Source organism: Pannonibacter phragmitetus (genome assembly GCF_050510895.1).
Taxonomy (GTDB): Bacteria; Pseudomonadota; Alphaproteobacteria; order Rhizobiales; family Stappiaceae; genus Pannonibacter; species Pannonibacter phragmitetus_B.
Genome location: NZ_JBNINT010000002.1, coordinates 1 through 114,437, shown reverse-complemented (window position 1 = coordinate 114,437; position 114,437 = coordinate 1). Strand labels below are relative to the sequence as shown.

Annotated in this window: 96 protein-coding genes and 15 pseudogenes; 56 read left to right on the top strand and 55 right to left on the bottom strand. The window is 64.2% G+C overall.

Going from position 1 to position 114,437, the window contains the following annotated elements:
* Positions 1-32: 32 nt before the first annotated feature.
* The 8 genes and pseudogenes from paaA (at position 33) to ACQB61_RS21800 (ending at position 6,945) form a co-directional block, all read left to right on the top strand.
* On the top strand, positions 33-1,031 hold the full coding sequence (gene paaA, locus ACQB61_RS21835) for a 1,2-phenylacetyl-CoA epoxidase subunit PaaA (protein ID WP_430514534.1): 999 nt from the start codon (positions 33-35) through the stop codon (positions 1,029-1,031).
* A gap of 85 nt (positions 1,032-1,116) precedes the next feature.
* Positions 1,117-1,401: a 1,2-phenylacetyl-CoA epoxidase subunit PaaB gene (paaB, locus tag ACQB61_RS21830; RefSeq protein WP_430514533.1), complete on the top strand. Its 285-nt coding sequence runs from the start codon at positions 1,117-1,119 to the stop codon at positions 1,399-1,401.
* The gene (gene paaC, locus ACQB61_RS21825) at positions 1,401-2,168 is read left to right on the top strand and encodes a 1,2-phenylacetyl-CoA epoxidase subunit PaaC (protein WP_430514532.1); all 768 of its coding nucleotides are present in this window, start codon (positions 1,401-1,403) and stop codon (positions 2,166-2,168) included. Before paaB ends, paaC begins: the two co-directional genes overlap by 1 nt.
* Positions 2,169-2,173: 5 nt before the next feature.
* Positions 2,174-2,721, top strand: a pseudogene (gene paaD, locus ACQB61_RS21820) (1,2-phenylacetyl-CoA epoxidase subunit PaaD).
* Positions 2,722-2,732: 11 nt separating this feature from the next.
* A complete protein-coding gene (paaE, locus tag ACQB61_RS21815; RefSeq protein WP_430514531.1) occupies positions 2,733-3,809 on the top strand; it encodes a 1,2-phenylacetyl-CoA epoxidase subunit PaaE in 1,077 nt (358 codons plus the stop codon).
* An 88-nt stretch (positions 3,810-3,897) separates the two neighbouring features.
* On the top strand, positions 3,898-5,973 hold the full coding sequence (gene paaZ, locus ACQB61_RS21810; protein WP_430514530.1) for a phenylacetic acid degradation bifunctional protein PaaZ: 2,076 nt from the start codon (positions 3,898-3,900) through the stop codon (positions 5,971-5,973).
* 386 nt (positions 5,974-6,359) lie between these two features.
* Entirely contained in the window at positions 6,360-6,650 is a 291-nt protein-coding gene (locus tag ACQB61_RS21805) for a type II toxin-antitoxin system ParD family antitoxin (RefSeq protein WP_430514529.1), read from the top strand.
* Positions 6,631-6,945 (top strand): type II toxin-antitoxin system RelE/ParE family toxin, encoded by a 315-nt coding sequence (locus ACQB61_RS21800; RefSeq protein WP_430514528.1) that lies wholly within the window; start codon positions 6,631-6,633, stop codon positions 6,943-6,945. The genes ACQB61_RS21805 and ACQB61_RS21800 overlap by 20 nt, the downstream gene beginning before the upstream one ends.
* A 115-nt stretch (positions 6,946-7,060) precedes the next feature.
* Here the strand turns inward: ACQB61_RS21800 and ACQB61_RS21795 are convergent, their stop codons facing one another.
* Positions 7,061-8,266 (bottom strand): methionine gamma-lyase, encoded by a 1,206-nt coding sequence (locus tag ACQB61_RS21795; RefSeq protein ID WP_430514527.1) that lies wholly within the window; start codon positions 8,264-8,266, stop codon positions 7,061-7,063.
* A gap of 130 nt (positions 8,267-8,396) precedes the next feature.
* Here ACQB61_RS21795 and ACQB61_RS21790 point away from each other — a divergent pair, with 130 nt between their 5' ends.
* Positions 8,397-8,855, top strand: a complete 459-nt coding sequence (locus ACQB61_RS21790; protein WP_430514526.1) for an Lrp/AsnC family transcriptional regulator — start codon at positions 8,397-8,399, stop codon at positions 8,853-8,855.
* 52 nt (positions 8,856-8,907) lie between these two features.
* On the opposite strand, the gene ACQB61_RS21785 is transcribed toward ACQB61_RS21790, so the two are convergent.
* The 4 genes and pseudogenes from ACQB61_RS21785 to paaG all read right to left on the bottom strand — a co-directional run bounded on the left by ACQB61_RS21785 (position 8,908) and on the right by paaG (position 12,440).
* Positions 8,908-9,507 carry a TetR/AcrR family transcriptional regulator gene (locus ACQB61_RS21785; RefSeq protein ID WP_430514525.1) on the bottom strand — a complete coding sequence of 200 codons (600 nt, stop codon included), beginning with the start codon at positions 9,505-9,507 and terminating at the stop codon, positions 8,908-8,910.
* 137 nt (positions 9,508-9,644) lie between these two features.
* A pseudogene (paaK, locus tag ACQB61_RS21780) lies at positions 9,645-10,953 on the bottom strand (phenylacetate--CoA ligase PaaK).
* Positions 10,954-11,166: 213 nt separating this feature from the next.
* Positions 11,167-11,613, bottom strand: a complete 447-nt coding sequence (gene paaI / locus ACQB61_RS21775; protein ID WP_430514524.1) for a hydroxyphenylacetyl-CoA thioesterase PaaI — start codon at positions 11,611-11,613, stop codon at positions 11,167-11,169.
* Positions 11,610-12,440: a 2-(1,2-epoxy-1,2-dihydrophenyl)acetyl-CoA isomerase PaaG gene (paaG, locus tag ACQB61_RS21770; RefSeq protein ID WP_430514523.1), complete on the bottom strand. Its 831-nt coding sequence runs from the start codon at positions 12,438-12,440 to the stop codon at positions 11,610-11,612. The genes paaI and paaG overlap by 4 nt, the downstream gene beginning before the upstream one ends.
* 280 nt (positions 12,441-12,720) lie before the next feature.
* Between paaG and ACQB61_RS21765 the strand changes: the two genes are divergently transcribed.
* From ACQB61_RS21765 to ACQB61_RS21745, 5 genes and pseudogenes are all read left to right on the top strand, one after another.
* Positions 12,721-13,878 carry an ABC transporter substrate-binding protein gene (locus ACQB61_RS21765; protein ID WP_430514522.1) on the top strand — a complete coding sequence of 386 codons (1,158 nt, stop codon included), beginning with the start codon at positions 12,721-12,723 and terminating at the stop codon, positions 13,876-13,878.
* Positions 13,879-14,196: 318 nt separating this feature from the next.
* Positions 14,197-15,068: pseudogene (locus tag ACQB61_RS21760) on the top strand (branched-chain amino acid ABC transporter permease).
* 3 nt (positions 15,069-15,071) lie between these two features.
* The gene (locus ACQB61_RS21755) at positions 15,072-16,028 is read left to right on the top strand and encodes a branched-chain amino acid ABC transporter permease (RefSeq protein ID WP_430514521.1); all 957 of its coding nucleotides are present in this window, start codon (positions 15,072-15,074) and stop codon (positions 16,026-16,028) included.
* Positions 16,025-16,794, top strand: a pseudogene (locus ACQB61_RS21750) (ABC transporter ATP-binding protein). Before ACQB61_RS21755 ends, ACQB61_RS21750 begins: the two are co-directional and overlap by 4 nt.
* A pseudogene (locus tag ACQB61_RS21745) lies at positions 16,781-17,481 on the top strand (ABC transporter ATP-binding protein). The pseudogenes ACQB61_RS21750 and ACQB61_RS21745 overlap by 14 nt, the downstream one beginning before the upstream one ends.
* Positions 17,482-17,716: 235 nt before the next feature.
* On the opposite strand, the gene ACQB61_RS21740 reads toward ACQB61_RS21745, so the two are convergent.
* The 3 genes and pseudogenes from ACQB61_RS21740 to ACQB61_RS21730 form a co-directional block, all read right to left on the bottom strand.
* Positions 17,717-18,631, bottom strand: coding sequence for a sensor histidine kinase (locus tag ACQB61_RS21740; protein WP_430514625.1), 915 nt, complete (start codon positions 18,629-18,631; stop codon positions 17,717-17,719).
* Between the two features lie 30 nt (positions 18,632-18,661).
* A pseudogene (locus ACQB61_RS21735) lies at positions 18,662-19,080 on the bottom strand (sensor histidine kinase N-terminal domain-containing protein); the annotation flags it as partial.
* Positions 19,077-19,748, bottom strand: a complete 672-nt coding sequence (locus tag ACQB61_RS21730; protein ID WP_430514520.1) for a response regulator — start codon at positions 19,746-19,748, stop codon at positions 19,077-19,079. The gene ACQB61_RS21730 and the pseudogene ACQB61_RS21735, both read right to left, overlap by 4 nt.
* Positions 19,749-20,233: 485 nt before the next feature.
* On the opposite strand from ACQB61_RS21730, the pseudogene ACQB61_RS21725 reads away from it, so the two are divergent.
* Both ACQB61_RS21725 and ACQB61_RS21720 read left to right on the top strand, forming a co-directional pair.
* Positions 20,234-21,884: pseudogene (locus ACQB61_RS21725) on the top strand (tripartite tricarboxylate transporter permease).
* Positions 21,812-22,165, top strand: a complete 354-nt coding sequence (locus ACQB61_RS21720) for a hypothetical protein (protein ID WP_430513487.1) — start codon at positions 21,812-21,814, stop codon at positions 22,163-22,165. The pseudogene ACQB61_RS21725 and the gene ACQB61_RS21720 overlap by 73 nt, the downstream one beginning before the upstream one ends.
* A 49-nt stretch (positions 22,166-22,214) precedes the next feature.
* On the opposite strand, the gene ACQB61_RS21715 is transcribed toward ACQB61_RS21720, so the two are convergent.
* Positions 22,215-22,412, bottom strand: a complete 198-nt coding sequence (locus ACQB61_RS21715) for a hypothetical protein (RefSeq protein ID WP_430514519.1) — start codon at positions 22,410-22,412, stop codon at positions 22,215-22,217.
* A 298-nt stretch (positions 22,413-22,710) separates the two neighbouring features.
* On the opposite strand from ACQB61_RS21715, the gene ACQB61_RS21710 reads away from it, so the two are divergent.
* Both ACQB61_RS21710 and ACQB61_RS21705 read left to right on the top strand, forming a co-directional pair.
* Complete coding sequence (locus ACQB61_RS21710; protein ID WP_430514518.1) at positions 22,711-23,688, top strand: helix-turn-helix domain-containing protein; 978 nt, start codon at positions 22,711-22,713, stop codon at positions 23,686-23,688.
* 112 nt (positions 23,689-23,800) lie between these two features.
* The gene (locus tag ACQB61_RS21705; RefSeq protein WP_430514517.1) at positions 23,801-24,721 is read left to right on the top strand and encodes a SphA family protein; all 921 of its coding nucleotides are present in this window, start codon (positions 23,801-23,803) and stop codon (positions 24,719-24,721) included.
* A gap of 108 nt (positions 24,722-24,829) precedes the next feature.
* On the opposite strand, the gene ACQB61_RS21700 is transcribed toward ACQB61_RS21705, so the two are convergent.
* The 4 genes and pseudogenes from ACQB61_RS21700 to ACQB61_RS21685 all read right to left on the bottom strand — a co-directional run bounded on the left by ACQB61_RS21700 (position 24,830) and on the right by ACQB61_RS21685 (position 30,027).
* The gene (locus ACQB61_RS21700; RefSeq protein WP_430514516.1) at positions 24,830-25,975 is read right to left on the bottom strand and encodes an FAD-dependent monooxygenase; all 1,146 of its coding nucleotides are present in this window, start codon (positions 25,973-25,975) and stop codon (positions 24,830-24,832) included.
* 154 nt (positions 25,976-26,129) lie between these two features.
* Positions 26,130-28,184: a c-type cytochrome gene (locus ACQB61_RS21695; RefSeq protein WP_430514515.1), complete on the bottom strand. Its 2,055-nt coding sequence runs from the start codon at positions 28,182-28,184 to the stop codon at positions 26,130-26,132.
* Positions 28,185-28,318: 134 nt separating this feature from the next.
* A pseudogene (locus ACQB61_RS21690) lies at positions 28,319-29,545 on the bottom strand (molybdopterin cofactor-binding domain-containing protein); the annotation flags it as partial.
* Positions 29,542-30,027 carry a (2Fe-2S)-binding protein gene (locus ACQB61_RS21685; protein ID WP_430514514.1) on the bottom strand — a complete coding sequence of 162 codons (486 nt, stop codon included), beginning with the start codon at positions 30,025-30,027 and terminating at the stop codon, positions 29,542-29,544. The pseudogene ACQB61_RS21690 and the gene ACQB61_RS21685, both read right to left, overlap by 4 nt.
* A 253-nt stretch (positions 30,028-30,280) precedes the next feature.
* Between ACQB61_RS21685 and ACQB61_RS21680 the strand changes: the two genes are divergently transcribed.
* From ACQB61_RS21680 to repB, 12 genes are all read left to right on the top strand, one after another.
* A complete protein-coding gene (locus ACQB61_RS21680) occupies positions 30,281-30,715 on the top strand; it encodes a MarR family winged helix-turn-helix transcriptional regulator (RefSeq protein ID WP_430514513.1) in 435 nt (144 codons plus the stop codon).
* A gap of 88 nt (positions 30,716-30,803) precedes the next feature.
* Positions 30,804-31,571 (top strand): TetR/AcrR family transcriptional regulator, encoded by a 768-nt coding sequence (locus ACQB61_RS21675; RefSeq protein ID WP_430514512.1) that lies wholly within the window; start codon positions 30,804-30,806, stop codon positions 31,569-31,571.
* A 379-nt stretch (positions 31,572-31,950) separates the two neighbouring features.
* Positions 31,951-32,652 (top strand): maleate cis-trans isomerase family protein, encoded by a 702-nt coding sequence (locus ACQB61_RS21670; protein WP_430514624.1) that lies wholly within the window; start codon positions 31,951-31,953, stop codon positions 32,650-32,652.
* Positions 32,653-32,663: 11 nt separating this feature from the next.
* Positions 32,664-33,446 (top strand): alpha/beta fold hydrolase, encoded by a 783-nt coding sequence (locus ACQB61_RS21665; protein WP_430514511.1) that lies wholly within the window; start codon positions 32,664-32,666, stop codon positions 33,444-33,446.
* A gap of 101 nt (positions 33,447-33,547) precedes the next feature.
* A complete protein-coding gene (locus ACQB61_RS21660; RefSeq protein WP_430514510.1) occupies positions 33,548-34,579 on the top strand; it encodes a leucyl aminopeptidase in 1,032 nt (343 codons plus the stop codon).
* Between the two features lie 226 nt (positions 34,580-34,805).
* Positions 34,806-35,444 (top strand): isochorismatase family protein, encoded by a 639-nt coding sequence (locus tag ACQB61_RS21655; protein WP_430514509.1) that lies wholly within the window; start codon positions 34,806-34,808, stop codon positions 35,442-35,444.
* A gap of 125 nt (positions 35,445-35,569) precedes the next feature.
* A complete protein-coding gene (locus ACQB61_RS21650; RefSeq protein ID WP_430514508.1) occupies positions 35,570-35,752 on the top strand; it encodes a hypothetical protein in 183 nt (60 codons plus the stop codon).
* Positions 35,749-37,245, top strand: coding sequence for a sodium:solute symporter family protein (locus tag ACQB61_RS21645; RefSeq protein ID WP_430514507.1), 1,497 nt, complete (start codon positions 35,749-35,751; stop codon positions 37,243-37,245). Before ACQB61_RS21650 ends, ACQB61_RS21645 begins: the two co-directional genes overlap by 4 nt.
* A 231-nt stretch (positions 37,246-37,476) precedes the next feature.
* Positions 37,477-37,791 (top strand): hypothetical protein, encoded by a 315-nt coding sequence (locus ACQB61_RS21640; RefSeq protein WP_430514506.1) that lies wholly within the window; start codon positions 37,477-37,479, stop codon positions 37,789-37,791.
* Positions 37,792-37,980: 189 nt separating this feature from the next.
* Positions 37,981-39,240 (top strand): plasmid partitioning protein RepA, encoded by a 1,260-nt coding sequence (gene repA, locus ACQB61_RS21635; protein WP_430514505.1) that lies wholly within the window; start codon positions 37,981-37,983, stop codon positions 39,238-39,240.
* A 154-nt stretch (positions 39,241-39,394) separates the two neighbouring features.
* The gene (locus tag ACQB61_RS21630) at positions 39,395-39,547 is read left to right on the top strand and encodes a hypothetical protein (RefSeq protein ID WP_430514504.1); all 153 of its coding nucleotides are present in this window, start codon (positions 39,395-39,397) and stop codon (positions 39,545-39,547) included.
* Positions 39,535-40,299: a plasmid partitioning protein RepB gene (gene repB / locus ACQB61_RS21625; RefSeq protein ID WP_430514623.1), complete on the top strand. Its 765-nt coding sequence runs from the start codon at positions 39,535-39,537 to the stop codon at positions 40,297-40,299. Before ACQB61_RS21630 ends, repB begins: the two co-directional genes overlap by 13 nt.
* Before the next feature lie 62 nt (positions 40,300-40,361).
* Here repB and ACQB61_RS21620 read toward each other — a convergent pair whose 3' ends face one another.
* On the bottom strand, positions 40,362-40,619 hold the full coding sequence (locus ACQB61_RS21620) for a hypothetical protein (protein ID WP_430514503.1): 258 nt from the start codon (positions 40,617-40,619) through the stop codon (positions 40,362-40,364).
* Between ACQB61_RS21620 and repC the strand changes: the two genes are divergently transcribed.
* The 3 genes from repC to ACQB61_RS21605 all read left to right on the top strand — a co-directional run bounded on the left by repC (position 40,618) and on the right by ACQB61_RS21605 (position 42,555).
* Positions 40,618-41,907 carry a plasmid replication protein RepC gene (repC, locus tag ACQB61_RS21615; RefSeq protein WP_430514502.1) on the top strand — a complete coding sequence of 430 codons (1,290 nt, stop codon included), beginning with the start codon at positions 40,618-40,620 and terminating at the stop codon, positions 41,905-41,907. The two genes, ACQB61_RS21620 and repC, sit on opposite strands and share 2 nt — an antisense overlap.
* Positions 41,908-41,998: 91 nt before the next feature.
* Complete coding sequence (locus ACQB61_RS21610; RefSeq protein WP_050475473.1) at positions 41,999-42,253, top strand: CopG family ribbon-helix-helix protein; 255 nt, start codon at positions 41,999-42,001, stop codon at positions 42,251-42,253.
* Positions 42,250-42,555: a type II toxin-antitoxin system RelE/ParE family toxin gene (locus ACQB61_RS21605; RefSeq protein WP_430514501.1), complete on the top strand. Its 306-nt coding sequence runs from the start codon at positions 42,250-42,252 to the stop codon at positions 42,553-42,555. The genes ACQB61_RS21610 and ACQB61_RS21605 overlap by 4 nt, the downstream gene beginning before the upstream one ends.
* A gap of 82 nt (positions 42,556-42,637) precedes the next feature.
* Here ACQB61_RS21605 and ACQB61_RS21600 read toward each other — a convergent pair whose 3' ends face one another.
* The 4 genes from ACQB61_RS21600 to ACQB61_RS21585 form a co-directional block, all read right to left on the bottom strand.
* Entirely contained in the window at positions 42,638-44,878 is a 2,241-nt protein-coding gene (locus ACQB61_RS21600; RefSeq protein WP_430514500.1) for a FepA family TonB-dependent siderophore receptor, read from the bottom strand.
* Between the two features lie 230 nt (positions 44,879-45,108).
* On the bottom strand, positions 45,109-46,299 hold the full coding sequence (fdhA, locus tag ACQB61_RS21595) for a formaldehyde dehydrogenase, glutathione-independent (RefSeq protein WP_430514499.1): 1,191 nt from the start codon (positions 46,297-46,299) through the stop codon (positions 45,109-45,111).
* Between the two features lie 266 nt (positions 46,300-46,565).
* A complete protein-coding gene (locus ACQB61_RS21590) occupies positions 46,566-46,727 on the bottom strand; it encodes a WYL domain-containing protein (protein WP_430514622.1) in 162 nt (53 codons plus the stop codon).
* Complete coding sequence (locus ACQB61_RS21585) at positions 46,724-47,242, bottom strand: helix-turn-helix transcriptional regulator (RefSeq protein ID WP_430514498.1); 519 nt, start codon at positions 47,240-47,242, stop codon at positions 46,724-46,726. The genes ACQB61_RS21590 and ACQB61_RS21585 overlap by 4 nt, the downstream gene beginning before the upstream one ends.
* A gap of 94 nt (positions 47,243-47,336) precedes the next feature.
* Between ACQB61_RS21585 and ACQB61_RS21580 the strand changes: the two genes are divergently transcribed.
* Positions 47,337-47,933, top strand: coding sequence for a hypothetical protein (locus tag ACQB61_RS21580; protein ID WP_430514497.1), 597 nt, complete (start codon positions 47,337-47,339; stop codon positions 47,931-47,933).
* Positions 47,934-48,029: 96 nt separating this feature from the next.
* On the opposite strand, the gene ACQB61_RS21575 is transcribed toward ACQB61_RS21580, so the two are convergent.
* The 8 genes from ACQB61_RS21575 to ACQB61_RS21540 all read right to left on the bottom strand — a co-directional run bounded on the left by ACQB61_RS21575 (position 48,030) and on the right by ACQB61_RS21540 (position 54,678).
* Positions 48,030-48,887: a hypothetical protein gene (locus ACQB61_RS21575; protein WP_430514496.1), complete on the bottom strand. Its 858-nt coding sequence runs from the start codon at positions 48,885-48,887 to the stop codon at positions 48,030-48,032.
* A 222-nt stretch (positions 48,888-49,109) separates the two neighbouring features.
* Positions 49,110-49,277, bottom strand: a complete 168-nt coding sequence (locus ACQB61_RS21570; RefSeq protein ID WP_430514621.1) for a DUF4260 family protein — start codon at positions 49,275-49,277, stop codon at positions 49,110-49,112.
* Positions 49,270-49,698: a VOC family protein gene (locus ACQB61_RS21565; RefSeq protein ID WP_430514495.1), complete on the bottom strand. Its 429-nt coding sequence runs from the start codon at positions 49,696-49,698 to the stop codon at positions 49,270-49,272. The genes ACQB61_RS21570 and ACQB61_RS21565 overlap by 8 nt, the downstream gene beginning before the upstream one ends.
* Before the next feature lie 59 nt (positions 49,699-49,757).
* On the bottom strand, positions 49,758-50,012 hold the full coding sequence (locus ACQB61_RS21560; protein WP_430514494.1) for a hypothetical protein: 255 nt from the start codon (positions 50,010-50,012) through the stop codon (positions 49,758-49,760).
* 147 nt (positions 50,013-50,159) lie between these two features.
* Positions 50,160-52,352, bottom strand: coding sequence for a methyl-accepting chemotaxis protein (locus ACQB61_RS21555; protein WP_430514493.1), 2,193 nt, complete (start codon positions 52,350-52,352; stop codon positions 50,160-50,162).
* A gap of 410 nt (positions 52,353-52,762) precedes the next feature.
* The gene (locus tag ACQB61_RS21550; protein ID WP_430514492.1) at positions 52,763-53,026 is read right to left on the bottom strand and encodes a DUF2218 domain-containing protein; all 264 of its coding nucleotides are present in this window, start codon (positions 53,024-53,026) and stop codon (positions 52,763-52,765) included.
* Between the two features lie 132 nt (positions 53,027-53,158).
* On the bottom strand, positions 53,159-54,283 hold the full coding sequence (locus ACQB61_RS21545; RefSeq protein WP_430514491.1) for a glycosyl transferase family protein: 1,125 nt from the start codon (positions 54,281-54,283) through the stop codon (positions 53,159-53,161).
* Positions 54,280-54,678 carry a helix-turn-helix domain-containing protein gene (locus tag ACQB61_RS21540; protein WP_430514490.1) on the bottom strand — a complete coding sequence of 133 codons (399 nt, stop codon included), beginning with the start codon at positions 54,676-54,678 and terminating at the stop codon, positions 54,280-54,282. The genes ACQB61_RS21545 and ACQB61_RS21540 overlap by 4 nt, the downstream gene beginning before the upstream one ends.
* 227 nt (positions 54,679-54,905) lie before the next feature.
* Here ACQB61_RS21540 and ACQB61_RS21535 point away from each other — a divergent pair, with 227 nt between their 5' ends.
* The 4 genes from ACQB61_RS21535 (at position 54,906) to ACQB61_RS21520 (ending at position 58,598) form a co-directional block, all read left to right on the top strand.
* On the top strand, positions 54,906-55,826 hold the full coding sequence (locus tag ACQB61_RS21535; protein ID WP_430514620.1) for a siderophore ABC transporter substrate-binding protein: 921 nt from the start codon (positions 54,906-54,908) through the stop codon (positions 55,824-55,826).
* A gap of 78 nt (positions 55,827-55,904) precedes the next feature.
* Positions 55,905-56,867, top strand: a complete 963-nt coding sequence (locus ACQB61_RS21530) for an ABC transporter permease (protein ID WP_430514489.1) — start codon at positions 55,905-55,907, stop codon at positions 56,865-56,867.
* Positions 56,857-57,843, top strand: coding sequence for an iron chelate uptake ABC transporter family permease subunit (locus ACQB61_RS21525; RefSeq protein ID WP_430514488.1), 987 nt, complete (start codon positions 56,857-56,859; stop codon positions 57,841-57,843). Before ACQB61_RS21530 ends, ACQB61_RS21525 begins: the two co-directional genes overlap by 11 nt.
* Positions 57,840-58,598: an ABC transporter ATP-binding protein gene (locus ACQB61_RS21520; RefSeq protein ID WP_430514487.1), complete on the top strand. Its 759-nt coding sequence runs from the start codon at positions 57,840-57,842 to the stop codon at positions 58,596-58,598. The genes ACQB61_RS21525 and ACQB61_RS21520 overlap by 4 nt, the downstream gene beginning before the upstream one ends.
* Positions 58,599-58,606: 8 nt before the next feature.
* Here the strand turns inward: ACQB61_RS21520 and ACQB61_RS21515 are convergent, their stop codons facing one another.
* The 5 genes from ACQB61_RS21515 to ACQB61_RS21495 all read right to left on the bottom strand — a co-directional run bounded on the left by ACQB61_RS21515 (position 58,607) and on the right by ACQB61_RS21495 (position 64,838).
* Entirely contained in the window at positions 58,607-59,902 is a 1,296-nt protein-coding gene (locus ACQB61_RS21515; protein ID WP_430514619.1) for a YDG domain-containing protein, read from the bottom strand.
* A 74-nt stretch (positions 59,903-59,976) separates the two neighbouring features.
* Positions 59,977-61,122: a YDG domain-containing protein gene (locus tag ACQB61_RS21510; RefSeq protein ID WP_430514486.1), complete on the bottom strand. Its 1,146-nt coding sequence runs from the start codon at positions 61,120-61,122 to the stop codon at positions 59,977-59,979.
* The gene (locus tag ACQB61_RS21505; RefSeq protein ID WP_430514618.1) at positions 61,011-62,813 is read right to left on the bottom strand and encodes a filamentous hemagglutinin N-terminal domain-containing protein; all 1,803 of its coding nucleotides are present in this window, start codon (positions 62,811-62,813) and stop codon (positions 61,011-61,013) included. The genes ACQB61_RS21510 and ACQB61_RS21505 overlap by 112 nt, the downstream gene beginning before the upstream one ends.
* Positions 62,814-63,048: 235 nt before the next feature.
* A complete protein-coding gene (locus tag ACQB61_RS21500) occupies positions 63,049-63,942 on the bottom strand; it encodes a ShlB/FhaC/HecB family hemolysin secretion/activation protein (RefSeq protein ID WP_430514485.1) in 894 nt (297 codons plus the stop codon).
* Positions 63,900-64,838, bottom strand: a complete 939-nt coding sequence (locus ACQB61_RS21495) for a POTRA domain-containing protein (protein WP_430514484.1) — start codon at positions 64,836-64,838, stop codon at positions 63,900-63,902. Before ACQB61_RS21495 ends, ACQB61_RS21500 begins: the two co-directional genes overlap by 43 nt.
* 331 nt (positions 64,839-65,169) lie before the next feature.
* On the opposite strand from ACQB61_RS21495, the gene ACQB61_RS21490 reads away from it, so the two are divergent.
* Together ACQB61_RS21490 and chrA are read left to right on the top strand one after the other, a co-directional pair.
* Positions 65,170-65,547 (top strand): nuclear transport factor 2 family protein, encoded by a 378-nt coding sequence (locus ACQB61_RS21490; protein WP_430514483.1) that lies wholly within the window; start codon positions 65,170-65,172, stop codon positions 65,545-65,547.
* Positions 65,548-65,729: 182 nt separating this feature from the next.
* Positions 65,730-66,891, top strand: a pseudogene (chrA, locus tag ACQB61_RS21485) (chromate efflux transporter).
* Between the two features lie 13 nt (positions 66,892-66,904).
* Here the strand turns inward: chrA and ACQB61_RS21480 are convergent.
* Complete coding sequence (locus ACQB61_RS21480) at positions 66,905-67,432, bottom strand: hypothetical protein (RefSeq protein WP_430514482.1); 528 nt, start codon at positions 67,430-67,432, stop codon at positions 66,905-66,907.
* A complete protein-coding gene (locus ACQB61_RS21475; RefSeq protein WP_430514481.1) occupies positions 67,432-68,331 on the bottom strand; it encodes an SLC13 family permease in 900 nt (299 codons plus the stop codon). The genes ACQB61_RS21480 and ACQB61_RS21475 overlap by 1 nt, the downstream gene beginning before the upstream one ends.
* Before the next feature lie 71 nt (positions 68,332-68,402).
* On the opposite strand from ACQB61_RS21475, the gene ACQB61_RS21470 reads away from it, so the two are divergent.
* Positions 68,403-69,248, top strand: a complete 846-nt coding sequence (locus tag ACQB61_RS21470) for an AraC family transcriptional regulator (RefSeq protein ID WP_430514480.1) — start codon at positions 68,403-68,405, stop codon at positions 69,246-69,248.
* A 66-nt stretch (positions 69,249-69,314) separates the two neighbouring features.
* Here ACQB61_RS21470 and ACQB61_RS21465 read toward each other — a convergent pair whose 3' ends face one another.
* The 6 genes and pseudogenes from ACQB61_RS21465 to ACQB61_RS21440 all read right to left on the bottom strand — a co-directional run bounded on the left by ACQB61_RS21465 (position 69,315) and on the right by ACQB61_RS21440 (position 74,013).
* Positions 69,315-70,178: a tannase/feruloyl esterase family alpha/beta hydrolase gene (locus tag ACQB61_RS21465; protein ID WP_430514617.1), complete on the bottom strand. Its 864-nt coding sequence runs from the start codon at positions 70,176-70,178 to the stop codon at positions 69,315-69,317.
* A gap of 35 nt (positions 70,179-70,213) precedes the next feature.
* Positions 70,214-70,636, bottom strand: coding sequence for a tannase/feruloyl esterase family alpha/beta hydrolase (locus ACQB61_RS21460; RefSeq protein WP_430514479.1), 423 nt, complete (start codon positions 70,634-70,636; stop codon positions 70,214-70,216).
* 100 nt (positions 70,637-70,736) lie between these two features.
* A pseudogene (locus ACQB61_RS21455) lies at positions 70,737-70,781 on the bottom strand (hypothetical protein); the annotation flags it as partial.
* 694 nt (positions 70,782-71,475) lie between these two features.
* Complete coding sequence (locus tag ACQB61_RS21450) at positions 71,476-72,210, bottom strand: metallophosphoesterase family protein (protein ID WP_430514478.1); 735 nt, start codon at positions 72,208-72,210, stop codon at positions 71,476-71,478.
* 42 nt (positions 72,211-72,252) lie between these two features.
* Positions 72,253-72,618, bottom strand: coding sequence for a nucleotidyltransferase domain-containing protein (locus tag ACQB61_RS21445; protein ID WP_430514477.1), 366 nt, complete (start codon positions 72,616-72,618; stop codon positions 72,253-72,255).
* Between the two features lie 561 nt (positions 72,619-73,179).
* A complete protein-coding gene (locus ACQB61_RS21440; protein ID WP_430514476.1) occupies positions 73,180-74,013 on the bottom strand; it encodes an ATP-binding cassette domain-containing protein in 834 nt (277 codons plus the stop codon).
* 373 nt (positions 74,014-74,386) lie between these two features.
* Between ACQB61_RS21440 and ACQB61_RS21435 the strand changes: the two genes are divergently transcribed.
* The gene (locus tag ACQB61_RS21435; protein ID WP_430514475.1) at positions 74,387-76,111 is read left to right on the top strand and encodes an ABC transporter ATP-binding protein; all 1,725 of its coding nucleotides are present in this window, start codon (positions 74,387-74,389) and stop codon (positions 76,109-76,111) included.
* Between the two features lie 134 nt (positions 76,112-76,245).
* Here ACQB61_RS21435 and ACQB61_RS21430 read toward each other — a convergent pair whose 3' ends face one another.
* Both ACQB61_RS21430 and ACQB61_RS21425 read right to left on the bottom strand, forming a co-directional pair.
* Positions 76,246-77,784 (bottom strand): multicopper oxidase family protein, encoded by a 1,539-nt coding sequence (locus ACQB61_RS21430; protein ID WP_430514474.1) that lies wholly within the window; start codon positions 77,782-77,784, stop codon positions 76,246-76,248.
* Between the two features lie 73 nt (positions 77,785-77,857).
* Entirely contained in the window at positions 77,858-78,289 is a 432-nt protein-coding gene (locus ACQB61_RS21425) for a hypothetical protein (protein ID WP_430514473.1), read from the bottom strand.
* Between the two features lie 169 nt (positions 78,290-78,458).
* On the opposite strand from ACQB61_RS21425, the gene ACQB61_RS21420 reads away from it, so the two are divergent.
* From ACQB61_RS21420 to ACQB61_RS21410, 3 genes are all read left to right on the top strand, one after another.
* Positions 78,459-79,028, top strand: a complete 570-nt coding sequence (locus ACQB61_RS21420; protein WP_430514472.1) for a cytochrome b — start codon at positions 78,459-78,461, stop codon at positions 79,026-79,028.
* A 539-nt stretch (positions 79,029-79,567) separates the two neighbouring features.
* On the top strand, positions 79,568-83,590 hold the full coding sequence (locus tag ACQB61_RS21415) for an autotransporter-associated beta strand repeat-containing protein (protein WP_430514471.1): 4,023 nt from the start codon (positions 79,568-79,570) through the stop codon (positions 83,588-83,590).
* Entirely contained in the window at positions 83,529-84,473 is a 945-nt protein-coding gene (locus ACQB61_RS21410) for an autotransporter outer membrane beta-barrel domain-containing protein (RefSeq protein WP_430514616.1), read from the top strand. The genes ACQB61_RS21415 and ACQB61_RS21410 overlap by 62 nt, the downstream gene beginning before the upstream one ends.
* An 83-nt stretch (positions 84,474-84,556) precedes the next feature.
* On the opposite strand, the gene ACQB61_RS21405 is transcribed toward ACQB61_RS21410, so the two are convergent.
* Positions 84,557-84,751 (bottom strand): GyrI-like domain-containing protein, encoded by a 195-nt coding sequence (locus ACQB61_RS21405; RefSeq protein WP_430514470.1) that lies wholly within the window; start codon positions 84,749-84,751, stop codon positions 84,557-84,559.
* Between the two features lie 816 nt (positions 84,752-85,567).
* Between ACQB61_RS21405 and ACQB61_RS21400 the strand changes: the two genes are divergently transcribed.
* From ACQB61_RS21400 to ACQB61_RS21360, 9 genes and pseudogenes are all read left to right on the top strand, one after another.
* The gene (locus ACQB61_RS21400) at positions 85,568-86,533 is read left to right on the top strand and encodes a hypothetical protein (protein ID WP_430514469.1); all 966 of its coding nucleotides are present in this window, start codon (positions 85,568-85,570) and stop codon (positions 86,531-86,533) included.
* Positions 86,509-87,819 (top strand): autotransporter-associated beta strand repeat-containing protein, encoded by a 1,311-nt coding sequence (locus ACQB61_RS21395; RefSeq protein WP_430514468.1) that lies wholly within the window; start codon positions 86,509-86,511, stop codon positions 87,817-87,819. Before ACQB61_RS21400 ends, ACQB61_RS21395 begins: the two co-directional genes overlap by 25 nt.
* Positions 87,813-91,649 (top strand): autotransporter outer membrane beta-barrel domain-containing protein, encoded by a 3,837-nt coding sequence (locus tag ACQB61_RS21390; protein ID WP_430514467.1) that lies wholly within the window; start codon positions 87,813-87,815, stop codon positions 91,647-91,649. The genes ACQB61_RS21395 and ACQB61_RS21390 overlap by 7 nt, the downstream gene beginning before the upstream one ends.
* Before the next feature lie 404 nt (positions 91,650-92,053).
* Positions 92,054-94,939: pseudogene (locus ACQB61_RS21385) on the top strand (autotransporter outer membrane beta-barrel domain-containing protein); the annotation flags it as partial.
* A gap of 38 nt (positions 94,940-94,977) precedes the next feature.
* Complete coding sequence (locus tag ACQB61_RS21380) at positions 94,978-95,391, top strand: autotransporter outer membrane beta-barrel domain-containing protein (RefSeq protein ID WP_430514466.1); 414 nt, start codon at positions 94,978-94,980, stop codon at positions 95,389-95,391.
* A gap of 258 nt (positions 95,392-95,649) precedes the next feature.
* Complete coding sequence (locus tag ACQB61_RS21375) at positions 95,650-97,968, top strand: TonB-dependent hemoglobin/transferrin/lactoferrin family receptor (RefSeq protein WP_430514465.1); 2,319 nt, start codon at positions 95,650-95,652, stop codon at positions 97,966-97,968.
* A gap of 4 nt (positions 97,969-97,972) precedes the next feature.
* Positions 97,973-99,721, top strand: coding sequence for an ABC transporter ATP-binding protein/permease (locus tag ACQB61_RS21370; RefSeq protein WP_430514464.1), 1,749 nt, complete (start codon positions 97,973-97,975; stop codon positions 99,719-99,721).
* On the top strand, positions 99,718-100,413 hold the full coding sequence (locus ACQB61_RS21365) for a hypothetical protein (protein ID WP_430514463.1): 696 nt from the start codon (positions 99,718-99,720) through the stop codon (positions 100,411-100,413). Before ACQB61_RS21370 ends, ACQB61_RS21365 begins: the two co-directional genes overlap by 4 nt.
* Positions 100,410-101,258 carry a ChaN family lipoprotein gene (locus ACQB61_RS21360; RefSeq protein ID WP_430514462.1) on the top strand — a complete coding sequence of 283 codons (849 nt, stop codon included), beginning with the start codon at positions 100,410-100,412 and terminating at the stop codon, positions 101,256-101,258. The genes ACQB61_RS21365 and ACQB61_RS21360 overlap by 4 nt, the downstream gene beginning before the upstream one ends.
* A 4-nt stretch (positions 101,259-101,262) precedes the next feature.
* On the opposite strand, the gene ACQB61_RS21355 is transcribed toward ACQB61_RS21360, so the two are convergent.
* From ACQB61_RS21355 to ACQB61_RS21335, 5 genes are all read right to left on the bottom strand, one after another.
* Positions 101,263-101,529, bottom strand: a complete 267-nt coding sequence (locus ACQB61_RS21355; protein ID WP_430514461.1) for a cytochrome C oxidase subunit IV family protein — start codon at positions 101,527-101,529, stop codon at positions 101,263-101,265.
* Between the two features lie 4 nt (positions 101,530-101,533).
* Positions 101,534-102,109, bottom strand: a complete 576-nt coding sequence (locus tag ACQB61_RS21350) for a cytochrome c oxidase subunit 3 (protein ID WP_430514460.1) — start codon at positions 102,107-102,109, stop codon at positions 101,534-101,536.
* Between the two features lie 480 nt (positions 102,110-102,589).
* Positions 102,590-103,804, bottom strand: coding sequence for a cytochrome c oxidase accessory protein CcoG (gene ccoG, locus ACQB61_RS21345; protein WP_430514459.1), 1,215 nt, complete (start codon positions 103,802-103,804; stop codon positions 102,590-102,592).
* 145 nt (positions 103,805-103,949) lie between these two features.
* A complete protein-coding gene (locus tag ACQB61_RS21340) occupies positions 103,950-104,198 on the bottom strand; it encodes a DUF2249 domain-containing protein (protein ID WP_430514458.1) in 249 nt (82 codons plus the stop codon).
* Positions 104,199-104,309: 111 nt separating this feature from the next.
* Complete coding sequence (locus ACQB61_RS21335) at positions 104,310-105,008, bottom strand: helix-turn-helix domain-containing protein (protein ID WP_430514457.1); 699 nt, start codon at positions 105,006-105,008, stop codon at positions 104,310-104,312.
* Between the two features lie 222 nt (positions 105,009-105,230).
* Between ACQB61_RS21335 and ACQB61_RS21330 the strand changes: the two genes are divergently transcribed.
* Together ACQB61_RS21330 and ACQB61_RS21325 are read left to right on the top strand one after the other, a co-directional pair.
* Positions 105,231-105,584 carry an NnrS family protein gene (locus tag ACQB61_RS21330; RefSeq protein WP_430514456.1) on the top strand — a complete coding sequence of 118 codons (354 nt, stop codon included), beginning with the start codon at positions 105,231-105,233 and terminating at the stop codon, positions 105,582-105,584.
* A pseudogene (locus tag ACQB61_RS21325) lies at positions 105,481-106,470 on the top strand (NnrS family protein); the annotation flags it as partial. The gene ACQB61_RS21330 and the pseudogene ACQB61_RS21325, both read left to right, overlap by 104 nt.
* 28 nt (positions 106,471-106,498) lie before the next feature.
* Here the strand turns inward: ACQB61_RS21325 and ACQB61_RS21320 are convergent.
* The 8 genes and pseudogenes from ACQB61_RS21320 to ACQB61_RS21285 all read right to left on the bottom strand — a co-directional run.
* Complete coding sequence (locus tag ACQB61_RS21320) at positions 106,499-107,443, bottom strand: FAD:protein FMN transferase (protein WP_430514455.1); 945 nt, start codon at positions 107,441-107,443, stop codon at positions 106,499-106,501.
* A gap of 13 nt (positions 107,444-107,456) precedes the next feature.
* On the bottom strand, positions 107,457-108,053 hold the full coding sequence (locus tag ACQB61_RS21315) for a nitrous oxide reductase accessory protein NosL (protein WP_430514454.1): 597 nt from the start codon (positions 108,051-108,053) through the stop codon (positions 107,457-107,459).
* Positions 108,050-108,871: an ABC transporter permease gene (locus ACQB61_RS21310; RefSeq protein ID WP_430514453.1), complete on the bottom strand. Its 822-nt coding sequence runs from the start codon at positions 108,869-108,871 to the stop codon at positions 108,050-108,052. The genes ACQB61_RS21315 and ACQB61_RS21310 overlap by 4 nt, the downstream gene beginning before the upstream one ends.
* Before the next feature lie 88 nt (positions 108,872-108,959).
* Positions 108,960-109,789 (bottom strand): annotated as a pseudogene (locus ACQB61_RS21305) (ABC transporter ATP-binding protein).
* Entirely contained in the window at positions 109,758-111,101 is a 1,344-nt protein-coding gene (locus ACQB61_RS21300) for a nitrous oxide reductase family maturation protein NosD (protein WP_430514452.1), read from the bottom strand. The pseudogene ACQB61_RS21305 and the gene ACQB61_RS21300 overlap by 32 nt, the downstream one beginning before the upstream one ends.
* Before the next feature lies 1 nt (position 111,102).
* Entirely contained in the window at positions 111,103-113,055 is a 1,953-nt protein-coding gene (gene nosZ / locus ACQB61_RS21295) for a TAT-dependent nitrous-oxide reductase (RefSeq protein WP_430514615.1), read from the bottom strand.
* A gap of 336 nt (positions 113,056-113,391) precedes the next feature.
* Positions 113,392-113,733, bottom strand: a pseudogene (locus ACQB61_RS21290) (4Fe-4S binding protein); the annotation flags it as partial.
* Positions 113,646-114,437, bottom strand: a pseudogene (locus ACQB61_RS21285) (regulatory protein NosR); the annotation flags it as partial. The pseudogenes ACQB61_RS21290 and ACQB61_RS21285, both read right to left, overlap by 88 nt.

Below are 114,437 nucleotides of genomic sequence, written 5' to 3'. Positions count from 1 at the left end.
TCAGGGCGGTTGGCGAGGGAGGAGGCCGGATCATGTATGCCCAGCTTGTGACATCCGAAGGCGGCAAGGCCCGTGAGGCCATGACACCGGAAGAGGCAGCCTTTCAGGACCGCATCGACCGGGGCGAGAAGATCGAGCCCAAGGAGTGGATGCCGGAGGGCTACCGCAAGACGCTGATCCGCCAGATCGGCCAGCACGCGCACAGCGAGATCGTCGGACAGCTTCCCGAAGGCAACTGGATCACCCGCGCACCGACGCTGGAGCGCAAGCAGATCCTCTTGGCCAAGGTGCAGGACGAGGCGGGCCACGGGCTCTATCTCTATTCCGCTGCCGAGACGCTGGGTGTCTCCCGCGATGAACTCATCGACCTGCTGCATGCGGGCAAGATGAAGTATTCCTCCATCTTCAACTATCCGACGCTGACCTGGGCCGACATGGGCGCTGTCGGCTGGCTGGTGGACGGGGCGGCGATCATGAATCAGGTGCCGCTGCAGCGCACCAGCTATGGCCCCTATTCCCGCGCCATGATCCGCATCTGCAAGGAAGAGAGCTTCCACCAGCGGCAGGGCTACGACATCATGATGAAGATGGCGAAGGGCACGCCGGAGCAGAAGGCGATGGCGCAGGATGCGCTGAACCGCTTCTGGTTCCCCTCGCTGATGATGTTCGGCCCCTCGGACAAGGACTCGGTGCATTCCGCCCAGTCCATGGCCTGGAAGATCAAGATGAACACCAACGACGAACTGCGCCAGAAGTTCGTCGATCAGACCGTGCCGCAGGCCGAATATCTCGGCCTCACCGTTCCCGATCCCGAGCTGAAGTGGAACCAGGAAAAGGGCGGCTACGATTTCAGCGAGCCGGACTGGAGCGAGTTCTTCGCCGTTATTTCCGGCAATGGCCCCTGCAATGAGGAGCGCCTCGGCGCCCGCGTCAAGGCCTGGGAAGATGGCGCCTGGGTGCGCGAGGGGCTGATGGCCCATGCCGCCAAGCAGGACGCGCGCCGTGCGGCGGCGCGGGTTGCCGCCGAATAGACCGAGGCCGGTGCGGCGCCTGAGTCTTTCAGGCGCCCGGCAAAAAACAGTCTGATTTCAACGTGTTTGCGGGAGGACGCGGAACATGCCCAGCGAATGGCCCCTTTGGGAAATCTTCATCCGTGGCCAGCATGGCCTCAATCACCGCCATGTGGGCAGCCTGCATGCGCCGGACGCGGACATGGCCATCCGCCATGCGCGCGATGTCTATACGCGCCGCAATGAGGGCGTCTCCATCTGGGTGGTGAAGTCGGAAAACATCACCGCCTCCGTGCCTTCGGAGAAGGGGCCGCTGTTCGAGCCGTCCAACAGCAAGGTCTACCGCCACCCGAGCTTCTACGACATTCCCGAAGAAGTGGGGCACATGTGATGGCCAGCGCGACACATCAGGCGGCGCTGTTCGAGTGGCTGCTGCGCATGGGCGACAACGCGCTGATCCTCGGGCACCGGGTGTCCGAATGGTGCGGCCACGGCCCGGCGCTGGAAGAGGATATCGCGCTTGCCAATCAGGCGCTGGATCTCATCGGCCAATGCCAGCTGTGGTTGGGGCTGGCCGGCGAGGTGGAGGGCAAGGGCCGCAACGCCGATGCGCTCGCCTATCTGCGCGATGCCGGTGCCTTCCGCAATCTGCTGCTGGTGGAGCGCCCGAACGGCGACTTCGGCCACACAGTGATGCGCCAGTTCCTGTTCGATGCCTTCCATGTGGAGCTGCTGGATGCGCTGAAGGCCTCCAGTGAACCGCGTGTGGCGGAGATTGCCGCGAAAGCGGCCAAGGAAGCGGCCTATCACCTCGACCGGTCCGCCGCGCTGGTGATCGCCCTTGGCGATGGCACGGAGGAAAGCCACGCCCGCATGGCCAAGGCGCTGAAGGCGCTGTGGGCCTATACCGGCGAGATGTTCATGGATGACGAAACGGATGCAGCGCTGGCCGCTTCCGGCACTGTGCCGCTGCCCTCCAGCCTGAAGGCGGGCTGGGATGAAACGGTGGGCGCGGTGCTGGCAGAAGCCGGGCTTGCCCATCCGGGCGAGGCCTGGCAGCACAAGGGCGGCAAGCGCGGCACCCATACGGAGCATCTGGGCTATATCCTGGCCGAAATGCAGTTCCTGCAGCGCGCCTATCCCGGCGCAACGTGGTGAGTGCCATGGCCAGCGCGCGTCATCCTGATGTGGCGGAAGTCTGGTCCTGGCTCGCCGAAGTGCCGGACCCGGAAATTCCGGTGATCAGCCTCACCGATCTCGGCATCATCCGGGATGTGGCCTGGCAGGATGAAACGCTGGTGGTGACGGTGACGCCCACCTATTCCGGCTGCCCGGCAACCAGCATCATCAACCTCGACATCGAGGCGGCGCTGCGGGCAAAGGGCATCACCGATCTGCGGCTGGAACGGCGCCTGTCGCCGCCCTGGACCACGGACTGGCTGACGCCGGAGGGGCGCGAAAAGCTGCGCCAGTATGGCATCGCCCCGCCCATCGACGGCACGGCGCCCGATGGCCGTGTTGCCGGGCAGATCGCAGGCCGGGTTCAGGGCCGCGTGGCGCGGCTCGTCTCCGGCAGCAACCTTGCGATCACCTGTCCGCGCTGCGGCTCGGCAGCCACGCAGAAGGTCAGCCAGTTCGGCTCGACCCCTGCAAGGCCAGCTACCGCTGCACGGACTGTCTTGAACCCTTCGACTATTTCAAGTGCATCTGAGGACGCAAGCCATGGCCCGTTTTCATCCGCTGACCGTCACCGGTGTGCGCCGCGAAACCCGCGATGCGGTGGTTGTCACCCTTGCCCCGCGCGAGGAGGACCTTCCGCTTTTCGGCTTCACGCAAGGCCAGTATCTGACCTTCCGCCGCGAGTTTGACGGCGAGGAGCTGCGCCGCAGCTATTCCATCTGCGCAGGCCTTGATGAGGGCGTGCTGAAGGTGGGCATCAAGCGGGTGGATGGCGGTGCCTTTTCCACCTGGGCCAATGAGGCGCTGCACCCCGGCGACGTGCTGGAAGCCATGCCGCCCATGGGCCGCTTCTTCACGCCGCTCGATCCGGAGGCGGGCCGCCAGTATCTCGGCTTTGCCGGGGGCTCTGGCATCACGCCGGTGCTGTCGATCATCAAGACGGTGCTGGCCCGCGAGCCGCGCTCGAAGTTCACCCTCGTCTATGCCAACCGGCAGATCAGCTCCATCATGTTCCGCGAGGAGCTGGAGGACCTGAAGAACCTTTATCTCGGGCGCTTCTCCGTCATCCATGTGCTGGAGCAGGAGGGGCAGGAGATCGACCTCTTCACCGGGCGCATCGACGCGGAAAAGATGAAGGCGCTCTTCACCCACTGGATCGACGCCAGCGCCGTGGACACGGCCTTCATCTGCGGGCCGGAGCCGATGATGCTGACCATCGCCGCCAGCCTGCGCAAGCATGGGCTGGATGACAGCCAGATCCGCTTCGAGCTGTTCGCCTCCGGCCAGCCAGGCCGGGCGAAGGCGCCCGCCGTCTCCCGCAATGCCGTTGCGCCGGGCACGGGCACGCAGGCCTCTGTCACGCTCGACGGCCTGACCCGCAGCTTCGAGATGGGCCGCGATGGTGAGACCATTCTGGAGGCCGCGCTCGCTGCCAGCCTCGACGCGCCTTACTCCTGCCGGGCGGGTGTCTGCTCCACCTGCCGCTGCAAGGTGCTGGAAGGCGAGGTGGAAATGGCCGTCAACCACGCGCTGGAAGATTACGAAGTGCGCGCCGGTTACGCGCTCTCCTGCCAGGCCCGCCCGCTGACGGACAAGGTGGTGGTGACCTACGACGAATGAGGCCCCTCAAGGCCTGAGGCGCCTGCATCCCGGAGCCTTGGAGTAACCCGCCTCTGGCGGGCAGGATCATTGAAAGAAGGAAATGCCCATGACTGCCGCCCCGCGCCGTCTTGAAAGCCATGTTTGCGGACGCTGGATTGCCGGAACCGGCGAGGGCCAGCTTCTGCGCGATGCGGCCACCGGAGCGCCGGTGGCTGAGGTGGATGCCACCGGCCTCGACTTTGCCGCCGCGCTCGACTACGGGCGGCGGACCGGCGGGGCGAAGCTGCGCGCCATGTCCTTCCATGACCGGGCGGCGATGCTGAAGGCGCTTGGCCTCCATCTGATGGAGCTGAAGGAAGCGCTCTACGCCGAGAGCCTGCACACGGGCGCGACCCGCGCCGATGGCTGGATCGACATCGAGGGCGGCATCGGCACCATGCTGACCTTTGCCTCCAAGGGCCGGCGCGAGCTGCCCAACACCCGCGTGCTGACCGATGGCGATGTGGAGCCCCTGTCCCGCGACAACAGCTTCAGCGCCCAGCATATTCTCACGCCGCTGCGCGGTGTCGCCGTCCACATCAACGCCTTCAACTTCCCCGTCTGGGGCATGCTGGAAAAGATCGCGCCCACCCTGCTGGCGGGCGTGCCCTGCATCGTCAAGCCCGCGAGCCAGACCGCCTATCTGACCGAACTGTGCGTGCGCCAGATCATCGCCTCGGACATTCTGCCGGAAGGCGCGCTGCAGCTGATCTGCGGCAGCGTCGGCGATCTTCTCGACCATGTGACCGGGCAGGACGCGGTGACCTTCACCGGCTCCGCCTGGACGGGCCGCAAGCTCAAGGCGCATCCGGCCGTTGTGGCCAATGCGGTGCGCTTCACCATGGAGGCCGACAGCCTCAACGCGGCGATCCTCGGCCCTGACGCTGCGCCGGGCACGCCGGAATTCGACCTCTTCGTCAAGGAAGTGACCCGGGAGATGACCGCCAAGGCCGGGCAGAAATGCACCGCCATCCGCCGCGTCATGGCCCCGCGTGCCCATGTGGAGCCGCTGATTGATGCCCTGCGCGATCGCCTTGCGAAAACGCTGCCGGGCCTGCCGGGCGAGGAGGCAACGCGCATGGGCGCGCTGGCCAGCCTTGACCAGCGGCAGGAAGTGCGCGAGCGCATCACCGAACTTCAGGCCGACGCGGAAATCGTTGCGGGCAATCCGGATGACGTGCGCCTTGCCTCGGGCGATGCGGAGGCGGGCGCCTTCCTCAACCCGGTGCTGATGTATTGCGCGAAGCCCTTTGAGGCCGGCGCCGTGCATGATGTGGAGGCCTTCGGCCCGGTATCCACCGTCATGCCCTATGATGATCTGGAAGAAGCCGTCGAGCTGGCCCAGATGGGCAAGGGCTCGCTGGTGTCCTCGGTGTTCACCGATGATCCGCATGTGGCCGAGGAGATGGTGCTGGGCCTCGCGCCCTTCCATGGCCGCGTGCTGATCGGTAACCGCGCTTCCGCCAGGTCCTCCACCGGCCATGGCTCGCCGCTGGCGCCGCTGGTGCATGGCGGGCCGGGCCGGGCAGGGGGCGGCGAGGAAATGGGCGGCATGCGCGGCGTGAAGCATTATATGCAGCGCACCGCCGTGCAAGGCGCGCCCCGGCTGCTCTCCGCCGTCACGGGCCGCTGGATCGAGGGCGCAGAGGCAGAGCAGGGCGTCCATCCCTTCCGCAAGTCCCTCGCAGAGCTTGCCATCGGCGACCAGATCGTCACCGCCGCCCGTGAGGTAACGCAGGAAGACGTGGAGCATTTCGCCCATTTCACCGGCGACACCTTCTACGCCCACATGGACAGCGAAGCGGCCAAAGCCAATCCGTTCTTTGACGACCGGGTGGCCCACGGCTACCTCATCGCCTCCTTCGCCGCCGGGCTGTTCGTCGATCCGGCACCGGGCCCGGTGCTGGCCAATTACGGCGTCGACAACCTGCGCTTCCTGACGCCGGTCTATTTCGGCGACACGCTGCAAGTCCGGCTGACCTGCAAGGAGATCAACCCCCGCGCCAACGCCGAACACGGCGAAGTGCGCTGGGACTGCCAGGTCACCAACCAGTCGGGAGAAGTGGTGGCGCAATATGACGTGCTCACCATGGTCGCCAAGACATGGCCCCCGGTGGCGGAAGCCGCAGCGGCTGCGGAGTAGGGGACGGGGCGAGGGTGCGCTCAGCCCCGCATCAGGCACTGAGTCACCCCGGCCAAGCGCTGCGCGAGCCGGGGCCCACTCGTTCGCAGAGAGATGCCGGACACAACCGCAGATGACACGAATTGTGTCTCATGTGCCTTCAGTAACTTTTTCACCGCTCTGCAAGTGAGTGGCCCCCGGGTCTGCGCTTCGCTCCGCCCGGGGAACGGCGGAGAGGACTGCGCGCCCCTAACAGGCCCGGGCACAGTGTGGGATTTGGGGCCGGGGCGGCGCGGAGAGGGTGTGAGGCTTTGCAGCGTCACCGAGGCAAACTCAGAACAAAAAGGAACTTTCTTGTCGCCTGGTGGGATATTATGCTACTTTTTCCGAAGGCAAGGAGATCCGCCATGCAGAATGCCGAGAAGATCAGCGTGACAATGACGCCCGAGATGATGCAGGTCATCCGTGCCAGTGTCGCTTCAGGCGAATATGCGTCGACGAGTGAGGCGCTTCGGGATGCAGTGCGTATCTGGCAGCGCGAACGGCAGGAGCATGCCGAACGCATGGCCGCCATCCGCCAGCGGGTGAAGGCCTCTGCCGATGATCCCCGGCCCTCCGTCAGCGCGGATGAAGTCATGACGCGCCTCGAAGCTCTTCACGCGGAAACGGTGAAAGGGCATGGCGGTGAAAGCCGTTGAGGTCACCTTCCGGGAAGCCGCCATCACCGATATTCAGGATGTTTACCGCTGGATTTATGAGGTCAGCCTTGACCCTGAGACAGCGCAGCGTTTTACCTCCTGGCTGGTGCAGGCCTGTCTGCGCATAGGCGAGGTTCCGTCCGGTGGACGGCCTAGAGATGATCTGTTGCCGGGACTGCGCACAGTTCCGTTCGAGAAGCGGGCGGTCATCGCATATGTGATCAAGGACGGCACGGTAGAGATCACCAATGTCTTTTATGGTGGCCGTGACTACGAGAGCTTGCTGAAGGAGTAAGGCGCCAGAGCACATTTGCTCAGGCCTCATTCAGCTCCATGGCCCGGCGCGCGCGCGAGGACCGGGCAGGCTGCAGGCGGCAGCTTTTCACTGCCGCCGTATCGCCCCGGCGGGATCAGGCTGCCGCTGCTCCGGCCTGGTTCAGCGAGCTGTCCAGATCGCCAATGATGTCGGCGGTCTCTTCAAGGCCCACGGACAGGCGGATCAGACCTTCGGAGATGCCATGCGCGGCACGCTCTTCCGGCGTGTAGGTGGAATGGGTCATCGAGGCCGGGTGCTGGATCAGGCTCTCGCAGTCGCCGAGTGATACGGCACGCCGGATCATCATCAGGCGGTTCATCAGCGTGGCCCCGGCTTCGTAGCCGCCCTTCAGCTCAAAGGCGATCATGCCGCCGAAGCCCGGCATCTGGCGGCGGGCGAGATCATGCTGGGCGAAGCTTTCGAGGCCCGGATAATACACCTTGGCCACTGCGGGATGCGCCTCAAGGAACCGTGCCACCTCCATTGCAGAGGCGCAGTGGCGCTCCATGCGCAGCTTCAGCGTCTTCAGGCCCCTGAGCACCAGATGGGCATTGAACGGCGCCATCACGGCCCCTGTCATGTCCTTCATTCCGACCAGACGGACCTGCTGGATGTCCGCGCCCGGACCCACCGCAATGCCGCCGACAAGATCGCCATGGCCGCCCATGTACTTGGTTGCCGAATGCACAACGATGTCGGCTCCCAGCTCGACCGGGCGGGTCAGGACCGGGGTCGCATAGGTGTTGTCGACCACGGTGCGCGCACCGGCCTTGCGGGCAATGGCGGAGATGGCGGCAATATCGACCAGCCGCATGTTCGGGTTTGCTGGCGTCTCGAAATAGACGATTTTCGTCTTGCTGCTGATCGCCGCTTCCAGATCGGCCGGGGCCGTCAGGTCGACATGGGTGATCGTAATGCCGAAGCGGGCGAGGCCGTGGCGCAGGAAGGCGAAGGTGCAGCCGTAGAGCGTCTTGTCGGTGATGACCTCATCCCCCGGCTGGAGGAAGGTCCACAGCACCGAGGTGATCGCACCCATGCCCGAGGCCAGTGCGAGTCCGGCCTCCGCTCCTTCGAGCACGGCGCAGCGCCGCTCCAGCAGATCCAGCGTCGGGTTGGAAATGCGCGAGTAGAAATAGCCACCCTCACGGCCGGCAAAGATCGCCGCGCCCTGTTCGGCGCTGTCAAAGGCGAAGGTGGAGGTGAGGTGCATCGGCGGCGTCAGGGCGCCTTCGTTGTCCATCGGGTCATAGCCGTGATGGATGGCGCGCGTTGCAAAGCCGGCGTTGGACTTCAGGGTCATGGGCTGCTCCTCCAGATCAGATCGTGCAAGGAGAATACTGCTGACAGGCTGGCAGGTGCTTTCAAGATATGCCACATTATGGGTATGATTTAGCAGATATTGCCAAGACAAGCCGGAGTAGCGACCGTTGATGCCACGCCTGGACCCCAAGGACCGCCAGATCATCCGCGCCTTGCAGGAGGATGGCCGCCTGACCAATCAGGAGCTCGCTGGGAAGGTGAACCTGTCGCCGTCGCCCTGCCTGCGCCGGGTACGGCTTCTGGAAGAGCGCGGGATCATCACGGGCTATGCGGCCAAGGTCGATCCGGCTGCCTGCGGACTGGAGATCACGGCATTCATCCGCATTTCCCTGCAGCGGCACGAAGGGGCGAATGTCTCGGACTTCGAGGCGCGCGTCCGCCGCATCCCGGAAATCCTTGCCTGCTATCTGATGACCGGTGAGGCCGACTATTTGCTGCGCGTTGTCGTCGCCGACCTGAAGGCCTATGAGGCCTTCGTCCGCGATCAGCTGCACCACATTCCCGGCATCGCGTCCATCAACACGAGCCTTGTCTATGGCGTGGTCAAGGAAACCAGCGTGTTTCCGTGACAAGGATCCATCGTTTTTGCGTGAGAATTTCGGACGGCTCCAGGCTTCATTCTCACCTGACCGCCTTGATCCCCTCCAGGATCAGCGTCGTGGCGACGCCGGCGTAGTCTTCGCGGCTGATGCGGCCGCCGTCGCGGAACCACATGTAGACCCAGTTCATCATGCCGAAGAGCGACATGGTGACGGGCATCAGCAGCGGGCGCTCGCGGCTGTTGAGGTCCGGGTTGATCAGCTCCAGCACGGTGGAGAAGCGCCGCACGATGCCACGCTCCAGCGCGGTGATGCCGGCTTTCTGCTCGTCCGAGAGGGCGGAGGTGGCGTTGAGCTGAACCTTGTGCTGGTTGTCCGCGCCCCGGTAATTCTCCAGAACTGCGCCGACCAGCCGCCGCAGCCTGTCGCCCGGCGGCAGGGACGGGTCGTCTGCGGCCTCGATGGCCTCATCCAGCGCTTCAAGATGTGTGACGATGATGGCGTAGATCAGCGCGTCCTTGCTCGGATAATAATGATAGAGCAAGGCCTTGGACACCTGCGCAACGCTGGCGATCTGGGACATGGAGGCTTTTTCCATGCCCTGCTCGGCGAAGACCTGCGCTGCCTTGTCCAGAATGCTGCGCTGCTTCTCTTCAAAGTCTGCTGCCCGCGTGCGAGCCATCTTGCTGTTCCTGTTCATGACAAACGGGCGGATTGCGCGTTGTTTAGCCGATCCGCCCCCGGTTGTCAGGGGTTCGCCCCATGGGCCGTGATGCCGCAGGGGCTTGATGTTGTGCCGCTCATGCGCCGCACGGGCTTTTATTCCTTCGGCCTGTTGTCCACCACCCGCTTGGCCTTGCCTTCCGAGCGGGCGACGCCGCCGGGGGCGTGATGTTGATCCGGGTCGAGACGCCGACCACGGCCTTGATGTGATGTGAAAGCTCCCCGGCGGAGGACTTGCGGGCATCATCGCCTGCCATCTCCCCGTGCATTCCACATGCACGGTCATGGTGTCCATGCGCCCGTCGCGGCTCAGTTCGATCTGGAAATGCGGGGCAAGGCCCTTGCACTTGAGGATCTGCTCCTCGATCTGCGTCGGGAACACGTTGACGCCGCGCAGGATGATCATGTCGTCGCTGCGGCCTGTGATCTTCTCGATGCGCCGCATGGAACGGGCGGTGCCGGGCAGAAGCCGCGTCAGGTCGCGGGTGCGGTAGCGCACCATCGGCAGGCCTTCCTTGGTGAGGGTGGTGAACACCAGCTCGCCCATCTCGCCATCGGGGAGCACCTCGCCCGTCACCGGATCGATGATTTCCGGGTAGAAATGGTCTTCCCACACATGCAGGCCGTCCTTGGTCTCCACGCATTCCTGCGCCACGCCCGGTCCCATGATTTCCGACAGGCCGTAAATATCAACCGCGTGCATGTCGAAGGCTTCTTCGATTTCGCGGCGCATGGCGTTGGTCCAGGGCTCGGCGCCGAAGATGCCCGTCTTCAGCGAGGACTGGCGCGGATCGAGCCCCTGACGGCGGAACTCATCAAGGATTGCCAGCATGTAGGACGGGGTGACCATGATGATGTCCGGCTGGAAATCGCTGATCAGCGTCACCTGCCGCTCGGTCTGGCCGCCGGAAATCGGCACCACGGTGCAGCCCAGCCGCTCCGCGCCGAAGTGGGCGCCAAGGCCGCCGGTGAACAGGCCATAGCCATAGGCATTGTGCAGCATGTCGCCCGGCCGCCCGCCGGCGGCACGGATGGAGCGGGCCACCAGATTGGCCCAGACGTCAATGTCATTGGCGGTGTAGCCGACAACCGTGGGCTTGCCCGTGGTGCCGGAAGAGCCATGGACCCGCGTCAGCTTGTTGCGCGGCACGGCGAACATGCCGAAGGGATAGGTGTCGCGCAGGTCCTGCTTGGTGGTAAAGGGGAAGCGGGCAATGTCCTTCAGGCTCTTCAGCTCTTCCGGGTGCACGTCATGCTCGATGAAGCGCTTGCGGTAGAAGGGCGAATTCTCATAGGCGTGCTTCAGCGACCGCTTCATGCGGTGAAACTGCAGCGCCTCGATCTCGTCACGGGACGCGGTCTCGATCGGGTCGAGCGACTTGCGGTCCGGCGTCAGGTCTTCCATGGTCTCCTCCCCAGGATATCCAGTCGGGTATTCGGCTTTTGCGCCTTGGCGCGTGTGATTTACCGTCAGTTTTGGCCCTTGAGGGCGGGGCATCTCCTCTTGCCGCAGCTCCTCCCAACAAATCTTCCGTCCTTCAGCGCGTCTCTGGCTCCGCGCCCCCACCCCTTACCCCTCCCCACGAGGGGAGGGGGCTGAGAGGCAGTGCCGTGAGTCTCACCCCTCGGGAATATGCGTGCCCTTGATGGTGCGGCAGTGGCCGCGGAATTCGGCGAGGTGCTGGCCGTCCTGATTGGTGATGCGCACGTCATAGATGCCTGAGCGGCCCTGCCGTGACACTTCCACGGCCTGCGCCGTCAGCCGGTCGCCGATGCGGCCGGGCATCAGGTAGGTGATGGAACAGTGCTGCGCGACAGCGTGCTGGTTGCGGCTGTTGCAGGCGAAGGCAAAGGCGCTGTCGGCCAGCGTGAACAGATAGCCGCCGTGGCAGGTGCCGTGCCCGTTGGACATGGCAGCGGTGATAGTCATGCTGATCGTCGCGGTACCGGGGCCAACCTCTTCAAGGCGCATGCCAAGCTCTTGCGTGGCAGTGTCACCCTCCCAGAGGGAGCGGGCGGAGGCTTCGGCGATCTCCTGCGGCGTCATGGCGCTGAGCGGTTTCATTGGCCCTTGAACTCCGGCTTGCGCTTTTCAAGAAAGGCGGTGACGCCTTCGGCATAGTCGGCGCTGCGCCCGGCCTGACGCTGCAAATTGCGCTCCATGTCGAGCTGTTCGTCCAGCGTGTTGGTGGCGGCGGCCTGAATGAGCCGCTTGGTCAGGCCCAGACCCAGCGTCGGACCGGCGGCGAGCGAGGCGGCAAGGGCTTCCGCTTCGCCCATCAGCGCGTCATCCTCCACGGCCTTCCAGATCAGGCCCCAGCTGGCGGCGGTTTCTGCGGGCAGGGGCTCGGCGGTCAGCGCCAAAGCCTTGGCGCGGGGCTCGCCCAGAATGCGGGCAAGGCTCCAGCTGCCACCGGCATCCGGGATGAGACCGATCTTGGCGAAGGCCTGAATGAAACGGGCGGATTTTGCCGCCAGAACGATGTCGCAGGCCAGCGCGATATTGGCGCCAGCCCCTGCGGCCACGCCGTTGACGGCGCAGACAATGGGCTTTTCAAGGCTGCGGATCAGGCGGAGCGTGGGGTTGTAGAAGGTCTCCAGCGTGTGGCCGAGGTCCGGCGCCGGGCCACCCTTGCGCGGGTCGCGGTCGCCCAGATCCTGCCCGGCGCAAAAGCCGCGTCCTGAACCCGTCAGCAGCACGGCACGCACGGCCGCATCCTCATGGGCGCGGTTCAGGCCAGCACGCAGGGCAAGGTGCATCTCTTCGTTGAACGAATTGAGCTTTTCCGGCCGGTTCAGCGTCAGGCGCAGCACACCGTTGTCCAGTGCCACCAGCACGGTGGTGCTCTCGGTCCCGGTTTCGGGCCCAGTTTTCGTCCCAGTTTCGGGCATGGTCTTGTCTCCTCCCGTCCGGGCCATGGGACCGGACATAAAAGCTCTTGCATAAACCGACCGGCCGGTCAATGATAATCCTTGCCGGTCAGGGATGGGCCGGCGGGAGGACTTCGCAAGGACCTGAATGCCGATTGCTCGCCGGGCACTGCCCGCAAGCAGGGCTGACATGTGTCCTTGCCGTTATACCCCCGTTCCAGCTGGCCAGAGGAGTGGCCAAACGGACGGGCCGCATCCCGTTGAGAGAGAAATACCGGTCCGGTTTCCGTGGGAGGAGAGCATGAAGACCTATCTGACGACAACTGCGCTGGCAGTGGTGGCTGGCCTTGGCCTTGCCACCAGCCTTGTCACTGGCGCGCTTGCCGAAATCCGCATTGGCGCATCCATTTCCGCAACCGGCCCGGCGGCCTTCCTGGGTGACCCGGAAGCCAAGACGCTGGAAATGCTGGTTGAGGAAATCAACGCCAAGGGCGGCGTCAACGGCGAGAAGATCACCCTCATTTCCTATGATGACGGCGGCGACCCCAACAAGGCCCGCACCTTCGCCACCCGCCTTGTGGAGGATGACGAGGTGGTGGCCATCATCGGCGGCACCACCACCGGCACCACCATGTCGATTCTCTCGGTGGCGGAAGATGCGGAAGTGCCGTTCATCTCGCTGGCCGGTGCCATCGACATCATCAGCCCGGTGAAGCCGCACACCTTCAAGACCCCGCACACCGACCGCATGGCCTGCCAGAAGATCTTCGAGGACATGAAGAAGCGCGGCCTGACGAAGATCGGCATGATTTCCGGCACGGACGGCTTCGGCGCCTCCATGCAGGCGCAGTGCAAGTCGGTGGCCGGTGACTATGGCATCGAGATCCTGGCCGACGAGACCTATGATCCCAAGGACGCCGACATGACGGCGCAGCTGACCAAGATCAAGGGCACGGACGGCGTGCAGGCAGTGCTGAACCCCGGCTTCGGCCAGGGGCCGTCCATCGTGACGCGCAACTACAAGCAGCTTGCCGTCGGCCTGCCGTTCTACCAGTCTCATGGTGTCGCTTCCGATGGCTTCATCAAGCTGGCGGGTGAGGATGCGGCTGAAGGCGTGCGCCTGCCGGGCACGGCGCTGCTGGTGGCGGACCTGCTGAAGGATGGCGATCCGCAGAAGCCTGCGGTTGATGCCTACAAGGCTGCATTTGAAGCGCGCACCGGCACGCCGGTCAGCACCTTCGGCGGCTATGCCAATGATGCCTTCCTCATCCTTGTGGATTCGCTGAAGCGGGCTGGCTCTGCCGAGCCGGGCGCAATCCGCGATGCCATCGAGGCAACCTCAGGCCTTGCTGGCACCACGGGCATCTACACCATGTCTCCCGAAGACCACCTCGGCCTCGACCTCTCCGCCTTCCGTATGCTGGAAATCAAGGGCGGCAAGTGGACGGTCATCGAATGAGGTGACGAAGGGGCAGTCCCGGGCTTTTGGTCCGGGGCTCCTCTTAGGGCAGTGTCTCTTCCGGACTTCCAGACAGGCACCAGTTCCTCTCCCCCTTGAGGGGGAGATGCCCCCGTCAGGGGGCAGAGGGGGTAACTGACTGTCCGCTTGTGGGAGACGCTCTGCCGTGCTGAGGCGCTGATACCCCCTCTGTCAGCTTGCGCTGACATCTCCCCCTCAAGGGGGAGAGGGGGCTGCGGCGAGAGGAAAATGCCTTCGTTCTCCTCGCGTCTGCTGCACCTGCTGCAATGACCACTGCATATCCAGCCGGAGACTGACATGCCGGAACTGCTGCAATTTCTTTTTCAGGGGTGACGGTCGGGGCGGTGTATGCGCTTGCGGCGCTTGGCTTCACCATCATCTACAATGCGTCGGATGTGGTGAACTTTGCGCAGGGCGAGTTCGTGATGCTGGGCGGGATGATCACCGTCTTTGCCCATCTTGCCGGCGCCCCGCTGCCGCTGGCGGCGCTGCTGGCCATTGTCATCACCGCGTGCCTTGGCGTTGCCATGAACAAGCTGGCGATCGAGCCCGCACGCGGCGCGCCCGTGGTGTCGCTGGTCATCATCACCATCGGGGCGTCGATTTTCATCCGGGGCGCGGCGCAGCTGATTTTCGGCAAGCAGATCCACAGTTTCCCGGCCTTTTCCGGCGATGAGCCGTTCCACATCGGCGGGGCAACCATCCTGCCGCAGAGCCTCTGGGTGATTGGCGGGGCGGTGGCCGTGTTTATTGGCCTGTGGCTGTTCTTCACCCGCACCCTGCTGGGCCGGGCGGTGCTGGCCACCTCCAACAATCCGCTGGCGGCGCAACTGGTGGGCATCAACACCGGTTTCGTGATGACGCTGTCCTTCGCCCTGTCGGCGGGCATCGGTGCGCTGGCAGGCGTCCTGGTCACGCCGATCACGCTCACCTCCTATGACGTGGGTCTCGGCCTTGCGCTGAAGGGTTTTGCAGCGGCGATGCTGGGCGGCATGGGCAATCCGAAAGGCGCGCTGGTGGGCGGGCTGACGCTGGGCCTGCTGGAGGCGCTGACGGCGGGCTACATCTCCTCGCAATACAAGGATGCCGCCGCCTTCCTCGTCATTCTCGCGGTTCTCTTCTTCCTGCCGCAGGGCCTGTTTGGCCGCAAGGCCACGGAGCGGGTGTAAGCGATGCGACTGTCTTCCAAAGCAACGGCACTTCTCGTTCTGGCGCTGCTGGTGGCGCTGGCGCCGCTCCTGTTCCCCTCCGGCTTCTATTACCGGGTGGGCGCGCTCATCTTCGTCAACGGCCTTGCCGTGACGGGCATCGTCATCCTGACCGGCTGGGCCGGGCAGGTCAGCCTCGGCCATGCGGGCTTTGCCGGCATTGGCGGCTATGCCTGCGCGCTGGCGCCCGTTCATCTTGGTCTGCCGCCGGTGTTGGCGGTGGTGCTCGGCGCTGTGGTGTCGGGGCTGCTGGCCTATCTGGCCGGCCGGCCGGTGCTGCGGCTCAAGGGTTATTACCTTGCCATCGCAACGCTCGGCATGGGCATCCTGATCTCCATGGTGCTGAACAACGAGCGGGCGCTGACACGCGGGCCGGATGGCATCGATGTGCCGGAATTCGGCCTGCGCGGCGTGCTGAAAGGCATCGGGCTTAACCTGTCGAACGGCGAGTTCTGGTATTTCTTCTGCGGGTTCTGCCTCATCATCGGGGCGTGGCTGGCGCTCAATCTCTACAACAGCCCCACGGGCCGGGCGCTGCGGGCGCTGCATGGCTCGGAAGTGGCGGCCGGAACGGTAGGCGTCGATGTGGCGGCGGCCAAGCTGCAGGCCTTCGTCATTTCCGCCGTCTATGCCTCCGTCTCCGGTTCGCTGCTGGCCCTGCAGAACAAGTTCATCACGCCGGATGTGGCGGGCTTCATGCACTCGGTGGAGATGGTGACCATGGCCGTGCTGGGCGGTGTTGGCTCGGTGATGGGCGGCATCTTCGGCGCGGCGGTGCTGACCTTGCTGCCGCAGGTGCTGACCGTCTTTGCCGAATATGAGCAGCTGGTTCTGGGGCTGGTGATGATCCTGGTGATGATCTTCCTGCGGCAGGGGGTGATACCGTCCATTCTGCGCAAGATCAGGGGAGGCGAGGGATGAGCCTTTTGTCCATCGAGGGCCTTGGCATCAGCTTCGGCGGGCTGAAGGCGGTGCATGATGTGTCGTTTGCGCTGGAACCCGGAGAGATCGTCTCCGTCATCGGGCCGAACGGGGCGGGTAAGACGACGCTGTTCAACATGATCTCCGGCATCTATGAGCCGGGTGCGGGCAAGGTGAAGCTGAACGGGGAGGATGTGACCGGCATGCCGCCGCATCTTCTGGCCCGGCGCGGCATGTCGCGCACCTTCCAGAATCTGCAGATTTTCCAGCAGATGAGTGTGCTGGAAAATGTCACCGCCGGGTTTCACCTGAAGGAACGCGGCTCCGTGCTGGCTGATCTTCTGGCCCTTCCCGCTTCCCGCCGCCGCAGCAAGGCGGCAGAGGAGGGGCGCGGGCGCTGCTGAAACGGGCCGGGCTGGAGCGGGCGGCAGAGCGCGAGGCGGCCAGCCTCTCCTATGGCTCGCTGAAGCGGCTGGAAATCGCCCGCGCTCTGGCGCTGTCCCCGAAAGTGCTGCTGCTGGACGAACCGGCGGCAGGCTGCAATGCGGTGGAGACGGAAGAGATCGACCATCTGATCGCCGAAATCGCCGCCGCAGGCACGGCCATCCTGCTGGTGGAGCATGACATGAAGATGGTCATGCGCATCTCGAACCATATCGTTGTGCTGGACCATGGCGAGAAGATCGCCGAAGGGGACCCGGCCAGCATCAGCCGCAACCCGGCTGTCATTGCCGCCTATCTGGGAGCTGATCATGCTGCTGGTTGAGGGCCTGCGTGCCCGCTATGGCCGGATCGAGGTGCTGCATGGCCTCGACCTTTCCGTCAATTCGGGCGAAACCGTTGCCGTGATCGGCGCCAATGGGGCGGGCAAGACGACGCTGCTGCGCTGCCTGTCCGGCGTGCATCCCCTTGCTGCGGGCTCCATCACCTTCCGGGGCGAGACGCTGACAAAGGTGCCCTCGCACCGGCGTCTGGCGCGGGGGCTCGCCCAGTCGCCGGAGGGGCGGCAGATCTTCACCAACCTGACGGTGGAGGAGAACCTCAGGCTCGGGGCCTATCTCTTCGATGATGACCGGGTGGCAAAGGACATGGACGATGCCTTCCAGATGTTCCCGGTGCTGCGCGAAAAGCGCAATCTGGCGGCGGGCGGCCTTTCGGGCGGGCAGCAGCAGATGCTGGCCATGGCCCGGGCGCTGATGGGCCGGCCCTCATGCCTCTTGCTGGACGAGCCGTCGATGGGGCTGGCGCCGATCATCGTTGCCCAGATCTTCGACGTGGTGAAAAGCCTCAAGGCGCTGGATGTGACCGTGCTTCTGGTGGAGCAGAACGCCTTCGGCGCCCTGAAAATCGCCGACCGGGGATATGTGATGGAAACTGGCCGCATCACCATGGAAGGCCCCGCCCAAGACCTCATCGCCGACCCCGCATCCGCGAGGCCTATCTGGGGATTTGAGGGGGCAGTGTTTCTGCCGGACTTCCAGTCAGGCTCCAACTTCTCTCCCCTCAAGGGGGAGAGGGGCGCTGCGGCCAGTGGAGGAGAATACACTGCTGCGGTAAAAGAAGGGGCTGTCAGAGCTGGCTCAGAATCCTGCGGCAGCGCTTGCCAATCTTCCCGTTCGGGATGAAAGTTGGTTCTCCGGCGGCAGGCTTCCCGTCGGTAAGTTTTCCGGCGGCCCGGCTTTCCGGCCTCAGCCCTTGATCTCCACCTCGAACAGCGCACCGCGTTCGGACGGCAGGCAGCGGGCGTGGCCGCCATGGGCGGCTGCGATGTCCGCGACGATGGCAAGGCCCAGTCCGCAGCCACTGTCTATGTCGAGGCCGAGCCGGAAGAAGCGGTCGAATATCCGCTCGCGCAGGTCTTCCGGCACGCCCGGCCCATCGTCCTGCACGCAAAGACGCACGGTCTCAGGCAGGAAGACCAGCGTCACCGTCAGTTCGCCGCCAGGTTTCAAGGCGTATCGGACGGCGTTGTCGAGCAGGTTGGCCAGCATTTCCTCAACCATCACCGGATCGCAGGTAACGGGCCTCGCCTTGCCTTCCATGGCGAAGCCGACCGCAACATCGCGGCGCATCTGGATCTCGGCAAAGGCACGGACACGTTCGGAAACGAGGGTGGCCAGGTCCGCCTCCGTGAACAGCGAGCGCAGGCTGCGTCCGCGCACCCGCTCCATCGACAAGAGCTGGTTGGTCAGCCGGCCGGTGGCCCTTGCCGAAACGGCGATGGCGCTCACCCGCCTGCGCAAGGTTTCCTCATCCGGCGCAGACAGGGCGGCCTCCGCCTGGCTGACAATGGAGGCAATGGGATTGCGCACCTGATGGGCAGCGTCGGAGATGAAAGCGGCGCGGATCTCGAAGGCCTTGGCCAGCCGTGAGAAGAGAGAGTTCGTCGTCTCCACCAGAGGCCGCAGTTCCTTCGGCACCCAGCGCCGGATGGGGCGCAGATCATCAGGTGTGCGCAAGCTGATGGCATTGCGCAGGTCCAGCAGCGGCTTGAGACCCAGCTGGATGCCGAACCACAGGATCAGCGCGGCAGACAGGATGATCGAGCCCAGAAGCAGCAGGGACTCCGCCACAAGCTCCTGGCTCAGCGCGCTGCGCTGCATTGTGGTCTGCCACACTTCAACGGTGACCCAGCCATTAAAGCGGGGATGGGCGATGAACTCCCGCAGAATGACCGCACGGACCTCACTCCCGAGATAAATGCTGTCGAAGAAACTGGGCTCGCCGTTCTGAAGGCTGATCCCCTCAGGAATCCGGGGGAGTGGGAATAGCCTGTCACGAAACTGCCGCCCGGTCCGGTGATGCGGTAGTAGACCGGATCACCCAGTGCGGTGGTCAGTTCTTCGAGGAGCGGCTCGGTCAGCATGTCACCCTCGGAGATGATCACATCCCGCGAGATCGTCAGGGCGACGGCCAGCAGCGTCTTGTCATAAAGCTGACGCGACAGTTTCTGTGCGGCTTGATACCGGGCATAGGCGCCAATGGCGGCAATGATGACCAGCGGCACGATCAACAGCAGGAACAGCCGCGCACGCAGCGAGAGCCGGTTCATGCGGGGTCCGTATCCAGCATGTAGCCAAGGCCGCGCGCGGTCCGGATCTGGACGCCGCTGCCCTCCAGCTTGCGGCGCAGGCGGGAAATCAGCAGTTCGACAGCATTGGCCTCGACTTCCGCCCCGGTGCCATAAAGTGATGCCGTGATATGCTCCTTGGCCAGAAGCCGTCCCCTCTGGTCCAGCAGAAGCTCGAAGAGGGTCAGCTCGCGTCGGGGCAGGTCCAGCCTCTCGCCATCCCGGTAGACCGTCCGCTGCTGGCGGTCATAGGTCAGGCTGCCGGCCGTTTCGATCTGGGGCGCAACCTGCGGGCGGCGGCGGGAAAGGGCCCGGAGCCTGGCGAAAAGCTCTGCCATTTCGAAGGGCTTGACCAGATAGTCATCGGCCCCTGCATCCAGTCCGGTTACCCGGTCAGACGTCTTGCCCATGGCCGTGAGCATCAGCACGGGGGTTGCATCGCCACGCTGGCGCAGGCGGCGGGTCAACTCGATGCCCGTCAATCCCGGCAGGTTGACGTCAATGATGATGACATCACAGGTCTCAGTCCTGAGGAATTCTTCCGCGGCCAGTCCATCGTCGAGATGGTCGACTGCATGCCCCTGATCCTTCAGCGCATTCTCGATGCCCTGTGCCAGGCTCATGTTATCTTCGACGAGGATTATTCGCACCTTCGTGCCTTCTGTTGACGGACAGGTTATGGACAGCAAACTTTCGTAATGTGCGATCAAGCAGACTTGACGAGGAGAAATCAAGTCCGCTCCCACCAGAAGATAAGAATTGGCTGCATCCTGATGCTGTTCAGGGGCTGGGGAGGACATATCAATTGACTTTTTCGCATTGACGCGCCAGGGCGCGAAGGATCCGGCCGCAGCGCTGTTTACAGCGGGACTGCAGAGTCCGGCGGCAAGTGATCTGGCTCCAGGCGCTGATGCGGCGCAGGCTCTCAAGGAAAAACTCCACTAGAGCCGGGTCCTGCCTTTCCTGTCTGTCCGGTGCGGCGATGCGTGGTGTCACGCTTTGCCATGCGCCTTCCAAATCTCATCAAACATCTTGAGAACCTGCGGATCGCCGCAGTGTTCACGGAGTTCTGACCGTGATTGACACGTTACTGTCTGCGCTTGGCGCGCTTTTGTCTTTCCAGCACCTGTTCTACATGCTGATCGGAGTTTCTGTCGGGCTTCTGATTGGTGTCATTCCAGGCCTTGGCGGGATCGCCGGGCTCTCGCTTCTGATGCCGTTTCTGTATGGGATGAACGAGATCAGCGCGCTTGCGATGCTGATCGGGCTTGTGGCCGTGATCCCGACCTCGGACACGTTCTCCTCGGTGCTGATGGGCATTCCCGGCTCCTCCGCCAGCCAGGCAACCGTGCTGGACGGCTTTCCGCTGGCCCGGCAGGGTCAGGCGGCGCGGGCGCTGTCTGCCGCCTTCATCTCGTCCATGGCGGGGGGATCTTCGGCGCGGTCGTCCTGACCGGCTTTGTCGTCATCGCCCGGCCCTTGATCCTGTCCTTTGGCTCGGCGGAGCTGTTCATGCTGGCGCTGTTCGGCCTGTCCATGGTGGCGGTGCTGGCGGGGCGGAGCCTGGCCAAGGGCTTGCAGCCTGCTGCATCGGCCTGATCATCGGCTCCATCGGCGGGGCGCCAGCCACCGGCGAGTTCCGCATGATCTTCGGCTTCGACTATCTGTATGACGGCATTCCGCTGGTCATCATCGGCCTTGGCTTCTTCGCCATTCCCGAGATCGCCGATCTCCTGCGCAAGAATTCCGCCATCGCCTCGGGCAATGCCCTTGGCACGGGCTGGTTCCAGGGCATCCGCGACTGGTGGTCGAACCTCTGGCTCTCCATGCGCTGCGCAGGCCTTGGCTGCATCATCGGCGCCATTCCGGGTCTTGGCGGCTCGGTCGTTGACTGGATCGCCTATGGCCATGCGGTCCAGACCGTGAAGAAGGACCCGCAGTTCGGCAAGGGCGACATCCGCGGCGTCGTCGCCCCGGAAAGCGCCAACAACGCCATGCAGGGCGGCGCCCTGCTGCCCACCATGCTGTTCGGCATCCCCGGCTCCGGCGCCATGGCCGTCTTCCTCGGCGGCATGGTCCTGCTCGGCATCCAGCCCGGCCCCTCCATGGTGGGCGCGGACCTCAACATCACCTATTCGGTGATCTGGTCGCTGGCGCTCGCCAATGTCATGGGCGCGGGCATCTGTCTGGCCCTTGCCATTCCGATCTCGCGGCTGACCCAGATCCCGTTCCAGCGCCTTGCGCCCTTCATGATCGTGCTGATCTGCTTTGCCGCCTTCCAGGCCACCCGCTCGCTCGCCGATCTTGTGGCGCTGCTGTGCCTGGGCGTCCTCGGCGTGCTGATGAAGCGCTTCGGCTGGCCGCGCCCGGCGCTGCTGATCGGCTATGTGCTGGCTCCCCAGGCCGAGACCTATCTCTATCAGGCGCTGCAGTTCAACGGCTGGGACTTTGTCTTCCGCCCCGGCGTCATCGTCATCGCCCTGATGACCCTCGCCTCCATCTGGTTCGGCCTGCGCAACCGCATCGACGAGCACGGCCATGTGGTGCCCAACCAGGACGATGCGCCCGACGTGCCGACCCTGCGCGCGCATCTGCCCCAGATCACCTTCGCCGTGGCCATGGCAGGGCTCTTGCTGGTCGCCCTCAACGATGCGCTCAGGCATGACTTCCTCGGCCAGGTCTTCCCCTGTCCGTCTCCCTCGTCGGACTGGTCATGCTGGCCATCCTCATCCCGCAGCTGGTGCGGGGCAAGGCCGGGCATCATTCGCATTTCGATGCGGAACTGACCGGAGACCACGTCGGCCAGCCGGGGATCGGCAACCTGTGGGGCGGCCTTGCCTGGATCGCGGGCCTCGTCGGCCTCACCGCCCTCATCGGCTTCTATGCCGCCATGCTGTTGTTCTTCCCCTTCTTCCTCCTCGTCAGAGCAAGGGCCGGAGTGCTCGTAACCCTGCTCATGACCGCAGGAGCCGCAGGCGTCATCCTCACCCTCGCGTGGGCCCTGTCCCTCAACTTCCCCTCTGGAATGCTGCAGGACGCAATGGACCTGCCGTGGCCATTCCGATAAGCAAAACCTGACCCGCCCAAAAAACAGGCGGGTCAGCCAGTCAAAGGCTTCAGGAGATCAAGATGGCGCGCTCGCGCCCCGTCTTCGGCCGGTCCTCAAGGGCGCCCTCCTGAAGCCAGCAGCTGTCCAGCCAGGCATAGCCGATGATCAATTCCGGCAGCAGCGGACCTGCAGCAAAAAAATCAGCCACAGAACCTTGCGTCTTGCGCGGCGCGTTTGCCAGAAGCCTCTCCCGCGAAGACGGCATGCGGTTCTGCGTCCGAAGTCGTGTGCAAACGAACAAGTACCTTCTGATGACTTTGTTTTCATCAAGCGCGCTCTAGTACAAACGATTTAAAAAGCCGGACTCGTCAAAGGTTTCAAGCGATACCCTTCCGGCATATTGCAAAACCCGCAGGATGAGATAATGCATAAACGGATCTTGTTGCCGGAATGATTTGGTTTGTCTTGTTGTGGTGAGTAAAGCCGGAGGGAGACGGCGCACCAGAACAACCAAACGGAGAGTGACCGGATTCATCTGCGAGTATCAGCTTGGAGGGGGCTGCATGCTGCTGGAACGATCTGCCACGCCACAGGTGCGTCCGCCTGCCGTTCTGACGGCAGATGATCCGCTTCAGTTCGCGCAGCTCACGCCGGAGTGGCCGGCGGAATATGTCCAGCTCTCGCCTGGGCGGCTGTCTGCCTCGTTGCAGCTCTTGAACCTCAACCATGTCCAGCTTCTGCGCGAGACCGTGGACAAGTCGCTTCTGAAGCGGGGGCTGGCCTCCTGCCGTTCACCGCTGATCTTCGCCTTTCCGCTGGCCGCCGAAGGCATCGCCAAGGCGGGCGGGCGCGACATCCCGGCCATGGCCGGACTGCTGGCGGACGGGAGCGATCATCCGGATGTCGTGACCTCGGGCTCCATGGACCTTGCCTGCCTTGCCTTTGACGAGGAGTGGTTCCGGCAAGCCTGCCTTCTGGCAGGTGGCGGGGAACTGGCAGAGGCGCTGGCCCGGCACACGGCGCTGTTCATTCCCCCTGAAAAGCTGACCCGTGTGCGGGCTCTGTTCGAGGCGGTCATGGGCCTGGGCCACGCGCTGCCGGATGCGGCCTGCATCCGCGCCGAAGAGGACCTTCTCCTCTCTGTGCTGGACCTTGTCACCGTGTCCAGTTTCCAGCCCGGACCGGCCAGCCGGCCGCATGTGCAGGTGACCGATGCGGCGCTGGAACTGGTGCTGGAAGGCGGGCTGGAGGCCTGCTCGGTGCTGGAACTGTGCCAGCGCCTCGGGGTCAGCCGCCGCTACATGCAGTATTGCTTCACGAAGGTCTACGGCAAGAGCGCCGTGCAGGTGCTGAAGGCGGTGCGTCTTTCCAGGGTGCGCGCGTCGCTGCTGGCGGCCCGGAAAGAGGCCCGGCGAGAGACCATCGGCGATATCGCCGCCCGCTGGGGCTTCTGGCACTGGAGCCACTTCAGCCGGGACTACAAGGCCCAGTTCGGCGAACTGCCGTCCGAAACGCTGGGGAAGCCGGGGGCCATTTCCTGAAATAATGCCGTTTTTGACAGGGGCGGCCAGGAGAGTGCCGATCTCGGATAACGGCGTTCAGCCTACTGTGTCTAGGTTTTCCTACTTAACCGGAAAAACACAGTGGGGAACAATGAAGGTTAAAGATATCGCAGGAAAGACGGTTCTGGCGGGCGCAGCGCTGCTTGCCGTTCTGTCAGGTGCTCAGGATGCGTCGGCGGTGGAAGGTGGGGCCACCATCACGCCGTTTGGCCTGTTTGACTTCGGCGCAGGCATGTCGCCGCCGCCAACACCTTACGGCGCCTTTGGCCTGCAGGTGATGCATTACACGGCCAACAAGGGCAATGACGTCTTCGGCAAGAATAACGGCATTGATCTGCAACTGGATGTCACCTCCGTCACCCTTGCCTACATCAAGATGACCGAGATGAAGTTCCTGGGCGCTGCCTATGGCTTCGGTGTCGCGGTGCCGCTCATGAACCTGAACGGCTCTTTCAACGTGGGGCAGAAGGTTGCGGACAAGGATTTCCACATTGGTGATGCGGGGTTCATCCCGCTGATCCTGCAGTGGGATCTGACGAAGAACTGGTATGTGAACACCGCGTTCCAGATCCAGGCCCCGACCGGCCATTATGACGTGAACAATCCGTTCTCAGCCGGCGTCAACCACTGGACCTTTGCACCCACCGCCGGTGTGACCTACCTCTCGGACAGTGGCTGGGAAGTGTCCTCCCGCATCGAAATTTCCTTCAATACGGTCAACCGCGCCACGAACTACACCAGCGGCGTCGAGTACAAGCAGGAATTCGCCGTTGGCAAGTCGCTGGGGGCCTGGACGCTTGGCGTGGGCGGCTATGCCTATCAACAGCTGACCGATGACAAGGGGCAGGGCATCGTCAAGGGCAACCGCAGCCGCGCCTTCGCCGCCGGTCCGGCCATCGCCTGGTTCGAGCCGGGCCTGCCCAGCGTCAACTTCCATGCCTATAAGGAGTTTGGCACGCGGAACCGTCCGGAAGGCTACAACCTGTCCTTCCGTCTTTCGCACGCCTTCTGAGGCAGGATGCCGGCAAGGCGGTTGATACAGACCGGCCTTGCTGACCGGAAGAAGCTGGAAAAGCAGAAACCCCGCCGCAAGCCCGAGAGCCTGCGGCGGGGGTTTTTGTCAGCCGAGCTGAGCGGTCAGCGGGTCGTAGGCGTAGACCCAGGCCGGATCTTCCGGCTCCTTCAGCCAGGTGTTGGCGTTGGAGATGGTCTGAACTTTCGTGGCGCGGTCGCGGCGGGTGGCTTCGTAGAGGGCGAAGGCCTCGCGGTAGCCATTGGTGCCGGTTTCTTCCAGGCAGCGGGTCAGCACGGCGGCATCCTCGATGGCCATGCAGGCGCCCTGCGCCATGTGCGGGCGCATCGGGTGGCAGGCATCGCCCAGCATGACGAGGCGGCCACGGCTCCACAGGTTCAGCGGATCACGGTTCCAGAACGGCCACTTGGTCACGGTCTCCGTGGCATCAATCAGCGCCTGCACCACCGGGTGCGAGCCGCCGAAGATGGCTTCCATCTCCTCGCGGGAGCTGTCCACGAAGCTCGTCTCATGCTCCCAGCCATCCACGGGAACGCCGGTGACGTAGTAATATTCGCTGCCATCGCCCTTGGTCGCATAGGCCATGATGTGGCGCGAGGCTTCCCACCACCACTTGACGCAGGCCTCGAACTCCAGGCCGGAAGCGCGCAGCTTGTCCATGTTGACCAGCGCCCGGTGCCCGACCCAGCCGGAGAAGCGCGGCTTTTCCGGCCCGAGCAGCATTTCGCGGATCATGGAATTGATGCCATCGGCACCCACCACCAGACCGGCGGCGATCTTGCGGCCGTTCTCGAAGGTCAGCAGAACATCGCTGTCGCGCTCCTCGATGGCGGTCAGCTTGTGGCCGAAATGCACCCGGTCCTGCGGCAGGGCATCAATCTGTACCGAGTGCATGTCGCCCCGGTGGATGGTGATGTAGGAGGCGCCATATTCGCGGCGGCCATAGTCGCCCAGCGGAATGCGGGAGAGATAGTCACCCGTGTTGCCATCGCGGGAGAACCAGAAATCCGGGTGCGAGCCGATGGACTCCAGCTTCTTCTCGATGCCGATGCGGCGGAAGATCTTCATCACGTTGGGGCCAATGTGAATGCCCGCGCCCAGCCGGGTGAAGACGGGCGCCTGCTCGAACGTGTGCACCGAAAACCCGGCCCCGGCCAGCAGTGCCGCAGCGGCAGCCCCGCCAAGCCCTGCACCGATGACGGCGATTTCGACCCTTTCAATTGCGTCTGTCATTGGTCTGTCCTCTCTCTGGCAGATATTTGTTTGTATACTAACAATATGGGTATGCGTTGACCTTGGTCCCGTGTGTTCGGGGCGTCAGGATTTGTTACGGGGCCATATGGTCAAGTCAGGCTCCAAATCCTCTCCCCTCTCCCCCTCTCCCCTCTCACCATGGCGGCAGGTCCGGGGCGAAGCGGTGGCGGAGGTAGGTGGCGAGGGCCTCGCGGTTGCTGGCGGTCAGCTCTCCGTGGAAGGAGGGCATGTCGCGCAAGGCGAGGCCATCGGGGGCGCGCACGCCCTCGTCCAGAACCGAGTACAGCGCGTCCGGCTTTGGTGCGCGCAGGGCAGCGGAGCGGCTGAGCGGCGAGAGCGCCGCCGTGACCGTGCCGGAAATGGCGGGCTCGTGGCAGACGGCGCAGGCGCTGTCATAGATGCGGCTGCCCGGACCAGGTGCGGGAGAAGCTTCCGCAACAGGGGTCCGCGAAACGGGGGCCAGCGCGGCCTTCGGATCGCCTTCACCCAGAGAGGCGAGATAGGTGGCCATGGCGCGGATGTCGTTGTCCGGCAGGGCGGTGAGGCTGGCGGTTACCTCGGCCATGGGGCCGGAAGCGGTGGCAGCCTCTGAATGGCCGGTCCGCAGATAGGCGAAGAGCGTGTCCTCGTCCCAACCGCGTGCCGTGGCTTCTGCCCCGGCGAGCGCGGGCGCGTACCAGCCCTTGATCATGGCACCCGACAGCTCCGGCATTTCGGCGCCTGCCGCATTGCGCGGGGCGTGGCAGGCGGAGCAATGGCCGGCGGCTTCCACCAGATACTTGCCCCGGTTCCACACCTCGCCTTTCGCTGGCTCGGGCATGAAGGGCTTGGCGTCGTGATAGAGCAGGTTCCACACGGACAGTGCCGGGCGCAGGTTGGCCGGCGCAATCATCTGCGCCTGCGGCGCCATCTGACTGACAGGCGCAAGCGTTTGCAGGAAGGCGTAGAGCGCCAGCATGTCCTCGCCCGACATCTTGGCAAAAGATGTGTAGGGGAAGGCCGGATAGAGATTGTGCCCGTCGCGGCTGATGCCGTGGCGCATGGCCCGGTCGAAGGCCTCGAAGCTCCAGCGGCCAAGGCCGGTGTCCGGATCCGGCGTCAGGTTGGTGCTGTAGACGGTGCCGAAAGGCGTGACCACGGGCCGCCCGCCCGCATTGGCGATGCCGCCTTCCGCCGTATGGCAACTGGCGCAGTTGCCAAGGGCAAAGACCTGCCGTCCGCGCTCCAGTGTTTCCGCCGAGAAGGACGCGGGAGCGGAAGGGGTGACCGGGGCAATGGGCCGGTTGAGCGGCAGGGCAACCGCGCCGAAGGTCAGCGCGCCGCCCAGCACCGTGCCAAGGCCCAGCAGCTTGCGGCGCAGGCTGTGGCGCTTCTTGCCCTGTGCAGGGGCGGGGAGTGCACCGTCAAAGCCATGGGCGGCAAGGGCGCTGCGCATCTTTTCCGGCGTGAAGGGCACTTCGCGCATGCGCACGCCCGTTGCATCGAAAATGGCATTGGCGATGGCGGCGGCACTTGGCACGGCGGCGCTTTCGCCCACACCGAGCGGCGGGTCTTCCGGGCGGGCAATCAGCATGGTGCTGATGTCCGGCACGGCGGGGAAGGTCTGTATCGGATAGGCCGCCCAGCTTTGCGGCGTGGGCGAAATCTCGTCGAAGGTGACTTCTTCCAGCATCACGCGGCTGGCGGTCTGCACCGCGTTGCCGTGGATCTGCTGGCGCACCCCGTCCGGGTTGATCACAAGCCCCTGATCCTGCCCGATGAAGATGCGCGTCAGCGTGACTTCGCCCGTTTGCGTGTCCACTGCCACATCCACCACCCAGGCGGCGGAGGCGGCGGCAACGCCGGGGAAGGTGCCATGCACATAGGTGGCAAAGGCAAAGCCCTGCCCATAGGCCATGCGCCCCTCGCGCCGCAGGCGCGGGCCGCTGCGGGCGGACCAGCCGGCCTCTGCCGCCGTGCGCCGCACCAGATCGGCCTGCCGGGGATCATCGAGATGCCGCAGGCGGAACTCCACGGGATCTTCGCCCGCCTCGAAAGCCATTTCGTCGATGAAGCTTTCGTGGGCAAAGGTGTTCGGCAGGGCCGAGACGCCGCGCATCCAGGCGGCGCGCACCATCGGCGCCATGTCATGCACGGTGATGCGCTTGTTCGGCACCCGGTAGGGCGGAATGATGGTGCGGTCGCCCATGTCCGAGGGCGCGGCTCCGGGCTGACGCGCCCGGTCAGCAGCAGCGCCAGATTGGGCCCGCGGTTGGAGGGGTACCAGGTGTCGATGGCATAGGCATGCAGGCTGCCCGCCTTCATCCCGCCGTGCACTTCCATCAGCTGCGCCGCGCCCTTGGGCTCCCACAGGTGCTCCTGCGCCCTCGTCAGCTGCACGCGCACCGGCTGGCCGATGGCACGGGAGAGCAGCAGCGCATCGCCGCACACATCATCGGCGCAGTTGCGGCCATAGCAGCCGGCCGCCTGATAGCGGCGGATCTCGATGGCCTCCGGCGGCAGATCCACCAGCACGGCCAGATCACCGCGCAGCATGTGCGGGTTCTGCGTGCCGGACCAGACCACCGGCTGCCCCTCCGCCCAGTCGGCAATGGCGCAGGACGGGCCGATGGAGCCGTGCTCGTGATAGGGCCAGACATAGGTGCGCTGGCGCGCCACATCGCATTCGCCAATGCCACGGGCAAAGTTGCCGGTCTGGTCCAGCGGGCGGGGCGTGGAGGGATGGTCCTTCAGCGTCTGGCGCAGGTTGCCCATGTCCGGCAGCTCCGGCGGCATGCGCCAGTGCACCGGCAGAGCCTCTGCGATCGCCCCGGCCTGATCGGCGCGCTGCGCCACCACGGCCAGAAAATCCGCATCCCGCACGATGGCGATGAAGCCCGGCATGCCCCGCACGGCGGCTTCGTCATAGCTGATAAGGCTGTGGCCGATGAAATCGCCGCTGTCGCGCCCGGCATAGGGCGGGCGGATGACATGGCCATGCACCATGCCGGGCACATCCACATCGTGGATATAGGGATGCTGGCCGCGCAGCTTCTCCGGCAGGTCACGCCGCCCGGTCTTCTGGCCGACGATGCGGTACTCCGCCGGGGCCTTGACTGTGGCGCTGCGATCCAGCGGCAGGTCGAGGCTCAGACCCTCCAGAAGCTGGGCATAGGTGAGGCTCTTGCCCTGCCAGTGGGCGAGTCCTGCCTCAAGCCGCAGCTCATCCGCCGGGGCGTTGAAGCGGCGGGCGGCCTCGGCAGCCAGAACCGCACGGGCCTGCGCGGCGGCAAGGCGCAAGGGGATGGCGGCCACCTGAATGGTTTCGGAGGCAATCGTCGGCCCCTGATCCGGCGTCAGCGCCGTGTCGCCCAGCACCATGCGCACGGAGCCGAGCGGCAGATCCAGCTCTTCGGCAACGATCTGCGCCAGCGCCGTCTCGATGCCGGTGCCAAGATCCACATGGCCGTTGAAGCCGGTGGCGCTGCCGTCTGCTGCAAGATGCAGATAGACGGCGCGGCCATTGGGCCGGTCCTCGTGAATGACAAGGGCAGGGGAGGCGGGGCTCATGATGCGCCTCCGCGCATGAGTTCGGCGGCGCGCTCAATCGAGGCGATGATTTCCAGATGGGTGCCGCAGCGGCACAGGTTATGGCGCAGGGCGGCGCGGATTTCCTCGCGTGAGGGGGAAGGATTGTCTGCCAGAAGGGCGGTCGCGGTCATCACCATGCCATTGAGGCAATAGCCGCACTGCGCGCCCTCACACTCCAGAAAACCCTGCTGCACGGGGGAAAGGGCGCCGGTTTCAGCATCGGCGAGGCCTTCCAGCGTGGTGATTTCGCAACCTGCGGCGCGGGAGGCGCGCAGCACGCAGGCGCGGGCTGGCCTGCCATCCACCAGCACGGTACAAGCCCCGCACTGGGCCATGCCGCAGCCATACTTCACCCCCGTCAGCTTCAGCTCGCTGCGCAGGATGTCGAGAAGCGTGCGGTCTTCCGGATGCGGCAGCACATGGCGTGCGCCGTTCACGGTCAGGCAGAACGTGTCAGTCATTGTACCCTCTGGATCGCTCTCTCGGGGGAGCGTTGAGGTCAGTTGAGCAAAAAAATTGTATGTATGCAAATGAATTTTTACGGGATGATACTTATTTCTGCGCAAACGCTGTGCAGAAGGAGGATTTGCCTAATATGCAGCCTGCCTGCGCAAGGCATCAGCACTGACACTCATGCGAAACTGCAACCTTTGCCGCGAAACTCGTGATAAGGCAGATTCAAACAAAAAGCACCGGCGGGGAGAGAGCGGGCTGATGACAGCATCCGGAAATGACAAGGCCTATGTGCTGGACGAGCAGGCGGGATTCCTGCTGCGTCTTGCCTATCAACGGCACATGGCGATTTTCTCCGAGCGGATGACCGGGGGGCTGACGGCGACGCAGTTTTCCACCCTGTTCCGCCTGCGTGAGGTGCGCGGGCCGGTGTCGCAGAATGCGCTGGGGCGGATGGCGGGCATGGATGCGGCGACGACCAAGGGGGTTGTTTCCCGCCTGATGGCGCGCGGACTGATCCGGCTGGAAAAGGACGGCGAGGACAAGCGCCGCCATCTGCTGTCCACCACGGAGGCAGGCCGGAAGCTGCTGGACGAGATTGTGCCGCAGATGCGCGGCATCACCGAGGCAACGCTTGCCCCGCTTTCGCCGCAGGAGCAGGAAACATTCCTGGCTTTGCTGAAGCGGCTGATTTAATTATTCAATTGAATAATATGAGCGTATAAGTCAGCAATCCAACGCCCTCATGTGGGGCTTGGTGGGCACCAGACATGAGGACAGCCGCGTGGCGGAAACCAGTCAGACACCTCCGGCAGATGCAAAGGCAAAGCCGGGCTCAGGTCCGGGTTCTGGCCCGGGTTCTGGCCCGGGATCTGGCAAGCGGGCAAAGCCGCGCGGGCCGGGACGTCCGGCACGGGGTGAGCAGGCCGGTGCTGCGCCGGATCTGAAGGATCAGATCCTGGACCATGCGGAGCTGGCCTTTGCCGAAGCGGGCTTTGAGGGGGCGAATCTGCGCGATATTGCGGCACGTGCCGGGGTCAATCAGGGGCTGATCCGCTATTACTTCGGCTCCAAGGTGGATCTGTTCGACGAGTGTTTCCGCCGCAGGGGCGGGGTGCTGGCCGGGCACCGGCATGTCAATCTGGACCGGCTGCTGGAATTGACCGAAACGCCCACGGTGGAAGATGTGGTCTTTGCCTATCTGAAGCCCCAGTGGGACATGAAATATTCCGGGCCCAACGGTGCTGCTTTTGTCGCCATGCAGGCCAGGCTCCATGCCGAGCCGGAAGAGCATGCGCTGCGTCTGCGCCGCGAGGTCTATGACGCTTCGGTCAAGCGCTACATCGCGGTTCTTTCCCGCATCCTGCCGCATGTGCCGAAGGATATCATCAGCGTGCGCATGGCCTTCCTCGTCGGCGCATATCTCTTCATGCTCAATGACTTGGGCCGGATTGGCGACCTGACGGAAGGCCACCTCACGGCCTTCGGCAAGGACGAGATGCTCGACCATCTGGTCCGCTTCCTCTCGGCCGGACTGCGCGCACCGCTGTGATTGGGCGGGGGTTTCCCTCCCCCACTCTCCAAGGGCGCATTGTTTACTTGGGACGCACGGAAGAGGATTGGGTCTTCGTTTTGCCGCAGCGCCCTCTCCCCCTTGAGGGGGAGAGGAGTTGGAGCCGACTGGCAGTCCGCTGTAAACACTGCCCCGCCAGGGGGGCTGAAAGGCCGTGCTGCTGCGGCCAGATTGCGTGCGATCCTCTGGCTTTTTTCACCTCTGCTGAATGATGATGCAGCGCAATATGGCGGCAAGATGAAAAAATGGGCTTGTTATTATTCAAATGAATAATTAACGTGGCTTCCAGTGAATGGAGGGAGCCACAGGCATGAAGACCTACCGTATCGGGCAGATCGTCCCGAGCTCGAATGTGACGATGGAAACGGAAATCCCGGCGCTGCTGCGCATGCGGGAGCAGATCGCGCCGGAGCGCTTCACCTTCCACTCTTCCCGCATGCGCATGAAGCACGTGACCAAGGAAGAGCTGGCGGCGATGGATGCAGACAGCGATCGTTGCGCTCTGGAGCTTTCCGACGCCCGCGTTGATGTGATGGGCTACGCCTGCCTCGTGGCGATCATGGCCATGGGCCTTGGCTATCACTGCCAGAGCCAGACCCGCCTGCATGGCGTGACGGTTGAGAACGGCAATGCAGCGCCTGTCGTCACCTCTGCCGGGGCGCTGGTTGAGGGCCTGCGGGCCATCGGCGCGAAAAGAATCGCGCTGGTTGCTCCTTACATGAAGCCGCTGACGGAGCTGGTCGTTGCCTATATCCGCAATGAAGGCATCGAGGTGAGCGACTGGCGGGCGCTGGAAATCCCGGACAATCTGGCCGTTGCCGCCCATGACCCGATGAACCTGCCGGGCATCGTCAAAGGCATGAAGACCGATGACGTGGATGCGGTGGTTCTGTCCGCCTGTGTGCAGATGCCCTCGCTGCCGGCCGTGCCCATGGCGGAAGCCATCACCGGCAAGCCGGTGCTGACGGCGGCTATCGCCACCACCTGGCAGATGCTGAAGGCGCTGGATCTCGACACCCGCGTTCCCGGCGGCGGCACACTGCTGTCTGGCGCATACTGAGGAGGCGGATGATGGCACGCGGCTACAACGTTCACGCCAATGGCATCCGTCACCATCTGGTGCATCACGCAGGCAATGGGCCTTCGCTGCTGCTCATTCCGGGCATCACCTCGCCGGCGGTGACCTGGGGCTTCGTGGCCGAGCGCCTGACTGAGGCCTTCGATGTGCATGTGCTGGACGTGCGCGGCCGCGGCCTCAGCGAGGCAGGGGCGCTCGACTATTCGCTCGATGCCATGGCGGAAGATGCGATTGCGGTGGCGGAAGCTGCCGGTCTCGGCAAGCCGGTGGTGCTGGGCCATTCCATGGGCGCCCGCACGGCCATCCGCGCCGCCCGCAAGGCGCCGGAGGCCTTCTCCGGTCTGGTGCTGGTGGATCCGCCGGTCTCCGGACCCGGACGGCGCGCTTACCCTTCCGCCTGGAACTGGTATGAGGATTCCATCCTCATGGCGCAGAAGGGCTGTTCTGGCGAGGACATGCGCCGCTTCTGCCCAACCTGGACGGACGAACAGAATGCGCTGCGGGCCGAGTGGCTGCACACCTGCCAGCTCGACGCAATCCGCACCGCCTATGACGGCTTCCACACGGATGACATTCACGCCGACCTGCCGCATCTGCGCCTTCCCATGCGCCTTGTGGTGGCGGGTGGAGCTGCGGTGATCGGCAAGGAGGATATCGCGGAGATCTGCCAGCTTTCGCCGGGCATCGAGGTGATGATCGTCGAAAAGGCCGGGCACATGATCCCTTGGGACGATCTGGAGGGCTTCCTCTCCGCTGTCATGGATTTCAGGGCTTGATAAGCCCGTGCGGCGTTTGAGCAGTTTCAAGGCCGGATGCGCCAGCATCGCAAGGCCTTGAGATGAACCTGCGCCCAAGAGATAAGAAGAGGACACAGCACATGGACCACGCCAGCTTTACCGAGATCTGCCTGCATCAGCTGAAGATGTCGGGCGTGCATGAGGGCGAGAAGCTCATCGTCCTGACGCAGGGCAGTGACCGGCTTGATTATGCCGATGCCTTCATGGCCGCAGGCCAGCGTCTTGGCGCGCTGATGTATCACATGCGCCTGCCCGCACCGCTGCCGATGAGCGGCTGGAACGTCGGCGTCACCGGCCTTGCCGCCATGCCCGATGCGGTGGAAGCGCTGAAGGCCTGCGACATGCTGATCGACTGCGTGTTCCTGCTGTTCTCGCCCGAGCAGATGGCCATTCAGGCCGCCGGCACGCGCATTCTCACCGCCGTGGAGCCGCCGGAGCTGCTGGCGCGCATGCTGCCGACGAAGGAAATCCGCGAGAAGGTGGAAATCGCCGGGGAAATGCTGGCCAAGGCGAAAGTCATGCGCATCACCTCGCCCCATGGCACGGATGTGACCTACAAGCTGAACACCTATCCCACGGTGACGGAATATGCCTGCACCGACGAGCCGGGCCGCTGGGACCACTGGCCCTCCGGCTTCGTCTTCACGGGCGGGGATGATGACGGTGTGGACGGGCAGATCGTAGTGGCGCCGGGCGACATCCTGCTGCCGCAGAACATCTATGTGCGCGAGCCCATCATCTACACCATCGAAAAGGGCTTCGTGCGCGACATTCGCGGCGGCCTCGATGCGGAGCTGGTGAAGTCCTACATGGACGACTTCAACGATCCGCGCGGCATGGGCATGAGCCATGTGGGCTGGGGCATGAACCCCCATGCCAAGTGGCACAACATGGTGCCGGGCGTCTTCCCCGGCGGCATGGGCATGGAGCCGCGCAGCTTCTACGGCAACGTCATGTTCTCCACCGGCCCGAACAACGAGCTGGGCGGACCGAACGACACCGCCTGCCACCTCGACATTCCGATGCGCGGCTGCTCGCTGTTCCTTGATGACGAGCCGGTGGTGATCGATGGCGACATCGTCGTCAAGGAAATCCAGATGGCACGGGCCTGACCGGGCTCCAACTCCTCTCCCCCTAGAGGGGAGATGCCCCCGGCAGGGGGCAGAGGGGGTAACGGACTGTCCGCTTGTGAGAGAGGACCTGCTTTTTGAAATGCTGCATACCCTCCTCTGTCTGCTGACGCAGACATCTCCCCTCAAGGGGGGAAGGGGGCTGAGGCAAGAGGTGAGGCCGCAGTTTTTGAGCTGCGGGAAGCGTCCAGCCGAAGGGGGCAAGGACATGACACAGCAGGAAGAAACATATCAGGCCGCCGGGTTTGGCCAGCCGGTGCCGCGTGGCACGAGGCCTGCCGTTCTGGTGGTCGATTTCACCTACGGCTTCACCGACACCGCCTATCCGACGGCGGCGGACATGAGCGCGCAGATGGCTGCCACGCGGCGGCTGACGGATCTCGCCCGTGCCAAGGGCTTTCCGGTCATCTACACGACGATTGCCTATCATCCCGGCGAGATTGCCCTGCTGCCCTGGCTGCGCAAGGCAACCGGCATGGCTGCCCTTCTGGAAGGCAGCCGCCTGGTGGAGATTGACGCGGCAACGGGCATTCAGCCGCAGGATCCGGTGATCACCAAGAAGGGCGCATCCGCCTTTCATGGCACGGGACTTGCTGGCTTGCTTACGGGTGCGGGCGTGGACACGCTGGTCGTCACCGGTGCCACCACATCGGGCTGCGTGCGCGCCTCCGTGGTGGATGCGGTGCAGAGCGGCTTCAACGTGCTGGTTCCGGCCGATTGCTGCGCCGACCGCGCTGCGGCCCCGCATGACGCCAACCTTTATGACATGGGCCAGAAATATGCCGACGTGACGGATGCGGCGGACATTGAAAGCTGGCTCACCGGCCTTGCGCCCTGCGGGCGCTGAGGCAGTCAACTGATGCTTCCCGGCGGACGGCCGGGGAACTTGCGGGCGCCGGCAAGCGCCCGTGCAAACCGCCGGAAACAAGGCGGATGAAAACAACCCACCAATCTCTAGAGGGAAGTCACCACATGTCGAAAGCTGCTCTATACTTGATAGGCGTGGTCGTCCTCGCCTGTTACGCCATACCCTATATGCTGCTCACCAATGTGGCGGAGTGGTATGGCTCGTTCCTGTTCTGGTGCGCCGCAGGCGTGGCCGTCATCGTTCTCAACATTCTGGCAACTGCCAGCTTCGAGGAGGACGAGGCATGAGCGTTTCCCTTGTCGTCTGGGGACTGGTGATCTACGTCCTCGCCTCCTTCGCGGTGGCCTATATCTCGCGCTCGGGCGAGTCTGCCAGCATGTCCGAGTATTTCATCGGCGGACGCTCCATGGGCGGCGTGCTGTCGGCGCTGAGCTACTCGGCCACCACCTATTCCGCCTTCATGATGATCGGCCTTGCCGGTCTCACCTTCAAGGGCGGCGTCGGCGCTCTCGGCTTCGAGATCGTCTATTTCGCCGGTGTGTCACTCGTTGCCATCTTCGGCCCGCGCTTCTGGGCGGTCGGCAAGAAATACGGCTTCGTGACGCCCTATGAAATGCTGGGCACGCGTTATGGCAGCCGCTGGGTGGCCGTGGCCGCCGGTCTCGTCAGCCTCGTGTTCCTCATCCCCTATTCGGCAGTGCAGCTGTCGGGCGTGGGCTATCTGCTGTCCGGCATGACCGGCGGCGGCATTCCCTTCCTGTGGGGCGTGGTCATTTCCACGGTGCTGGCCATCATCTTCTCCTATGTGGCCGGTATCCGCTCGGTGATGTGGACCGACAGCCTGCAGGCGCTGATGATGATCGTTGCGTCTGTGCTGGTCTGCGCTCTGGTGCTGATCGAGCTGGGCGGCTTCTCCGGCCTCTTCGGTGCGATCAAGGCCACCAAGCCGGAGCTGCTGCAGGTGCCCGGACCGGGCCTGTTCAGCTTCACGACTTTCCTGGGGCTGACCATTCCGTGGTTCTTCTTCGCCATCTCCAACCCGCAGGTGAGCCAGCGCCTCTACATGCCGGCTTCTCTGAAGGCGCTGCGCCGCATGCTGGTGATCTTCCTGTGCTTCGGCTTCGTCTACACGGTCGTGTCGGTGCTGTGGGGCTTCTCCGCCTTCGTCGCCTTCCCGGACCTTGAGAAGGGCGATCTTGCCACCTCTGCGCTTCTGGCCTCGGACTTCGTGCCGCCGGTGCTGGGTGTCATGGTCATGATCGGCATTCTGGCCGCTGCCGTCTCCACCATCGACTCGATCCTGCTCACCCTGTCGTCGGTCTTTGCCCGCGATGTGTGGAGCAACGTGACGGGCGGGGCGAGTGACGAGCGCCAGCTCTTCATCGGCAAGCTGATCATCCCGTTCATCTCTGTCGTCTCGCTGGTCTTTGCGGCGATGGAATTCTCGATGATCGCCATCCTCTCGGTGGCAGCTTCCGTCGGCCTGCTGGTCACGGTTCCGGCCATCATCGGCGCCTTCTTCTGGCGGCGCGGCACGGCAGCCGGTGCGCTGGTCTCCATCCTCGGCGGCGTTGCCTTCGTGGTGTGGATGTACCTGACCGGCAACAAGCTGTTCGGCCTCAACGCCGGCGTGCTGGCCCTGCCGGTCTCGACGGTGCTGTTCATCGCCGTCAGCCTCGTGACCAAGCCCAACACGAAGGCCGCAGACGAATTCGTGGAAGCGTCCGTCTCCTACAAGAAGGGCAAGCTGCCGCAGGGCATGCCGGCTCCGGCGGAATAAGCACGCGCTACCTGCGCCAAAAGAAGGGCGGTCCCGGCATCCGGGGCCGCCTTTTGTCTTTGCCCTGCGCCACCAGGCGGTTAAATATCGGAGCCCCGGCAATCCCCGGTGGCGCGGCTGACATGATGCGGGCGGATTTACCGCCGTTAATGCGTTTCTTTCACATGGCAGCAGGCCCGCCCACCTGCCTTGCGGGGTAAGCGAATGGCCGGGCAAGTTAATGGATGAGGCATGAGTTTCCGGATCTTTCCGCAGCGGTCTAGTGAGGAGCGCAAGCTCGACATACGCAGTGCCATGGTTGCCTGCGGGGTTTTCGCCTTCATCGCTGCTGCCGGCATCGCGGCGTTTCTTGTGATGCCTGCAGGAGGGGACTGGTGGGCCTCGTTCCGCTGGCTGTTCCTGCTGGCAGGTGTGCTCTCCTTCTTCCTGACGCTGCAAAGCCTGTTCGAACTGGTGGTTGCCGCGACACTCGGACCCGAGCGCGCCTTTGCCCTTGTTGCCGTTCTGGCGGGCCTTGCTGCCCTTTGCGCATGGCTCGCGGCCTGATTGAGGCCCGACTGAAGCCCGGTTCAGGCCACTCCGGTGGCCGCGCCGGTTCTGGCCGGGGCCCTGACTGCGACGCGTGGGCTGCCGTGAGAACGGGCTCCACCGGCGGCTTAAGCTTCCGTTAACCTAATAATTCTTGCAGAATCGGCGGGGCTGGGGCATTTCTGACGGTATTGAGGTCGCGCTCGAATGCGAAACCGTCAGGAGATCGAGATGCTCGCAGGCGAGATGGATAGCGCCAAGGACACAACCGCCAAGATCGGTGACTTCACGCAGCGGCTCTCGGACAAGCTCCAGTCGATGCGTGAGATGACCTATCCGCCGGAAGCGCGCAAGTCCTATGGCCGCACGTTTTCGACGCTGGATCTGGTGCGCCTGCTGGGCATTCCCGAAAGCACCTTGCGCGCCCTGACGCTGGACGGCAAGGGGCCGCAGCCGCTGCGGGCCGAGAACAACCGGCGCATCTACACCATCGAGCAGGTGTGGGAGCTGCGCAAATATCTGGCCGAGCAGCGGCCGGACGATGCCTTGCGCCTTGTGCCGCACCGGCGCGAGGGCGAGCATCTGCAGGTCATCGCCTGCGCCAATTTCAAGGGCGGCTCCTCCAAGACCACCACCTCCGTGCATCTGGCACATTACCTTGCGCTGCAGGGTTACAGGGTGCTGTGCATCGACCTGGACCCGCAGGCCTCGTTCACCACCACCTTCGGCATTCAGCCGGACCGGGACTTGCGTTCCGGCGAGGACGAGGACGAGCGCACCGACACGGCCTATGACGCGCTGCGCTACGACAACAACCGGGTGCCGCTGAGGGACGTCGTCCGCAAGACCTATTTCCCCGGCATTGATCTGGTGCCGGGCAATCTGCGTCTGATGGACTTTGAATATGACACGCCGAACGCGCTGGTGAACCGCACCACGGACGAGCTCGGCCTGTTCTTCCAGCGCCTCGACGCAGCCATCCGCACGGTGGAGGATGACTATGATCTGGTCATTCTCGATACACCGCCCTCGCTCGGCTACACCACGCTCGCCTCGCTCTATGCGGCAACCGGGCTGATCATCACCGTGCATCCGGCCATGCTGGATATCTCTTCCTGCGCGCAGTTCCTGAAGATGATTGCCGATGTGACGGCGACCCTCTCGGAAGGCGGAGCGCGGTTCGAGCATGATTTCGTCAAGTTCCTGATGACGCGGGTAAACCCGAACGATGCCCCGCAGAAGATCATGGCCGGCACCATGCGCAGCCTGTTCGGCAAGGATGTGCTGGTGGCCGAAGCCGTGGAATCCACCGCCGTGGCCTCGGCTGGCGTTGCCAAGAAGTCGCTTTACGAGGTCGAGCCCGGCGAGGTCGGGCGCGAGCCACTGAAGCGCGCTCTGGAAAGCGCCGATCAGGTGAACGGCGAAATTCTGGACCTGATCAAGTCCGTATGGAGGCGGCAGGGATGAAGAAATCCATCGTCAAGATGATGGCGGAAGCGGCCAAGGCGGCTGAAGCCCAGAAAGCGGCGGACGCGGCAGCGCCTGCCGCCCAGCCTGTTTCAGAACCCCAGCCCGCGGCGCATTCTTCCCCTGCGGCCGCGCCCGCAGCCGAGGGGCACGGATGGTGGCCCCTGTCGTCAGCTCCATGGGCCGCGCCCTGTCGCAGCTGAAGGAAGACAGCATCGTTGCGCTGGACCCGGGCAAGATCGACCCTTCCCCTTCCGCGACCGTTTTGCCGCCGATGAGGAAGCGGCAGAAGCTCTGGAGGAGCTGAAGCTTTCGATCTCTTCCGAAGGGCAGAAGATTCCGGTTCTGGTGCGCCCGCACCCCACGGCGGATGGGCGCTATCAGCTGGCCTATGGCCATCGCCGTCTGGCCGCCGTTCTGGCGCTGATGCAGGAGAGCAGCCGTCCGGAGGCAGTGAAGATCCGCGCCTATGTGCGCCCGCTGTCCGACATGGACCTGATCCGCGAACAGTCGCTGGAGAACGGCGTCCGCGAGAACCTGACCTGGATCGAACAGGCGCTGTGGGCACAGCAGCTGAAAGAGGCGGGCTTCAAGCAGCGCGACATGCAGCCCGTGCTGGGCGTGACCGAATCCACCGTTTCCACCCTGCTGAAGGTTGCGGCCAGCGTGCCGGAGGACATTGTTCTGGCGATCGGCCGGGCGCGCAATGTCGGCCGGCCGGCCTGGACGGCCTTTGCCAAGCTGTTTGACGACGCCAAGGCTGCCCCGCGCATCCGGGCCGTTCTGGACGCCAAGGCCTTTCTTGCAGGCGATGCGCCTGCGCGCATGGCCCTTGCGGCCAAGGCGGCACGCGGCAAGGCCGGCGAAAAGGCGGCGGGCAAGTCCGGCGAAGAAGAGATCCGCTCCGGCAAGCGCCTTCTGGGCAAGCTGAAGACCGGATCCTCCGGCGTGACGCTGACCATTCCGAAGCAGGAAGCTGCCTTTGGCACCTGGCTCGGCGGGCAGCTGGAGCGGCTTTACGCGGAGTTTGAAAAGGACACTGACAGCGGTCAGCGGTGAATCTGTTCCGAACTTATCCCCGCCCGGCAAGGCGGTGGTAGAAAGGAGACAGAGGCATCAAATCAGGGAAAGGAGCAGGAATGACGCAACAGACCAAATGAAAAGGGATCATCTGGCGGCAACCAGATGATCCCCGATTTCACGGTCGAATGGGACTTCGCCCACACGAAACCTTGCACACATTTCTTGTAGGCGAAAAGCGAATCACGTTCAAGACCCGCTCTTGAGCGCACAAGCACTTTTGTGCCCGTTTCCCCCGTTCCGGCCTCCATCTTGTTCACCGTCCGAGCGTCACGCTCGTGGCGGATGGAGGATTTCATGTCCACCACATCGATCGCCACCTTTCGCAAGGTGACGCCAGGCATTCTTGCGTCCGCAGTCCTGTCACAGCAAGAAGAGCGCCCGCTCGTGACCAAGCAGGACCTGTCCCTCGTGCTCAAGCGCGTGGCGCCTGCGCTTGGCATTGATGGCACATCCTATCACGTGCTCGACATCCTGCTGGGCCTTGTCCAGGCGGAAGATTTCAAGGCTGGCCGCAGGCCTGTGGTCGCCATCTCCAACCAGCGCCTGTCCGAATACACGAGCCGCCATCCGCGCACGGTGATCCGCTGCCTGAAGCGCCTTGTGGAAGCCGGAATCCTTGCCTACCGCGACAGCCCCACGGGCCGGCGCTATGTGCAGAAGGATAACGCTTCTGGCCATATCGAGGCCTATGGACTGGATTTCACGCCGGCCTGCGTCAATCTGGAGAGCTTCCGTGCGGCCGCCGACGCGTTTCAGGCGCAGATCAAGGCCGATCAGGCAGCCCGCCGCGAGCTGACCCGCCTTGCCCGTGCCATCGCCGATCTGAATGAAGCCTGTGAGGGCCTTGAGGGCTTCAAGGCCTGCGCGCAAACCCTCCTTGAGGAACGGCACACGCTTCTGGGCGGAAGGCTGGAGCGTATGCGCGCGCTCTATCAGGATGCTTTGGACTCAGCCGCTTTCGATAACGCGTCTTTTTCTCAAAATATGTCATCCACGGGTGACATTCCTGTCACTTCCTTATCTATTACAAACCATCCCGACTCTTCAAAAAGTAACGTCAAACGGACTCGCCCTAACGGGCGAGAACAGCAAACCTATGCTGACAACGGCTGCGCCGTTGAAATGGCTCTTGAAAAAGAGCCTTGCGGCGATCCTGCCCGTGAGCAACCAAAACTGCGGCAAGCGGCAAGGCCTCAGGGGGCGGGGTCTAACGGGGCAGGGCGGGGCGCCTCTCATCATGGTCTGCTCGATGACGTGTCGGCAGGCCTCGTTGAAAGCGCTTGTTCTGAGCTTCAGGCGGTGATCAGCCACAAACTCACCTCCTGGCCCGCAATCTGCGAGGCGGCAGAAGAGATCCGGGTGCTGATTGGCGTCAGCCCCTCGGCCTATGCGCAAGCTGTCGAGCAGCAGGGCCGCTATGTCGCGGCCGCCTGCCTTGCGGTGGTGGCGGAAAAGGCGCTGCGCGATCCGGAACAGATTTCCCGGCCCGGCGGCTATTTCCGTGCCATGATCGAGCGCGCCGGCGAAGGCCGCCTGCATCTGGCCCGCTCGCTGTTCGGGCTTGCCGCGGACAGGCGGTCGTGATGGGCGTCCTTCAGAGGCCGAAGAGGCAATGTCTGGCAGATTTGCGGGCGGTGTGGTAGCTTGTACACACATCAACACAGGAGCGCACACCGTGACTGCCAGCACCACGATGACAATCCGGATCAGTCCCGAGGTGAAGCAACAGCTGGACCGGATTGCGGTTGATACCCGGCGCAGCAAGTCATTTCTGGCTGCTGAGGCCATTGCAGCCTATGTCGAGCGTGAGCTTAAGATCATCGACGGCATCAAGCAGGGCATGGACGATGCGGCCGCTGGCCGGGTTGTCCCGCATGATCAGGCGATGGCCGAACTCTATGCGGTGATCAACGGCGCGGAAGACAAGTGAAGCGGCCTGTCGTGTGGGCGCGCGCAGCGCTAGATGACATCCGGGAACAGATCGCGTTCATTGCCAAGGACAATCAACTTGCGGCGCGGCTGGTGGCTGACCGGCTGCGCGACACGGGTGAGGCCCTTGGCGTGATTGCGACCGGCCGGCCTGGCCGGGTCACCGGCACTTACGAGAAGTCTGTCACTCGTCTGCCTTATATCATTTCCTATGAGCTGCGGCTGATCGGCAGCCTTGAGAACGTTGTTATCTTGCGCGTCATACACACGTCGCGGGACTGGCCGGGTTCGGGCGGGAATTGATCTGTGAAGGCACGAAGATACAAAAACGGCAGGCCCGTGGTGAGGCCTGCCGTCTGGTGATGCTGGTTGTGTGTGCTCAGCCTCAGAATGTGGCGGAGAGCGACAGGTAGAAGGTGCGGCCGGGCTCGTTGTAGGTGTTGGCCCCGGCGTTGTTGCCGCTGCCTTCCCGGAACTGGCGCTTGTCGAAGATGTTGTTCACACCGGCGTTCATGCGGAAGTGGTCGTTCAGCTCATACTTCATGCCTGCGTTGACCAGCGTATAGGCGCCCCGCGCTTCCGGGTTTGTCACTGCGCCGCCGGTTGTTGCGGTCAGCGTCGGAGACTCTGTCTTGCCATAGTGCGTGGCGGAGAGGATCAGCGTCAGCTTTTCCGTCGCGGCCCAGTCCAGCGAGGTGTTGATCGTGTATTCAGGGATGAGCGACAGGGGCTGATTGTTCCGCTTGTCCTTGGACTCGATCATGTAGGTGGCGTTGGTGCTCCAGGTCAGGTCCTGCATCACCGGCACGGCGAGGTTGCCTTCAAGGCCCTGCACCACGGCTTCCGGCACATTGTACCAGCGGAAATACTGGGCCCGGCCCGAGCGTCCTTCCGGCACGATGCCGGAGGCAATGCGGTCCTTGTAGTCATTGTGGAAATAGGTGATGCCGGCATTCCAGCCGTTGTCATCATTGTAGTTGATGCCGACTTCCTTGTTGATGGCGATTTCCGGGTTGAGGTCCGGATTGCCGATCACAAAGCAGCCGCTTCCCAGGTTGGGGAAGTCGATGGGGCAGCCGTTACCACGCGTGAAATACACGTAGTTCGGGTTGAGCTGATACAGGTTCGGCGCCTTGAAGGCACGGGCGATACCGGCCTTCAGGGAGATGTTCGGCGTCAGCATGTAGGTGGTGTTGAGGCTGGGGCTCCAGTTGCCGCCGAAGGAGCTGTGATGATCGAAGCGGATGCCGGGCGTGAGGGTCCAGTCTTCGGTGATTTCGATGTTGTCCTCCAGCATCACGCCGAACATCTGTGCGTTCACATTCGGGTCGCGCAAGGCGGGGTTGGAGGCCGTGCCGGGAATGGTGGCGCCGTTCAGCCCTTGGGTGATCGAAACCGGATCATCCATCCACTCGCCGCGGAACTCGGCGCCTGCCGTCAGCATCTGCTCGAAGCCAAGGTTTAGCGGCAGGTTCCACTCGCTTTTGGCGGTGACATTGTCGAGCGTGATCGTGCCCCAGGTGGCGTCCGGCAGGATGGCGCCTTCCACCCGCCCGGCCGGACCTTCCGAAAGGCGGCGGTTGAGCGTGCGCTCCCACTGGACATAGCTGCTGGACTTGCCGAAGTCATAGTCGCCGAAATGGGTCAGCGACACCGTCCGGCGGGTCATCGAATTGGTCTCGGTGCCGAACAGGCCATTCTTGACGCTGTCGTCGATCGTCCCAAGCTGGCTGTCCCCGGCAAAGAGATTGCCCTGCCGGCTGTAGGCAGCCTCCAGATCGAAGCGGTGGTCATCGCGCGGCGTGAAGGACAGAAGGCCGCGCACATCCTTGTTGATGACGCCCTCGCGTCCGGCTGCCGGGCTGCCGCCGTCGATGGTTTCGGCAGCGTTGATATCCTGATCATCCGGCTCGGTCCGCGCATAGCCGGCATTGAGGCGGAAGGAGAGCCAGTCGAGGATCGGGCCACCCACGGTCACATTGGTGCGCAGGGTGCTGCCTTCTTCGGAATGCTGCGGCAGGGCGAAGTAGGTGTTGACGGATCCGCTCATCTTGTCCGGGCGCTTGGTGATGATGTTCACCACGCCGCCTGCCGCGCCAGAGCCGTAACGCGCTGCGGCAGGACCCCGGATCACCTCAATGCGCTCGATCATCTCGGCCGGCACCCAGTTGGTATCGCCACGCGTGTCGCGCTCGCCTGCACGGCCCATGCGCACGGCATTGCGCGACAGCACCGGCTTGCCATCAATGAGGATCAGCGTGTTTTCCGGGCCCATGCCGCGCAGTTCGATCTGGCGCTGGTTGCCGCGCTGGCCCGACGATGTGGTGCCGGTCAGGTTTGCACCCGGCATCTTGCGCAGGATTTCCGACAGGTCATTGGCAACCGGCGTGCGCTCCAGATCGGTGCTGCTGATGACGGAGACGCCCGGCGCCTGCTTCAGCTGCTCTTCCGCCGAGAGGACGATCTTGTCGAGGGATGTGGTGTCTGCCGCCTCCTGCGCCTGCGCGAAAGATGCCTGCATCAGCACCAGACCCAGAGCGCTTGCCCGCAGCAGGTGGTCTTTCAGCACCCGTGCCCCGGCTTGCGGTGCCGTCTGCCCGAAGGCGCCCTTAATGATCATACGCATGCTTCACCCCAATACATGAATTTTGACGTCATATTTTCTATGGGGCGCTCCGGGTCAATCCCGCAGAATTAGAAGCCTTCCAATTTGCTCTGATGGCAAATCACCCTGTGGCCGGTCCTTCACCGGCTTGCCTGAGTGCAGGCGGCATGGAGGACAAAAGCAAACGGCGCACCGGAGTTGTTTCTCCGGTGCGCTGCTGTTGTGGCTCAGGCCGTGACGGCTGGCTTCGTTCAGGCGGCCTTCAGCAGATCGCCATGCGGGTCCAGCACGAATTTCGTTGCGGCACCCTGATCGAAGGTCTCGTAGCCCTGTACGGCCTCATCCAGCGGAATGATCTTGGCATTCACGATATCGGCAATCGGCAGCCGGTCATGGAGAATGGCCTGCATCAGCTGGCGGTTATACTTCAGCACCGGCGTCTGGCCCGTGTGGAAGGACTGCGCCTTCGCCCAGCCGAGCCCGAAGCGCAGGGAAAGGCTGCCCTGCTTTGCCGCTTCATCCACCGCGCCCGGATCTTCCGTCACATAAAGCCCCGGAATGCCGATGGAACCGGCGGCCCGGGTGATCTCCATCATCTGGTTGAGAACGATGGCGGGCTGCTCGCCGCCGGCATGGCCTCTGGCCTCAAAGCCCACGGCATCAATGGCGCTGTCCACCTCGTTGGTGCCAATCACCTGGGCGATCATGTCTCCCAGCCGGTCGCTGGCGGACAGGTCGATCGGCTCAAAGCCCATCTTGGCCGCATGGGCCAGACGGTCCTTGTTGAAGTCACCGATCATCACCACGGCAGCGCCGAGGATGTGGGCGGAGGCGGCGGCGGCAAGGCCAACCGGACCGGCACCGGCCACATAGACCGTCGAGCCCACGCCGACGCCTGCGCGCACCGCGCCATGGAAGCCGGTTGGCAGAATGTCGGACAGCATGGTCAGATCGCGGATCTTCGCCATGGCCTGATCGCGGTCCGGGAACTTCAACAGGTTGAAATCGGCATAAGGAACAGTGACATAGCGTGCTTGTCCGCCGATCCAGCCGCCCATGTCCACATAGCCATAGGCACCGCCCGCACGCGAGGGGTTGACGGTCAGGCAGACGCCCGTGTCCTGCGATTTGCAGCAGCGGCAGCGCCCGCAGGCGACGTTGAACGGCACGGACACGATGTCACCAATGTCGAGCATCTCGACGTCTAAGCCCTTTTCAATGACCTGACCCGTGATTTCGTGGCCCAGCACCAGCCCCGGCATGGCCGTCGTCCGGCCGCGGACCATGTGCTGGTCAGAACCGCAGATGTTGGTGGAAATGACCTTGAGGATGACACCGTGCTCGATCCGGCGCCCATCCGGCGCTTCCAGCTTCGGATCGTCGATGTCACGAACCTCCACCTTGCCCGGCCGCATGTAAACCACACCTCTGTTCTTGCTCATAATCTCTCCTCCTTATGAACCGGGCCCTCGTCCGCTCCTCCCGGAATTTCTGTAACTTACGGCTTTCTGGCACACCGCTTTGCCGGGCGGCGCTGCGCGCTTGGCTTGCAGGGTCTCCAGTCCTGCACGGCAGACGCAGAGGTGGAGCAGATCACCCGCAAGGACAGACTGATATCGAAAACACGACATCAAGATGGCCTACAGCGACGGGTTGTGGAATGGCCGGCATAAAATCGGGAGTGAGAGGGCCGAGGGCGCAGCGGCACTTACAGCTTTGCGAGATAGTCCTTGAACCGCCGTCCGCTTTGCGGGCGAAAGCTGCCGCCCGTCTCCCTGATCCCGCAGATCCGGTCCAGCCGGAAATTCCTGAAGTCTTGCCGCATCTCGCACCACGCTGTGAGGAGCCAGACGTCATCGAAGAGCGTCAGGCCAAGAGGATGAACCTGCCGCTGGCTGCTGCGCCCTCAAGGTCGAGGTAGGCAAGCTCCAGGATCCGCCGCTCGCGAATGGTCCTGCGCAGGATGCTGCTCCACTTCGCGGCATCGCCGTCACCGGGCCTGTCGCGGGTTACGGCCAGAAGCGGGAGCGTCTGGAACCTCTCTCCACCTTCGTCCCCCATGGCATTTGCGACTTTGCCAGAAACCCGCTTGGCGGCATCGCGAAGGTCTCCGGAGTCCCGGGCCATGACGAGACGCAGGCCGAGCATGATTGCCTCCATCTCGTCGGGGTCGAATTGCAGCGGCGGCAGGAAATAGCCCCGCTCCAGCTGGTAGCCGAGACCGGATTCACCCCTGACAGGTGCTCCCATCGCCTGAAGACTGGCCATGTCGCGATAAATCGTGCGCAGTGAAACGCCGAGTTTCTGTGCCAGCACCTCGGCCGGAACAGGTTGGCGCGCACTTCGCAGTTGATCCAGAAGAGCGAAAAGCCGGAGAGTTTTCATGACCCACTTTGTACCATACCCCTGACAGAAAGTGTCAGGGGGCATTGCTAGACAGAGGCGTCTTCAACCTGCACGGCGCAAGGAGCCAAAGCCCATGACCAGACAATGCATCGAAGTCGTCACTTACAAGAGCGGAGACCCGGACGAGGCCGACCGGCAACGTGAGGCCGCACGCCAGCACGTTGCAAAGTTCTCCGGCTTTGGCGGATGGTTGCCGCTCACAGGTGGCAAGGATCAGAATGACCGGGTGGATGTTGTTCTCTGGACCAGCCCCGAGGCGGCGGAGGCAGCTGCGCAAGCCGTGGGCACGTCAGAGGACTTTGCCGGCTTCAGGGCGACGATTACGGAGCTTGGCGCCATGGGCCACTATGTGGCGCCTGCCAATGGGCTTGTCTTGATGCAACCGGGCACGGGCGTCGAGATCGGGCGGTTCCGGTTGCGCCAGGGCGTTGCTGAAGAGGCAATGCGCGCGGCTTATGACAAGATGGTCGCGGACCATTTATCTCTGCAGCCCGGCTGGCTCGGACAAAGGCTGATCCGCCTGCAGGATGGCAGCTTCGTTGATGCCGCCTTCGCCACGACGCAAGCCAAGGCGCAAGACATCTGCAACGCCTGGGCCGGAAATGCCGATTGTGACGCCTTCCTGAGCATGGTTGAGCCGGTCAGCATGGAGTTCGGGGCGGTTGTTTAACCCTTGATCCCGGCGCCATTGCGCGAGCCGTGCGTTGCAGAGCGCAAGGTGTGGCTGTGGCTTTTCTTGATGCCGTGCCAAGCAAGGCGTCCGGGCTCACTCGTAACGGCACAGGGGCGGGCGTGGCTCGCCCTTGGACTGGGCCGTCGTGCCCTCGTACCAGCCTGCACCCATGGCGATGAACCGGATCTCGATGCCGAGCCAGGCATTGGGGGCAGCTTCGCCCATGACCTTCCGGGATACATCCTCGAATTTCCAGCTCGGCACGCCGCCGCCATCGCAGGTGGCTTCGCCTGCCGCATCGGCCCGGATCAACGCGCCGAAATGCTGGATCAGCAGATCGTGGCTGCGTCTGATTTCCGGCATCTGCGGGATCCCGCCACATTGCCCGCTTGTCACGGCGAAACCGGGCGGGGTGCGCAGGTTGCTCGTGGAATAGAACGTCAGCTCGCCTGAAACGAGGGACGCACTAAGGAAGCGCAGATATTCAAGCGTTACCTTCTCCCGGTCCCAGCGGCGGGACACCATCAGCGCATTCTGCAGTCCCGAGCTGTCGATATAGCAGCCGGGTGCCCCTTCCTCTGCGTAAGCGTCGATGGCGGAGAGATTCTGGGTCACTTCGGGGTCGGAAAGCCGGATCTCGCTGGTGACCGATGGCGGGCGGATCTCACAGAGTTCGGGAGCGATTACCAGCCAGTCACCGGTCTTCACTGTCTGCGGATGGTCTTGCACCTTTTGCGAATAGGCTTCGATATCGGCCGGGCTGATCCCTTGCGTGATGGCCGCTGCAATGGTGGAGGGGCCAATGGCGCAGCCTTGCGCGGCGAAGAAGCTTGCGGCCGGCTGCCCGTCTTCCGCCGCGCCAGCGCAAACCGGTGCCAGGGACAGGGATAGCGACAGGGCGGCGGCAAGTCCGGCGCAAAGCCGGGCCTTCAAGGCGCGGTGTTTCGTCATGGCTGGGTGCTCCGTGTCTTGTGTCTTATCTGGCGTCGGATCTGGCACCTACTATCTGCTGCCGGGCCTGACTTGCCACGCCGCCACGTCACACTTTTGCGCCGGTGCCTTGACGATTTTCTCCCGGCGCTCCGTCACGGCCTTTGTGGTGAGGCAGATTCCCGTGCCTTCCAGGTCTGGCAGGGGCTGGTTCTGGCTCGGGGCGGTCATTCGCAGATCCGGCTATTTCGGTTTTCCGAACCGGCCGAAATGTGTGAAAGAGAACCTTTCGGAAGACTTCAAACCATGGTCCAGCAGGCCTCTGAAGCCGCAATGAGCCAGCCAGAGCGCTCCCGGCCCGGTTAAAAGCGGACGATCCGGGTCAGTCCTGCCGAAGCCGGTATCAGAAATCGATCACGACAGATGGCGTGCTGCGCCTTGCTTCGCCGTGATAGACGGCTTCAATATTGTTGCCATCGGGATCAAGCACAAAGGCAGCGTAATAGCCAGGGTGGTATGTTCTTTCACCGGGTGCGCCGTTGTCGCGCCCGCCATTCGCCAGGGCAGCCTTGTAAAATGCGTCCACCATCATGCGGTCCCTGGCTTGAAACGCAAGATGATGCCGCCCTGTGAGGACACCAAGGGCGGCGGGGCTGTCTGCGGCGCTGACAACCAGCTCATCCGCCCAGAAATATCCCTCGTCTGTGGTCACGATGGGGACCTCCAGAACGGCAAGGACGGCTTCATAGAAGCTCTGGCTGGCTTTCAGGTCACGCACGACGAGCTGGATGTGGTCAATCAGCCGGCCGCGATGCAGTTGATTTGCTTCCATGGTCTTTCTCCAGATCCAATGCGGCCCGCGTCAGCACTGGAAGAAGTACCTCTGGGGCCTCATGCCTTGACGATTTTCTCCCGGTGCTCCGTCACGGCCTTGGTGGCGTTGCGGGTGTCGATGACAAGCTTGCTGGCGCTGACGAGGGCCTGATAGTCGATACAGTCGTGGTCTGTGGCAATGATCACCGCATCGAAGCTGCCAAGGGTCTCCGCGCTCAGCTCCACCGATTTCATGCCCATCAGCGGCTTGTGCTTGCGGGTGATGACACCCTGATCCACTGCGCGGCCTGTCTTGTCAATGAACTGCATCATCACGCCTGTGCAGGGGGCGTGTCTACATCGGATGGCCAGTCGGGCTTCAACTCCTCTCCCGCCTTGAGGGGAGAGGGGTGCTGCGGCAAAAGAACGCCCGTTCTTATCCCTCCCCACAAGGGGGAGGGATGAAATGCTGCGGCCGGATCAGGCGGCGTCCAGCTCGGCGAGGAAGGCTGCGACGCCGTTGCGCAGGTCTTCGGTGTTACCGTTGAGCTGATGCGTCAGCGTCAGCACCCGGTGGGCGGCTTCATCCGTGCGGGCGATGCTGACCTGAACGCTGCCGACGCTTTCGCCTGCGGACATGGTGCCCTGTGCGGTCGTCTGGGCCGAACGGGAGATTTCGCTGGTAGCAGAGCTCTGCTGCTCCACCGCACCGGCCACGGAGGTGACGGCCTCGCGGATGTCACCGACCACCTGGCGGATCGAGCTGATGGCCTCAACGGCGTTGCCTGTGGCAAGGCGCATGGCCTCGATCTGGCCGCCGATTTCGTCTGTCGCCTGCGATGTCTGGTTTGCGAGGGCCTTCACTTCGCTGGCCACCACGGCAAAGCCCTTTCCGGCCTCTCCTGCACGGGCGGCTTCGATGGTGGCGTTGAGGGCCAGAAGGTTGGTCTGGTTGGCGATGTCGCGGATGATGTCGATGATCGACCCGATGCGCCCCGCCGTCTCCGACAGGGAGTTGACGATGCCATGGGTGGCCCCGGCATGGCGGTCTGCCTCGCTCACCACTTCGCCGGAGCGCTGGATGAGGCCGCTGATTTCACGGATGGAGGTGAACAGTTCTTCCGCTGCGGCGGCAACCACCTGCACGCTTTCGCTGGAGGAGCTGGTCGCGGCCTTGGCGCTGTCGGCCTGCCGGGCGGATTCCTTGGCCTGGTCGGCCATGCCGCTGGCCGAGGAGGCGAGTTCTCCGGCGGCATTGCCAACCTGCGTGACGAGACCGCCCATCTTCTGCTCGAAGTCCTGAGCCAGCCGCTGCATCATCTGGCGCCGTGCGGCCTCTCTTGTCTCGCGCTCGGCCTCTTCCTGACGCATCTTTTCTTCGGCAGCAATGGCGGCCTGTTCGCGGATCTCGTCGACGGCGCGGGCGATATCGCCGATTTCGTCGCGGCGGGTGGCGCCTTCGATCTCGGCCAGTACCGTGCCGCGGGCCATGCTCTGCAAGGCGCCCGTCAGCTTCTGGATGGGATTGGAAATGCTGCGGGCGACAAGCCACATGGCAGTAATGCCGGCAAGGGCAACGGCAAGCCCCACAAGAATGCCTGTCCAGGTGTCAGAAGCAACGCGGTCGGCCATGGACTGGCTGAGGGCGGTCGCCTCCGCCATCACCACGGCCTGCGGCAGCGACAGGACGATGGCCCAGTTTGCCCCGGTGCGGCCCAGGGCGATGGGTGAATAGACCTTCATCTGCTCGGTGGCCGCGTCATAGTCGACCATGGCCGTGCCGCTGGTCATCTTGCCAAGGTTCTCCGTCCAGGTGGCGCCAAGGCTGCTGACTGAAGAGCCGATGGCACCCGGTTTTTCGCTGGAGGCAACGATCAGGCCTGCCTCCGTCACAATGGTGACGCTGCCCTTGCCGTCATAGGTGGCCTGATTGACCGTCTCGGCCAGTTTCTGCACGAAAGCGAGATCAAAATCGGCCCCGGCGACGCCGATGAACTTGCCATCCACGGTGATGGGCACCGACATGGTGGCCAGGAAGACGGACTTGCCCTGCACGATATAGGGCAGCGGGGCGAGAACGCTTTCCTGCCCGGTCTTCTGCGGGCCGAGGTACCAGCCGCCCTTCACCAGGCCGTTGGCGTGCTTGTCCGCGCTGTCATATTCGACCAGCGGCTGAACGTCGATCTTGCCCGCCGCATCGCGGGTCCAGTAGGGCAGGGCCCGGCCGGTCTTGTCGGAGCCCATGGCAGCATTGCCGGAGTATTGCGCATCGGCGCCGTCCAGCGCATTCGGCTCAATGGCCGAATAGGTGCCGTTGAAGAGTTCATTGTCTTTCAGAACGGACAGAAGAATGCCGTTGAGCTGAGCGCGGCGTTTCTCCGGCGCGGTGGCATCCGGCCCTGCTGCGGCCAGCACCTCGATGGATTTTGCCATGCCGCGGGCGGCCATGAAGGCGGACGTGACCTCACTGCGGATAACTTCCGCCTTGGAGCCGGCCACCTGCAACAGGCCATGCCGGGAGCTCTCATTCAGAAGGCTGTCGATCCGGGCAGCGGTTTCCGCATTGCTCATCTTGCTCGAATATAAATTTGCCCCGACAAGTACACCGGTCGCAGCCAACAGGCAGGCTGTCGACAGAACCACTATCCGGGTCTTCAAGGAATGAATCTTCATAATTGCTCCGATCCGTCAGCACTTGCTTTAAATGACGTAGGAGAAACTTATGAAAATGCGCAATTAACAGGGTATTAAGTCGCATACTCAAACGGAGGTATTTCGTAGTTCTGCGGTATATACATTATGATAATAGTGGAAATGCTTATACGATTTTCGAGTTGATATGCGTTTTTGTTGAAGTTTAGGCGCGAATATTTCCCGTTTTCGGAGGTGTTTTGGAGGCTTGGCAACCGTCGAGGGTGCGGGGGCTTTCAGAGGAAAATGACTGACGCCCTCGCGGAGCCCGCGCATACTGTTCCTGGCAAGGGCTGCCCGCCGCACATTGGCACGGGCGGCGATCCGTTCGTGCCGGGTTCAAACAGGTGCATGCCTGAGAACCCGGCCTCGAACCTGCGGCTCTCTGTCGCTCACACCGCCTGCCAGGTCAGTTCCTGCGGCTCGCGGAAGGCAAAGCGGACGAAGTGGCTGCCGACCACATCCTCCAGCCGGTCGAGCGCGGCGGTGTCTGCGGCTGTCACGTCCATTGTCAGGCGTGTGCCTTCGGCCTTCAGCGTGCACACACCCATCGGAAAGGTGATCTTGCCTTGTTCCGCGTCGAATTCGGCCGGGATCTTGTGCTGGAAATGCTTGCAGAGCTGCTGCAGGTAGCGGCTTGCCTTTTCGGTTTCCACCACGCAGCGGCGGGTGGACAGGGGGTGTTTTCAGTCGTCATCAGCTTTGCTCCGTGGCAAGGGCGGCTGCATTGATGGCAGCGGCAATCTTCTGGGTGGTTTCGGGATACATTTCGCTGCCTCGCAGCCAGCTCAGCATCGGACAGATGACGCTGGGTCTATAGCTGGCGGCGAACCGGTTCCTGTGGAACCAAACGGGGCGGAACCAGCAGGGCGGAATTGGCGCGGGCGTGTGCGCCAGAGGGTGGCGGCATCCTCCAGACAGGCGGAGAAATCCTCGTCTGGCACCTGGCGCAAGGTCATCAGGGCGAGGGCGGCGGTCTTGACGATGGCCGCTTCCGCCAGTTCATCGCGCGCCGCGCCCGTCCACACGGCCAGCCAGTATTCCATCTGGGTGAATGCGGCGGGGATCCGCATCCGGCTGGCAGGCGCCGAGGGCAGCGTAAAGCGGGTTTCTGCGCCGTTGATCAGCCGGAACACGGGCGTTGGCCGGTCCGGTGTGACCTGCGCAAAGTCGCGGTTGGCACCGGTAACGGCCGCATCCAGACAGCCGGTGAGGCCAGCGGCCGTGCGGAACAGCTCGCGGTCCGACGTCTGCGCCGCGCCGAGCATCGCCGCGGGGGCACCGCCCGGATTGAGCAGATGCACGACGGAATGCATGGGGTTGCGCATTTCAAAGGCCGGATAAAGGGCGAGCAGGCCCGCCAGCTGCGGGCAATAGGCGGTGACGGGCAGATAGGCGATGCCCTCCCGCGCCATAGCGTGACTAGCATCTTTCAGACTGTCTGCCACGGGAATGGCGCCAGCTTGTGCTGTCTGTTGCAGCAGGACGCCCGAGGCGATGTTGCTGCCGAAGCCGTGCACAAGCACCTTGTGCCCGGCCATGGCCACCAGACGGGCGGCGTGGAGAAACCACGGCACGGTGCGCAGCCGGGGCGAGAGATAGGCCGGCCAGTTGAGATCCGCCGCCGTTGCCGTCTCCCCCGTGGTGCTGTCTGCCGCATGAAGCTGCACCGCTTGCGCAAAGCCGGCCAGTTCCACCGCCGTCATGCCCCGGAACTGCATGGTGGCCAGCAGGGCGCCGGTCTGGAACGGGTCGGCTTCGGCCCGCAGCACGATGCCGAGGGCATCGCGCGCTTCCTCCTGCGTCAGCGGCCGGGTGCGGCCCGGACCGGCGGCAATGCTGGCGATGTATTTTGCCAGCCGCTGGCTGGGGGCCGATGCATGATCGATCAGCGCCATCCGCTCGGCAATCATCTGCGGCGAGGGTTCGCCAGCCAGCCGGTCTGCCGCGCTGGAACCCGGCGCCAGCGGAGTTGCCTGATGGGGAGCATGTTGCTGCGGCAGCGCACGGGCGGAGTTGGAGCCGGGGCCATGGTGGCTGCCCCAGGGCAGGGGCTTGCGCTTTCCGGCGTGCGGGCCAGCAGCACTTCGGCATCATTGGCCAGCCCGCGCACCTCCAGCCGCAAGGCCTCGGCGAAGGGCGTCGGGCGCATGCCCTGGCCGGTGCGCTCCAGCAGCGGATCGCCGTAGAACTCGCGCAGCTGCGCCAGCATCCGGCTCATGGCCGAAACCTGCAATCCCATGCTGGCTGCCGCCGCCGACACGCTGCCTTCGCGCAGCAGCGCATCCAGCGCGATCAGCAATTTCATCCGGCCAATGTCCACCTGTGTGCTGCCTTCTGCCTGTATGCCGGTCTCAAAAGGGTGGCTTTTGCGTTTTTCGCAAATTGGAATTGCTCAAAATGATGCGCGTTGACCCTTGGCAGCAGTGTCTACATAAGTGGATTTAGAAACTCAACTTATGTTGTTCAGGCAAGGCGCTGCCGCCGTCACAGTGGCGTGAGCGCTGCCGCTACGAGGTTCAGGAAATGACGCATATGTTCTCGATGAAGCGCCTGGCTGCGGGCCTTGCGAGTGCTCTGGTTCTGTCCGCCGCGCTGACGGGCTCTGCCGCTGCTGAGGTCAAGGTCACTCATGCCAAAGGCGAGCTGACGCTGCCTGCGGTCCCGGCCAAGGTGTTCGTCTATGACCTCGCCTCACTCGACACGCTGACGGCGCTTGACGTTGAAGTGGCCGGGGTGCCGGGCGGCAACAAGCCGGGGCAGCTGGCGAAATATGCAGACGGCAAGTACCAGAAGATCGGCTCCCTCTTCGAGCCGGACTTTGAAGCCGTTGCCGCCGCGCAGCCGGATCTGATCATCGTCGGTGGCCGCTCTGCTGCCAAGTATGAGGATCTGGCGAAGATCGCACCCACCATCGACCTGTCGGTGGACTTCAACGACTTCACCGGTTCCGCCCTGAACAACGTCAAGACGCTGGCGAGCCTCTTCGGCAAGACAGACAAGGCAGATGAGCTGACCGCGAAATACAAGGCCTCCGTCGAGGAGCTGAAGGGCAAGACCGCTGGCGCAGGCAAGGGCCTGTTCGTGCTGACCACCGGCGGCAAGATGGCCACCTATGGCAAGGGCTCGCGCTTTGGCGTGATCTTCGGCGAGTACGGGCTGGCGCAGGCGGATGACAACATCAAGATCGGCCTGCACGGCCAGCCGGCATCCTTTGAATATGTCCTGGAGCGCAATCCGGACTGGCTGTTCGTGCTGGACCGGGATGCGGCCATCGGCCGGGAAGGCGATGCTGCCCGCCAGCTTCTCGACAACGAAATCGTCCGCCAGACCACGGCCTGGCAGAAGGAACAGGTGGTCTACCTGAATGCGGCCAACTGGTATCTGATTGGCGGTGGCATCACCGCCATGCAGGATACGGTAGACCAGCTGAACGCGGCCTTCAGCGGCAAGTAATTTCCTCTGACTGTCCGTGTGTCAGGCGGCTGCGTCTCCTCCGGGGCGCAGCCGCCGCAATCCTTTCAGGGCCCTGACTTGAAGTTCCTGCTGCCAGCCTCTCTCCTGACCCTCGGTCTTGCGATAGCCAGCCTGTTCACCGGTGCCAGCCCCGTCTCCTTCTGGAGCGTGGTCTGCGGCACGGGCGATGAGCGGGCCTTGATGCTGCTTGCCGAAAGCCGCATTCCGCGCACCATCGCCCTCATTCTGGCAGGCGCAGGCATGGCCGTGGCCGGAACCTTGATGCAGATGCTGGCGCGCAACCGCTTCGTCGAGCCCTCCACCGCAGGCACGGTGGAATCGGCCTCGCTGGGCATGCTGCTGGTGCTGTTCTTCGCGCCGGACCTGCCGGTCATGGCCAAGATGCTCGTCTCCGGCGGTTTCGCGCTGGCGGGCACCTTCCTCTTCATCGCCATTCTGGAGCGCATCCCCCTGCGCTCAGCGCTGATGGTGCCGCTGGTGGGGCTGATGCTGGGCGGGGTGATCAGCGCCGTTACCGCCTTCCTCGCCTACCGGTTCGACCTGCTGCAATCCCTAGGCGCCTGGACCAGCGGCGATTTTTCCGCCGTGCTGCGGGGCCGTTACGAGGTGCTCTGGCTCAGCCTTGCGCTCACCCTCGCCGCCTATGTGGCCGCCGACCGCTTCACCCTTGCCGGAATGGGTGAGGATTTCGCCGTCAGCCTCGGCCTCAATTACCGGCAGGTGCTGCTGCTGGGGCTCTTCATCGTCGCCATGGTCACCGCTGCGGTGGTGGTCACGGCGGGCGTGGTGCCTTTCGTTGGGCTGATCGTGCCCAATCTCGTGGCCATGGCTCTGGGTGACCGGCTGCGCCGCACCCTGCCGCTGATCGCCGTCACTGGCGCGCTGCTGGTGCTGCTGTGCGATCTGATCGGCCGCACGGTGAATGCGCCCTTCGAGATCCCGGCCGGTTCCGTGCTGGGCGTGGTGGGCAGCCTGTTCTTCCTGTTCCTGCTGCTGCGGAGGCGCTCCCATGCGGCTTGAGTGCCTGTATCTGACCGGCCAAAGACGGCTGACACCTTCCGGCGTGCTTCTGCTGCTGGGCCTTCTGACGCTGGCCGCCGCCACCGCCTTCATGACGCTCGGCGTCAAGGCCGGATGGTCCTTCGTCCTGCCCTTCCGGGGGCAGAAGCTTGCCGGGCTTGTGCTGGTGGCCTATGCGGTGTCCGTGTCCACGGTGCTGTTTCAGACGCTGACCAACAACCGCATCCTGACGCCTTCGATCATGGGCTTCGATGCGCTTTATGTTCTGCTGCAAACGGTGCTGGTCTTCACCCTCGGCTCGGCTTTCGTCACGGGCCTCGACCCGCGCCTGATGTTCGTGGGCGAGGTCGCCATCATGGCGGGCTTCTCGCTGATCCTGTTCCAGCTCCTGTTCTCCGGGGCGATCAAGGGCCTGCATCTGATGATGCTGGTCGGCATCCTGCTCGGCGCCCTGTTCCGCAGCCTTGCAGGTTTCCTGCAGCGGGTGATTGACCCGAACGAGTTTGTCGTGCTGCAGGACCGGTTCTTTGCCAGCTTCAATTTGGTCGATGGCACGCTGCTGGGCGTCTCGGCACTGCTCATTGCCGGGGCCAGCCTTGCCGCCTGGCGTCTGGGCCACACCTTCGATGTGATGGCGCTGGGGCGGGACAGCGCCATCATGCTGGGGGTGGACCACGCCCGCGTGACGCGTCAGGTGCTGATGATCATCACCGTGCTCGTCTCGGTCTCCACGGCGCTGGTCGGCCCCGTCACCTTCTTCGGCCTGTTGACGGCGAACCTTGCCTATCTGGTGATGCCCTCCGGCCGCCACCGGCATGTGCTGCCTGCGGCGGTGCTTATCGCCATCATCTGCCTTGTGGCGGGCCAGACGGTGCTGGAGCGGCTGCTCGATTTCAGCACAGCGCTCGCCATCGTCATCGAATTTGCCGGCGGGCTGTTCTTCATCTTCTTTCTGCTCAAGGGAGCGCGGCGGTGATCCGGATTGACCAGGTCAGCAAGAGCTATGGCACCACGCTGGTGGTGGACGGGGTCACCCTCGACCTGCCGAAGGGCGGGCTCACCTCCATTATCGGTCCCAATGGGGCGGGCAAATCGACGCTGCTGTCCATGATTGCCCGGCTGACCACGATGGATCGGGGCAGTGTGCTGGTCGATGGGCTTGATGTGGCGAACACCTCGGGCGACGTGCTGGCGCGGCGCCTGTCCATGCTGCGGCAGGACAACCAGATGACGGCGCGGCTCACCGTCACCGATCTCGTCTCCTTCGGGCGCTACCCCTATTCCAAGGGGCGGCTGACGGCTGAGGACAGGGCCGAGGTGGACAAGGCGCTCGCCTATCTCGGCCTCACGGACCTCCGCGACCGCTTTCTGGATGAACTTTCCGGCGGCCAGCGCCAGCGGGCCTTCGTTGCCATGGTGCTGGCGCAGGACACCGGCTACATGCTGTTTGACGAGCCGCTGAACAACCTCGATATCAGCCATTCCGTTTCCATGATGAAGCTCTTGCGGCAGGCGGCGGATGATTTCGGCAAGACGGCGGTGGTGGTGCTCCACGATATCAACTTCGCCTCCTGCTACTCCGACCATATTGTCGTCATGCAGAATGGCCGCGCCGCGCTTCAGGGCACCCCGTCCGACATCATCCGCCCCGAAGTCCTCACCGCCATCTTCGGCTGCCCCTTTGACGTGCAGGAGATCAACGGCAGCCGGATTGCCGTCTACTTCCGGTGAGGGCGGGGTTATTCACCCCTCTCATCCTCGATCAGATCCGGGCCGCCCAAGGCCTGCGGATTGCTGCCGAGGAGGGCGAAACTGAGGAAGCCGGTCTGATCAGACGGGGAGGAGAGCCCGCCGAACAGCGTCCAGCTGCTGGCCACACGCGGCACGGCGCCCGGCTGTCCCGGAGTGCCGGGGATTTGCGTTGGCGGCGTTGAGGGCCGGGGTGCGATGTCTGCCAGCGCTGTGGCTGTGGTGCTGGCGAGGGTGTAGTTCAGGGCATCCGCCCCGCCGAGGCTGAGGCCGCTGATCAGCACCGTCTTGCCCGTGCCCGGCCCTGCATCGGCGAAAGCGCCGGTTGCCGCTGCCACACTTAGCATGTCGCCGCTGATCATGCCGTTGAACAGGGCGCCGGAGGTGTCGAGTGTGGCCGTCACCGTGCCATCTGCCGTCTTGTTGCGTGCAACAATGCCGCCAATGCTGGAAATGACAGCCCGTTCCACTGTGCCTGTGACTGTGCCGGGGGTGATGGTCAGCGTGTAGTTTCCAGCCGCAAGGCCTGTAAGCAGATAGCTGGACAGGCTGATCGCCTTGCCGGTGCCCGCGTTCTTGTCTGCATAGATGCCTTGGGCGGTGGCGAATGACACGTCATCGCCAAGAATGGTGCCGTTCAGCTGCGCGCCGGTCAGATCCAGCGTCACCGCCGTGGTTCCGTCATAGCTGCGCGTGATGCCGGAAACGCCGGTGAGGATGAGCGCCTTCGGCGTGATGGCGGCACTCGTCGAAACGTTGAAACTGTTCCCCAGTGCACTTGCCAGCTCGTAATTGCCTGCGTCTGCACCGGCCAGCGCCAGACCAGCGACCGAGATGACCTTGTTCGTGCCCGCCGATGGGTCAAGGAAGGCGGCGGAGCCCGTGAGGGTGAGCGTGTCGCCGCTGATGAAGCCCGTCAGCACCGCATTGCTGGCATCCAGCGTTGCCGCAGCGCCTCCGTCATAGACCTTGCTCCGCGCAGAGAGCCCGCTGACGGCGGAGATGACGGCCTTGTCCACATCGCCCGTGACCGTGCCGGGCGTGACGCTGACGCTGTAGTTGCCCGCCTCCGCGCCGCTGAGGGTCAGGCCCGTGATGTTGATGATCTTGCCGGTGCCCGCGTTCTTGTCCGTATAGGCGCCAAGGGCGGTGGCAAGGCTCACGTCATCGCCCAGGATCACCCCGTTGAGGCTCGCAAGGCTCTGGTCGAGGGTGACATTCGTGGTGCCGTCATAAGTCCGGGTCAGGCCGGTGAGCCCGGAGGCGGTGAGGGCCTTCTGCGAGATATCCGCGGCGGCTGTCAGCAGGATCGTGTTGCCGATGCTGGCGTCATACTCATAGTTGGCAGCGTCCGTGCCGGTCAGGGCGAGAGCGTGACTTCGACCGTCTTGCCCGTTCCGGCCGAGGCGGTGAGGAAGGCGGCAGAGCCGTTGAACACAAGATCATCTCCGTTGATCATGCCGGAGAGAACAGCGCCCGAGGTGTCCAGCGTTGCCGCCGTGGTGCGGTCATAGACCTTGCTGTCCACGGCAAGGCCGCCGACGGCTGTGATCACCGCCCGTGTGACCTCAAGCGACTGGGTGCCGCCCGTGAATGTGTAGTTGGAGGCAAGGCCCGTGCCGTTGCCGAGGCTGAGCCCGCTGGTGTCAGAGGTGGAATACTGATCCGCGTTCTTGCTGGCGAGCGTGGCTGCGCCGCCGAGGGTCAACGTTTCGCCATTGGCGAGGTTCCCCAGAACGATATTTGCGGCCGAGAAGCTGCTGCTGCCATTGTAGGCCCGCGAGCCGGTGAGGCTGACGGCCCGGGGCGTGACCGTGACGCCGCCCGTGCCGAAGGCGAGGTAGACGTCGGCCATTGTCAGGCCGCCGGGCAGGCCAAGGGAAACCATGTTGGGCTCTGACCAGGCGTAGGTTCCCGCATTCGTCGTGCCGGTGATGGCGCTGCCCACATCAACGGAAATGGACGCGCCGGTGATGCTTGTGTTCAGGTTGCCCTGAAAGTTGCCCGTGTCGCCATAACTGCGGGAGAGGGTGCCGGACACCTTGATGTAATTGTCGTAGAGCGCCTGGCTGGAAAGCGCCCGCAGCTGCGGCACACCGCCAGCCTTGGGCGAGCCCCAAATGCCGGCAAAGTCCCAGCCGTCCTCGATGTAGAGGAAGGGATCGAGAAGCTCGGCGGCCGTCTTGCCCCGGCTGGCGAAAGAGGGCTCCGTGCCTGCCGTGTCGGCGTTGTAAAACACGTTGGACACGTTGCTGCTGCTATTGCCGCCAAACAGGCCCTGGTTTCCGGAAACGGTGCCAGTGGCGTAGCTGTAGCTGATCGTGCCGCCGTTGTTGCCCACGAGCGCGCCTCCGTCTGTTCCCGAGACGTTGCCGGAGGCATAGGAGTTGATGATCACGCCATTGCTGCTGACCGACCCCACCAGCCCGCCCACCTGAAACCTGACTGTGGAGGCATTGCCGGTGGCATAGGACTGGCTGATGGTGCCGCTGTTGAGGAAGCCCACAAGCCCGCCGAAGGCCCCGAGCGTTCCCCGCCAACAACGGCGCCGCCGCTGACGTCTCCGCTGGCGAAGGATCGGGTGAGGGTGGTCTGGAACATGGTGCCCACCAGTCCGCCCGTCGCGCCCGTGCTGCTGGCCACGGTGGCGGAAGACCAGAGGCCGGAGAGCGTGGAGTTCGCCGCCCAGCCTACGGCACCGCCAACGGAAGAGCTGCCGGTAACGGAGCCCGCCACGCCGAAATTGCTCAGGCTGGCGGCTGATGTCAGCCCGAACAGGCCGATGGCCTGAGTTGAGGGCCGGTTGATATGAAGGTTGGAGACCGTATGCCCCAGCCCCTCAAAGGTGCCCGTGAAGCCGGTGGTGAAATCGCCCAGCTGGGCGAAGCCTGCGCCGCCGTTCCAGCCGGAGGTGGCCGAGGCGTCAATATCGCTGCCGAGCACATAGCGCCCGGCAAGGTTGCCGTTGATGCCCTGCAGGTCCGTGCCCGTGGTGCTGCCTTCGGCGCCGAGGCTGGTGAGGATCGTGTAGCTGTTGACCGTGCCGTCGCTGCCCAGCTTCGTGGCAAAGCTGCCAGTGGAAGCAAGGTTGACGGGGGCGCTGACGGTGTAGGTGGCCGTGTTGCCTGCCGCCACCGCGCCCTGACCATAATGCAGCGCCAGCCCCGCCGTGGACGTGCCGTTGAGCACGGCATTGATGGCAATGTTCCGGTCGGCCCTGAGGGTGAGGACATTGGCGGCCCAGTTGATGCCTGAGGACACGGTGATATCGCCCGCGTCCCCTCCTGCGGCGGCGGTCGAGATTTCCACATTGCCGCTGGCAAGCCCCGCCTCGATGGCGGTCGCCATGTTCACGTCGATGTTGATGTCCGTGGGGTCGATCAGCCAGTCGCCGCCGTCCGTCTCGACCTTCAGCGTCTTGTCCAGCTTCACCTTCTTCGCTGAAGTCTCGACGAATTTGGCTTTCAGCGCGCCGCTGGCATGGGTTTCATCACCGCCCAGCAGCAGGATGCGGCCATTGCGCGAGCCGATGGCCTTGGCCTCCACCGTGCCGGTGTTGTTGACGATGCCCTTTTTCGCCTCCGAGGCGCCCCTGGCGGTGAGAATGGCGCTGCCGCCATCCGCCTTGATCAGGCCGCTGTTTTCCGCCAGCGCCTCCATGGTGGAGGCTTTCACCTCCACCGAGATCAGGCCGTCGCCGTCAAAATCCAGCAGCACGTCCGTTCCGGCGGCAAGGGCCGTGTCGCCCGTGATGGTGCCGCTGTTGCGCACGGTGGGGGCGATGAGGGCAACAACTGCGCCGGACACTTCGCCCGCATTGGTGACGGAGCCACCGCTGCCGGTGAAATTGAAGTCATGAGCCAGAAATTTGCTGTCGGTGATGCCAAGCGTGGAGGCGACGAAGGCCCCGGTCTGCACCCGCCCGCTGGCGCCGATGGCGATGCCATTGGGGTTGATCAGGAACACCTGACCATTGGCATTGAGATTGCCGAGGATCTGCGACGGGTCTTGCCCGGTGACGCGGTTGAGCGCCATGGACGAGGCGCCCGGCTGCACGAAATTGACCGTGGCGCCGCTGCCAATGGAAAAGCTGTTCCAGTTGGTGATGAGCTGATTACTGGTCTGGGTCACCGTCATGGTGCTGCCCGAGGTGCCGATGCTGCCCGTCCCTGCCGCGATGGTGCCGCCGGTGGGCAGCTCCTGCGCCTGCAGCAGGGAGGGGGCAGGATCAGTCCGGCGCCAAGCGCGCAGGTGGACAGCAGCGGGGTCAGATGACGCCGACGCGTGGAACGGGAGCCAGCCGGAGAGACGTTGTTACGGGAAAACTGCCGGGAAAGCTGCATGGCACCAGTCCTCATGCCGGGGTTTCGGGAGCATGCCTCGTGCCCGGAAACTTCTTTTGCCGCACTGGCGTGAGAAGGGGTCAACCGCCTCAGAAGCGGATGGCCCCGGTCAGCCAGAATTGATTGTTCAGGGACTTTCCGTCCGTGTTGCTGCCGTCTGCCGGGCTGCGGCCGGGGTTATCCCCGATGGCATGGGCCCAGGTGGCGGAAACATTCAGGTTCTCGCGCGTCCAGCGGGCATAAAGCCCCGCGCCGCCAAGGCCATAGCTGTTGCAGGCGCAGGCATTGACGAGCGGTATGCCGCGCTCGAAGCGGTTCACCACAACCTGTCCGGCATCGGCAAAGGCGGCCAGTTGCACGTTGCCATATCTGGCATTCACCGGCAGGTCGTAGCGCAGCTCCACGCTGCCCAGCACGCCCATGTCGCCGCGCCCTTCACCCACCGGATAGGCGCGCACCGCATAGGGCCCGCCGAGCGCAAATTCCTCGGACGAGTCCAGATTGCCATCGGCCAGCTGGCCATAGCCGCGGGCAAAGAGCGAGAAGGCCCCTTGCAGCTTCTGCACCCGCGCCGCACTGGCATTGACCTTGTTGAAGGCCCCGGCGGTGCGCAGGCCCGCCCTGTCTGCCGCCTGCGCCGAAGGCTCGCCGGAGAGATCCAGCGTGCCGGTGGTCCAGCTCAGCGAAAGAGCCGTCAGGCCGCCGCCCAGAAACCCGTCCCGTGCTTCGCCCGAGACACCGAAGGTGCCAGAGACGGACTGCTTGTCCGAAAGCCGCCCGGCGCGGCTGTCATCCACCAGTGACTTCCAGTTCACCCCGGCCGAGGTGGAAACGGAAAGCCTGCGGGTGGTGACAAGCGCATAATCCAGCGTGGCCCCGGCAAAATCCGCCTTGCCCTTCAGGCCCAGCAGGCGGCCCGTGTCATCCACGTTGCGATAGGTCAGGTGGCCATAGCTGGCGCTGAGCGTGAAGGGGACGCCCAAAGCGGCACCCAGAGCGGCACACTAGCGGACAGCGACCCGAAGCGCTGGCCTTCCGAGCCCGACAGCGTGACCCGGCTGAGGTCGCCGTAACCGGTTGCATCCGTGAGCAAGGCCGTGCCGGTGCCCTGTAGCCGCCCCGTGGACCAGGAGCCGAAATTGTCGGCGGACAGGCTGCCGGAGAGCAGCGGGTCTTGCGTTGTATCGATCACAAGCCGTGTGGTGCCGGGGGCCGTGCCGGGCATCAGCCGCGCCCTTGCGGTGACGCCGGGATGCGCATTCATGCGCAGCAGGGCGCTTTCCAGCTGCGCCTGTGTCAGATCATCCCCCGCCGTTTCCTGCTCCAGAATGGCGCGCAGCCGCGCTTCGGACGCCCGCATGTCTTCCGCCCGTTCAAAGCTGGCCTCTTCCAGCCGGCCTTGCAGGATCTCGATGGTGATCACCCCTTCGGTGATGTCCTGCGGCGGCAGGATGGCGCGGGCGAGAAGATGGCCTTGCGCCTGCAATGCCGCCGTCGTCTGGCTGGCCAGCGCCTGAATGCCGCCAATGCCAAGCCGCTTGCCTTTCCCGGCCGCAATGATGGAAGCCTGCGATGATGCAGGCAGCAGATCCGCCCGGCCCGTAAAGCGCAGGCCAGTGATGGTGATGGTCTGCCCTTCATCCGAAGCGGCGGCCGGCCGCCCTTGCTGGCTCTGCGCCGCTTCCCCTGCATCCATTCCCGGCAGGGTCCGCTGCATGTCGAGCCGCCTTTGCTGCTCCCGCAAAAGACTGCCCGCATCCTGCGCGGCAGCAGGCAGGCCCGCGCCGCACAGCGCAGCCACCAGCGCTGCCGCAGCCAAGGGCTGCGCCACACCCCGCCGCCCGGCGCGCCGTTCCGTCAGTGTTCCCCAAATCGTCACAAGCAGAAGATCCCCGTCCCGGACCGTGCAGCCAGACCATGTCTGACGCCTGTTCACCGAACATGCCTGAAACACCCATGGCTTGCATGTCCAAATTTTGCATGTATCCGCAAAATTCCGGTGTTTCCGGGGACTAAAATGCGGAACACCGCATGCGCACCGGTTCGTTCAATACAGAAATGAAAGTTCCATAAGATAGATTACGCGATAAATACGCATAGCTGCGATAGCGCCCTGACGAGTGCCTTGCCGGGGGCTTTCGGAACGCCGTGAAACCGTCAAGCGGCTATGGTAGATGATCGAGGCTGTGAATCTTGCCGGAGCGCGATTGATGGGACGTCTGCCTGATCCGATCGAAACCTATATTGATGCCTATAACCGCAAGGACGTTGACGGGATGCTGATGTGCCTCGCCGAGAATGTGGTCTTTCAGAACATCTCCGGCGGTGTGGTGACGGCTGAGGCATCGGACAAGCAAAGTTTTGCGCAGATGGCGAGGTTCGGCGCTTCCGCATTCGAGACCCGGCACCAGAAGGTCGTGAACGCGATCACCGTGGCGGGCACCACACTGGCCGAGATCGACTACACGGCGGTTGTGGCGACCGACCTGCCGAACGGGTGGAAGGCCGGCCAGAAGCTCGCCTTCTCAGGCGCATCCGCCTTCCGCGTCGAAGACGGAAAGATCATCAGCATCGTGGATCAAAGCTGAGGAATGGCGCCTGCCGCCGCTGTTGCGGCTCTTTCCAACTTTGCCACTATGAGCCCCCTCGTCACGCAGCCGTCACACGGCTACGGTTATTGGGCACCTGACACGCTTGAGGAGACACCGGCGGGGATGAGCAGCGGAGAGGGAACGCAAGAGGCTGCAAGGCCGGGGGGACGGCTGGAGAGGTGTTCGGGGCCTTTCTGAAGCTGGGGCTCACGTCCTTCGGCGGGCCGATTGCGCATCTTGGCTATTTCCGCGATGAGCTGGTGACGCGGCGCGGCTGGCTGACGGACCGGGCCTATGCGGATCTTGTGGCGCTGTGCCAGTTTCTGCCGGGGCCTGCCTCCAGTCAGGTGGGGTTTGCGCTGGGGATGATGCGGGCCGGGTGGCTGGGGGCTTTTGCTGCCTTCTCCGCCTTCACCCTGCCCTCGGCGCTGGTGCTCTTCCTCTTTGCCATGACGGCGGCACGCATCTCCGGGCCCTTGGGCACCGGCGCGCTGCACGGGCTGAAGATTGTCGCCGTTGCCATCGTGGCGCAGGCGGTCTGGGGCATGGCGAAAAACCTCTGCCCGGACAAGGAGCGCGCGGCCATCGCCGTTGGCGCTGTCGCCATGCTCGCCCTTTTCCCGGCGCTTTTGGCATGGTTGCGGCGATCCTGCTCGGGGCCAGTGCCGGTCTGGTGCTGGGCCGCGGACAAGGGGCGGCGGCTGCCCCGCCTGCCCCCTGCCCGTGACGCGGGGCGTGGCCCTTGCTGCGCTGGCCGTCTTTGCCGCGCTCCTGGTGCTGCTGCCGCTGCTGGCGGGGCAGAGCCAGAGCCTTGCGGTGATGGACAGTTTCTACCGCGCCGGGGCGCTGGTCTTCGGCGGCGGCCATGTGGTGCTGCCGCTGCTGGAAGCCGAAGTGGTGCAGCCCGGCTGGGTGACGCCGGACGCTTTCCTCGCCGGTTATGGCGCTGTGCAGGCGATGCCGGGGCCGCTTTTCACCTTTGCCGCCTATCTCGGCGCGGTGTTGGGGCCTGCGCCCAATGGCCTTGCCGGGGCAGCGCTGGCGCTTGTCTTCGTGTTCCTGCCCGGTTTCCTGCTGCTGGTAGGTGCCCTGCCCTTCTGGGACCGGTTCCGCACCCTCGCCCCGGCGCAATCGCTGATGCAGGGGGCCAATGCCGCCGTGGTGGGCATTCTGGGCGCCGCGCTCTATACGCCCGTTTTCACCAGCGCCATCGGGGGCCTGCCGGATTTCACCCTGGCGCTGGCCTGTTTCGTGCTGCTCGTGGCCTTCAAGGCCCCGCCCTTCGCCGCCGTTGTGCTGGCCGCGACGGGCGGCGCGGTGCTGGCGGTTCTGGCGGGGTGATCTTGATCTGGTGTTACACCCAGCCCAGCAGCCGCCACCAGAGATAGTCGAGCGGCAGGAGCAGCAGCAGGGTGATGGCGGTCAGTGGCAGCAGCAGCCGTGAGAGATGGGTCAGCCGCTCGCCCGACATCTGCATGGCGATGATCAGCGGTGCCACCTGATAGGGCATCAGCACGGTGGAGAAGCCGGGCACCTGCGTCATCAGCACCGCATCGAGGCTGAAGCCGGAGGCTGTGGCAAGCTCCTGCGCCATGGGCGTCAGCACCGCCGGAGCGCTGGGGACGGTGGCGACGAGGCTGGTGCCGAAGCTCATCAGCGTCAGCGACATGAAGTTGACGAGGCCCTGTACCGACGTCTGCGCGCCCGTTTCCACCGGGGCCAGCGGCAGAACCGCCTGAAGCCCCTGCCCGATGAGCGTGCCAAGGCCGGACTGATTGACCAGCGTGCCCACCGCCAGCGCACCGGCCACAAACAGCAGCGTGCCGAAATCGGCGGAGGTCTTGAAGGTCTGTGGCGGCACGATGCCGATGCCCGGCAGCATCAAAGGATGGCTGCCGCCAGGCCGATCCAGGCCGGATTGATGCCATGCAGGCTGTCCGTTGCCCAGAAGCCCAGGGTGACCATGAGAATGAGCGCGGTTTTCAGCCGTGCGGTGGCGGCATCTTCGGCTTCCGGCTTCTGCGGGGCGGCATCGGGCATCTGGCCGGGGGCGCGGCTGATCCGTGCCGGAAAGAACTTCAGCACCAGAAACACGATCAGCGCTGACTTGACGATGCCCAGCACCGGATAGTGCAGCAGCAGATAATCGACATAGCTGAAATGGGTGCCGTAAATGGTCTCGGCGGCACCGGACAGCACCATGTTGGGAATGTTGGACGGCAGAATGGCAAAGCTTGGCATGTTGCAGCCGATGGCCAGCACCACCGCAATGCCGATGCGCCCATTGGAGCCCGGCTCAAAGCCGCAGCGGGCAGCCAGTGCCATGCCTGCGGGTATCAGCGCCACGGCGCGGCCGACGGAGGACGGCATCAGGAAGCCGAGGATCATGGCAATCAGCATCAGCCCGCCGATGAGGCGCAGATAGCTGCCGGTCAGCATCGGCGCGAGACTGGCCGCCAGCTTGTCGCCCAGCCCGGACAGGCTGATGGCACTGCCGATGACGAAGCCGGAGACGATCAGCCAGATGGCCGCCGAGGAAAAGCCGGAAAACACCAGAGGCGCGGGGGCGAGTTTCAAGATCAGTGCCGAAGCGAAGAAAATCAGCGCCGCCAGATAGTTGGGCACGAGGCCTGTTGCCCAGAACCCCAGAGTTACAAGAATGATGGCCAGCGTCTGCCCCTGAACCGGGCTCAAGGGGGCTGGCGGGAACACGGCAATCAGCAGCGAAACGGCGATAAGGCCAAAGGCGAGCGCCTTGCGCAAGGGAATGGGGCTGGTCACGGCAGAACATCCTGGTCTGATGCGGGGAGGCCAAACTAGCTTCTGTGGCTGAAATGCGTTAGACCATCATCATGCCAATTGATGTCGCTGACACGCCAAATGCCGCCCCCTCCCCCACGGCCTTCGTGATTGATCCGGAGCGGCCGGTTCTGGCCCGCAGCGAGAGGCTGGCGCCCGGCTGGGCCGTCGCCCCGCACAGCCACCCCCGCAGCCAGCTTCTGTGGGCCGTGCGCGGCGTGCTGCGTGTGTTCAGCGCGGACGGAGTGTGGATCGTGCCGCCGTCCCATGCGGTCTGGATTCCCGGCGGTGTGCCGCATCACACGGTTTCAGAAACGGATGTGGAGATCCGCAATCTCTATGTGGACCCCAGCGCACTTGAGGGGCGCCCTGCCCTTTCGGGCTCCGCCTGCAGCGTGCGGCTGATGACGGGGCTGATGCGGGAAATCATCCTGCGGCTGTGCAGCATGGGCGGGCCGGAGGCTGGCGCCTCCAGTCATCACCGGCATCTCCATGCTCTCGCGCTGGAAGAAATCGCAGCACTTGCCGAAGCCCCGCTGCATCTGCCCGGCGGCCATGATCCGCGCCTGCTGCGTGTGACGCGGCATCTGGTGGCCAATCCGGGAGACGGCCGGTCTCTGGCAGAGCTTGGCGCCATGGCCGGAGCCAGCATCCGCACGCTGGAGCGCCTGTTCCATGGGGAAACGGGGCTCACCTTCCGGCAATGGCGCAGCCGCTTGCGGCTGCTTTCGGCGCTGGAACTGCTCAACCGCGGCCACAGCAGCACGGAAATCGCCCACCGGCTGGGCTATGGCAGCGCCAGCGCCTTCTCCGCCGCCTTCCGCAGCTACTTCGGTACCCCGCCCCAGAGTTTTCTGGCAAGGGGCACGCCCGCGGCGGACCAGCCGGGCGGCGGGTAAGGGGCCGGAGAAGGTGAAGGCCGGCCCGCCTGCCCTTGCGAACGGGGGCAGGCAAACCGGTTGTTCTCAGAAGAGTCCGGCGGCAAGGCCGGTTCCCGGTCTTGCAGGAAGGGCTCTAGCGGCAGACGAAGTTCGCCCCATCCTCAATATCGCCCTCCCCTTGTAGAAGGCTTGCCTGGGATAGGCGCAGATGGGGCGGGTCCGGCCAGGCCATGAAACCTTTGCCTCGGCGCGGGCTTCCGACATGACCTCGGTTGTCTCGACCCCCTTCTCGACCCATTCCACCAGCGGGGTCATGAAGTCCATGCGATCCGTTCCGTAGGCTCCGCCACGGCAATGATCCATGCCCGGAACGGCGAAGACTTTCATGAAGGCGTCTGTTTCCGCCTCGCCGTAACGCTCCGCCACAGCATCGCGGTAGGCCACAACGTCATGGAAGGAGAAAGCCCAGTCTGCTGTCCCGTTCATGATGAAAAGCTTTGATCCTGCTGCCTTGAATGCATCGAGATCCGGGCTTTCTGCGTTGGTGAATTCCGCGCCGCTGACAGGAAATTCGGCCGTTGTGGCGAAAAGCTTTGCGAATTCCTCATCGAGATCGGCCTCAAGCGCATAGCCTGCAATGCCGGATGTGATGGTTGGCGGCGTGGTGTAGACATGCGAGGACTCGCCGGCAAAGATCCAGCGGGCACGTGGCGAGGGGGAGCCCATCTCGCCAACCATTCCCGGGTCATAGTGCCACCGCGAGTAGACCTGCTTGCCGTCCGATGTTTTTGCCCCTTCCATGAAGGTTTTGACATAGGAGGCCTTTTCGGGGCTGAGACAGTCCGTGGAGCTGCCGGTGCAGACCCAGTCCATCGGATCGGGGTTGCATTGCTGCCAGTTGCTCACCATGCCGTCTTCGGCACCGTCCAGGGCGTCGCAGGTGGCCAGGATGCGGGACTTGACGATGCCTTCCTCTTCTGGGGTCAGCGTGTTCTCCCAGTCCGGGGTGCCGTCTTCCAGCCGGGGGCAACGGATGCGGCGAGCTGGGTTCGGAAGATGCCGCCGTCGATCGAGGCCTGGGCAAGCCGGAAGCCAGGAGCGTTGGCGATGATCCCGTCGAACAGGTCAGGATAACGCTGGGCCGCCATCAGTGCCTGACGGCCGCCATTCGAGCAGCCAACAAAGTAGGAAAACTTGGGCTCTTCGCTGTAGACGGCGGAGATGAGCTGCCGTGCTGCGGCTGCAACGAGCGGAATGTGCTCGTGGCCGTACATCAGCCGTGCCTGATGTTCGCCGCCAAACAGGAAGGCCGTGTTGCTCTGCAGATTGGTGTAGTCCGCGACATGGCCGCCATCGTGGGTCACAACTGCATAGCCATCCTGCAGGGGTGGTGGCGTGGCCGCCAAAGCTGTAGCTGCCGGTTGCCGGCGGGAGGCGCCCGTCAACCCCGCCGCCGCCGTTGAAGAAGAACCGCTGGTTCCAGCTTACTGGAAGTCTCAGTTCGAAATTGAGCGCATAGGACCGCCCGTCTTTGCCCTTTCTTTCACGCATGACGCCACGGATCAGGCAATGGGCCGGAACCTTGGTGCCGCCCACAGCTTCTTCGCGGTTGAACTGGGCCTGGGTAACCTGTCCCTCCGGCACGCCGGTCTGATTGACTGCACGGCAAGCTTCGATGAAAGCGGGTGAGGCTTCCTCTGCCCGGGTTATGCCTGTTGACAGTAGAAGCGCGGCAAGCACCGTCATGGAGCCGCAATATCTCCAAGTCGCAATGGCATCTTGCATTGTGTAACCTTTCTGCTGGCTGGTGAAACTTCATTGCTGTTCGCCTCTGGCGGCGTTTGTTCAGGCCGGCCGCTTGTGGGCCTTGTACCTGCTGGAACGGCAAATATCATTTGTGTACATGCAATAATGAGGGCGCGAACCCATCAACCGTCAAGGCGCAATAAGTGGCTGATAGCCCAAATGTTTCGCAGGCTTTGGAAGCGGTTTTGCTGAAAAATCTATCGTCCCGCGAAATAGAGTTGCAGTCCGGGCGGGACGTTCCGGTCAAGGCTTCACGGCACGGCGTGTCAGCTTCCCTCCCCTTAATGGGGACGGGAAACGAGAGGCCTCAGTCAGAGGAGGCAAACCCTTCGACTGCTTATCTTTTCTGGCATCAGAGCTAAGTCTGTAGCGTTTTCCCGCCCGCTGTGTACATGCCGTAGCCCTGCGGATGGGTAAGGAGCGGCCTTGAGCCGGTGCCCTACCTGAGGCGTCCGGTCGTGGTGGCTGTTGCGGTGGTCTCACGGCCTGCCTGCCGTGCCTGTTCCGCTGCTGCGGCAAAGTCATAGGGGATGGCATGGAAGCTGGCGGTCCAGCCGTCCGGCGTGCGCTCGACCGTGGCATAGCGGGCATGCGGGGTGCCTGCCTCCATCACATGCGGCACGGGGGTGTCGTCGTCATAGGCCGGCATGCCCACGCTGCCGGGATTGACGATCAGGACCCCGTCCACCCAGGCAAGGCGCGGAATGTGGGTATGGCCACACAGCAAGACGCGGGCGCCGCCAATACCCGTCAGGCGGCTGGCGATGGCACCTTGCGTGTCCAGCACGGGGAAGCCCCGGCTGACATCTTCCAGCAGATACTCAAGGTCGCCGCCCGCCGGGCTGCCATGGCAGGCGAAGACCTCGCCATCGGCCAGTGTCAGCGTTTGCGGCAGGCTGGCGATCCAGTCCAGATGGGTCTGCGTGATCCGGGCTCTGGCGAAACTGTCAGATGCCCCGGTTCCGCCTGCCAGCAACTGGCGCTCGTGGTTGCCCGCGAGGGTCAGGGCCGCAAGGCCCATCTGGCGCTCGGCGCTGCCGTGGGGATCATAGGGGCCGGAGACAAGATCGCCCAGATTGACAATCGCGTCCGGCCGCTGCCGGGCGATGTGGTCCAGAACCGCATCGAGGGCAATCAGGTTGCCATGAACATCGGAAATGACGGCAATGCGCATGCGGGCCTCCATTGGGCGGCGTGGGCGCCCCTCCCCTCTCCCTCAAAACACCCGGATCTCGTCATCCGCGCTGCTGGCATAGGTGGCGGAGGAAACGGCTTTCTTGCGGGGAACGAGCGTGACCTTCAGGTCATCCGGCAGGGAGGCGGTGATGATGTCTCCCACCCGGCCAATGCTGAGCAGGGACAAGCCCGCCTGCGGGTCCAGCTCATAGGACAGGTTCACCTCCTGCCCGGTGGAAGGCTCGCCCCGGGCCAGTGCGCCGGTGAGATACAGATGCAGAAGGCCGAGGCGCATCAGCCGCTCCTTCTGGGCGCGCAGAAGGTGGATGACCTCCGTCGCCGAAGGCTCGCGCCGGTTCAGCCCTTCCGTGTAGCTGGTCAGCAGCTCGTTCAGAAGCTCCTGCACCTTGAGCCCCGCTGCGCGGCAACGGCCTTGAACCGGTTTCTGAGGCTGACCGGCACGCGTGCGGAAAGAAAGGCGGTCTTTTCAGATCCGTCAGTCATATGTGGCAATCCGTGAGATCAGGATGCGGGCGCACCCCGTTTCGAGAAGGCTTATGCGTTGAGGAAACTGGAGAAAACCAGTTTGTGCACAAACGCACAGTAGGCCCCTCCCCTGCCTGATGTCCAGAGGGGAGGCGGTGTGCGGTGGTGGATTTGCGCAAGCGCTTGAGCCGTAGCGCCCTCTCTCCCCTTGAGCTACCGGATTCACACATCAGGTCTGGAAACTGCCCGCAATGAGGCGTTTGCTTTTCGTAAGGACGCTTGCCGCCCCCTTCCCCTCGTGGGGAGGGGGCTGACACGCCGTGCCGGAGTGATCAGACCGCGGCTGTCCCCAGGCCGTCACAGGCTTCAAGTACGATGACAGCTCAACGGGGAGGGGAAATGAGATGCCTTAGCCAAAGAAGCAAGACCTTGAAACGGCTTGCCTTTCCGGCATCAAAGCAACATCTGCCTGCCCGCAGGCTCAGCGCACCAGCGCGACCGGATGGCCGGAGGTGGAAGCGGGCAGCACGTCCATATCGACGTTGTAGATGCGCCGCAGCGCCTCGCTGGTCATGATGTCCGCCGGGCTGCCCTCAAGGATCTTCTGCCCCGAACGCAGCGCCACGATGTGATCGCAGAAGCGGGCTGCCATGTTGATGTCATGCAGCACGGTGATGGCTGTCAGCCCCTTGTCGCGCACCAGATCGCGGATCAGGCCCAGCACCTCCAGCTGATGGCCGATGTCGAGCGCGGAAATCGGCTCGTCCAGCAGCAGGCAGTCCGCATCCTGCGCCACCATCATGGCCAGCCATGCGCGCTGGCGTTCGCCGCCCGACAGCGTGTCCACCAGCCGGTCCGCGAAAGGCTCCATGGCGGTGCGGGCCAGCGCCTCGTCCACCTTGGCCTTGTCGGCAGTGCCAAAGCGGCCAAGGGCGCCGTGCCAGGGATAGCGGCCAAGGGCCACCAGCTCCCGCACCAGCATGCCGGGGGCAACGGGCGTGTGCTGCGGCAGATAGGCCAGCTTGCGGGCGAAGGCGCGGGGGCTCCAGCGGCTCAGCGCCTCGCCCTGAAAGCGGATGATGCCACCGGCGGCTTCCTGCTGGCGGCCGAGCAGCTTCAGCAGCGTGGATTTGCCCGAGCCGTTGTGCCCGATGAGCGCGATGGATTTGCCCGCTGGCAGCTCCAGATCCAGCGGCTGCAACAGCACCTTGTCTCCAAGGCGGAAGCTGACCTTCTCCAGGGAAAAGGCCGGGGCCAGCGAAAGGTCGAGGGACAGCGTGGTGTCAGCCCGCAGGGCGCTGGCAGTCATGGACATGAAACCCGGATTCCGTTACTGGTCAAACTGGAGTTATGTTTTCATGTTTCGCGGATCGGGGCCGAAAGGTCAAGCGCCCTGCCCGCCGTTGCTGTCCCCCTCCCCTGCCCTTTGCCGGGGCGGTGTTTACCACGGACGGCCAGCCAGGCCCCAACTTCTCTCCCCCTTGAGGGGGAGATGCCCCCGGCAGGGGGCAGAGGGGGTATCTGGCTGTCCGTCATCAAGAGAGTTCCCGCCGTGCTGAAGCGCTTCCATCCCCCTCTGTCAGCTTGCGCTGACATCTCCCCTCAAGGGGGAGAGGAGCGCTGCGGCAAAAGGAGAAGACTTTTCTCCTCCAGCCTCCCCTGCCCTGCCTGTAAAGCCCTGAAGTTCCATGACAAAATCTGATCTGATCCGGCGCTTTGCCGCCTATTACAAGCCGCACAAGGGCCTTTTTGCGCTGGATTTCGGCAGCGCCGTTGCGTCCGGCATGCTGGAACTTGCCTTCCCGCTGGCGGTGACGCTGTTCATCGACCGGCTGCTGCCGACAGGCCAGCTGGGACTGATCGCGCTGGCGGTTCTGGGGCTGATGGCGATCTATTTCTTCAATGCGGGGCTTCAGATCGTCGTCACCTATTGGGGCCACATGCTGGGCATCGCCATTGAAACGGAGATGCGCCGCAAGGCCTTTGATCACTTGCAGAAATTGTCCTTCGGCTATTTCGACAATCAAAAGACCGGCCATCTCGTTGCCCGGCTGACCAAGGACCTGGAGGAAATTGGTGAGGTGGCTCACCATGGCCCGGAAGATCTGTTCATCGCGCTGATGACGCTGATCGGCGCCTTCTTCCTGATGCTGCATGTGCATATGGAACTGGCGTTGATCACCGGTTTCGTCGTGCCTGTCACCGCCTGGGTGACGACCCACTTCGGCAGCCGCATGACGGCAACCTGGCATGCGCTCTATGGCCGGGTGGCGGATTTCAACGCCCGGATCGAGGAAAATGTCGGCGGCATCCGCGTGGTGCAGGCCTTTGCCAACGAGGACCACGAGCGCGCGCTCTTCGCCACGAGCAACACGAATTACCGCGACACGAAGCTTGCCGCCTACAAGGTGATGGCCGCCTCCATGTCCCTGTCCTACCTGTCCATGCGCTTCGTGCAGGTGGTGGTGATGCTGGCGGGCTCCTGGTTCGTGGTGCGCGGCGAGTTGAGTGCGGGCGGCTTTGTCGGCTTCCTGCTGCTGGTCAACGTGTTCTTCCGCCCGGTGGAGAAGATCAATTCCGTCATCGAGACCTATCCGAAGGGCATCGCCGGTTTCCAGCGCTATCTCTCCTTCCTGGCCGTCAAGCCGGATATTGCCGACCGTCCGTCAGCCCGTGCTGTGGGGCGCCTCAACGGCGATATCGCCTACAAGGATGTGCAGTTCGGCTACAAGGCGGATGCACCGCTCCTCAATGGCATCTCCTTCTCCATCAAGGCGGGTGAAACGGTGGCTTTCGTCGGCTCTTCGGGCGCGGGCAAGACGACCATCTGCTCCCTGCTGCCGCGCTTCTATGACGTGACCGGCGGTGCCATTTCGATCGACGGCGCCGATATCCGCGATCTGGCGCTCAAGTCGCTGCGCTCCAACATCGGCATCGTGCAGCAGGACGTGTTCCTCTTTGCCGGAACCATCCGCGAGAACATCGCCTATGGCCGCCTTGGCGCCAGCGAAGCCGATATCCGCGAGGCCGTGCGCCGGGCAAGACTGGACGGGCTGGTGGAAAGCCTGCCCGAAGGCCTTGATACGGTGATCGGCGAGCGCGGGGTGAAACTGTCCGGCGGGCAGAAGCAGCGGCTGGCCATTGCCCGGATCTTCCTCAAGAACCCGCCCATCCTCATCCTCGACGAGGCAACCTCCGCCCTCGACACGGAGACGGAAAAGGCCATCCAGCAATCGCTGGCCGAGCTGTCCACCGGCCGCACCACACTGATCATTGCCCACCGTCTGGCCACCATCGCAGGCGCCGACCGGGTCTTCGTGGTGGAACAGGGACGCATTGTCGAGGAAGGCAGCGAAGCCGAGCTGCTGGCCCGTGAAGGCAGCCGCTACGCCCGGCTGCGGCTGGCGCAATAGGCAGGAGGAGGGCGTAAACGGCTGAAAAGACGGCCTCTCGCACTGTGCCCTCCCCCTGGACGGTCAGCTTCGCAGTTGCGAAGTTTTGGGGGAGAGGATGCCCCTCCCCCTGCTCCCTCCCTGCCCTTCCGGCTTCAGGCTCGCAGCTGAAACTCCGTCATCATGCCGGTCACCAGATGCGGCATGTGGTGGCAGTGGAGCATCCAGCTTGCCGCCTCGCCGGCATCCAGCGCCACCGTCACCATCGCCATGGGCGGCACATAGACCGTGTCGCGCAATGCGCCGGCAAGGGGCTGGCCGTTGAGGGCCACCACCTGGAACACGTGCCCATGCAGATGCATCGGGTGGCCCATCATCGACATGTTGTGGAAGGTGATTTCCACCCTCTCCCCGCTGACGGCTTCCAGCGGCTGATGCTGGCCCCAGACGGCGCCGTTGATGGTCCAGACATAGGGCTGCATTGTGCCGCCCAGCATCACCATCATCTGCCGGTCCGCCGGGCGCTGCGGCAAGGGGTGGGCAGCGCGCAGACGGCTCTCCTGTGAAAGATCCGTATCAAAGGCAGGGGCTTCCGTTGCGCCCATGTCCGGCAGCTTTCCGACGCTGGCGCCTGCGGTGGCGAGGATAAGCCCCGTCTGTTCCCGCGCCCCTTCCCGCCGGGCGAGAATGGGCCAGCTTTCCGTGGCTGCGGGCAGGTCCAGCTCGATATCGAGGCGCTGGCCCATGGCAATGCCGAAGCGGCTGCCTGCCAGCGGCTCCACCGGATCACCGTCCACGGCGGTGAGCCGCCCGGCCAGTGCGCCGGTTTCAATCCAGAACACAGTGGCGGCGGAGGCATTGATGATGCGCAGGCGCACCCGTCCGCCCTTCTCCACCTGCACCACCTGCGGATCGTCCAGCGTGCGGTCATTGGCGAGATAGGCATCCCAGTCATAGTCGTTGAGATCCATGCCTGCCATGTTCATCGAGCCCATACCCATCGAGCTCATGCCCATTGAACCCATGTTCATGGCGCCCATGGTCATCTGGCCTGCATCATGTCCACCCCCATGCCCGTTTCCGCCGTGGCCTGCGTGTCCGTTTCCATGCGCACCGCCATGTCCGCTGCCATGTCCGCCCCCATGTCCACCACTGATTGCGGCCATCACCTCTTCCGGGCTGCGGAAGGAAAAGTCATGCAGCAGCATCACCACGTCCTGCCGGTCCTCCTGCATCTCAGCCGCACTGCGCACGATCAGCGGCGCGGCCAGAAGCTGCATCTCCTGAAACGGGATGTGGCTGTGCATCCAGAAGGTGCCCGTGCGCGGGGCAAAGTCATAGGCGCGGCTTTCGCCCGGACGGAGCGCGGGAAGCGGCATGTCCGGCACACCGTCCTGTACGTTGGGCGGGATCTGGCCGTGCCAGTGGATCAGGGTTGGCTCGTCCAGTTCATTGGTGAGGTTCACCTGAAACTGCTGACCGGCATCCAGTGTCAGGCCGGAGCCGGACGGCCCCGTGAGGCCATAAACCGTGGCGGCGCGGCCCTTCACCTCCAGCGTGCGTTTGACGGCGCGCAAGGGCAGGGGGCTTCCGGTGGATTTTGTGGCCGCGAGGATGGGGCTGGCGGGCAGCATTGCATAGGCCGCAAGGGCGGCACCGCCCTGAAGCAGGGCGCGTCTCGTTGTCATTGTCATGTGTGTCTCTCCGCAGGATGCGTGGCATCCCGGTCCGTTGAAAAGAGGGAGAACCGATGCGGCGCGGCGCAGCTCAAGGCTTGCGCACCGGCATCAAGTCTCCGGTCTCAGGCGGAGAGAGGGCGTGGCGGCTGCAGTGGCGGTGCGGCGCCGCTGGGGAGGGGAGATGCACGGATGCGCCCTCATGCCCTTGAACGGGCGGAGAGAGCAGGGCCGCAGGCTGCGCCGGAAGGGTAAAGGAGGCGAGCAGAAGGCATATGCTGGCGCAGGCGGCAAGGCTGGCGGGGTCATCCGCCGCGGCTGTGTCTTCATGCGGGCGGGCGTGCCTTGCCTGCGCATGGTCCATGGCGGCCATGGCCATCTGATGATGCTGTCCGGAGGGCTTTCCATTCTGCGCCATGCCATGGGCCAGCGCCACCAGCGGCGAAAGCACCAGTGCGGCAGCAAGAAGCAGGTTGATCAGCATGCGCGACATGAAAGTACGATAGGGCAGGGATGGGGTCAAAGTCCAGCGTTCTGGCAGGGCTGTTGCCGTCCCCCAGGGTCATGCCAGGGGATTTCCAGCCCGCACTCCACGTGATCTCCACACAGTCTCCACGAAACCGCAGCATTCGCCGGGCATGATGGTGACTCGAGGGAACCCGGCGCTCTGCTGCGGGATACGAGGATGGCGCATGACCGCAACGCTTCTGCCGGGGCAGGTTGAAAAATATCCCCTTTCAATCCGGATCCTTCACTGGGTGAGAGCCGTGCTGATCCTGGGTCTGATCGCCGCCGGGTGGTACATGACGGGCCGTGCGGAAGATGATCCCACGGCCGGGGTTTTCTATCCCAACCACAAGCAGTTCGGAGTGCTGGCATGGCTGCTGGCGCTCGTGCACATCACACTGCGCTGGCGCTACCGGGCGGTGCTTCCCCATGCGCCTGCGGCCTTGAAAAGCTGGGAGAAATGGCTCTCCCATGCCCTGCACAGGCTGATCATCGCCCTGACGCTGCTGACGCCGCTGCTGGGCTATGCCATGTCGAGCAGCATTCCTGATGGGGATGGTGTTCCGTTCTTCCTTGTCTCGCATATCCCGGAAATTCTGCCGAAAAGCGATGACGCCTTTGCGGTGTTCCAGGCGCTGCACAGATACGCCGCCTATCTTCTGCTGGCTTGTATCGCCCTGCATGTCTGCGGCGCGGCAAAGCACAGGATGCAGGACCGGAACGGCGAAACCGACGTGCTCCCGCGCATGTTGTGACATGCGCTGAGCTGGCGCCGGGAGTTCAAGTGCCAGCAACTTTTCCTGCACCGGCACGAAATGCAGGCGTGGCAGCCGCCGTGCGCGCCGCACCGGTCCAGTTATGCCCCGGCAAACAGGCTCTCACCCAAAGTGGGAGCTGAAAATACTTTGCATATTGCTTCACACACTTCCCCCGATTAATTTTCATTAACGAAAACGCTGTTTTGCTTATTGTTATGCATGTATAATCCTGAAAATAGTATTTAAAAGAAGGTTTCGTTAAAAGCACCCCCGTTATTTCTTTCGAAAATAGTGTAGAATGAATTTATCGATATTTAGACTTATTCGACGCTGCGCAAGGCTGGCTGCGTTGACATGGTGACTTCTTGCATTTATTCAAATCATCGTTTGGTTGTAGATTCTACCAGCCGGTCTGTTTTTCTTTTCAAGGGGCGTTCCGGTCTTTTGGCTGATATCGTGAGGGGGCATTGATGGGTGGGTGCAGCAAGGGAAGCCAGCATGGTCTGGCGCGCAAATCCCACGGATTCAATGCAGCCTTGCAGGGCAGTCTTCTTCTGACGACCGCCATAACCTTGGCGATGGCACTTCAGCCGTCTCTGGCTTTTGCAGCTGGCGGCACCGGTGGCAAGGGCGGTGAAAGCGGCGGCTACCGGTCCAGTGCTGGCGGTACAGGCGGGACCATTTCGACCGGTGCCGGTGATGGCGCATCTGCGGTTGGCAATAACTTTGCCGGAAGCAGCGGCGGCGGCGGCGGCGGTGCCGGTGGTGGCGCAGGCGGCGCAGGCGGCGACCCATTAACCTTTGGCGGCGGCGGTGGTGCCGGTGGGAACGGCGGCGCTCACGGGGCTACGCTCAACGGTGGCGGCACGGTCTCGGCCCCGGCGACTGGCTCAGCAGGTGGCGACGGCGGGAACGGTCTCAACAATGCGACTCTTTCGGTTACCCACGGCGGCGGCGGCGGCGGTGGCGGCGAGGGTGGTTACGGCGTTGTCGCTGCCGGCGGCGGCACAGCAACGATCAGTTCCAATGTCACCGGTGGTATAGGTGGCTCAGGTGGCGACGGCGCCTCCGGTGAAGGCCGGTATGCAACCGACCGCGGCTTTGGAGGCAATGGCGGTGACGGCGGTGTCGGCATTTTTGCCGATACGCCCATGACGACCATCAATGTGCAGGGCTCCGTTTCTGTGACCGGTGGCGCCGGGGGCATTGGCGGTGCCGGCTTTGCAGCAGGTGCTTTCGGGAAGGGCGGTTCCGGTATCGTCGGGTCTGATCTGACCGTTCTCAACTCGGGCACGATCTCGGGTGGCCTTTCAGGTGACGGCGTGACAAGAGGGTTTGCCCTCGACTTCACCGGCGGCAGCAACACGCTGACCCTTGCCACAGGCTCCACGCTTGTGGGCGGTATCTCCGTAGCAGGTACCCTGAACATCAATCAGGCCGTCGATTACACCCTGAGCAACGTGATCTCTGGCACCGGCAATCTGATGAAGTCCGGGGGCGGGGTGCTGACGCTGTCCGGCACCAACACCTACAGCGGCACCACGACGGTCTCCGGCGGTAACCTGGCTATTGGATCGGATGGCAATCTTGGCGCGGGGGCGCTGGTCTTTGATGGCGGCACGCTGGCATTTACCGGCAATGCAGTCGTCGATAATGCGGTTTCGCTCGCGTCAGGTGCCTCGAGCACCATCTTCACCGGAAGCAACGATGTGACGCTGACCGGTGTGATCTCCGGCAGCGGCAATCTCGCGACGCTCGGTAGCGGCACACTGACGTTGTCCGGCACGAACACCTACACCGGAACGTTGACGGCGGGCGGCACTGTGATCATCGCTTCGGGCGATAATCTTGGTGAGGGTGCATTGACGCTCACGGGTGGCACGCTGTCGGTGACCGGCGCCACGACGATTGACAACAATGTTAACATTTCGCTGTCTTCGATCAATACGATCAGCGCGGCCAACGGCACTGTGACCATGTCCGGTGCATTCTCCGGGGGCGGCAGTCTGATCAAGACCGGCGGCAGCGCGCTGGTTCTTTCCGGCACCAATACACAAACAGGCAACACCACCGTCTCTGGCGGCACCTTGTCCATTGGCTCGCAGGCCAATCTTGGTTCCGGCACGCTGACGCTGGGAGACGCGGCTGTTCGTGTGACTGGCAACACCGTGCTTGCCAATGCCATCCGCCTTCAGAGCGGAACGAGCGGTATCGTCAACATTGATAGCGGTGTCACCGTCGAGTCGGCCGGCCTCATCTGGGACAGCGGCAACCTCATCAAGTTCGGCGGCGGCAAGCTCGTTGTCTCCGGCACGAGCAACAACTACACCGGCACCACCACCGTTCTCGGCGGCACGCTTCAGGTTGACGGGTCGCTCGGCAACACGGCTGTGACCGTCCAGACCGGTGCCACGCTTGGCGGCAGCGGCAGCATCGCCGGTGCAGTGAGCGTTCTGAATGGCGGCACCCTCAGCCCCGGCAGCAGCCCCGGCACGCTGACGGTTGATAGCCTTGTGCTGAACAGCACAAGCCAGCTCAACTTCGAGCTGGACACGCCGGGTACCGTAGGGGGCGGCGTCAATGATCTGGTGTCTGTTACCCATGGCCTGACGCTCGATGGCGTGCTCAATATCATCAAGGGCAGCAACTTCGGCACGGGCACTTACCGGCTGTTCAACTACGGCACACTCACGGCGGACAACGGGCTGCTGCTCGGCGATGTGCCTGCCGGTTACGAGCTTTCCGTGACCACCGGCACGGCGGGGCAGGTGAACCTGACCACCAGCTACACCGGATTGCAGTTCTGGAACGGCACCCGGACCACGGCCAACGGCAGCGTCAATGGCGGCTCCGGCACCTGGAACGGCAGCAGCACCAACTGGACCAGCCAGGCCGGCAATGTCGCCACCAGCTGGGCTGATCTGACGGCGGTCTTCGCAGGCAACTCCGGCGGCATTGTTGCAGTGACCGGCAACCAGACTGCGGCAGGCCTGCAATTTGCCGTGGATGGCTACACGCTGAGCGGCACCGGTTCTCTCGTGGTTGGTTCCGGCGGCATGGAGCTGCGCGTCGACAATGGCCTCACGGCCACCATTGCCACCACCGTCACCGGTTCCGGCGCTGTCAACAAGACAGGCGCGGGCACCATCGTCCTGTCCGGCATCAACACCTACACCGGCGGCACGGCATTGAATGCAGGCACGCTGTCCGTCTCGCAGGATCTGAACCTTGGTGACGTGAGTGGCGGCGTGAGTTTCAACGGCGGCACATTGGCCTCAACCGACAGCTTCTCGACGGCCCGGTCCATGGTCTTCAACAGTGCGGGCCGGTTTGATGTGGCAACCGGAACAGAGCTGCGGCTCGCCGGTGCGCTTTCGGGTACTGGCGGTCTGGTCAAGTCGGGAGACGGCACGCTGCGTCTTACCAGCACCAGCGGCTATTCCGGCGGCACCATGATTTCCGCAGGCACGCTGCAGATCGGCGACGGCGGCACCTCTGGCACACTCGGCGCGGGCGATATCGTCAACAATGGCGCGCTGGTCTTCAACCGCTCGGATGTGGTGACCTTCGCAGGCAACATGATTGGCGCGGGCACGCTGGAGCAGGCGGGCAGCGGCACGCTTGTTGTCACCGGCAAGGTGGATGTCACGGGCGCAACCACCATTTCTTCGGGCACGCTGCAGCTCGGCGATGGCGGCACCACGGGCGAAGTCACAGGGCCCATCATCAACAACGGGACGCTGGTCTTCAACCGGTCCGACAATTACACGGTGCCGGGCTCCGTCTCCGGTACGGGCCGCATCGACTTCAAGGGCAGCGGCCGGGTGCAGTTTGCAGGCACCTACTCCGGTTCCACGGAGGTGACTGATGCGAAGCTGGTGCTGTCCGGCAATGGACTGATGGGAGCGCAGGTTTCCGTCGGGGGCGGGCACCACGTCCGGCATTCTGGCGGGCAACGGCACCATCGGCGGGTTGACGGTTCTGTCCGGCGGCATCGTGGCACCGGGCAATTCGATCGGCACCATCAATGTCGCCGGGGCGGTTTCCTTCGGTGCCGGGTCTGTCTACGAGGTGGAAGTCAATGCCAATGGCACATCCGACCGTGTGATCGCCACGGGCGCAGTGACCATCGACAGCGGCGCATCGGTGCGTGTGCTGGCCGAAAGCGGCACTTACGCTGCTTCCACCACCTACTCGATCCTGAGCGGCGCCAGCGTGTCGGGCCAGTTCAATCCGGCCGTCACCACCAACTTTGCCTTCCTCAAGGCGGCGCTCGGCTATTCCGCTACGGATGTGCTGCTGACGCTGACGCGCAACGAAACCGGCTTTGCCCAGGTTGGCACTACGCCCAACGAGATCGCCGTGGCCTCGGGCATTTCCAGCCTGCCGGGCAAGAACGATCTTGCGGTGGCGGTGACTGCGCTGTCGGCCGATGGGGCGCGCAATGCCTTCAACCAGCTTTCGGGCGAGCAGCACGCTTCGCTCGCCGGGCAGACGCTGCAAGACAGCGCCATTGTACGCGGCACGGCCCTGCGCCGTCTGTCGCAGGAGGCCTTTGACCGCCGGTTCGAGGGCGGCGATCTGAGCTTCGAAGGCACGCGGCTGTGGGGCGAGGCGCTTGGCAGCTTCGGCCGGGCTCGTGCGTCGGATACGGCCTTTGGCTTCAGCCGCAACATGGGCGGTCTGGTTGCAGGCATCGAGACGCGGCCCACGGACAGCGCGATGGCCGGTATCATGGGCGGTTACACGGGCAGCTACCTGGACAACAAGCAGCTTGGTTCCACCGCAACCGTGACGGCCTATCATGCCGGCATCTACGGCAGCTATGACTTCGCCGCCACGGATATGGGCGCAGTGTCTCTGCGCGGCGGTGCAAGCTACAGCTGGCAGGACATCTCGACCCGGCGCAACGTCAACTTCGGCAATATCGGCCAGCGGCTGGACGCTGACTATGACGCAGGACAGGTGCAGGGCTTCGGCGAGCTGGCCTATGGCCACATGTTCAGCGGCGTGATGCAGGGCGCTTTCGTGGAAGGCTTCACCGGTCTTGCGCTGGTGCGCCAGGATGGGGCCAAGTTCACGGAGACCGGCGGCAGCGCCGCCTTGACGGGCCGTGGCAAATCTCTGGAGACCGCGTTCTCCACTCTGGGTGTGCGCGGCGCGGTGCAGACCGGGTTCCAGGGCATCCCCGTCAAGCTGACGGGTGAACTGGCCTGGCGCCATGCCTTTGGGGATGTGGCGGCAACGCAGACCATGACGCTTGCGGGCAGCACGCCCTTCGCCATCCGTGGCCGGGCGCTGGACCGCGACGCGTTCCTGATCGGTACCGGCGTTTCGATGACGATGACGGAAAAGCTGGACCTGTCGCTGGCCTATCAGGGCGAGCTGGCATCCAAAGCCACCGACCACAGCGTCAAGGGAAGCTTCCGCCTGAGGTTCTGACCTTCAGCAAAGCCAATATCCAGAACCGCCCGGATGCCAGCCGTCCGGGCGGTTTTTCTTTGCCCGCGGGAAGGGGCCTTGCGCTAGGAACTGAGTGGCAGCACGATATCGAGGTCCAGATTGCCGCAGGCCAGATCCCAGGGCGCGGAACGGTAGAATTCGTAGCCGCCGCCACTGTCCGGCGAAAAAGCCTCTTCTGTCTGGTCGATCCAGACGGTGCTGATCCAGGCATAGGTGGCCAGTATCTGATCATGGCTGGTCGTATGGCGGACGTGCATTGGGCTGCCGGATTCACACATCAGGTTCGGAAATTGCCCGCAATGAGGCGTTTGCTTTTCGGGGGACGCCTGCCGCCCGCCTCCCTACCAGATGGATGGGGGCGGAGAGGTCCTGCCATCATGCCGGTGCATTCTTCCTCCGTGCGTCCAAAGCAAACACTACCCCTGGTGGAGAGAGGGGCTGAAACGCCGTGCTGAGTGAGCAGATTGCAGCCTTTCCCCAAATGGTCTCCGGCTTCAACCACGACGCGCATACAGAAGCCAGAGGAGGAGGAGAGGGGCACTGCACTGATTTGCTCTCATGCACCTGAACTTGCGCAGAGGGCAGGGCCGCAGGCTGCGCCAGGTCATCCGGCGGTTGCCAATGAACTGGCGCGGCCAGTCACGGCAGATCCGGCGCAATGGCGGGAAACACATGAATGACGCAGCGGAATATGATGAAAAGACAGGGAGGACTGGAGGGAATTGTGTATGGCCATATACATTTCCGGAGTTGCCCGCTTTTTGCGTGGAGACTTCAATCCAGCCGCCATAGGCGATTGGTTTTTCCGCTGTAACTGTCCTGAGAAAGTACTGGCTGGATGCAAAGGAAATTCAAGTAATTATCAATTAATGCAAAAAAATACATATGAAAGACAAGTACAAAATATGTAATTTAATGAAAAATCTGCAACTTTTGATTTATTTAGGTGCATTGACAGTGCTTCCGGTTACCTTTATTCCAATTTGATATTGTTTGGAAGTCCAGTTGGCTGATGCTGTGGCTCTCGTGTGGAGGGGCGGCCGGTCGTGCTGAATTGTATCCCGGGGGAATGAATGCGCGAACGCCGCCATGTGAACGAAACTGTGCGTGCTCTTTCAGGTGCGGCGCGCCCGCGCCAAGCGGCCCTCCGGAGCGGTCTGCTGCTCACCACGTCGGTGGTTCTGGCCATGGCTGCCCAGCCGCTTCCGGCCTTTGCCGGCGGTGGGGCCGGTGGTGCTGGCGGGAGCTCCCAGTTTAATCCTGGCGGACAGGGCGGCGCAGGCGGCGCGGCGGGAGTTGCCGGTCAGGTGGGAACTACGGGTAATGCAGACGCTGGTAATGGTGGAGCCGGCGGCGATGGCGGCGCGGCAGGCAACTCCGTGTCTGATACTGGCGGTGGTCTTAACGTAAGCGCCGGTACCACCGGTCAAGCTGGTGTTGCTGGTGGTGCAGGTGCACCTGCGGGGTTTCCGAACGGCGCCGGCGGCGGCGGCGGTGGTGGTGGCGAGGGCGGCACGGGGCTGGTACTCGGCACTTCAGGTTCCTACACCATTGGCAATGAGAGCGTCATTTCAGGTGGTGCGGGTGGTGCGGGCGGTGCCGGTGGCAATACTTCCGGCTCCGGTTTCGCTGGCAGCGGCGGCGGTGGCGGCGATGGCGGCACGGGTGTCTTTGTCAGCTCGTCCAATACCACGCTGACCGTAGAGAACGAGTCGAGAGTTCTGGGCGGCAACGGCGGTGCAGGCGGCGCGGGCGGCACATCTGCCTTTAGCGGTGCCGCTGGTGCCGCTGGCGCCGGCGGCGCCGGCATCGTGGCCTCGATGGCGACGATCAACAATTCCGGCGAAATCGTTGGCGGCAACGGCTTGACCGGTGGTTCCGGCATCAAGGGCTCCAACCTCACCGTCACCAGCGACTGGATCATCCGTGGGGGTTTGGCCGCCGATAACGTGACGAGGGGCTGGCCCTTGAATTCACCGGTGGCAGCAACACGCTCACCCTTGTCTCGGGCGCGGTGCTTGAGGGCGGTGTTTCCGTAACGGGTGACCTGACCATCGATCAGACGGACGATTTTGTTCTGAGCAACAGGATCTCCGGCACCGGCAATGTGGTGAAGGCCGGAACTGGCACGCTGACGTTCAGCGGCGAGAACTTTTATACGGGCACCACGACCGTCAGCGCCGGAACACTGGTGATCTCCGGCGGCGTTGCCCTTTGGGATAATGGCCAAGTCATCATCGATGGCGGGGCAACGTTTCAGGTCAACAGTGCCGAGAATATAGGGTCGATTGCGGGAAGCGGCAGCGTCGTTCTCAATGCTTCCCTGGCGACGAACAACAGCGCTCCGACGATGTTCTCCGGCAACATGTCCGGATCCGGGACGCTGATCAAGCGTGGTTCTGGCACGCTTACTTTGTCCGGAACCAACACCAACAGTGGCGGCCTCTCCGTCAATGCAGGCACCGTAATCCTCTACGGCGGAGCCGCCATAAGCGATACAGCCTCGCTGACGATGGCCGGCGGCACGGTTGTATTGCAGAGCAGCGAAACGGTTGGCTCCCTGTCGGGAACGAGTGACATCAATCTCGATGCCAACATTCTGGCGGTCGCTGGATCTGACACTACCTCCTACTCCGGCATCATTTCGGGCAGCGGCGCGCTGGTCAGAAGCGGCACGGGCACTCTGACCCTGTCTGGCAACAATGCCTACACTGGAAGCACGCTGGTCTCCGGCGGCACCCTGTCCATCGCCTCGGACAGCAACCTTGGCAGCGGGGCGCTGACGCTGAACGGTGGCACGCTGGCCGTCACCGGCACCACGACGATCGACAATGCCATTGCCTTCGGGGGCAGTTCTGGAACCGTAGACGTTGCCACCGGTGAAGTGGCGGCCCTGAGCGGCCTGATTTCCGGCGCCGGCAATCTGATCAAGACCGGCGCGGGAACGCTTGTCCTGTCTAGGACAGGAAACACCTTTTCCGGCCAGCTCACGGTTTCGGCGGGAACCCTGTCGGTCTCCGCCTCCGGCAACCTTGGCAGCAGTACCGTTGCGCTCGATGGCGGCCAGCTGGATCTGAACGGCTCAGCCGGGTTCAGTAACGACATTGCGCTGATAAACAATGACAATAGCCAGGTGATCAACACCGGCACCGGTGTCAGCGCGGAACTGAGCGGTGTGATTTTCGGCATCGGCTCTCTCACCAAGACCGGTGCGGGCACGCTCGTTCTCTCCGGCACCAACTTCTATTCCGGCACCACGACCATCTCCGGCGGCACCCTGTCCATTTCGTCGGACTCAACCTTGGCGCAGGGGCGCTGGTGCTGAACGGCGGCACCTTTGCCGTGACTGGCGCCGTCGCGACGATTGACAATGCTGTTGTTCTTGCGGGCACCAACAGCACTGTTGATACCGGCGGCAATGTCCTGACCCTGAGCGGCGTGGTCAGCGGTAGTGGCAATCTGATCAAGGCCGGCAGCGGCACGCTGGTGCTGTCCGGCACGAACACCTATTCCGGTGGCATAACGGTCTCCGACAGTAGGCTTTCCATTTCCTCCGGCAATAACCTGGGCACCGGCGAGCTGGTGCTGAGCAATAGTACACTGACCGTGACCAGTTCCGCGACGATCGCCAACGCTGTGACAATTGTGAATGGGATCAGTACTATCGACATAGGCAGCAATGCGGTGACACTGAGCGGCGCGATTTCTGGCGCTGACACGCTTCTGACTAAAACAGGCAGCGGCACGCTGACCCTGTCTGGCACGAACTCCTACACCGGTGCCATTTTGATCGACGCCGGTATCCTTTCCATTGCTTCAAGCGGCAACCTGGGTACAGGTTTATTGGGGTTGCAAAGTGGCACACTGGCTGTGACCGGGAACACGGAGATCAGCAACAGCGTCTACCTTTATGGCACGAACAACACTGTCGATACGGGCAGCAACGAGGTGACGCTGAGCGGTGTTATCGCTAACACAGGCGGCGGCTTTACCAAGCTCGGCAGTGGCACGCTGACGCTGTCCGGCACGAACACCTATACCGGCGCGACGCTCGTTGCCGGCGGCACGCTTCAGGTTGACGGGGCGCTCGGCAACACCGCTGTGTCCGTCCAGCCTAACGCCACGCTTGGCGGCAGTGGCACCATTGGTGGTGCGGTGACCGTGGAGATGGCAGGCACGCTCAGCCCCGGCAGCAGCCCCGGCACGCTGACGGTTTCCAGCCTTGTGATGAATGACGGCAGCAAGGTCACCTTTGAGCTGGACACGCCGGGCGTTGTGGGCGGCGGCGTCAATGATCTGGTGTCCGTCACCAACGGCCTGTCGCTGAGCGGTATTCTCAACATCATCAAAGGCAGCAATTTCGGCACGGGCACCTACCGGCTGTTCGACTACGGCACGCTGACGGCGGACTACGGCCTTGTGTTCGGCGATGTGCCTGCCGGTTACGAGCTGATGGTTTCCACCGGCACGGCGGGGCAGGTGAACCTTGCTGTGAGCTACACCGGCCTGCAGTTCTGGAACGGCGGACAGACCACGGCCAATGGCGCCGTCAACGGCGGTTCCGGCACGTGGGACAGCAACACCACCAACTGGACCAGCCAGGCCGGCAACGTGGCCACAAGCTGGGCTGACCTGACGGCCGTGTTCGCCGGCCCGTCCGGCGGCACGGTCACGGTGACCGGCAACCAGACTGCGGCAGGCCTGCAATTCGCCACCGATGGCTACACGCTGAGCGGCACCGGTTCTCTCGTGGCTGGTTCCGGCGGCATGGAGCTGCGCATCGACAATGGCCTCACGGCCACCATTGCCACCACCGTCACCGGTGCCGGTGCTGTCAACAAGACCGGCGCGGGCACCGTCATCCTGTCCGGCGCCAACGCCTATACCGGCGGCACGTTCCTGAATGCAGGCACACTGTCTGTCACTGGCGATCACAATCTTGGCGATACGAGCGGCAGCATCACCTTCAACGGCGGCACGCTGGCGGCGGCGGCTGGGTTCTCTTCTGCCCGCAACATGGTCTTCAACAGCGCGGGCCGGTTTGATGTGGCTGCCTCGTCCAATCTGCTCCTGTACGGTACGCTCTCGGGCACCGGCGGCCTGGTGAAGACGGGCGACGGCGCGCTTTATCTGCTGGGTACCAGCAGCTATACCGGCGGCACCACGATTTCCGCAGGCACGCTGGTTGTGGGCGATAGCCATACCTCCGGCACGCTCGGCGCGGGAGATATCGTCAACAATGGCGCACTGGTCTTCAACCGCTCGGATGTGGTGACCTTCGCAGGCAACATGACTGGCACGGGCACGCTGGAACAGGCGGGCAGCGGCACGCTTGTTGTCACCGGCAAGGTGGATGTCACGGGCGCAACGACCATCTCCTCGGGCACGCTGCAGCTCGGCGATGGCGGCACCACGGGTGAAGTCACAGGGCCCATCGTCAACAACGGAACACTGGTCTTCAACCGGTCCGACAATTACACGGTGCCGGGCACAGTCACCGGTTCGGGCCGCATCGACTTCAAGGGCAGCGGCCGGGTGGAGTTTGCAGGCACCTATTCCGGTTCCACGGCTGTGACTGATGCGAAGCTGGTGCTGTCCGGCAATGGACTGACGGGATCTCCCGTTACACTCGGCGGCCTCGCCGGACAGACGGGCACCCTCGCGGGCAATGGCACCGTCGCCAGCCTGACGGTTCTGTCCGGCGGCATCATCGCACCGGGCAATTCCATCGGCACCATCAACGTGGCCGGGCCGGTGTCCTTCGGGGCAGGGTCCGTCTATGAGGTGGAAGTCAATGCCAATGGCACATCCGACCGTGTGATCGCCACGGGCGCAGTGACCATCGACAGCGGCGCATCGGTGCGCGTGCTGGCCGAAAGCGGCACTTACTCCGCTTCCACCACCTACAGCATCGTGAGCGGCGCCAGCGTGTCCGGCCAGTTCAATCCGGTGGTCACCACCAACTTCGCCTTCCTGACAGCGGAGCTCGGCTATTCGGCGACGGATGTGCTGCTGACGCTGACGCGCAACAGCACCGCCCTTCCCGATGTTACGGACACGCCGAATGCCGGCTCCACGGCTTCCGGTCTGGAGAGCCTTGTGGGCTCGTCCGGTCTGAAGACCGCAGTGACCGGCCTGTCTGCCGAAGGGGCGCGCAATGCCTTCAACCAGCTCTCGGGCGAACTGCATGCCTCTGCGGCCGGGCAGATGCTGGAAGACAGCGCCATTGTGCGCGGCACGGCCCTCAAGCGGCTGACGCAGGAAGCGTTCGACCGCCGGTTCGAGGGCGGCGACCTTGCCTTTGAAGGCACGCGCGTCTGGGGTGAGGCGCTTGGCAGCTTCGGCCGCTCACGGGCGGCGGACACGGCCTTCGGCTTCAGCCGCAACATGGGCGGCCTGATCGCAGGCATCGAGGCGAGGCCCACGGATCAGGCGCTCGCGGGCGTCATGGCCGGTTACACGGGCAGCTATCTGGACAGCAAGCCGCTTGGCTCCACCGCAACCGTGTCGGCCTATCACGCCGGCATTTACGGCAGCTATGACTTTGCCGCCACGGACATGGGCGCCCTGTCGCTGCGCGGCGGTGCGGCCTACAGCTGGCAGGACTTCTCCACACGGCGCAATGTCAATTTCGCCAGCATCTCGCAGCGGCTGGACTCTGATTATGACACCGGCCAGGTGCAGGGCTTCGGCGAGCTGGCCTATGGCCACATGTTCAGCGGCGTGATGCAGGGCGCTTTCGTGGAAGGCTTCACCGGCCTTGCGCTGGTGCATCAGGACGGCGCGAAGTTCAGCGAAACCGGTGGTACCGCCGCCTTGACCGGCCGGGGCAAGTCTCTGGAAACGGCCTTCTCCACGGTGGGTGTGCGCGGTGCGCTGCAGACCGGGGTTCAGGGCATTCCCGTCCGGCTGACGGGCGAGTTCGCCTGGCGCCATGCCTTTGGGGATGTTGCCGCAACCCAGACCATGGTTCTGGCCGGTGGCAATCCCTTCGCCATCCGTGGCCGGGCGCTGGACCGCGACGCGTTCCTGATCGGCACCAGCGTTTCGATGACGATGACGGAAAAGCTGGACCTCACGCTCGCCTATCAGGGCGAACTGGCGGCCAAAGCCACGGACCACAGCGTCAAGGGCAGCTTCCGCCTGAGGTTCTGAGCCTTCCGCAAAACCAATCTCCAGAAACGCCCGGATGCCAGCCATCCGGGCGTTTTTTGCGCAGGTGGAAGAGGCGTTGCCGCATATTTCCTGCCGGGACGTGCCGTCAGGGCTTCTGTTCAGGAAAAATCCGGGACTTCAGTTTGCTCTGATGAACATGGTGAACAGAGTGTTATTTCGATCAATTAATAAAATATTAAATCATTGAACATGAGTAAGTGTTCAAAATACATGCCCAGTTAACATCTTGTTAAGGTTGTTTGTCTTGCGTTAATTTTCGTAAATGTTGACAAGTTTCCAGTATATATTTATCAATGAAAGAAGATTGTTGTTTTTTGAACTTGCCGTCCGGGTTCGGCCAGAAGCCGTGGCTGGCCTGATGATTGATCCTGCTGGAGGCATGAATGCGCGAAATCCGCAAAGCGACCGAACGTGGGCCGGCTCTGTCATGTGCGGCGCGCCCGCGCCATGCGGCCTTGCGCAACGGCCTCCTTCTGACGAGCGCGCTGGCTCTCAGCCTTGCCTCGAACGCAGCGCTGGCCGGTGGTGGCGCGGGTGGTTTGGGCCAGCAAATCAATCAGTTTACCTTTGGCGGACAGGGCGGCACGGGCGGCGCCTCTGGGGGCAATGCCGGTCAGCCGGGAGCTGAGGGGCGAGCCATTGTCATGGAATTCTTTCCGGGCCGTGGCGGGCACGGCGGTACCGGTGGCACACATGGCTTCACGGCCAACGCGTCTGGTGGCAGTGCGGATGTGCACAGCAGCACCGGTGGCGCGGGTGGCCAGGGACAGGCAGGCGAGAGTCTGCCGTTCATGCCGGATACCGGGCCGATGATTGTCGGTGGCGGCGGCGGCGGCGGCGAGGGTGGCGCTGGCGTCGCCACTGGCTCCCCGGGCACCTATACAATAGTGGGCGGGGCAACCATTGTGGGCGGCACAGGCGGCCCCGGCGGGGCTGGAGGTGCCATCTTGTTTCCTCAGGGCACGTCCCCCGCCAGCGGCAACGGCGGCGATGGCGGCGCCGGTATTCTTGCTGGCCAGAACCTCACTGTGCTGACGGTCAGCTCCGGCGCGCAGGTTCAGGGCGGTGCCGGTGGAACTGGTGCTGCGCAAGGGTCGGGCGGCGCCGGCATTCAGGCCACCATGTCCACGGTCAACAACGCAGGCACGATCACTGGCGGCCACGGGTTGACCGGCGGGTCCGGCATCAAGGGATCGGGCCTCACCGTCGTCAACAACAACATCATCCGGGGAGGTCTGGCGGCCGACAATGTGACGAGAGCATTTGCCCTCGAGTTCACCGGCGGCAGCAACACCCTCACCCTTGGTTCAGGCGCTGTGCTGGACGGCGGCATTTCCGTCACCGGCACGCTGACCATGGATCAGACAGCCAGTTACACCCTCTCCAATCTGGTCTCCGGCAGCGGCAGCCTCATCAAGTCTGGCAGCGGCACGCTGACCCTGTCAGGCGCCAACACCTACAGCGGCGGCACACAGCTGAACGCGGGCACGCTCGCGGTCACCTCGGACAGCAACCTTGGCGCGGCAAGCGGGAGCGTCACCTTCGGTGGCGGCACGCTGTCCACAACCACCAGCTTCTCGACCGCCCGGTCCATGGTCTTCACCAGCGCGGGCCAGTTTGATGTCGCGGCCTCCTCTGGCCTGACATTGACCGGCGCACTGAGCGGTTCCGGCGGGCTGGTGAAGTCGGGCGGCGGCGCGCTGGTTCTCACCGGTACCGGCGGCTATTCCGGCGGCACCACCATTTCCGCCGGCACGCTGCAGGTGGGCAACGCCGGCACGTCCGGTTCGCTTGGCACGGGGAATGTCACCAACAACGCCGCGCTTGTGTTCAACCGCTCCGATGCAACGGTTTTCGGGGGCAACATCAGCGGCACGGGCACGGTGCAGCAAACCGGCGGCGGCACGCTGTTCCTGACTGGCGATGTCTCGCATTCCGGCGGGACGGAAATTGCCACCGGCCGCAGCCTGAGTATTGGCATTGGCGGCACATCCGGCAGCCTCTCAGGCAGCGTCAACAACAAGGGAACGCTGCTCTTCAACCGCTCGGATGCCTATACGGTGGGTGCGAATATCACGGGCCCCGGCACCGTGAGTGTGATCGGCGGCGGCACGGCGTCCTTTGCCAGCTCATACGGCGGCCAGATCGGGGTTCTTGATGCAACGGTCCGGCTGAATGGCGCGAGCCTCAGCAATGCGTCCGTGACGCTCTACGCCCTGGGCACCCTTGGCGGCAACGGCTCGGTCGGCTCGGTCAATGCAGGCTATGGCAGCACCGTGTCCCCCGGAAACTCCCTCGGCACGATCACGGTGAACGGCAATGTGACGTTTGCAACGGGCTCGGTCTTTGCGGTGGAGACGGCGGCCGCCGGAGGCTCTGACCTTCTGACCTCGACAGGGCAGGTCACCATCGCCAGCGGCACGCAGCTGCAGGTGAATGCCGAACAAGGCAGCTATGCCCCCTCGACCATCTACACCATCCTGAGCGCGCAGAACATTTCCGGCCGGTTTGATCACGTTCTCCTGACCAACTTCGCCTTCCTGGATGCTGCCTTCAGCTACTCGTCAACAGATCTGAAGCTGATGCTGCTGCGAAACAGCGTCAGCTTTGCCGAGCTTGCGGCCACCGTCAACCACAAGGCCGCGGCGCACAGCACCGCGAACCTGCCGGACTCCTCGGATGTGAAAAAGGCCGTGACTGGCCTGTCACCCCAGGGCGCGCGCAATGCCTTTGCCCAGCTCTCCGGCGAAGCACAGGGCGCCGTTCTGAGCCAGATCCTTTCGGGCAGCACGCAGGTGGGTCAGACGGCGGTCAAGCGCCTGACGAACGAGTCCTTCAATCAGCGCTTCCAGGGCGGTGACTTCAGCTTCACCGGGGCCCGTGTCTGGGGTGAGGCGCTCGGCAGCTTCGGCAAGGAGCGCTCCTCCGGTTCAATGCCTGGCTTCAGCCGCAACACCGGCGGGCTGATGGCGGGCATCGAGGCAAAGCCCACGGACAACGCCATGGCGGGTGTGTTTGCCGGCTATACCGGCAGCTATCTGGATGGCAAGGAGCTCGCCTCCACGGCCACTGTCTCGGGCTATCATGCAGGCGTGTACGGCAGCTATGATTTCGACGCCACGGACTGGGGTGCTGTGTCTCTGCGCGGCGGTGCAAGCTACAGCTGGCAGGACATCTCGACCCGGCGCAACGTCAGCTTCGGCAACATTTCCCAGAGGCTTGAAGCTGACTATGACACCGGGCAAGTGCAGGGCTTCGGCGAACTGGCCTATGGCCAGATGTTCAGCGGCGTGATGCAGGGGCTTTCGTGGAAGGCTTCACCGGTCTTGCGCTGGTGCATCAGGACGGGGCGAGCTTTACGGAAACCGGCGGCAGCGCGGCGCTGTCCGGGCGGAGCAAGGCGATGGACACTGCTTTCTCCACCGTGGGTGTGCGCGGCGCGGTGCAGACCGGGCTTCAGGGCATCCCCGTCCGGCTCACGGGTGAGCTGGCTTGGCGCCACGCCTTCGGCGATATCACGCCCCTCATGAGCATGGCTTTCGCAGGCAGCAGCCCCTTCGCCATTCAGGGCCGGGCGCTGGACCGCGATGCGTTCCTGGTTGGCACCGGCGTTTCGATGACGATGACGGAGAAAGTGGACCTCACGCTCGCTTATCAGGGCGAGCTGGCGGCCAAGGCCAGCGACCACAGCGTCAAGGGCAACCTGCGCATGAAGTTCTGATCTTCAGCAAACCCGATACCAGAACCGCCCGGATGCCAGCCATCCGGGCGGTTTTTCCTTGCGCAGGTGGAAAGCCCGGTCCGGCGGGTGTCATCATCACGCCATAATTAATACTTGACTCTTAATATCATGTTTTATATCCCGGCATGTACATGACCGGCTGAACCTGTGCCGGTCATCCCAGCCAGCCCAAAGCAAGCAGTCACACTGTAGACCGGCTCCATCCGCACAGCGGGGAGCTGCCGGGGAGCTATTTTCATGTCGAGATACGAGGGGCGCAATGCCCTCTGGCTGGCGGGCTGCGCCGGCCTCGCCCTCCTGTGCGCGCAGCAAGGCCACGCCCTTGCGCAATCCGGGACTCAGGCCGAGACCCAAACCGCCGCCCAACCGGGCGCTGCGGCTGCTGAAGCGCAGGCAAAGGCTGACGCGCAGGGGCTGATCACCCAGCTCAGCCGCGTCACCCTTTTCGCTGACCGGCAGGAAACGGCGGTTCTGGATGTTCCCGCGCATGTGTCCGTCGTCACGGGCGCGGATATCGAGCGGCTGGGCATTTCCGACATGCAGCAGCTGACGCGCTATCTGCCCGGCGTCACCGTGGCCCGGCAGACCAGCGCCACCGATCCGTTCAACACCTTCAGCGGCTTCACCGTGCGCGGCGTCGGCGGCAACCGGGTGCAGATGCTGGTGGATGGCTCACGCGTGGCCGAGCGCATCACCGACGGCACCCGCGATTATCTGGATCTCAACTTCGTTCGGCAGGTCGAGGTGGTGCGCGGCCCGGCCTCCGTACTGTGGGGCGCGGATGCCCTTGGCGGCATCGTCGCGGTGGAAACACTGGACCCGGAAGACGTGCTCAAGGGCCGCAGCATGGGCGGGCAGGGCAGGCTTGCCTATGACAGCCTCAACGGCTCGGGCACCGCATCAGGTGTGTTTGCGCAGCGCTGGTCCGACACATTCGCCGTTCTGGCGGCGGTGTCCCGCCAGTCGGCGCATGAGGCGCGGCTCTCCAACGCCCGCGCCGATGGCGGCCTCTATGGCTGCCCGCGCAATCTGGCAGCCGGGCAGCTGCCCTGCAACAAGCTCGACAAGATGGGCACCGACAGCTACCGCGGTATGCTCAAGTTCGTCTGGACACCCAGCACCGAACACCGGCTGGAGCTTTCCGCCGACATGATGCGCCGGGACACGGATGTGGACTACACCCGCACCCTTGGCCGCCAGACCAATGGCAGCACGCTCTCCTCCTATGACCGCAAGCTGGAGCTGACACGCCACCGTTTCGGCGTGGAGCACCAGTGGACGCCGGAAAATGGCCTGCTGGACTCGCTGAAGACCTCCTTCGCCTATGCCCCGCACAAGTATGACCGCAGCGGCCTTCAGCGCGGTGTTACCTCTGCCCGGCAGGCCTACACGACCGAGGATTTGCTCGGCTATTCGGAAGACTTCTACGAACTCGACCTGCAAGCCACCAAGGGTTTTGCCACCGGTGCGCTGTCGCATGAGCTGACCTTCGGCTTTGATGGCGACTACTCCACGCAGGACTATGTCCGCCGTGACCGCACCACCAACCTCGTTACCGGCGCGGTGACCGAGGCGCGGGCCGGGGGCTTCAACTTCGCCAATGCGGAAACCCGCCGGGCGGACGTCTATCTTCAGGACAAGATCGGCCTGTTCGACGGCAAGCTGGAACTGACACCGGGCCTGCGCTTTGCCACCTACCGCATCGAGCCCAAGCCCGATGCCGACTACAAGCTGGTGGCAGGCTCCCCGCCGTTCGTGCGGCAGGACAACGAGCTTCTGAAAAGCCTCGGCGCGCTTTACCGGGTGGATCAGACCTGGTCCGTCTGGGGCAAATATGGCGAGGGCTTCAAGATGCCGACCGCCCAGCAGCTCTACACCTCCGTGCCCGGCACCTTCTTCAATCTGACACCGGCGATGGACCTGAAGCCTGAATATGTGCGCTCGCTGGAGGCCGGGGCCCGTGCGGAACTCAATGATGGCTATGTCGCCGTCACCGCGTTCCACGCCCGCTACACGGACTTTATTCAGAGCTTCTACAACCCGCCGGGCACCAGCGACTACACCTACCGCAATCTGTCGAAGGTACAGGTCTGGGGCATCGAGGTGGAAGGCGCCTACAGCCTGACGCAGGACCTGACAGCCACCGCCAGCCTGTCCTGGCAGAAGGGCATCCAGAATGTCTCGGCGGATGCGGACACCACGGCGCACACGCTGCCGCCGCTGACGGCGGTGCTGGGCCTCAGCTACGCGATCCCGGACTACAACCTGACGCTGGATGCGGTGACGACCCTGGCGAGCCCCGTCTACAAGGTGGGCGAGGCCGATGGCTTCAAGCCGGGCGGCTATGCGCTGCTGGATCTCTTCGCCAGCTGGAAGGTCAGCGGGATGGCGTCCTTCGATGTGGGGGTGAAGAACGTGTTCGACACCCGTTATTTCGAGGCCTCCGCAGCGGGCATGACCCTGCGCCCCACCACGTCCATTGCCAGCCAGAACCCGCTGGAACTGCAAACCGGCGCCGGGCGCACCTTCTCCGCCGCCTTCAACGTGAAGTTCTGAGCCCATGCGCGCAGTTCTTGCCCGGACTTACCGTCTGACGCGGCTTGCCGCGTCGGGCCCCGGCGCGCCGGTGGCGCTTGTCCTTTATGCGGTCGTTCTCGGCCTGCAATTTGCCGCCGTCTGGGTGTCGGTGCAGCTGATCGACTGGCAAAAGGCCTTCTATGACGCGCTGGAACAGCGGGATGCAGCGCAGGCCCTGATTCAGGTCGGTCATTTTGCCCTGCTGATTTCAGCCTCGGCCGCTTGCTTCATCACCAGCGACTGGCTGCGCAAGCGGCTGCAGATGCGCCTGCGCGAGCGGCTGACGGCTTGCGTGCTGGATGCCTGGCTCGCCAACAAGGCCTACTGGCATCTGCGCCCCGGCTTTTCGGCGCAGCCGGTAGATAATCCGGACCAGCGCATTGCCGAAGACTGCCGCAAGTTCATCGAGCGGCTGCTCATCGAAACGCTGGACGTGATTTCCAATTTGGTGGCGCTCGTCTCCTATGTGGCGGTGCTGTGGTCGCTCTCGGCTGTTCCGCTCAGCTTCACGCTCTTCGGTGTTGATGTGGAGATCGCGCGCTACATGGTCTGGGCCGCCTTCCTCTACGTGGCGGTGTCGAGCCTGATGACCCACCTGCTGGGCCGTCCGGTGAAGGGGCTGGTGTTCCAGCAGGAGCGGCGCGAGGCGGATTTCCGCCATGCGCTGGTGCAGCTGCGCGAAGGCACCGATGAAATCGCCCAGTCCTCCGGCGAAGAAGCCGAACGCCGCCGCCTTGAGCGCAGGTTCGGTGAAGTCCGCTGCAACTGGCACCGGCTCATCCGCGCCGAAGTCATCCTCGGCCTGTTCGTCCGGCCCTATGTGCAAACGATCCTGCGCATTCCCACCTTTCTGGCGCTGCCCGTCTATTTCGCCGGGAACCTGACCCTCGGCGGGTTGATGCAGCTGGCGCAGGCCTTCTCGACCACCGCAACGACGCTGAGCTGGTTCATCTTCTCCTACCGGGATCTGGCGGAGTTCGTCGCCGTGTCGGAGCGTCTGGATGGCCTGCTGGCGCTGGCGCGCCATCCGCAGACGCTGGAGGGCGTGCCGCAGGCGGTCACATGGGGGCCTGCCCCCGGCGGCGGCCTGGCGCTGCGCGGCGTGGCGCTCTCCACCCCGCAGGGCATGCGGCTGGCGCCGGTTCCCGATGTGGCGCTGCGCCCCGGCCAGTGCCTCTGGGTGGCCGGGCCATCGGGGGTGGGCAAAAGCACGCTGCTGGCGGCGCTTTCCGGCCTCTGGCCCTTTGGCGAGGGCCGCATTTCAATGCCCGATGGGCCGCGCCTTGTGCTGCCGCAGGCCCCGCGTGTCTTCCCCGAGGGCCTTGCTCATGCCGCCAGCTATCCGCTGGAGCCGGAGGAGGTGGGCCGCGAGGCCATCGAGGCGGCACTGAGAGAGGTGGGTCTCGGCCACAAGCTTGCCGCGCTGGATCTGCCGGGGGCGGAAGGCTTTGCGGGCCTGTCCATGGGCGAGCGCCAGCGCCTTGCCCTGGCGCGGGTCTTCATCCACCGGCCGGCCGTGCTCATTCTGGACGAGGCGACCAGCGCGCTCGACGCGCGCAGCGAGGTGGATCTGCTGGCCCGGCTGCGGGCGGCGCTGCCCGGTGCCACGATCATCTGCGCCGCCCACCGTCCGCCCGAAGCGCTGGGGGACTACGTGACCCTGCATCTGACTGCCCCGGACGCTTATACCCGCCCGGAGCCTGAATTATCCGCCACAGGAGCCCTTGCATGAGTGAAGAGATCAAACGCCACCGCCTTGACGCTGCACCCGCCGCCGTTCTGGCACTGCTGCCGGAGATGGACCGGCTGATGGTGATCGTGCGGTCTGGCGGCAGCCTGCACGAGCGGATCGGGCCGGTGGAGCGGGTGGTGCGCGAAAGGGATCTGCTGCGCATCGAAGGCGCCTGCCATGACAGCGAGATCCGCCTTCCGCTGATCAAGGCGGTGGATTTCGACACCTCCTCCGTGATGAAGGACAAGGTCTATCCGCGCCTTGATTTTCTGGGCTCTGACGGCGGTGTGCTGTTCTCGGTGACCGGCATGGAAGGCGAAGCGCCCTTTGCTGCCGCGCTTGCCGCCTTCCCGCGCCTGCCGTCCTTGCGTCCGGAACATCCCGGCACACCGGCGGGGCCGGAAGCGGTAGAGGATGGCGACGCAGGCGGTGTCTTTCTGGAGGCGTTGACGGGCCAGGGCGCGGCGGTGATCCGCTTCGAAACACCGGCCATCAGCCAGAAATGGACCGGCCCGGTGGAGTCCATCCGCCCGATGAGCGGCTATTTCAACATCATCACCAGCCACTTCCACCTGCATCTGCAGGCCGGCAGCGTCAGAGGCTGGAGAGAGGCGGACGGCTGGCAGCATGCGCTTGGCGCGGGCGGCGAAGCAGGTGCGCTCGCCATCCGCCTGCCGGAGGCCGCTGCATGAGCGTGCAATCCTCCCCCGTCCGTCCCGGCGTCTGGCTGGCGCCAGCGGATGGGCCAGAAGGCGGGCCTGAAGGCGCGGTGCAAGCCAGCCATCAGGAGGTGCTGCGCCGTGCAGCTTCCGCGCCTGCCGTCCTTTTGGGTGAGCGGCACGACAAGGCGGCCCAGCACCGCTGGCAATTGCATGTGGCCGCCGGGCTTCTGGCCCTGCGGCCTGATATTGTCATGGGCTTCGAGATGTTTCCCGCAAGGCTCGATCCGGTTCTGGCCCGCTGGGTGGCCGGGGAGCTGAGCGAGGCGGAGTTTCTGGAACAGGCGGAATGGGGCACGGTCTGGGGCTTTCCGGCTGAGCTGTACCTGCCGCTGTTCCGCTTCTGCCGCCAGTTCGCCATCCCCATGCACGGGCTCAACTGCCGCAGGGCGCTGGTCAGCGAGGTGGGCAAGGAGGGCTGGGAGGCCATCGCGGAAGAAGACCGCGACGGGCTGACCCCCGCCGTGCCGGCCACGCCCGCCTACCGTCAGTATCTGTTTTCCATCACCGGCGGCGGCTCGCCCAACCGCAAGGCGGCCAGCCCTGAAGATCCGGCCTTCGACCGCTTCGTCCGTGCTCAGCAGGTGTGGGACAGATCCTTCGCCTGCCGCATCGCTGCCCTCCGCAACCAGCCGGAGCCGCCGCTGGTGATCGGCATCATCGGGCGCGGGCATCTGGAATTCGGCCACGGCACCCCCGCCCAGCTGGCGGACCTTGGCGTCAGCGGCACGCAAGTCCTGCTGCCGCATCTGGATGCCGCCCCGCCCGCTGCGGGCCTCGCCCATGCCCTCTTCTGCCTTGATCCGCAGGAGGTGTGAGGTTTCACCCTACATAACCGGCGAGAAGATGCAGCGTGAGGAGGACGCCGAGGAGAAGGGCGAAGCCGCCCCCAAGCCCCACCTGCCAGCCGCGCCCGGCGTGACGCAGCTCTGCAAAGACCAGCAGCACGGTCATGACCTTGACGAAGGTGAGCGCGAAGAGCAGCGGCGCAAGGCTGGCGGGCAGGGCGCCTGCGGGGAGAGCGATGATGGGGAGGGAAAGGGCGGTCAGCACGAGAAGTGCGGCCGCGCTGATGTGCAGGGCTCTCATCGCATCACCTCAGGATATAGACCGTGGGGAAGATCAGCAGCCACACGATGTCGGTGAAATGCCAGTAGCGGACAAAATCCGGCAGATGCTGCGCCTGTGAGCGAGCGAAAGACACCAGCAGCAGCACCAGCCCGAGGATGACATGCAGGGCGTGGAAGCCGGTCAGCAGGTAGTAGATCTGCGCGAAAGTCTCCTCGTAGCTGAAGGCTGAAAGGCTCTGCGCATATTCGCCCGCCTTGAACACCAGAAACAGGCTGCCGAAGCCGATGGCACCGGCGAGAAAGGGCCGGATGCTGCGGCCCAGGCGCTGGCGCTCCACCGCTATGGCCGCCAGCCAGCCGCTGAGGATGAGCGCGAAGGTCTCCAGCAGCGCCGCAGTGCCGGAAAGCTGCGCCTGCCCGGTAAGGAAGGCCTCGCGGTTCAGCAGCTTTGCCACGCCAAAGCCACCCAGCAGCAGGGCAAACACCGCAACATCGCCGAGGATAAAGATCCACATCAGCACGTTGCCGGGCAGGCCTTCGAGGTCTTCCTGCTCCTGTGGGGCTGTGGTTGACGGGTGGGGCATCGGATGGGCTTTCATGTTCCCGCTCACGGCGTCGGTTGTTGTTGACCCGGCACGGCCTATCTGTCCCCCTCCCCTTGAGGGGCATTATTCACAACGGACTTCCAGTCAGGCACCAGTTCCTCTCCCCCTTGAGGGGGAGATGCCCCCGGCAGGGGGCAGAGGGGGTAATGGACTATCCGGTCATATGAGAGGTGATGCTGTGATGAAGCGCTGCCACCCCCTCTGTCTGCTAACGCAGACATCTCCCCTCAAGGGGGAGAGGGGCGCTGCAGCAAAACGAAGGTTCATTCCTCCTCCGTGCGTCCAATGTAAACACTGCCCCTCAAGGGGAGGAGGACAGATAGGCCGTGCCACAGGCCGAATGCCTCACTGCCTCTAATGCAAACACAGCTCACGGCAGGAAGAACCGGCTCTCCGTTGCCGTTTCCTCGCCGTTCGCCGGGTTCTGCAGGGTGAAGCGGATGTCGCCGGCAAGCTCTGGCCCTGCGGTCAGCGTCACCCGCAGCTTGCGGCTGCCGTTGGCGGCAAGACCGGCGGCAAGGCTGCCGTCTTTGTCCGGCTCCAGACCGGGGAGGCGAGGGTGAGCGGGGCGGCACCCGTGACAGACAGGCGGATCAGCGCCGGTTCGCCCGTGGTGTTGGTGATCCGCACCTCATAGGCATTGCGGATCTGGCCATCGCTGAGCTGCACGGCGGCGGGCGTGCGCTCGTGGATCACGGCAAGGGCCAGCGTGGCGCGTTCTGACAGGTGAATGGCCATGCCTGCGGCCAGCGCCAGCGCGGCCAGCGCAATGGCCAGCACCTTGGGCCGCAGCAGGCGGACGGGCTGGCGTTCCTTGCCCTGCATCTCCCGTTCGATGTTGGTCCAGCTTTCGTAGTCGATCAGCCCGCGCAGCCGGTCGAGGCGGAACATTGTGCTGTCGCAGGCATCCACGCACAGGCCGCAGTTGATGCAGGCAATGCTCGGCCCCTGCCGGATGTCGATGCCCATGGGGCAGACGGCAACGCAGGCATTGCAGTCAACGCAATCGCCCGCCGGAAGGCCCATCTCGCGGGCGGTCACGGCCTTTTTGGCCGACATGCGCGGCTCGCCCCGCTGCGGGCGGTAGTTCACCGTCAGCGCCTGCGCATCCCAGATCGCCCCTTGCAGGCGGGGCCAGGGGCACATGAAGGTGCAGACCTTTTCCCGCGCAAGGCCCGCGAGGGAATAGGTGGTGAAGGTCAGCGTCAGCACCATGCTGTAGGCCAGCAGCGGCGCTTCGCCCGAAGCAAGGCTGCGCAGCAGGGTGGGCGCATCGGCGAAATAGAGCACGAAAGCACCGCCCGTGGCCGCCGCAATGCCCAGCCAGACAACGTGCTTGGCCGTTTTGCGCAGGAGCCTCGAAAGGGTGAGCGGCTGCTTCAGGGCCTGTATCTGCTGGCGGCGGTCGCCCTCGAACTTCCGTTCGACCAGCAGGAACAGGTCCGTCCAGATGGTCTGCGGGCAGAAGAAGCCGCACCAGACACGCCCGGCCAGCGCATTCATCAGCACCAGAACGAGCGTTGCCAGCACCAGAAGGCCGGTGAGGTAATAAAGCTCCTGTGCCCGGATCTCGATGAAGAAGACGTAGAAGCGCACATTGGCCAGATCAAACAGAACCGCCTGGTCCGGCTGACCGGCCCCGCGCCCCCAGCGCAGGAAGGGCAGCACGTAATAGACGGCAAGGCACAAGACCAGCAGCCGCCATTTCAGCGTGCGGAACTTGCCCTTGACCGCCTGCGGAATGACGCGCCCCCGTTTGCGGCGGCCGGGCTCTGCGGCCGGGCTGGCCTTGCAGCTATTGGCTTTCCAGTGATGGGCGGAATGATCTGATAGGTCATGGCCTGCCGACCCGCACCCGCCAGATCTGCGGACCGTCTTCCAGAGTATCCCAGGTGAAACGCGCGACGGACCGCTGCGCAAGCTGCGCCTTGAGGGGCGAGGGGTCGCGGTCGTTGACGAGTTCGAAAAAGCCGCCGGGCTGAAGGGCGTCGAACATTTCGCAGGCAAGTGCACGGCGGATGGCGCAGGGCAGGCCGCAGACGTCAATGGCGGGGATGGTTCCGGCGATGGAATTGGCGGGCATGAGGGGCTCCGGGCGCTGTCTTGCAGGATCAGGCAGATCCTGACAGCGCCGGGGCACCGCTTCTTTGTGCGGGCACAAACTTGCAACGGGATAGGGCCGGGAAGGGCCGGATCAGGAGGTGGGATCGTCGATCAGCGGCGTGGGCCTTGCAAAGCGCGTCAGGCCCGGCATGTCCTCGATCACCACACGGCTGCCCTCGATCAGCACACCATGTTCCGTCAGGGCCTTGATAGCGCGGGAGAGATTCTCCGGTGTCATGCCGAGCAGGGAGGCCAGCTTGCGTTTTTCGATGTTAAGACTGAAGGCGTCCACACCGTTGCGCCCCATGCTTTCCTGCAACACGTAATTGGCCAGCCGCTCCAGCGAGGTGCGCAGCTTCAGCGTCTTGGTGTGCTTGATGGAGTGGCGGAAGCAGGTGGCAAGTTCCACCACCACGGCTCTGGCAAAGCCGGTGTCATCGTCGAAAACCTTGAGGACATCCTCGGATGGCAGCATGACGATGCGCGAACGCTCCAGCGTGCGGGCGGACATGAGATAGGGCGCGCTGCGGATCGTTGCGGCCAGAATGAAGGTGGATACGGGCCGCACGATGTTGAGCGTGGTGTCCTTGCCTCCCCATGAGGCGAAAAGCTCGACGCTGCCGTCCATCACCACATGCAGGAAGTCGCTCATCTCGCCTTCGCGGATCATCTCCACCAGCGGGGGAAACGAGTGCACATAGGCCCCGCGCATCAAGGCCTCGAAGCTGTCGTCCCGCATGCCGCGAAACAGGTCCAGCTGCCGGATTTCGTCAATATAGTGGGATTTCATGACGCGCCTTCATGCAAGTGAGGTCACTTCATCATATGGAATGACATTTATCAAGCATTCAATTGCAGTCATCCGGGCAGTGTTTACAACGGCCTGCCAGTCAAGCGCCAACCCCTCTCCTCCGTGAAGGGGAAGAGCGGCGCTGCGGCAAAAGGGGACGTGTGTTCCTCCTTCTTGCGCCAGGGCAAATTGCGGAGACGCAATGCCTGATAGATCCCCTGCATGGCCGGATTTGACTGGATCTGGCCGGTTCGGTTTCCCCTTTTGCAGGTCCCGCAGGACATGTCCGCTTGTGAGCCAAACGCCCCGATTGATGATGGGCCCGCCCGCGTCTCGCGGTGTTCTCTGCGGCGGGTGTCTGTCCTGCAGGCGCCTTGCCAGATCCTCTTTCTTCTGGCGGCTCTCTGGGCGGCCTGCGTTCCCCTTGTCTGGCTGCTTCCGCCCGGAGGGGTGCCGGAGCGCGCGATCTGGCATGCAAGGGAGCTGGTGCAGGGTGTCGCGGGCGGTGCTGCCGGGGGTATCTGCTCACGTCCCTTCCGGCCTGGGCGAAGGGGTGGCGCTGTCCGGCGGGGCTGACGCTTGCGGCTGCGGGCCTGTGGTGTCTGGCGCGGGGGCCGGGTGCCTTCAGGTGCTGACTGGCCAGCCGGAGGCTGACAGGATCACGGGTCTTGCCAATGCCCTCTACTTCCTCTTCGTTGCCCTGGCTCTCGCCGTGCCGCTTGCCCGAACAGGCACCAGCGGCGGAGTGCCGGGGCGGAGCTGGATCGCAGTGGGCCTGATGGCGGCCATGGCGGCTGGCGCACTGGCCGCTGGCTTTACCAGCCCCGCAAGCCTGCCGCCGTCCGTCATGATGCTGCCGATGGTTCTGCTTCTTGCTTACACCGGTGGCCGCGCCGTGCCCGCTTTCACGGCGGCCTGGCTCTCCCGGTCATCTTCCGGTGGACGGCTGCCCAAACCGCTCGCGGCCATGCCTCTTCTGCCCGCCATCGCCGCCGCAGGCTTGCTGGAAGCAGCTGACTGGCCGGTTGCGGCGGGGTGGCTCCAGCTTGCTGCGGCAGGCCTCATGTTTGCCGCGGTGCTGCGGTGGCGGACAGTCAAAACCCGGCACTATCCTGCGCTGCTGTGGCTGCATGTGGCCTATGCGTGGATACCGGCCGCTTTCCTGCTGCAGGCGGTTGCCTCCTGGTGGCCGGAGATGGCCGGGCCTGCGGCGGGCCGCCATGCCCTGGCCATCGGCGCCATGGGCGGCATGATGATGGCGGTGATGCTGCGCCCTTCCATGCAGCGGCGCAAGGGCCGTCTGGTCATGACACCGCTGATGGCCTGCAGCCTTGCCCTGATCCAGCTTTCGGCCGTCTTGCGGCTGTGTGCGCAGGCCGCCGCGTGGGAGGCAAACCTTGCAGGTGCTGCGCTGGCCTGGGCGCTCGGCTGGGGTCTTTTCATCATGGCCTACTGGCCAGCCGTAACCGGCCCCGTGCCGCATCCGGCCTTCAGCGCCCTGGTGCGAGATCCACAAGACGGGCCGAAGGAACGGCTTTCAGGGCCGCATCAATCTCCTGGCGGTTCATCAGGCAGAAGGCGGTGGAGAGCGCGTCGGCGAGGGCAGCGGCCGGGGCGGTGACGCTGACCTGCGCCCAGTCCTGCCGGGCGGGCAGGCCCGTGCGAGGATCAAGGATATGCCCCGTTTTTCCTGCCTGATCGAAAGTGGTGCCAAGTGGCGCGGAGGTGGCCAGTGCCTGCTCCCGCAGCCTGTGTGATCCCCGGTTTCCGGCCAGCGTCACGTCCCAGTCCCCGCCGCCGGGCTGCCCGCCGAGTGCGCGGATCTCGCCGGTGTCGATCAGGATATCCGTCAGGCCTTCGCCGCTCAGCCATGCGGCAATCCGGTCGGCGATATAGCCCTGGGCGATGCCGTTGAGCGTCAGGCCCGCGCCTTTGCGGGTCAGGCGGATGGCGTCTGCCTCCAGTTCCACCAGCGGCCAGCCGGTAAAGGCAAGGCGCTGCGCCAGCTCCCCGGCATCCGGTGTTCTGCCTTCAACCGAGGCCCGCGCATAGGCGGCCCAGAGCGGCTGGACCGTTGGGTCGAAGGCGCCCTCCGTTGCCCGCCACATCCCGCCGGCAATGCTCAGGCATTCCAGCAATTCCGGCGCCGGGTCCCTCAGAATGCCGTCACGGTTGAGCCGGGAAAGGGCGCTGCCGGACCGGTAGAGGCTGAAGATATTCTCCAGCCGGTCCAGTTCCGCCTCGATGCCCGTGAACAGGCTTCCGGCCTGCGGATGGGCAAGGGTGATGCGGGCGGCGCTGCCGATGGCCGTGCCGCGCCATGTGCTGACGGGCACGGCGGAGGCTGCGGCCAGTGCCGGGTGTGCCGAAAGGGCCGCGGCAGAGGCCACGCTGGCGGAGATGGTGAGAAAGCGGCGGCGTGACAGGGCGGTCATGGTCCCGTCTCCTTCAGTTCAGCGTTGCATTTTCCGGCGGCAGGAAGTTGCCGTCCGCGTCTGTTGCAAAGTCCACCGGCGCCAGAACGTCCCCGTCCGGGATATCCGTGAGTGTCACCAGCTGCCCGCCGCCCTGCGCGGCGGCAAAGGCTTCGGCCTTCTCGCGGCTGGAAAAGGGCACCAGTTCCGGCGCACCCATGCCGCCCTGCACTTTTGCGCCGGTGACATAGATGGCCGTATCTGCGGCGATCCAGTTGTCCGCGCCCGGCGTGTCCCAGCTTTCGGCCGCGCCCATGTCGCTCACATAGATGGCGGTGATGACACCGCTCTGCTCGGGCATGCGCTGATAGGCGATGGCATCACGCACCTGGCTGAAGAACAGCGGCTTGCCGTCCATGCCCGCCAGATGCACCTGCGCCTTGGGGCCGGGATGTTCCAGCAGGTTCATCTGGCAATAGTGGCCGAGCGATGTGGCTGTCATCGCCACCGGTTCCGGCGGCTGGGTGGCGGCTTCCGGCTGGCAGGCCGCCAGAAGCAGGGCAAGGGGGAGAAACACCAGGGAAAGGCGCTGGCGGGAACGTGTCCGGCGGGAACATGTCTGGCGGGTCATGGGGTGATCCTCCGGAAGGCGGCGATGGCTGCGGCAAAGGCGGCAAAGGCCCAGAGAACGAGGGAGAGGAGCGGTTGAACCGCTGGAATGGACCCGGCTGCGCCGCTGATGCCGGAGGCGGCGGCGATGGCCTGCGAGGAGGCAAGGTTGAACAGGCGGAAGGCATCGGCGGGGTTGGCCAGCAGCGCCAGCGGGAAGATGCGGGTGGTGAAGACCCCGCCGTCATCGGCGGCCACCCCTGCCAGCAGCGCCAGATCGTAGAGCACGATCATGATGAGCCACAGGGCGATGACCAGCGAGGCCGCCGTTCCGGGCCGCCGCGCCAGAGCGGACACCGTGTAGCCTGCCCCCAGAAACACCGCGCCCAGCAGCAGCGAGGTCCACGTCAGCCGCCACAGGGCGGGAAGGCCTCTCACTGCGTCCATGCCGCCGGAAAAAGCCATGGCGGCGGCAATGCCATAACCGGCAGCAATGGCCAGCGCGAGAATGACAAGGTGGGCGGCAAACTTGCCCGCCACCAGTTGCCAGCGCTTGACCGGATAGGTCAGCACCAGGGCCAGCGTGCCGCGCTCCACCTCTCCGGCAATCGCGTCAAAGGACATGAGCAGCGCGATCAGCGGCACCAGATAGACGCTCAGCGAGGTGAGGCTGGCGACGGTGACGCTCAGCCGGTCCGCGCCCAGCTCCCCCATCGGGGCAGAGCCCGCCGCCGAAAGAACGCCGGCAAACAGCACCATGATGGCCATGGCAACCGCAACCCAGCGGTTGCGCAGGGCGATGCGGAATTCCGCCGAAGCGGCGGCGGCAAGGCGGCTCATCCCTCGCTCCTCTTGCTGAAATGGGTGTAGATGTCCTCAAGGCTGGGCGGGATGATGTCCACATCCTCCACAAGAGCGCCCAGCTCCGTCACGGCCCGCAGCACGGCAAGCTTGCGCTCCGGCGGGCAGATGAGGTCCAGCCGGCTGCCGCCGTTCCCGGCTTCTGCGGCCATCTCCCCTCTGCCAGTCTTCCGGTCAGCGCCGCCATCGCGGCTTCCCGCTGGCCGGGCGCAAGGGTGAGGTGGAAGCGCAAGGGCAGGCGGGCGGCAAGCCGCAGGGCCGCCAGCGTGTCATGGGCCATCAGCTGCCCTTGCGACAGGATGGCGATCCGGTCCGTCCGCGCTTCCACTTCCGTGAGAGCGTGGGAGGAGTGGAGGATGGCGGTGCCCTCCCGCGCCAGATCGTCCAGAATGGCGTAGAATTCCTGCCGCGACACCGGATCCAGTCCGCTGGTCGGTTCGTCCAGCACCATCAGCTTCGGCCGCCCGATCAGCGCCTGAGCCAGGCCGACGCGCTGGCGCATGCCCTTGGAATAGGTGCCGATGCGCCGGTTCATCGCCTGCGCCAGCCCCACCCGCTCCAGCAGGGCAGGGGCCTTGGCGGCAGGCTCGCCGCGCAGGCGCAGATAAAGGCCGAGCTGCTCGCGCCCGGTCAGTGCCGGGTGAAAGGCGGCATTCTCCGGCAGATAGGCCGTCGCCTCCCGGGCGTGCTGGCTGCCGGGCTGGTGGCCATCCACCGTCACCGTGCCGCTGCCGGGGCCAGAAGCCCGAGCACGGTTTTCATCAGGGTCGTCTTGCCGGCGCCATTGTGGCCGGTGAGGGCCACACGCTCGCCCTGCGCCACCTCTAGGCTGACGGCGGCAAGGGCGGTGAGCGGCCCGAAAGTTCTAGTGAGCTGCGAGATCTTCAGGATCGTCATCGGCTTGCTGTCTCTGGCTGGCGTCTTCAAGCGCGCGCTGTTCGAGCGCGGCGTTTTCCGGCGTTACAGGAATGGTGAAAGGCCGGGTCAGCGGCGCACTGTCGGTCACCCCGCCGGGCAGGATGGCGGGGAAGGATTGCTGGCTCCAGCGCACCAGCTGCACCGCTGGTGATCCGAGCAGAAGCGCAGCGGAGGGCTGGGACCAGAGAATGTGGTCCATCAAGTCGTTGGGGCGGAACACGCTGTCGGCGATGCCGTCGCCGTTGAGGTCATAGGCCGTGTGGCCGGACCAGTAGTTGCCCCGTCCCGCCTCGCTCCACTCCACATGCCGCGTGCCGACATATTTCACCTGGGTGCGGTTGGCGATGAAGGCATTGCCGGTGATGACGTTGCGTTCCGATCCGGCGGTGAAATGGATGCCGGTCTCGCAGCCTTCGAAACGGTTGCCGGAAATGCGGTTCTTGTGGGCGTTGTAGATGAAGGTGCATTTCTCCGTCCGCAGTCCGCGCACCAGATTGCCGGAGACCACCGCGTTGTTGGCATAGTTCAGCATCAGCCCATGGCGCCGGTCGGCCAGCGACTGGTTGCCCGTTACGGTGATCCTGTTGGAGAACATCAGCGCATAGCCGAGCGTGTTGCCGATGGAGACATTGCCCGAGACTTCGCTGTTGTTGGTGTACATGTAATGGACCGCAAAGCGCAGGTCCCGCATGCGGTTGTTGCGGAAGATGTTCTGCTTCGAGGCATTGGCGAAGATGCCATCTCGCCCCCAGCGGATGTCGTTGCCTTCCACGATGGTGCCCGGCGCGTTCCACACATAGATGCCGTTGCCCCGGTCGTTGACATGGCCGCTGCGGCGGCCTTCGATCCGGTTGCCGCTGACAAGGCTGTCCTTCGCTCCGTGCAGGGTGATGCCGTGCAGGTTGCCTGTCAGAAGATTGTCCGTGATCCTTGCGTTGCGCGCGCTCTGCGCCACAAAGACGCCGCTGCTGATATCCGTGGCATCATTACCCGAGCCGCTGATGGCAAGGCCCGTGACGGTTACATCCGGGCCGGTGATGGTCACCGTGTTGCCGGTGCCATCGCCGGACAGATGTGCGCCCGGTTCGCCTTGCAGTGTCAGCGGGATTCCGAGCGTGACGGGGCCGGGATGGTCTCCCGGCTCCAGCACGAGGATATCGCCGGGGCTGGCCCCGGCGATTGCCTGCGGCAGCGCGCCCGGCACGGGCGCAACCCGCCGCGTTTCCGCTGCCGCCGGAAGGGCCGCAGCAAGGCAGAACGCCAGCAGGAGAAGTGCCGGGCCGCGCCGCATCTCAGGCCCCCTTCGGCTCGACGAACATGCGGCCGCGCATTTCCATGTGCAGCGCATGGCAGAACCACTGGCAGTAGTACCAGTAGACGCCGGGCTTGGCGGCGGTGAAGGTGACCGAGGCGGTCGCCTGCGGCGCCACTTCCATGGCAACGCCATGGTCGCCCATGCAGAAGCCGTGGGTCAGGTCTTCGATGTCGTCCATGTTGGTCACATAGACGGTCACCTCATCGCCCTCCTTCACGGTGAAGGTCTCCAGGCTGAAGGCCGGGGCGACCGAGTGCATGTAGACGCGCACCTTGTTGCCGTCGCGGATCACGTCTGCCGCATAGTCGAGGTCCACGCCATCGGCCTCGGCCTGCTTGCGGGCATCGGCAAAGAACGGATCGTTGCGGTCCCACACATGCAGCGGGTTCACCAGAGAGCGGTGCACGATGATGGAGTCATGCGGCTCGGCGAAGGTCGGCCCGTCATGGATGAGGGTCAGCTTGTCGCCGTCGATGGCAAAGAGCTGCTCGTTCTCCGGCTTCAGCGGGCCGACGTTGATGTAGCGGTCCTTGGAGAACTTGTTCATCGAGATGTAGTACTTGCCGTCCGCCTCCAGCGTTTCGCCCATGGAGGTGGAGTTGTGGCCCGGCTGGTAGTGCACATCCGTCTTGGAGATGATCGGATCGACCTTCTCGCCCGCAAAGGCGCGCACGGCCTTTTCGATGTTCCAGAACACGACCTGGCTGTCGAGGAAGAGCGTCGTATAGGCGTTGCCCTTGCCGTCGAAGGCGGTGTGAAGCGGCCCGAGGCCCAGTTCCGGTTCGGCCACGACGGCCGAGCGCGGGTCTGCGTCCTTGTAGAACACGTCATCCAGCTTGCGCACATCGATCACGGTAACGGTCGGCGACAGTTTGCCCGCGATGCACAGGTGGATCTTGTCCGGGGCCATGTTGCAGCCGTGGGGGTTGTTCGGCACCGGGATGTAGCGGGTGTAGTTCTTGTTCTTGCCCTTGCGGCCGTCGATGACCTTGACGCCGTTCAGCTCGATATAGTCGCCGGCGGCAATGCCCTTTTCGATCTCGGGGATGTTGTAGACGACGACATGGTCCCGGTCGGACTTGGTCATGTCGGCAAGGTTCATGCCCATTTCCGAGTTGTAGCTCGTGGAGAAGGCATATTTGCCGTCATAGTCGGCATCGGTGTTGTCGAGGTTGCCCGACACCATCACCTGCCAGGCCACGGTCATCTCGTCGGCGTTGATGGCGGTGTAGAAGTTCACGTACTGGGACGGGTCGTCGAGGATCTTGCCGTCATTGACCATCGGGCCCTCATCCTCGCCATTGGCGAAGACATAGTTGGTGCGCGGCCACTTCTGCGGGCGCAGGCCGTGGATGGCCTTGGCATTGGGGATTTCGAGGATCTTGTCGCATTTCATCACGTCGCAGCGCACGCGGGCGACGCGGGTGTTGGCCTTGTCGTTCATGAACAGGAAGCGGCCGTCGTACTTGCCTTCGGTGAAGGACATGTGGACGTGGTGCAGGTCGCCGTTGTCGTGAACCTTCTTGCCGTTGGCGGCGAGGTACTTCTTCGTCCTTTCGGTCATGTTTTCCGTCATGACCTTGAGGGACTCGTTCGTCTGGCCCCAGCCGGTGGCCGAGCAGCGGTTGAACACCGGCACGCGCATCAGCTCGCGCATGGACGGCAGGCCCAGAATGCGCATCTCGCCCGTCTGGCCGGAAGACCAGAAGCCGTAATATTCGTCCAGTTCCCCCGGCGCGACATGGCCGCTGGCTGCGCCGCCGCCGGTGGCGGCTGCGGCAGGGGCCGTTCCGGCCAGAAGTGCGCCGGAGCCGCCGGCCGTCAGGGCAACGGCGCCAACGGCAACCGATCCGAGGGCCGCGCCGCCTGCGGCGGTGGCGCCCATCAGCTGGCGGCGCGTAAGGCCGCCGGTTTCATTCGCATCAGACATGAGCTTGTCCTTTTTCAGGCTTGGCGTGTTGATCACGGGCTTGTGGCCCTCGGACGGGGCCGGGCGTTCGCCCGTGCCGGCCGCTGCCCGCCGCTTCAGCTTGCGCATGACGACGGGGCATCTCGTTTCGGACTGGTAGAGCACCTGGCAATTCATGCAGTTGACGCATTCATTGGGGTTGATCTCACCGGTCGGATGGATGGCCTGCACCGGGCAGGTGTTGGCGCAGGTCTGGCAGGGGTTGCCGCACTCGTGGTAGCGCTTCAGCCAGTCGAACATCCGGATACGGGCCGGAATGGCGAGCGCAGCGCCCAGCGGGCACAGGTAGCGGCAGTAGAAACGTTCGACGAAGAGCCCGGCCACCAGCAGCGTTCCCGCATAGAGGACGAAGGGCCAGCCGCGCGCGAACTTCAGCACGATGGCGGTCTTGAACGGTTCGATCTCTGCCAGATGCTCGGCCTGCTCCAGAGAGGCGAGCGAGACGCCGAACAGGCCGAGGAAGACGATGTATTTCACCGCCCACAGCCGCTCGTGCAGGCCCCAGGGCAGGGTGATCTGCGGCACGCGGCAGGCACGGGCGATGCGGTTGGTCAGCTCCTGCAGCGCGCCGAAGGGGCACAGCCAGCCGCAGTAGGCCCCCGGCCCCAGAAGATCAGCGCAGCGGCCACCGAGAACCACAGGATGAAGGTCAGCGGATCCAGCAGGAACGCTTCCCAGGTGAAGCCGGACTTCACCGAAGCTGCCAGCGCGAAGATGTTGACCACCGACAGCTGCGCATTGGCGTACCAGCCGAGGAACACCAGCGTCACGGTGAGGAAGCCCATCCGGAACCAGTGGGTCACCCGCGCCGACCGGGTGAGGAAGGTCTGGAAGAAGAAGGCAAAGGTCAGCACTGCAAGCATGATGGTGACACCGGCGATTTCCAGCGTCTTGCCGCGCCAGATGCGCTGCCACAGCTGCGCCTTGGCGCTGGCTTCGTCATCAATGCCTGCCTGCGGTGTATCAAAGGCCACGGGCGTGGATACTGCCGGGCTTTCGGACGGGGCGGGGCTGAGCGTCTTGACGAAGGCCGCCGGGGGCTGCCAGCCAAGATCAAAGGTGGTGAACAGCTTCTCGATCGGCCCCACGTTGCGCTGTACCAGCAGCTGGATGCGGAAGGGCTCTGCCGGGTTGAAGCCGGAGTTTGCCGGAATGCGGAAGATGTCGCGCTCGCTCAGCTCCGGCGCACCGGCAAGGGCCAGCGGGCCTGCGCGCTTGTGGTCCTTGTCGTGGAAGCGGACGGACATGTCGCCCTGGATCAGATGCACCCGGTCAAAGATGCCGCCGCGCACGTAGCCCGAGCCCTTGAAGGAATAGCGGCCTCTGGCGGCCAGCAGCAGGGC

Coding starts and splice junctions, on each gene's coding strand:
- paaA (WP_430514534.1), top strand. CDS start 33: ATGTATGCCCAGCTTGTGACATCCGAAGGCGGCAAGGCCCGTGAGGCC.
- paaB (WP_430514533.1), top strand. CDS start 1,117: ATGCCCAGCGAATGGCCCCTTTGGGAAATCTTCATCCGTGGCCAGCAT.
- paaC (WP_430514532.1), top strand. CDS start 1,401: ATGGCCAGCGCGACACATCAGGCGGCGCTGTTCGAGTGGCTGCTGCGC.
- paaE (WP_430514531.1), top strand. CDS start 2,733: ATGGCCCGTTTTCATCCGCTGACCGTCACCGGTGTGCGCCGCGAAACC.
- paaZ (WP_430514530.1), top strand. CDS start 3,898: ATGACTGCCGCCCCGCGCCGTCTTGAAAGCCATGTTTGCGGACGCTGG.
- ACQB61_RS21805 (WP_430514529.1), top strand. CDS start 6,360: ATGCAGAATGCCGAGAAGATCAGCGTGACAATGACGCCCGAGATGATG.
- ACQB61_RS21800 (WP_430514528.1), top strand. CDS start 6,631: ATGGCGGTGAAAGCCGTTGAGGTCACCTTCCGGGAAGCCGCCATCACC.
- ACQB61_RS21795 (WP_430514527.1), bottom strand. CDS start 8,266: ATGACCCTGAAGTCCAACGCCGGCTTTGCAACGCGCGCCATCCATCAC.
- ACQB61_RS21790 (WP_430514526.1), top strand. CDS start 8,397: ATGCCACGCCTGGACCCCAAGGACCGCCAGATCATCCGCGCCTTGCAG.
- ACQB61_RS21785 (WP_430514525.1), bottom strand. CDS start 9,507: ATGGCTCGCACGCGGGCAGCAGACTTTGAAGAGAAGCAGCGCAGCATT.
- paaI (WP_430514524.1), bottom strand. CDS start 11,613: ATGAAACCGCTCAGCGCCATGACGCCGCAGGAGATCGCCGAAGCCTCC.
- paaG (WP_430514523.1), bottom strand. CDS start 12,440: ATGCCCGAAACTGGGACGAAAACTGGGCCCGAAACCGGGACCGAGAGC.
- ACQB61_RS21765 (WP_430514522.1), top strand. CDS start 12,721: ATGAAGACCTATCTGACGACAACTGCGCTGGCAGTGGTGGCTGGCCTT.
- ACQB61_RS21755 (WP_430514521.1), top strand. CDS start 15,072: ATGCGACTGTCTTCCAAAGCAACGGCACTTCTCGTTCTGGCGCTGCTG.
- ACQB61_RS21740 (WP_430514625.1), bottom strand. CDS start 18,631: ATGCAGCGCAGCGCGCTGAGCCAGGAGCTTGTGGCGGAGTCCCTGCTG.
- ACQB61_RS21720 (WP_430513487.1), top strand. CDS start 21,812: ATGCTGGCCATCCTCATCCCGCAGCTGGTGCGGGGCAAGGCCGGGCAT.
- ACQB61_RS21715 (WP_430514519.1), bottom strand. CDS start 22,412: ATGCCGTCTTCGCGGGAGAGGCTTCTGGCAAACGCGCCGCGCAAGACG.
- ACQB61_RS21710 (WP_430514518.1), top strand. CDS start 22,711: ATGCTGCTGGAACGATCTGCCACGCCACAGGTGCGTCCGCCTGCCGTT.
- ACQB61_RS21705 (WP_430514517.1), top strand. CDS start 23,801: ATGAAGGTTAAAGATATCGCAGGAAAGACGGTTCTGGCGGGCGCAGCG.
- ACQB61_RS21700 (WP_430514516.1), bottom strand. CDS start 25,975: ATGACAGACGCAATTGAAAGGGTCGAAATCGCCGTCATCGGTGCAGGG.
- ACQB61_RS21695 (WP_430514515.1), bottom strand. CDS start 28,184: ATGGGCGACCGCACCATCATTCCGCCCTACCGGGTGCCGAACAAGCGC.
- ACQB61_RS21685 (WP_430514514.1), bottom strand. CDS start 30,027: ATGACTGACACGTTCTGCCTGACCGTGAACGGCGCACGCCATGTGCTG.
- ACQB61_RS21680 (WP_430514513.1), top strand. CDS start 30,281: ATGACAGCATCCGGAAATGACAAGGCCTATGTGCTGGACGAGCAGGCG.
- ACQB61_RS21670 (WP_430514624.1), top strand. CDS start 31,951: ATGGAAACGGAAATCCCGGCGCTGCTGCGCATGCGGGAGCAGATCGCG.
- ACQB61_RS21665 (WP_430514511.1), top strand. CDS start 32,664: ATGGCACGCGGCTACAACGTTCACGCCAATGGCATCCGTCACCATCTG.
- ACQB61_RS21660 (WP_430514510.1), top strand. CDS start 33,548: ATGGACCACGCCAGCTTTACCGAGATCTGCCTGCATCAGCTGAAGATG.
- ACQB61_RS21655 (WP_430514509.1), top strand. CDS start 34,806: ATGACACAGCAGGAAGAAACATATCAGGCCGCCGGGTTTGGCCAGCCG.
- ACQB61_RS21650 (WP_430514508.1), top strand. CDS start 35,570: ATGTCGAAAGCTGCTCTATACTTGATAGGCGTGGTCGTCCTCGCCTGT.
- ACQB61_RS21645 (WP_430514507.1), top strand. CDS start 35,749: ATGAGCGTTTCCCTTGTCGTCTGGGGACTGGTGATCTACGTCCTCGCC.
- ACQB61_RS21640 (WP_430514506.1), top strand. CDS start 37,477: ATGAGTTTCCGGATCTTTCCGCAGCGGTCTAGTGAGGAGCGCAAGCTC.
- repA (WP_430514505.1), top strand. CDS start 37,981: ATGCGAAACCGTCAGGAGATCGAGATGCTCGCAGGCGAGATGGATAGC.
- ACQB61_RS21630 (WP_430514504.1), top strand. CDS start 39,395: ATGGTGGCCCCTGTCGTCAGCTCCATGGGCCGCGCCCTGTCGCAGCTG.
- repC (WP_430514502.1), top strand. CDS start 40,618: ATGTCCACCACATCGATCGCCACCTTTCGCAAGGTGACGCCAGGCATT.
- ACQB61_RS21620 (WP_430514503.1), bottom strand. CDS start 40,619: ATGAAATCCTCCATCCGCCACGAGCGTGACGCTCGGACGGTGAACAAG.
- ACQB61_RS21600 (WP_430514500.1), bottom strand. CDS start 44,878: ATGCGTATGATCATTAAGGGCGCCTTCGGGCAGACGGCACCGCAAGCC.
- fdhA (WP_430514499.1), bottom strand. CDS start 46,299: ATGAGCAAGAACAGAGGTGTGGTTTACATGCGGCCGGGCAAGGTGGAG.
- ACQB61_RS21585 (WP_430514498.1), bottom strand. CDS start 47,242: ATGAAAACTCTCCGGCTTTTCGCTCTTCTGGATCAACTGCGAAGTGCG.
- ACQB61_RS21580 (WP_430514497.1), top strand. CDS start 47,337: ATGACCAGACAATGCATCGAAGTCGTCACTTACAAGAGCGGAGACCCG.
- ACQB61_RS21575 (WP_430514496.1), bottom strand. CDS start 48,887: ATGACGAAACACCGCGCCTTGAAGGCCCGGCTTTGCGCCGGACTTGCC.
- ACQB61_RS21565 (WP_430514495.1), bottom strand. CDS start 49,698: ATGGAAGCAAATCAACTGCATCGCGGCCGGCTGATTGACCACATCCAG.
- ACQB61_RS21560 (WP_430514494.1), bottom strand. CDS start 50,012: ATGATGCAGTTCATTGACAAGACAGGCCGCGCAGTGGATCAGGGTGTC.
- ACQB61_RS21555 (WP_430514493.1), bottom strand. CDS start 52,352: ATGAAGATTCATTCCTTGAAGACCCGGATAGTGGTTCTGTCGACAGCC.
- ACQB61_RS21545 (WP_430514491.1), bottom strand. CDS start 54,283: ATGATTGCCGAGCGGATGGCGCTGATCGATCATGCATCGGCCCCCAGC.
- ACQB61_RS21540 (WP_430514490.1), bottom strand. CDS start 54,678: ATGAAATTGCTGATCGCGCTGGATGCGCTGCTGCGCGAAGGCAGCGTG.
- ACQB61_RS21535 (WP_430514620.1), top strand. CDS start 54,906: ATGTTCTCGATGAAGCGCCTGGCTGCGGGCCTTGCGAGTGCTCTGGTT.
- ACQB61_RS21525 (WP_430514488.1), top strand. CDS start 56,857: ATGCGGCTTGAGTGCCTGTATCTGACCGGCCAAAGACGGCTGACACCT.
- ACQB61_RS21490 (WP_430514483.1), top strand. CDS start 65,170: ATGGGACGTCTGCCTGATCCGATCGAAACCTATATTGATGCCTATAAC.
- ACQB61_RS21480 (WP_430514482.1), bottom strand. CDS start 67,432: ATGCTGCCGGGCATCGGCATCGTGCCGCCACAGACCTTCAAGACCTCC.
- ACQB61_RS21470 (WP_430514480.1), top strand. CDS start 68,403: ATGCCAATTGATGTCGCTGACACGCCAAATGCCGCCCCCTCCCCCACG.
- ACQB61_RS21450 (WP_430514478.1), bottom strand. CDS start 72,210: ATGCGCATTGCCGTCATTTCCGATGTTCATGGCAACCTGATTGCCCTC.
- ACQB61_RS21440 (WP_430514476.1), bottom strand. CDS start 74,013: ATGTCCATGACTGCCAGCGCCCTGCGGGCTGACACCACGCTGTCCCTC.
- ACQB61_RS21435 (WP_430514475.1), top strand. CDS start 74,387: ATGACAAAATCTGATCTGATCCGGCGCTTTGCCGCCTATTACAAGCCG.
- ACQB61_RS21430 (WP_430514474.1), bottom strand. CDS start 77,784: ATGACAATGACAACGAGACGCGCCCTGCTTCAGGGCGGTGCCGCCCTT.
- ACQB61_RS21420 (WP_430514472.1), top strand. CDS start 78,459: ATGACCGCAACGCTTCTGCCGGGGCAGGTTGAAAAATATCCCCTTTCA.
- ACQB61_RS21405 (WP_430514470.1), bottom strand. CDS start 84,751: ATGCACGTCCGCCATACGACCAGCCATGATCAGATACTGGCCACCTAT.
- ACQB61_RS21400 (WP_430514469.1), top strand. CDS start 85,568: ATGCGCGAACGCCGCCATGTGAACGAAACTGTGCGTGCTCTTTCAGGT.
- ACQB61_RS21375 (WP_430514465.1), top strand. CDS start 95,650: ATGTCGAGATACGAGGGGCGCAATGCCCTCTGGCTGGCGGGCTGCGCC.
- ACQB61_RS21370 (WP_430514464.1), top strand. CDS start 97,973: ATGCGCGCAGTTCTTGCCCGGACTTACCGTCTGACGCGGCTTGCCGCG.
- ACQB61_RS21365 (WP_430514463.1), top strand. CDS start 99,718: ATGAGTGAAGAGATCAAACGCCACCGCCTTGACGCTGCACCCGCCGCC.
- ACQB61_RS21360 (WP_430514462.1), top strand. CDS start 100,410: ATGAGCGTGCAATCCTCCCCCGTCCGTCCCGGCGTCTGGCTGGCGCCA.
- ACQB61_RS21355 (WP_430514461.1), bottom strand. CDS start 101,529: ATGAGAGCCCTGCACATCAGCGCGGCCGCACTTCTCGTGCTGACCGCC.
- ACQB61_RS21350 (WP_430514460.1), bottom strand. CDS start 102,109: ATGAAAGCCCATCCGATGCCCCACCCGTCAACCACAGCCCCACAGGAG.
- ACQB61_RS21340 (WP_430514458.1), bottom strand. CDS start 104,198: ATGCCCGCCAATTCCATCGCCGGAACCATCCCCGCCATTGACGTCTGC.
- ACQB61_RS21335 (WP_430514457.1), bottom strand. CDS start 105,008: ATGAAATCCCACTATATTGACGAAATCCGGCAGCTGGACCTGTTTCGC.
- ACQB61_RS21330 (WP_430514456.1), top strand. CDS start 105,231: ATGGCCGGATTTGACTGGATCTGGCCGGTTCGGTTTCCCCTTTTGCAG.
- ACQB61_RS21320 (WP_430514455.1), bottom strand. CDS start 107,443: ATGACCGCCCTGTCACGCCGCCGCTTTCTCACCATCTCCGCCAGCGTG.
- ACQB61_RS21315 (WP_430514454.1), bottom strand. CDS start 108,053: ATGACCCGCCAGACATGTTCCCGCCGGACACGTTCCCGCCAGCGCCTT.
- ACQB61_RS21310 (WP_430514453.1), bottom strand. CDS start 108,871: ATGAGCCGCCTTGCCGCCGCCGCTTCGGCGGAATTCCGCATCGCCCTG.
- ACQB61_RS21300 (WP_430514452.1), bottom strand. CDS start 111,101: ATGCGGCGCGGCCCGGCACTTCTCCTGCTGGCGTTCTGCCTTGCTGCG.
- nosZ (WP_430514615.1), bottom strand. CDS start 113,055: ATGTCTGATGCGAATGAAACCGGCGGCCTTACGCGCCGCCAGCTGATG.